Source organism: Nitrospirales bacterium (genome assembly GCA_031315865.1).
Taxonomy (GTDB): domain Bacteria; phylum Nitrospirota; class Nitrospiria; order Nitrospirales; family UBA8639; genus JAGQKC01.
Map to the genome: position 1 here is coordinate 2,759,662 of JALDRJ010000002.1, position 115,343 is coordinate 2,875,004.

The 115,343-nt window shown below is 50.5% G+C and carries 98 protein-coding genes and 2 pseudogenes (1 of these 100 running past the window's edge); 98 read left to right on the top strand and 2 right to left on the bottom strand.

The features are described 5' to 3' along the window. The 43 genes and pseudogenes from MRJ96_12605 to MRJ96_12815 form a co-directional block, all read left to right on the top strand. Positions 1-174 carry the end of a flagellar biosynthetic protein FliO gene (locus MRJ96_12605; GenBank protein ID MDR4502284.1) on the top strand. It extends 246 nt beyond the left edge of the window, so the window shows 174 of its 420 coding nt (coding positions 247-420); its start codon lies beyond the left edge, outside the window; its stop codon occupies positions 172-174. A gap of 7 nt (positions 175-181) precedes the next feature. After that, on the top strand, positions 182-985 hold the full coding sequence (fliP, locus tag MRJ96_12610) for a flagellar type III secretion system pore protein FliP (protein MDR4502285.1): 804 nt from the start codon (positions 182-184) through the stop codon (positions 983-985). 106 nt (positions 986-1,091) lie between these two features. Then, positions 1,092-1,361, top strand: coding sequence for a flagellar biosynthesis protein FliQ (fliQ, locus tag MRJ96_12615; GenBank protein MDR4502286.1), 270 nt, complete (start codon positions 1,092-1,094; stop codon positions 1,359-1,361). Between the two features lie 76 nt (positions 1,362-1,437). Beyond that, positions 1,438-2,175 carry a flagellar biosynthetic protein FliR gene (gene fliR, locus MRJ96_12620; protein ID MDR4502287.1) on the top strand — a complete coding sequence of 246 codons (738 nt, stop codon included), beginning with the start codon at positions 1,438-1,440 and terminating at the stop codon, positions 2,173-2,175. After that, complete coding sequence (gene flhB, locus MRJ96_12625) at positions 2,168-3,247, top strand: flagellar biosynthesis protein FlhB (GenBank protein ID MDR4502288.1); 1,080 nt, start codon at positions 2,168-2,170, stop codon at positions 3,245-3,247. Before fliR ends, flhB begins: the two co-directional genes overlap by 8 nt. Positions 3,248-3,343: 96 nt before the next feature. Then, positions 3,344-5,452 carry a flagellar biosynthesis protein FlhA gene (gene flhA / locus MRJ96_12630; protein ID MDR4502289.1) on the top strand — a complete coding sequence of 703 codons (2,109 nt, stop codon included), beginning with the start codon at positions 3,344-3,346 and terminating at the stop codon, positions 5,450-5,452. Continuing rightward, positions 5,433-6,770, top strand: coding sequence for a flagellar biosynthesis protein FlhF (gene flhF, locus MRJ96_12635; GenBank protein MDR4502290.1), 1,338 nt, complete (start codon positions 5,433-5,435; stop codon positions 6,768-6,770). Before flhA ends, flhF begins: the two co-directional genes overlap by 20 nt. After that, positions 6,767-7,708 carry a MinD/ParA family protein gene (locus MRJ96_12640; GenBank protein MDR4502291.1) on the top strand — a complete coding sequence of 314 codons (942 nt, stop codon included), beginning with the start codon at positions 6,767-6,769 and terminating at the stop codon, positions 7,706-7,708. Before flhF ends, MRJ96_12640 begins: the two co-directional genes overlap by 4 nt. Then, positions 7,705-8,484 (top strand): FliA/WhiG family RNA polymerase sigma factor, encoded by a 780-nt coding sequence (locus tag MRJ96_12645; GenBank protein MDR4502292.1) that lies wholly within the window; start codon positions 7,705-7,707, stop codon positions 8,482-8,484. Before MRJ96_12640 ends, MRJ96_12645 begins: the two co-directional genes overlap by 4 nt. Before the next feature lie 305 nt (positions 8,485-8,789). Beyond that, the gene (locus tag MRJ96_12650; GenBank protein MDR4502293.1) at positions 8,790-10,007 is read left to right on the top strand and encodes a SpoIIE family protein phosphatase; all 1,218 of its coding nucleotides are present in this window, start codon (positions 8,790-8,792) and stop codon (positions 10,005-10,007) included. Between the two features lie 51 nt (positions 10,008-10,058). Next, complete coding sequence (locus MRJ96_12655) at positions 10,059-11,012, top strand: response regulator (protein ID MDR4502294.1); 954 nt, start codon at positions 10,059-10,061, stop codon at positions 11,010-11,012. A gap of 163 nt (positions 11,013-11,175) precedes the next feature. Then, a complete protein-coding gene (locus tag MRJ96_12660) occupies positions 11,176-14,274 on the top strand; it encodes an ATP-binding protein (protein MDR4502295.1) in 3,099 nt (1,032 codons plus the stop codon). Positions 14,275-14,568: 294 nt separating this feature from the next. Then, positions 14,569-14,853, top strand: a complete 285-nt coding sequence (locus MRJ96_12665; GenBank protein ID MDR4502296.1) for an STAS domain-containing protein — start codon at positions 14,569-14,571, stop codon at positions 14,851-14,853. Positions 14,854-14,914: 61 nt separating this feature from the next. Next, positions 14,915-16,066, top strand: a complete 1,152-nt coding sequence (locus tag MRJ96_12670; GenBank protein ID MDR4502297.1) for a methyl-accepting chemotaxis protein — start codon at positions 14,915-14,917, stop codon at positions 16,064-16,066. Between the two features lie 139 nt (positions 16,067-16,205). Then, entirely contained in the window at positions 16,206-16,577 is a 372-nt protein-coding gene (locus MRJ96_12675; GenBank protein ID MDR4502298.1) for a response regulator, read from the top strand. Between the two features lie 29 nt (positions 16,578-16,606). Then, positions 16,607-18,712, top strand: a complete 2,106-nt coding sequence (locus MRJ96_12680; protein MDR4502299.1) for a chemotaxis protein CheA — start codon at positions 16,607-16,609, stop codon at positions 18,710-18,712. 146 nt (positions 18,713-18,858) lie between these two features. Beyond that, a complete protein-coding gene (locus tag MRJ96_12685) occupies positions 18,859-19,377 on the top strand; it encodes a chemotaxis protein CheW (GenBank protein ID MDR4502300.1) in 519 nt (172 codons plus the stop codon). 1,223 nt (positions 19,378-20,600) lie between these two features. Then, positions 20,601-21,467 (top strand): annotated as a pseudogene (locus MRJ96_12690) (methyl-accepting chemotaxis protein). A gap of 341 nt (positions 21,468-21,808) precedes the next feature. Further along, positions 21,809-22,384 (top strand): DUF3365 domain-containing protein, encoded by a 576-nt coding sequence (locus MRJ96_12695; GenBank protein MDR4502301.1) that lies wholly within the window; start codon positions 21,809-21,811, stop codon positions 22,382-22,384. Between the two features lie 215 nt (positions 22,385-22,599). Then, entirely contained in the window at positions 22,600-23,139 is a 540-nt protein-coding gene (locus tag MRJ96_12700; protein MDR4502302.1) for a DUF3365 domain-containing protein, read from the top strand. Positions 23,140-23,346: 207 nt separating this feature from the next. Continuing rightward, a complete protein-coding gene (locus MRJ96_12705; protein ID MDR4502303.1) occupies positions 23,347-23,880 on the top strand; it encodes a DUF420 domain-containing protein in 534 nt (177 codons plus the stop codon). 90 nt (positions 23,881-23,970) lie between these two features. Next, complete coding sequence (locus MRJ96_12710) at positions 23,971-24,810, top strand: protein-glutamate O-methyltransferase (GenBank protein ID MDR4502304.1); 840 nt, start codon at positions 23,971-23,973, stop codon at positions 24,808-24,810. 96 nt (positions 24,811-24,906) lie between these two features. Then, positions 24,907-25,497, top strand: a complete 591-nt coding sequence (locus MRJ96_12715) for a hypothetical protein (GenBank protein ID MDR4502305.1) — start codon at positions 24,907-24,909, stop codon at positions 25,495-25,497. Positions 25,498-25,605: 108 nt separating this feature from the next. Further along, the gene (locus tag MRJ96_12720; protein ID MDR4502306.1) at positions 25,606-26,667 is read left to right on the top strand and encodes a chemotaxis response regulator protein-glutamate methylesterase; all 1,062 of its coding nucleotides are present in this window, start codon (positions 25,606-25,608) and stop codon (positions 26,665-26,667) included. 161 nt (positions 26,668-26,828) lie between these two features. Next, entirely contained in the window at positions 26,829-27,830 is a 1,002-nt protein-coding gene (locus tag MRJ96_12725; protein MDR4502307.1) for a methyl-accepting chemotaxis protein, read from the top strand. Between the two features lie 363 nt (positions 27,831-28,193). After that, on the top strand, positions 28,194-30,971 hold the full coding sequence (locus MRJ96_12730; GenBank protein MDR4502308.1) for an Hpt domain-containing protein: 2,778 nt from the start codon (positions 28,194-28,196) through the stop codon (positions 30,969-30,971). A 3-nt stretch (positions 30,972-30,974) separates the two neighbouring features. Next, complete coding sequence (locus MRJ96_12735) at positions 30,975-31,427, top strand: chemotaxis protein CheW (protein MDR4502309.1); 453 nt, start codon at positions 30,975-30,977, stop codon at positions 31,425-31,427. A 57-nt stretch (positions 31,428-31,484) separates the two neighbouring features. Beyond that, on the top strand, positions 31,485-34,319 hold the full coding sequence (locus MRJ96_12740) for a methyl-accepting chemotaxis protein (protein ID MDR4502310.1): 2,835 nt from the start codon (positions 31,485-31,487) through the stop codon (positions 34,317-34,319). A 148-nt stretch (positions 34,320-34,467) separates the two neighbouring features. Continuing rightward, positions 34,468-34,833 (top strand): response regulator, encoded by a 366-nt coding sequence (locus MRJ96_12745; protein ID MDR4502311.1) that lies wholly within the window; start codon positions 34,468-34,470, stop codon positions 34,831-34,833. A gap of 86 nt (positions 34,834-34,919) precedes the next feature. Then, positions 34,920-36,038 (top strand): chemotaxis response regulator protein-glutamate methylesterase, encoded by a 1,119-nt coding sequence (locus MRJ96_12750; GenBank protein ID MDR4502312.1) that lies wholly within the window; start codon positions 34,920-34,922, stop codon positions 36,036-36,038. 96 nt (positions 36,039-36,134) lie between these two features. Next, positions 36,135-36,896, top strand: a pseudogene (locus MRJ96_12755) (protein-glutamate O-methyltransferase CheR). Between the two features lie 13 nt (positions 36,897-36,909). Beyond that, positions 36,910-37,359 carry a chemotaxis protein CheX gene (locus MRJ96_12760; protein MDR4502313.1) on the top strand — a complete coding sequence of 150 codons (450 nt, stop codon included), beginning with the start codon at positions 36,910-36,912 and terminating at the stop codon, positions 37,357-37,359. Between the two features lie 32 nt (positions 37,360-37,391). Continuing rightward, complete coding sequence (locus tag MRJ96_12765; protein ID MDR4502314.1) at positions 37,392-37,814, top strand: PilZ domain-containing protein; 423 nt, start codon at positions 37,392-37,394, stop codon at positions 37,812-37,814. Between the two features lie 207 nt (positions 37,815-38,021). Further along, complete coding sequence (locus MRJ96_12770; GenBank protein ID MDR4502315.1) at positions 38,022-38,381, top strand: STAS domain-containing protein; 360 nt, start codon at positions 38,022-38,024, stop codon at positions 38,379-38,381. A 135-nt stretch (positions 38,382-38,516) separates the two neighbouring features. Further along, complete coding sequence (locus tag MRJ96_12775; GenBank protein MDR4502316.1) at positions 38,517-39,773, top strand: DUF3391 domain-containing protein; 1,257 nt, start codon at positions 38,517-38,519, stop codon at positions 39,771-39,773. Between the two features lie 123 nt (positions 39,774-39,896). Continuing rightward, positions 39,897-42,950: an ATP-binding protein gene (locus tag MRJ96_12780; GenBank protein ID MDR4502317.1), complete on the top strand. Its 3,054-nt coding sequence runs from the start codon at positions 39,897-39,899 to the stop codon at positions 42,948-42,950. 135 nt (positions 42,951-43,085) lie between these two features. Then, complete coding sequence (locus MRJ96_12785; GenBank protein ID MDR4502318.1) at positions 43,086-44,027, top strand: response regulator; 942 nt, start codon at positions 43,086-43,088, stop codon at positions 44,025-44,027. Between the two features lie 81 nt (positions 44,028-44,108). Further along, entirely contained in the window at positions 44,109-44,333 is a 225-nt protein-coding gene (locus MRJ96_12790) for a helix-turn-helix domain-containing protein (protein ID MDR4502319.1), read from the top strand. Positions 44,334-45,037: 704 nt separating this feature from the next. Further along, positions 45,038-45,421 carry a chemotaxis response regulator CheY gene (locus MRJ96_12795; GenBank protein ID MDR4502320.1) on the top strand — a complete coding sequence of 128 codons (384 nt, stop codon included), beginning with the start codon at positions 45,038-45,040 and terminating at the stop codon, positions 45,419-45,421. Between the two features lie 59 nt (positions 45,422-45,480). Next, complete coding sequence (locus tag MRJ96_12800) at positions 45,481-46,092, top strand: protein phosphatase CheZ (protein MDR4502321.1); 612 nt, start codon at positions 45,481-45,483, stop codon at positions 46,090-46,092. Positions 46,093-46,214: 122 nt separating this feature from the next. Then, on the top strand, positions 46,215-48,128 hold the full coding sequence (locus tag MRJ96_12805) for a chemotaxis protein CheA (GenBank protein ID MDR4502322.1): 1,914 nt from the start codon (positions 46,215-46,217) through the stop codon (positions 48,126-48,128). Positions 48,129-48,237: 109 nt separating this feature from the next. Continuing rightward, positions 48,238-49,179: a chemotaxis protein gene (locus tag MRJ96_12810; GenBank protein ID MDR4502323.1), complete on the top strand. Its 942-nt coding sequence runs from the start codon at positions 48,238-48,240 to the stop codon at positions 49,177-49,179. A gap of 146 nt (positions 49,180-49,325) precedes the next feature. Next, a complete protein-coding gene (locus tag MRJ96_12815) occupies positions 49,326-50,999 on the top strand; it encodes a methyl-accepting chemotaxis protein (GenBank protein MDR4502324.1) in 1,674 nt (557 codons plus the stop codon). Positions 51,000-51,051: 52 nt separating this feature from the next. On the opposite strand, the gene MRJ96_12820 is transcribed toward MRJ96_12815, so the two are convergent. Beyond that, on the bottom strand, positions 51,052-51,324 hold the full coding sequence (locus tag MRJ96_12820; GenBank protein MDR4502325.1) for a hypothetical protein: 273 nt from the start codon (positions 51,322-51,324) through the stop codon (positions 51,052-51,054). A gap of 283 nt (positions 51,325-51,607) precedes the next feature. Between MRJ96_12820 and MRJ96_12825 the strand changes: the two genes are divergently transcribed. The 55 genes from MRJ96_12825 to MRJ96_13095 all read left to right on the top strand — a co-directional run bounded on the left by MRJ96_12825 (position 51,608) and on the right by MRJ96_13095 (position 113,665). Beyond that, positions 51,608-52,093 (top strand): chemotaxis protein CheW, encoded by a 486-nt coding sequence (locus MRJ96_12825; GenBank protein ID MDR4502326.1) that lies wholly within the window; start codon positions 51,608-51,610, stop codon positions 52,091-52,093. A gap of 26 nt (positions 52,094-52,119) precedes the next feature. Continuing rightward, a complete protein-coding gene (locus MRJ96_12830; GenBank protein MDR4502327.1) occupies positions 52,120-52,881 on the top strand; it encodes a flagellar motor protein in 762 nt (253 codons plus the stop codon). 84 nt (positions 52,882-52,965) lie between these two features. Continuing rightward, positions 52,966-53,709 carry an OmpA family protein gene (locus MRJ96_12835; protein MDR4502328.1) on the top strand — a complete coding sequence of 248 codons (744 nt, stop codon included), beginning with the start codon at positions 52,966-52,968 and terminating at the stop codon, positions 53,707-53,709. 316 nt (positions 53,710-54,025) lie between these two features. Next, complete coding sequence (locus tag MRJ96_12840; protein MDR4502329.1) at positions 54,026-54,745, top strand: flagellar hook-basal body protein; 720 nt, start codon at positions 54,026-54,028, stop codon at positions 54,743-54,745. A gap of 98 nt (positions 54,746-54,843) precedes the next feature. Then, positions 54,844-55,635, top strand: a complete 792-nt coding sequence (gene flgG / locus MRJ96_12845; protein ID MDR4502330.1) for a flagellar basal-body rod protein FlgG — start codon at positions 54,844-54,846, stop codon at positions 55,633-55,635. A gap of 3 nt (positions 55,636-55,638) precedes the next feature. Then, positions 55,639-56,391, top strand: a complete 753-nt coding sequence (gene flgA / locus MRJ96_12850; protein ID MDR4502331.1) for a flagellar basal body P-ring formation chaperone FlgA — start codon at positions 55,639-55,641, stop codon at positions 56,389-56,391. 5 nt (positions 56,392-56,396) lie between these two features. Then, complete coding sequence (locus tag MRJ96_12855) at positions 56,397-57,083, top strand: flagellar basal body L-ring protein FlgH (protein MDR4502332.1); 687 nt, start codon at positions 56,397-56,399, stop codon at positions 57,081-57,083. A 41-nt stretch (positions 57,084-57,124) separates the two neighbouring features. Then, positions 57,125-58,273 carry a flagellar basal body P-ring protein FlgI gene (locus tag MRJ96_12860; protein ID MDR4502333.1) on the top strand — a complete coding sequence of 383 codons (1,149 nt, stop codon included), beginning with the start codon at positions 57,125-57,127 and terminating at the stop codon, positions 58,271-58,273. A gap of 38 nt (positions 58,274-58,311) precedes the next feature. Then, positions 58,312-58,671, top strand: a complete 360-nt coding sequence (locus tag MRJ96_12865) for a rod-binding protein (protein ID MDR4502334.1) — start codon at positions 58,312-58,314, stop codon at positions 58,669-58,671. 108 nt (positions 58,672-58,779) lie between these two features. After that, positions 58,780-59,100, top strand: coding sequence for a flagellar biosynthesis anti-sigma factor FlgM (locus MRJ96_12870; GenBank protein MDR4502335.1), 321 nt, complete (start codon positions 58,780-58,782; stop codon positions 59,098-59,100). A gap of 26 nt (positions 59,101-59,126) precedes the next feature. Continuing rightward, a complete protein-coding gene (locus tag MRJ96_12875) occupies positions 59,127-59,618 on the top strand; it encodes a flagellar protein FlgN (protein MDR4502336.1) in 492 nt (163 codons plus the stop codon). Positions 59,619-59,624: 6 nt separating this feature from the next. Further along, positions 59,625-61,283, top strand: coding sequence for a flagellar hook-associated protein FlgK (gene flgK / locus MRJ96_12880; GenBank protein MDR4502337.1), 1,659 nt, complete (start codon positions 59,625-59,627; stop codon positions 61,281-61,283). A gap of 64 nt (positions 61,284-61,347) precedes the next feature. Then, positions 61,348-62,469 (top strand): hypothetical protein, encoded by a 1,122-nt coding sequence (locus tag MRJ96_12885; protein MDR4502338.1) that lies wholly within the window; start codon positions 61,348-61,350, stop codon positions 62,467-62,469. Positions 62,470-62,898: 429 nt separating this feature from the next. Then, entirely contained in the window at positions 62,899-63,858 is a 960-nt protein-coding gene (locus tag MRJ96_12890; protein MDR4502339.1) for a diguanylate cyclase, read from the top strand. Between the two features lie 194 nt (positions 63,859-64,052). After that, on the top strand, positions 64,053-64,541 hold the full coding sequence (gene fliW, locus MRJ96_12895) for a flagellar assembly protein FliW (GenBank protein ID MDR4502340.1): 489 nt from the start codon (positions 64,053-64,055) through the stop codon (positions 64,539-64,541). 87 nt (positions 64,542-64,628) lie between these two features. After that, complete coding sequence (csrA, locus tag MRJ96_12900) at positions 64,629-64,880, top strand: carbon storage regulator CsrA (GenBank protein ID MDR4502341.1); 252 nt, start codon at positions 64,629-64,631, stop codon at positions 64,878-64,880. Positions 64,881-65,228: 348 nt separating this feature from the next. Beyond that, positions 65,229-66,470, top strand: a complete 1,242-nt coding sequence (locus MRJ96_12905) for an FAD-dependent oxidoreductase (GenBank protein MDR4502342.1) — start codon at positions 65,229-65,231, stop codon at positions 66,468-66,470. A 77-nt stretch (positions 66,471-66,547) separates the two neighbouring features. Next, positions 66,548-67,480: an NAD(P)-dependent oxidoreductase gene (locus tag MRJ96_12910; protein MDR4502343.1), complete on the top strand. Its 933-nt coding sequence runs from the start codon at positions 66,548-66,550 to the stop codon at positions 67,478-67,480. A gap of 9 nt (positions 67,481-67,489) precedes the next feature. Continuing rightward, positions 67,490-68,233 carry a nucleotidyltransferase family protein gene (locus tag MRJ96_12915; GenBank protein MDR4502344.1) on the top strand — a complete coding sequence of 248 codons (744 nt, stop codon included), beginning with the start codon at positions 67,490-67,492 and terminating at the stop codon, positions 68,231-68,233. A 10-nt stretch (positions 68,234-68,243) separates the two neighbouring features. Then, on the top strand, positions 68,244-69,452 hold the full coding sequence (locus MRJ96_12920) for a class I SAM-dependent methyltransferase (GenBank protein ID MDR4502345.1): 1,209 nt from the start codon (positions 68,244-68,246) through the stop codon (positions 69,450-69,452). Further along, positions 69,449-70,384, top strand: coding sequence for an NAD-dependent epimerase/dehydratase family protein (locus MRJ96_12925; GenBank protein ID MDR4502346.1), 936 nt, complete (start codon positions 69,449-69,451; stop codon positions 70,382-70,384). Before MRJ96_12920 ends, MRJ96_12925 begins: the two co-directional genes overlap by 4 nt. Positions 70,385-70,391: 7 nt before the next feature. Beyond that, positions 70,392-71,381 carry a kinase gene (locus tag MRJ96_12930; GenBank protein MDR4502347.1) on the top strand — a complete coding sequence of 330 codons (990 nt, stop codon included), beginning with the start codon at positions 70,392-70,394 and terminating at the stop codon, positions 71,379-71,381. Between the two features lie 126 nt (positions 71,382-71,507). Next, on the top strand, positions 71,508-72,155 hold the full coding sequence (locus tag MRJ96_12935) for an SIS domain-containing protein (protein MDR4502348.1): 648 nt from the start codon (positions 71,508-71,510) through the stop codon (positions 72,153-72,155). 193 nt (positions 72,156-72,348) lie between these two features. Next, entirely contained in the window at positions 72,349-73,428 is a 1,080-nt protein-coding gene (locus tag MRJ96_12940) for an SDR family oxidoreductase (protein MDR4502349.1), read from the top strand. Continuing rightward, positions 73,407-74,942, top strand: coding sequence for a PfkB family carbohydrate kinase (locus tag MRJ96_12945; GenBank protein MDR4502350.1), 1,536 nt, complete (start codon positions 73,407-73,409; stop codon positions 74,940-74,942). Before MRJ96_12940 ends, MRJ96_12945 begins: the two co-directional genes overlap by 22 nt. 76 nt (positions 74,943-75,018) lie before the next feature. After that, a complete protein-coding gene (locus MRJ96_12950) occupies positions 75,019-76,026 on the top strand; it encodes an NAD-dependent epimerase/dehydratase family protein (GenBank protein MDR4502351.1) in 1,008 nt (335 codons plus the stop codon). 36 nt (positions 76,027-76,062) lie between these two features. Then, entirely contained in the window at positions 76,063-77,100 is a 1,038-nt protein-coding gene (locus MRJ96_12955; protein MDR4502352.1) for a thiamine pyrophosphate-dependent dehydrogenase E1 component subunit alpha, read from the top strand. Further along, positions 77,097-78,155: an alpha-ketoacid dehydrogenase subunit beta gene (locus MRJ96_12960; GenBank protein MDR4502353.1), complete on the top strand. Its 1,059-nt coding sequence runs from the start codon at positions 77,097-77,099 to the stop codon at positions 78,153-78,155. The genes MRJ96_12955 and MRJ96_12960 overlap by 4 nt, the downstream gene beginning before the upstream one ends. Positions 78,156-78,166: 11 nt before the next feature. After that, on the top strand, positions 78,167-79,198 hold the full coding sequence (locus MRJ96_12965) for a GDP-mannose 4,6-dehydratase (GenBank protein ID MDR4502354.1): 1,032 nt from the start codon (positions 78,167-78,169) through the stop codon (positions 79,196-79,198). A gap of 48 nt (positions 79,199-79,246) precedes the next feature. After that, positions 79,247-81,016: a thiamine pyrophosphate-binding protein gene (locus tag MRJ96_12970; GenBank protein ID MDR4502355.1), complete on the top strand. Its 1,770-nt coding sequence runs from the start codon at positions 79,247-79,249 to the stop codon at positions 81,014-81,016. A gap of 20 nt (positions 81,017-81,036) precedes the next feature. Further along, entirely contained in the window at positions 81,037-81,993 is a 957-nt protein-coding gene (gene panB, locus MRJ96_12975) for a 3-methyl-2-oxobutanoate hydroxymethyltransferase (protein ID MDR4502356.1), read from the top strand. Continuing rightward, positions 81,983-83,239: a class I SAM-dependent methyltransferase gene (locus MRJ96_12980; GenBank protein MDR4502357.1), complete on the top strand. Its 1,257-nt coding sequence runs from the start codon at positions 81,983-81,985 to the stop codon at positions 83,237-83,239. The genes panB and MRJ96_12980 overlap by 11 nt, the downstream gene beginning before the upstream one ends. 18 nt (positions 83,240-83,257) lie before the next feature. Continuing rightward, positions 83,258-84,034, top strand: coding sequence for an SDR family oxidoreductase (locus tag MRJ96_12985; GenBank protein ID MDR4502358.1), 777 nt, complete (start codon positions 83,258-83,260; stop codon positions 84,032-84,034). A gap of 96 nt (positions 84,035-84,130) precedes the next feature. After that, positions 84,131-86,224 (top strand): cobalamin-dependent protein, encoded by a 2,094-nt coding sequence (locus MRJ96_12990; protein ID MDR4502359.1) that lies wholly within the window; start codon positions 84,131-84,133, stop codon positions 86,222-86,224. After that, positions 86,221-87,801 carry a B12-binding domain-containing radical SAM protein gene (locus tag MRJ96_12995; GenBank protein MDR4502360.1) on the top strand — a complete coding sequence of 527 codons (1,581 nt, stop codon included), beginning with the start codon at positions 86,221-86,223 and terminating at the stop codon, positions 87,799-87,801. Before MRJ96_12990 ends, MRJ96_12995 begins: the two co-directional genes overlap by 4 nt. Before the next feature lie 111 nt (positions 87,802-87,912). Next, positions 87,913-88,572, top strand: a complete 660-nt coding sequence (locus MRJ96_13000; GenBank protein MDR4502361.1) for a class I SAM-dependent methyltransferase — start codon at positions 87,913-87,915, stop codon at positions 88,570-88,572. A gap of 14 nt (positions 88,573-88,586) precedes the next feature. Next, positions 88,587-89,684, top strand: coding sequence for a zinc-binding dehydrogenase (locus MRJ96_13005; protein MDR4502362.1), 1,098 nt, complete (start codon positions 88,587-88,589; stop codon positions 89,682-89,684). A 75-nt stretch (positions 89,685-89,759) separates the two neighbouring features. Next, the gene (locus tag MRJ96_13010) at positions 89,760-92,204 is read left to right on the top strand and encodes a glycosyltransferase (protein MDR4502363.1); all 2,445 of its coding nucleotides are present in this window, start codon (positions 89,760-89,762) and stop codon (positions 92,202-92,204) included. Positions 92,205-92,234: 30 nt separating this feature from the next. Next, complete coding sequence (locus MRJ96_13015; GenBank protein MDR4502364.1) at positions 92,235-96,551, top strand: glycosyltransferase; 4,317 nt, start codon at positions 92,235-92,237, stop codon at positions 96,549-96,551. A gap of 419 nt (positions 96,552-96,970) precedes the next feature. Next, the gene (locus MRJ96_13020; protein MDR4502365.1) at positions 96,971-97,981 is read left to right on the top strand and encodes a GDP-mannose 4,6-dehydratase; all 1,011 of its coding nucleotides are present in this window, start codon (positions 96,971-96,973) and stop codon (positions 97,979-97,981) included. Positions 97,982-98,324: 343 nt separating this feature from the next. After that, a complete protein-coding gene (locus MRJ96_13025) occupies positions 98,325-99,308 on the top strand; it encodes a TylF/MycF family methyltransferase (GenBank protein MDR4502366.1) in 984 nt (327 codons plus the stop codon). A 180-nt stretch (positions 99,309-99,488) separates the two neighbouring features. Then, positions 99,489-100,769 (top strand): hypothetical protein, encoded by a 1,281-nt coding sequence (locus tag MRJ96_13030; GenBank protein MDR4502367.1) that lies wholly within the window; start codon positions 99,489-99,491, stop codon positions 100,767-100,769. Beyond that, positions 100,766-101,866, top strand: coding sequence for a glycosyltransferase (locus tag MRJ96_13035; GenBank protein MDR4502368.1), 1,101 nt, complete (start codon positions 100,766-100,768; stop codon positions 101,864-101,866). Before MRJ96_13030 ends, MRJ96_13035 begins: the two co-directional genes overlap by 4 nt. Then, positions 101,863-102,933: a glycosyltransferase gene (locus tag MRJ96_13040; GenBank protein ID MDR4502369.1), complete on the top strand. Its 1,071-nt coding sequence runs from the start codon at positions 101,863-101,865 to the stop codon at positions 102,931-102,933. The genes MRJ96_13035 and MRJ96_13040 overlap by 4 nt, the downstream gene beginning before the upstream one ends. 13 nt (positions 102,934-102,946) lie before the next feature. Then, the gene (locus MRJ96_13045; protein ID MDR4502370.1) at positions 102,947-104,764 is read left to right on the top strand and encodes a glycosyltransferase; all 1,818 of its coding nucleotides are present in this window, start codon (positions 102,947-102,949) and stop codon (positions 104,762-104,764) included. A gap of 28 nt (positions 104,765-104,792) precedes the next feature. Continuing rightward, positions 104,793-106,448, top strand: coding sequence for a glycosyltransferase family 9 protein (locus tag MRJ96_13050; GenBank protein ID MDR4502371.1), 1,656 nt, complete (start codon positions 104,793-104,795; stop codon positions 106,446-106,448). Next, a complete protein-coding gene (locus MRJ96_13055) occupies positions 106,429-106,962 on the top strand; it encodes a hypothetical protein (protein ID MDR4502372.1) in 534 nt (177 codons plus the stop codon). The genes MRJ96_13050 and MRJ96_13055 overlap by 20 nt, the downstream gene beginning before the upstream one ends. Before the next feature lie 252 nt (positions 106,963-107,214). Further along, positions 107,215-108,042, top strand: a complete 828-nt coding sequence (locus MRJ96_13060) for a flagellin FliC (protein MDR4502373.1) — start codon at positions 107,215-107,217, stop codon at positions 108,040-108,042. Positions 108,043-108,117: 75 nt separating this feature from the next. Further along, positions 108,118-108,510 carry a flagellar protein FlaG gene (locus MRJ96_13065; GenBank protein ID MDR4502374.1) on the top strand — a complete coding sequence of 131 codons (393 nt, stop codon included), beginning with the start codon at positions 108,118-108,120 and terminating at the stop codon, positions 108,508-108,510. Between the two features lie 128 nt (positions 108,511-108,638). Further along, positions 108,639-110,027 (top strand): flagellar filament capping protein FliD, encoded by a 1,389-nt coding sequence (gene fliD, locus MRJ96_13070; GenBank protein MDR4502375.1) that lies wholly within the window; start codon positions 108,639-108,641, stop codon positions 110,025-110,027. A 26-nt stretch (positions 110,028-110,053) separates the two neighbouring features. Beyond that, positions 110,054-110,446, top strand: a complete 393-nt coding sequence (gene fliS / locus MRJ96_13075) for a flagellar export chaperone FliS (GenBank protein ID MDR4502376.1) — start codon at positions 110,054-110,056, stop codon at positions 110,444-110,446. Positions 110,447-110,462: 16 nt separating this feature from the next. Beyond that, a complete protein-coding gene (locus MRJ96_13080; protein MDR4502377.1) occupies positions 110,463-110,774 on the top strand; it encodes a hypothetical protein in 312 nt (103 codons plus the stop codon). A 279-nt stretch (positions 110,775-111,053) separates the two neighbouring features. Continuing rightward, the gene (locus MRJ96_13085) at positions 111,054-111,293 is read left to right on the top strand and encodes a hypothetical protein (protein MDR4502378.1); all 240 of its coding nucleotides are present in this window, start codon (positions 111,054-111,056) and stop codon (positions 111,291-111,293) included. 76 nt (positions 111,294-111,369) lie between these two features. Then, on the top strand, positions 111,370-111,981 hold the full coding sequence (locus tag MRJ96_13090) for a PilZ domain-containing protein (GenBank protein MDR4502379.1): 612 nt from the start codon (positions 111,370-111,372) through the stop codon (positions 111,979-111,981). 7 nt (positions 111,982-111,988) lie between these two features. Further along, entirely contained in the window at positions 111,989-113,665 is a 1,677-nt protein-coding gene (locus tag MRJ96_13095) for a CsgG/HfaB family protein (protein ID MDR4502380.1), read from the top strand. Between the two features lie 75 nt (positions 113,666-113,740). On the opposite strand, the gene MRJ96_13100 is transcribed toward MRJ96_13095, so the two are convergent. Next, complete coding sequence (locus MRJ96_13100) at positions 113,741-115,132, bottom strand: HD domain-containing protein (GenBank protein ID MDR4502381.1); 1,392 nt, start codon at positions 115,130-115,132, stop codon at positions 113,741-113,743. Positions 115,133-115,343 lie beyond the last annotated feature (211 nt).

The window sequence follows — 115,343 nt, forward strand, 5'->3', positions numbered from 1 at the left end:
GTCACCGAGGCATCGCGAGTGGAGAAACTTCGTTCGCATGCTACCCGTTCCATCGGGGCGTTTGACCTGTTGTACGCGGGACGATGGGGACGCTCGACGAACGAGACTCCTGGAATACAGGAAAACCATGAGCCCGCCAACGTGAATCTTTCGACGCCATCAAACATTGCATGAGTCATCGATGAACACCATGAACAGCCCGCGCTCTCTTCTTAGACGCCCGATTCGCTGGAACCCGTATCCTATCGTCTTGGTGAGTTGTATCCTTGGGTTCTGGTTGGGGGTTCCAACTACCTACGCACAAGGTACGCAAGATCCATTGTTGACGTTTCAATTGTCTGGAGGGGAAGGAACTGAGCCTTGGACGATCGGTATCAAGATCCTGGTGCTCCTTACCGTCTTGTCGCTGGCTCCGGCTCTGTTGACGCTTTTAACCTCATTCACCAGACTCGTGATCGTGCTCGGCTTGTTGCGGCAAGCCATGGGCACCATGCATGCCCCTCCCAATCAAGTGGTGATTGGAATGGCTTTGTTCATGACCCTGTTCATCATGATGCCGGTTTGGGAGGAAATCCGGGTTGAGGCGATCAATCCCTATCTTGAGCAGCGAGTGGAGCAAGATGTCGCCATGGAGCGGGCGATTACGCCAATACGAGAATTTATGTTACGGCAGGTTCGTGAAAAGGACTTGACTCTCTTCGTTGAGATGGCTGGCTTGAAAGATCTCCGGAGTTCTGAAGATGTGCCGCTCCATGTCCTGATTCCCGCATTTGTCACGAGTGAACTGCGGACGGCTTTTCAGATCGGGTTTCTCATCTACGTCCCATTTTTAGTCATTGACATGATCGTCGCAAGCATTCTGATGTCTATGGGCATGATGCTGCTCCCGCCAATTATGATCTCTCTTCCTTTTAAGCTCGTGTTATTTGTATTGGCCGATGGATGGTTTTTGATCGTGGGTTCTCTCATGAAAAGCTTTCAGTAAAGGCGTGAGATGAAAGACGGCACACGTCAGAAGCGTCAGGGAAGGCCCGTTTTGACACCTGGCGTGTTCGGTTTTCCATCCGAGGTTTCACGGATCATGAGCTGTTATGACACCTGAAGGCGTCTTAGATATCGGGACCTCGGCGATTCAAACGATTTTACTCGTTGCCGGGCCCATGCTGGGCCTCAGCCTGGTCGTCGGGTTGCTGATCAGCGCCTTTCAGGCCATGACGCAAATCAATGAAGCGACACTGACATTCGTTCCGAAGATCGTGACGGTATTTCTTGTGATTCTCCTTGGATTTCCATGGATCTTGCAAACCATTCTTGGTTTTATGTTGTCCGTTTGGATGCAAATCCCTGATATGGCCCGATAGGGGCGCCTCCTACGTGTGACAGTCGGCCATGTTGAACTTTGAGTTTGCCGTACAGGAGTTATGGAGCTTTATCGTTGTGCTAGTTCGCACTGCGGCCATTTTATCAGCTATGCCACTCCTCGGAAGCGGGAATGTTCCCCTGCGCATCAAAGTCACGATGGCCGCAGGAATCGCCATACTTTTGACGCCGGTCGTTTCGCTTCATTTTGAGCCGAATTGGTTGCAACCGTTTACGTTATTGATGGGACTGATTGCCGAAGTGTTCGTCGGCATCACCCTCGGACTGGGGACACGTCTGTTGATGGCGGCGGTAGAGTTAGCCGGTCAAATCATGGGGTTTCAGGTGGGATTTGGGTTCGCGCAAGCCGTGGACCCGGCTACGCAACTGCAAACGCCGGTGTTTGGGCAATTGCTGACGGTGTTTGCCACATTACTGTACTTTCAGGTCAATGGTCATCATTTGATCCTGCTGGCATTGGGGAGCAGCTTCAAGCTGATTCCGCCCTTTGGGGCAAGCCTCCATGCCCCTCTCCTTGCGGACATTACGCAGTTGATACAGGAAATGATGCACACGGGGCTTCAGCTAGCGTTACCCGTCATCGCGGTCACATTCGTGATACATCTCACGATGGGCATTTTGGGGAGGCTCGTTCCGCAAATGAATGTCTTGGTCACGAGTTTTCCCATTACTATTTCTATGGGGCTTTTGGTGTTGGGATTCGGTCTTCCGTTGATGGCGATGATCTTTCAAGAATCCATCATGGGCCTGGAAGCGATCGTGTGGGATATTTTGAGAGAGTTAGGACGTGGCTGAGAATAAAGAAGGCCAAGAGAAATCAGAACAACCCAGTGGAAAACGGCTAGCCGATGCTCGCCGGAAAGGACAAGTCCCGAGCACGAAAGAATTGGCCCCTATTTTTGTGTTATTTGGCGGAGCCGGGATGATCGCGTTATGGGCTCCAATGGCCTGGAAACATCTTCAAAACAACAGTCGTCAATGGTTTGAATTAATCGGCACGTTTCAGCTCACGCCGGAATCCTTGCAGATATACGTGTCGTCCATCGTCGAAGAGATTTTTTTACCGCTTCTGCCCTTTGCGCTGATCGTGGGAGGGCTCGGGGTGTTGGCTTTATTCCTTCAGACTGGACCGTTGTGGGTTGAATCCGCGTTGCAACCGAAGATATCGAAACTCAACCCTAAGAACGGGCTGAAGAAAATCTTTTCTCTCCGAGGCGTGGTGGAGTTGTTGAAGTCCTTGTTCAAAGTGGGGCTGATTTCGGTGATTGTGTATGTCATCGTCAATCCGAAGATGACAGCGTTGATACACTTACAAAGTCAGAGTTTTAGCGATGCCTTCTCGACGATTTGGGAGATAAGCCAACAGATTATCCTCTGGGTTGGCCTCACGATGTTGGTGATGGCTATTGGAGATTTTCTGTATCAACGTTGGCAGATGACTGAAGATTTGAAAATGACGAAACAGGAAGCCAAGGATGAATCCAAGGACGTAGAAGGTGACCCACAAATCCGTTCACGTCGTTTGAGCTTACAACGGGAACGAGCCCGTCAACGGATGATGCAAGCTGTTCCAAACGCGGATGTCGTGATTACAAACCCGACCCACATTGCCGTGGCCCTGCGCTATGACGCCAACGCGATGGAGTCGCCGGAAGTCGTGGCCAAAGGGGCGGGAGTGTTAGCAGAAAATATTAAGAAAATCGCGCGGCATGCCGGTATCCCGATTATCGAAAACCGGAGTCTGGCGCGTGGCCTCTATCGCCTCGTGAAAGTCGGACAGGAGATCCCTGGCGATCTCTACCGAGCCGTGGCTGAAGTGTTGGCGTACGTGTATCGACTTCGGCAAGGCCAGGAGAAGGCAAGCTGAGACGGGTGAAACATCAGGCCGAGGTGAAAAGAGAGAAATGGCGGTCGTAGAACACGAGGGTGTTTTTTAATAGTGCCTTGCTTCTGAAGGAAACGTATGGCTGTGGACGTAAAGTCATTAAAAGCGGAATTGATGCCGTCTCATTATGGAGACATGATGCTCCCGGTCGGCGTCGTGGGTATTCTGTTGATCATGTTATTGCCGCTTCCATCGTTTCTTCTCGACCTGTTTTTGTCCTTTAGTCTGACGGTTTCTATTTTAATCCTGTTAGTGACCATGCATGCCGGAAGACCCGCAGATTTTTCAGTCTTCCCTGCCGTGCTACTCCTGGGAACTCTGTTCCGCCTCGCTTTGAATATCGCTTCCACACGCGTCATTCTGTTGCATGGTCACGAGGGGGCGGACGCGGCTGGAGACGTGATTCAGGCGTTTGGAGACTTTGTCGTCGGTGGAAACTTCGCGGTGGGCTTAGTCGTCTTTTCCATTCTGGTCATCATTAACTTTGTGGTCATTACCAAAGGCGCTGGGAGAATCGCTGAAGTCGCCGCACGGTTTACGTTGGATGCTATGCCGGGGCGACAAATGAGCATCGACGCCGACCTGAATGCCGGCATTATCGATGAGACAGAGGCTCGCAAACGTCGGGAACTGATCGCACAAGAAGCTGACTTCTATGGCTCCATGGACGGTTCAAGCAAATTCGTGCGTGGTGATGCGGTCGCGGCTCTGCTGATCATCTTTATCAACATTTTAGGCGGACTTTCTATCGGCGTTCTGGATCATGGATTGACGTTCGCGCAAGCGGCGCAGACGTTTACGCTCTTGACCGTGGGCGATGCCGTCGTCGCACAGGTGCCAGCCCTGATTATGTCAACGGCTGCCGGTATCATCATCACTCGTGTCAGTACGAAAACGAGTCTTGGCCGGGATCTTACCGAACAGATTTTCTTTAATCCGAACTTGCTTGCCGTCGTCTCCGGCATCTTTATTTTTCTTGGGCTCATCCCGGGATTACCGCATCTGGCCTTTTTGCTCCTAGGCGGTTTGAGCGGCGGAATGGCCTATATGTTGTTGCAGAAAAAAAATGAGGATGCCGAGGCGTTCACGCCAACGGCCACAGAGGCCAAAAAACCAGCCACCCACGAGACGGAAGCCGTCGAAACGGTGACGCCCCCTGATCTATTGGAGTTGCATGTGGGATATGGGCTTGTGCCGTTAGTGGACACGGCTCAGGGAGGAGAACTTCTCGAACGAGTCCGAGCCATTCGCCGGCAAACGGCGCAAGACTTGGGATTTGTGGTGCCTTCTGTCCACATCAGAGACAACCTCCAATTGAAACCGCATGAATACAGTATTTTGCTCAAAGGGGTACAGGTGGCGAAAGGAGAACTCGTGCCCAGGCATCTACTGGCGATCAATCCCGGCTCTGCAAAAAAGGGGATTGAGGGAAAGCCTGGAAAAGATCCTTGTTTTGGCTTGCCGGCATTGTGGATCACTCCACAAGATAAGGAGCGAGCGCAGATGGATGGGTATACGGTCGTCGATGGGGCAGCGGTCATTGCCACGCATCTGACCGAAATTATCCGCGCAAGTGGGCATGAAATTCTCGGTCGTCAAGAGGTCCAGAACTTGCTGGATAATCTAGCTAAGATGTATCCCAAAGTGGTCGATGACTTAATCCCAACGCAGTTATCCCTCGGCGCCGTCGTGCGAATTCTGCGAAATCTCCTGCGGGAACGGGTATCTATCCGAGATTTGAGGACGATCTTGGAATCAGTCGCTGACTACACGATTCAGACGAAAGATCCCGACCTCCTGACAGAATATGCCCGGCAAAATTTATCTAGGACGATCACGAACCAATATGCCACTCCTGAAGGACTCCTGCACGTGATAAGTCTGGAGCCAATGCTAGATCGGCGTTTGGCCGAGGCGGTCAATCCTGCACAGGGCAGTTTGCCGAATATCTCGCCCTCTTTCATGAATCAGTTCGTTGAATCCTTGAAGAAAGCGATAGAAAAAACAGTCGGACAGGGGTATCAGCCCATCGTGTTATGTTCTCAGACGGTTCGAAGCTATGTGTATAAGTTGATTTCTCCCGGGCTCCAAACGTTAGCGGTCCTTTCGCCGAATGAAATTGACGGAAAGGCCAAAATTCAAGCCATAGAAGTTGTGAGGTTGCCGCATGAAGCTGAAACGGTTTGAAGCATTGACTCTGCAGGGTGCTCTTGAGTCTGTCAAAGCCGAGTTAGGGCCGGATGCCGTGATTGTCTCCACTCGGCGGGTGAATAAAGGGGGAGGCCTCTTTGGGTTGCTCAGTCAACCCGTCGTCGAAGTGACGGCCGCGGTGGATCGTCAAACCAAAAAGAAACAGACTGAGACGACGATTCTGGAACGAATTGCTCGCTCTCATGAAGCGGCTGATCCGACCCCGGTCGAGGTTTCGTCACAGGTTGATGCGGTGTCTGAAACGCCAAGAGGTGACAGTTTTCACGATCAACTTCGAATGGCCACGATGTTAGATCCGTTTACCGAACAATTAACCGCGGTACGAGAGGAATTGAAGCGATTGCGAGAAGAGCGCAATGATCCAGAGTCTGTCGTCAGACCGTTACGGCAGGAACTCGAAGGGCTTCGGATTATCGTGGGAGAAGCTCTGGGCGATCGTATGCGGAAACAGGTCGATGCGTTGCCGGGGAATCTGACGTCCGATTATGAGGCCCTTGTGAGTCAAGGCGTGCAGCCGCAGCTGGCTCATGAACTTCTACGGTCGGTCGTCGAGACACTAGGAACAGCCGGCATCAAAGACCGTGTCATCGTGGAAGAAATGCTTCAAGAGCGAATTGAGCAAGCCATCTCGACATCAGGATCATTCTTGCCGACCAATGGACTGCAAAAAATCGTGATGCTGGTCGGTCCGACGGGTGTCGGAAAAACCACCACAGTGGCAAAACTTGCCAGTCTTGCGACCCAAGTGGAACGGCCTCGAAAAACGGTATTGATCACGCTTGACACGTATCGGATCGCCGCGGTCGAACAGCTTCGTGTCTTTGCCAAAATCCTGAAGCTTCCGTTAGAAGTCGCGATGTCTCCGCGTGATCTTTGTTCGTGTATCGCCCGGCATCCAGAGGCTGAATTGATCTTAATCGATACCGCCGGAAGAAGCCCTCGAGATCGGACAGGTCAAGAAGAACTCAAGGTGATCGCCGAACAGCAGTTAAAGATCGAGACGCATCTCGTCTTGGCCGCGCCGACCACTGAATCGGTTCTTCATGACGTCATCCAACAGTATCGAAGCATCCCGATTCACCGGCTGTTGTTCACGAAGCTCGATGAGATCACGCATTATGGAAAATTGTTTAATTTGCTGCACTACACGGGATTACCACTTTCGTATGTCTCGATGGGACAACGGGTTCCCGAAGACTTGGAATTAGCTTCCAGTCGTCGTGTGGTGGAATTGTTGAAGGCCAATTCAGGTAATTCGATGGATCTTACGCAATTATCAGGAGCGTCTATATGACCCCGAGACCTCATCGAGCGATGAACGCGGATTGGAAACGTCCTGCTACGCATGTCATCGACCAGGCGAGTGGCTTGCGCGCTGCGGTGCAAGCGCACAGTCCGAGAACGCAACCGGTGCAGGTTGTCGCCGTGAGCTCAGGGAAGGGCGGGGTCGGCAAAACCAATGTCGTGACCAATCTGGCGGTGGCATGCGCGAAACATGGGCGAAAGGTCCTGGTGATGGATGCCGACTTAGCGCTCGGCAATGTCGATATTCTGTTAGGGTTAGCCCCGTCGGCGACGATCGAAGATGTCTTAACCGGAGATCGAACGTTAGAGGAGGTGATTATCAAGGGGCCCGAAGGAATCAGTATTCTGCCAGCGGCATCAGGCATACAAGAATTATCGAATTTAACCTATGAACAACAATTGCGGTTGCAAGCAGGGTTTTTGCAATTGTCGAATCCTCCGGACCTTTTGATGATTGATTGTGCAGCAGGGATTTCTTCGAATGTTTTGTATTTTAGTCTTGTGGCGCATGATACGTTAATCGTGGTCTCACCCGAGCCGGGATCACTCACCGATGCGTATGCGCTCATCAAGATTCTTTCGACCCGCTATCACCAGCAGCATTTCCGGCTTCTGGTGAACATGGTGCGTAAGCCCAATGAAGGCAGAGAGGTCTTCCGAAAATTGAGTCTTGTCACCGACCGATTCCTGAATGTGTCCTTGGATTTTGTTGGATGGATTCCGTTTGATGATTGCGTTCCACTCGCTGTCTCTCAGCAACGTCCTGTCCTGGTCGCCTTTCCACGGGCCATGGCCAGCCGCGCCCTGAGCCAGGTGGGTGAAAAAATCGGCAAATGGACGTATGACCGTCATCTGCGGGGGGGGTACCAACTGTTTGGTTCCATGGGCTTTGGACCGATACATGAAGAAATGGGGAAAACAGCATGAAACGAGCAATCGCCGAAAAAGAACCTGTGAACACCAAACCCACGATTCCTTCCAAGATGATCTTGAAAGGCGATGAGCGGGAACAACTCATCCAGGATTTCGTGCCAGTCATCAAGTATATGGCCTTACGTTTGGTCATGCGTGTGTCGAGCGGGCTGAATGTCGAAGATTTAATCAGTGCCGGCACCGTAGGATTGCTGGACGCCATCACCAAATTCGATCCTTCCCGTGAAATTAAATTCCGAACCTATGCGGAATTCAGGATTCGAGGAGCGATGTTGGATGAAATCCGTGCGATGGATTGGGTGCCTCGATCTATGCGGGAACGGATCGGAAAGATCCAGCATGCCGCTAACGAGTATACGAAACGGAAAGGCCGGCCGCCAACCGAGGCAGAACTGGCCAATGAATTGGGTATGGAACCAGAGGAAGTCGATGAAACGCTGTTGCAAGCCAAGGGGTCGGTCATCTTAAGCCTTGAAGATTTGGGAAGCAACGATGACGATTCTCATCCTATCCTTGATGCGTTGGCTGATCGTGATCAGCCGAACCCTTTGGAATCTCTTCTCTCAGAAGATACGAGGAAAATCTTGGCCGATGCGATCGACCATCTGCCCGAACGACAACGCCTGGTCCTCACGCTGTACTATTTTGAAGAATTAACCATGAAAGAAATCGGTGCCACCCTTAATGTGACCGAGTCACGAATCTGCCAGCTCCATGCGCAGGCGATGATTCGGCTGAAGTCACACCTGCATAACCGTTTGTCACGATAAGCCCTTAGCCGGACATGCGTCGTTAATCTCTTCGATTCGATCTTCTGCGTTCTCTCCTGACCGTTCTTGCGTTTATTTTGTGTTGTCGCGTCTTTTCTTTTCTTCCTGAGAGCACTCGGACCCTGTCCTTCGCCCGGCATACCTGATGCCGATCACCACCTCTAGTTTCAAGGGTGTATCACCGAAGAAGGCAATGAGACCGAACATTCTCGGCATGTTCCCCCCTGCACCCATTGAACAAAGCCGGTGTGGAAATTCGCTCATGCTGAGAGGTGATAGCTTACCCATCGGACAAGGGACACGAGATGAGCCTTCAAGATACGCCCATCGCGCAAGACGGTTCACAGGTCAATGATGAGTCAGAGGGCGAGACGACGCTTTTACTCGTCGAAGATGAAAAAGTCGTGCGTATGGTGACGAAACGACGTCTGGAAATGCTGGGATATGTAGTTCTCGAGGCCGAAAACGGTGCTCAAGCCTTAGAGGTACTCAAGACGAGAACGGTCGATCTGATCTTGTCGGATTGGATGATGCCCGTGATGGATGGCCTTGCACTCTGTCAGATCGTCAAGGCAGACCCCACATGGCAGACGATTTATTTCATACTCATGACGGCGTTGGAAGAGTCGTGCCAAATTGCCGAAGGCCTCATACGGGGGGCTGATGATTTTTTGCCAAAGTCAGCGAGTGAGGAGGTGATCGATGCGCGAGTCAAAGCCGGGATACGATCGTGCCGGCTCATCAGAAAACTCGAACATTCTCATCGGGTGATCCTCCAGCAGCAGGCTGAGTTGGACGCCGAACTGCAGTCAGCTGGGAACTTCGTCCTGTCGCTGTTGCCTCTGGAGGGATCTCCCGTTCCTAACGTTCAGGTGGCATGGCAATACTTGCCTTCCTCGCGGCTTGGAGGAGACCTGTTTCAGGTTGCTCGATGGGGGACAGAACATCTTGGGTTGATGATTCTTGATATGTCAGGTCATGGGATTGGTCCCGCGCTCAGAGCCGTGTCTCTCGCCATGAGATTTCGAGACGAACATATTGTTCAGTTACACCCCACGTATGACCCCGGAGAGATCGTGGAACGATTGAATCGAGAGAACCCGCTGACTGATCAAGGGGAGTACTTTACGATCTGGGTGGGAAGTCTGCATTTACCTACTTTGCGTCTACGTTATACGACGGCTGGACATCCAGGCGTGATTTTGACCAGGCAAGGCAACAGCATGGATGTGTTGGGCGCGAAGACATGGCCCATAGGTTTTGGACTAGATCAGTCCTATGACAGTCAAGAATGTCAACTGAGTCCCGGAGATAGACTGTATTTGTTCAGCGATGGTCTGTATGAGGTCACGTCACCCGCCGGCGAACTCTGGGATCGAGAAGGTCTTGAGGCAGCCTGTCGGACAGTCCATGGAAAACCAATGAAAAAAGCACTGGAATGGGTCATCCAGCAAAGCCAGGCTTGGCAAAAACAGACCAACTTTTATGATGATGTGGCCCTGGTGGGAGTCGAAGTCATATGAGCCGACAACTCCTGTTTCTTCCTCCTGGCCGTTCGCAACCGGAAGAGAAAAATGATGCGTCTTTTACTCGTTGATGATGATCCGGTAAACCGCCATATCTTGCGTGAATACCTGGAGGACCAGGGGTACGATCTCGACGAGGCCGGAGATGGGCAACAGGCCTGGGATAAACTTGTCCATGAAGACGCTGCCTATTGTGTCGTTCTCCTCGATCGGATGATGCCGAAAGTCGACGGGCTTACCATCCTCAAGCGCATGCAAGAGGACGACAGACTCAAGTTCATTCCGGTCATCATGCAAACTGCAGCCGGCGCTTCCCATGAAATACGGGAAGGAGTCGAAGCCGGAGCGTTTTACTACCTGACCAAACCGTTTGACCAGTCCATCCTGCTTGAGATCGTGGGAGCGGCGATTCGAAAGGGTCTGAATCATCGGGAAATTCAGGATGATGTCGTACGGCAGTCCCGTTCGATTCAAAGTCTCCAGACAGGGGAATTTCGAATTCGGACTGTCGAAGAAGCCCATGATCTCGCGGTACTCATCGCCAAGGCCTGCCCTGAATCAGATAGAGTCGTCATGGGCCTCAATGACATACTGATGAACGCGGTTGAACATGGCAATCTCGGCATTACCTACGAAGAAAAAGGGGTGCTTCAGGAAACCGGCGAATGGGAACAGGAAATTCAACGTCGTCTTGCGTTGCCTGTAAATGCAGCGAAGTTTGTGGAGGTCACGTTCGAGCGGTTTGAGCAGGACATCTTGATTCTGATCAAAGATCAAGGCCAGGGGTTTGATTGGAAGAAATACGAACATTTCACGCCGGAATTGGCGTTGGCGAGTCATGGGCGGGGGATCGCGATGGCCAAAGCCCTGTGTTTCGACCGCTTGGAATATCATGGGGTCGGTAATGAAGTGCTGTGCGTGATTGCCGGCAATCCTGAACGAGGAGCCATTCAAAGAAAGCATGAGCCAGATGAAGTCACGACTCGGACGAATGTAAACTGAGTCATCTCACCTGCTTGTCCATCCGCGAGCATCGTACAGCTTCAGAAGACCTTCTTGAGAAGACTTCAGGAATGTTCGCCACAGGAACATGTGAAGACGCGTAAGACCTCAGGGGATATCCGTTGACGGCCATGTCTCGTCCCGCCATCGATGGTTGAATGCCATGAACGCAGATGACACTCCCTCCTTTTGGACGACCTATCAGTTGACCTTCCCTGTCGGTGTGGTCCTTGTCCTGTTCTTTGGTATTGGATTGCCACTTCTCGGTAGCGCGGTTTCCCTATTGGTCTTAGCTGAATGGCACTGGGATGATCAATCCTTTCACATGCTCATCGAAATTCTCGGAGGGCTGTTAGCCTTACTCTTAGGGGCGCTGTTGCAACGGCAAGCACATCTCCAAGCGCCGCAGCTCTATTATTGGGTGAGTTGTGGTTTGATGGCCATGGGTATCTTGGACATTTTCCATGCCTTGGTGGAAGTGGGGAAAATTTTTGTGTGGTTTCATAGCGCCGCGACTTTTATTGGCGGTGTCTGTTTCATGATGGGAGGGTATCGACTCGCCTCCACGGATCGTCCTCTGACCTTTAAAGGTCCATTGTGGATTGGTCTGTTGTCAACGCTGGGAGGCGTGCTCTCCCTGGCACATCCAGAAATGATTCCCATGATGGTTTCGCAGGGGGAGTTCACAGGGGCGGCGCGAGGGCTCAATATCCTTGGTGGACTCGGATTTTTCCTGACGGCCGTTCGATTTATTCAGCGCTTTCGAGCAAGCGGTGGGTTAGACGAATGGTTTTTCGCCGTCCACTGTACATTGTTCGGGTCGGCAGGGGTCTTGTTCGAACTCTCGTCCTTATGGGACGCCAGCTGGTGGTGGTGGCATTTCTTGCGATTGTTGGCGTATGGCACAGGCTTGCAATGTGTGTTTGCGATGTTGCTGCGACAAAGAGCGTCGAACGAAAAGGCGAACCTGACATCGATAGATAAAGGCCGAGAACCGGACTTTCAAGAAGCGATAAAAAAGAAAGCCACCTATTGGTTTCCGATGATGATCGTGGGCATCGTGGTGAGCAGTCTCATCACAGGAGGACGGATGATCTACCTCATTCATGATCATTTCATGGAAAACGAAGGACGGTCTTTATCGGCCTTGGCGTCTCTCTCGAGTCAACGGCTGACCGACAATATGTTCGAGCGCAAAGGAGATATTCAACTGCTGGCACAAGCACCAGTGTTTCGCACGGCCAATGCCGACGAAATGTCTCGGTACTTGAAAAAAGTGGCTCGAACGTATCAGGCCTATCTCGCGTTAAGCTTCGTGAATGCTCAGGGTGTGGTGGTTGCCTCAAGTTCAACGGGTCTGATTCAGGAAGACTTAGCTGGAGAATCGATCGTTGAGGCCATGCGACAGACTCCCGGTTTTCACTTTGCCGATGTCGAACGAGTTCCCACATTCATGGAGCTTCAGGGCGTGGCCTTGGCCTCACCAGTTTTTCTCGTGAATGGACAGTATCACGGCATGGTGCTTGGTTACGTCGGCATTCCATATTTGCAAGGCATTGTGACCCGTAGTCTTCAAGCGTTTGTCGAGAAGAAGGAAGAAGTGGGTTCAACGTTCGAATGGCAACTCTTGAAAGAAGATGGCACCGTCATCACCGATTCCAAGCCTACCCTGGAACAAGTGGTCAATCTTCGGACTTTGGGGCTGCCTTCAGCGAATCTGATCGGGATGAACGCGATGGGTTATGTGAAAGAACGCCATTTACGCCGGGACGTAGCCGTGATTAGCGGATATGCAGGAACTTCCGAACTCCTTGGCCTTCCTGGGAAGTACTGGGGAGTCTTGATGCGGCGAGATCAGGAGACCACCTTGGCTTCGTTAAAAGCCATAGAAGCGAAACTCGGACTGGCCGGATTGGTCGTCGTACTTCCACTCATCGGACTTATCCTTGCAAGCGTGCATCGAATGGAAAAAGCGCAAACGATCACCACCTATGCCTTGCAAATGGCCGAATCGAGTGCAACACAAACACGACTTATCCTCGATTCGGCTGCGGAAGGTATTTATGGCCTTGATGTTCATGGTCAGATCAGTTTCGTCAATCCTTCCGCCTGTCGAATGTTGGGCTATCACGCGACGGAATTGATCGGAAATTCCATGCATGCCATCGTGCACCATTCGAGGGCTGAGGGCGAACCCTATCCGCGCAGTGAATGCCCCATGCATTGCACAGCGGCGGATGAGCAGACACAGCGTGGTGAAGATGAGATCTTGTGGCGCAAAGATGGGACAAGCTTTCCCATCGCCTACACGAGCACACCGATCGTGGATGTGCATGGGCAGGCAATCGGCGCCGTGGTCACATTCCAAGATATTACAGAGCGGAAACAACATAAATTAGCCTTACAACATCACTTGGAACATTTAGAAGAGGTCGTCGCGAATCGTACGCAAGATCTCGCGAAGGCAAAAGAACGGGCGGAAGGGGCCAATCGGGCCAAGTCTGAATTTCTGGCCAATATGACGCATGAATTGCGAACCCCGATGCATGCGATCTTGAGCTTCGCGTCTTTGGCGATTTCACGGTTCGATCGCTCGCCTCGCGAGAAACTCCTGTCTTATGTGACTCAGATTCAACAGAGCGGCACGAGACTACTCGGTTTGGTGAACGACCTTTTGGACCTGTCAAGGCTCGAGGCTGGAAAAATGCCGCTTCAATTGGAGGACATCGACTTGAAAGAGCTGGTGTTTTCGATGAAAGCGCAAATCAACGCATTGATTCAAGAAAAGGAAATCAAGATCTCATACGAACATGAGACGGATGAAACCTCAATCGTCGGAGACAGGCAACGTTTAAATCAAGTCTTATGGAATCTTGTCTCGAATGCGGCCAAATTTTCCCCAGTCAGAAGTCGTATCCTGATCGGTATTCGTGAAGTGCATGTCAAGGGTACCCCAGGACTCTCAGAGTCAAGGCCGGTTCCAGGCCTCAAGGTGACCGTGCGTGATGCCGGCCCAGGAATACCCGAAGAAGAGCTGATGCGAATTTTCGAAAAATTTGAGCAAAGCAGCCTGACGAATACCGGGGCGGGAGGAACAGGGCTCGGGTTGGCCATTTGCCGTGAAATCGTAGAACTTCATGGTGGAATGATCTGGGCCGAAAACCATCCAGAGCAAGGCGCGATGTTTCATTTTGCGATTCCGCGAAAAGAAAGGAAAATGAACGACCAGGAACAGGTGACGGCACATGCCATAAAGGCGTGATGTTTTCTGATATTGCTGAGAATCTCTTGAGGAAAACTCTTAAGTCTTGAAAGGAGCATCCGATACAGTCTTTGAACTCGAATCTTGGATGTTTCACTGCCAACGCTTGATCATTGTGACATTCGAGAGTGCTGAAAGGAATGGTCGTCTACGTCAACGAAGAGACGAAAGTTGCCTTGATTGACTGGATACACGTCCCTCGTAGACTTGCCTTCGATCGAGCGTTCTCATTTCTTTCATAAATTGTTCTCGAGTTATTGGTGAGCGACGCAACCGTATCGTGGAGATATTCATATGGAAATCAAAAACCGTGCAGGCGTGGCCGTGCTGCAGCCTGAAGGGGATCTGACGATCTTCGAAGCTGCAGATTTTCGTGATGCCTTGTTGACGCTACTGGAGCATGAAGGTCCTGTTGAACTCGATCTAGCCGGTGTTGAGCGGGTGGATTCATCGGGAATACAGATGTTGGTCGCTGCCGCTCGTCAAGACCGATTCTCCGTTACGGGCATGTCTTCTGCCGTGAACGAAAAGGTCGCAAGCATTGGTTGCGCTCATTTTTTACTGAAAAAAGAACCGTAGAGCGAAAGAGAGTGGACGGTGGCTATCCGTTCTCTGTTTCACCCTCTAACAGGAGCGAGACATGAGTCCTAATTGGTGGTGGGTAGGTGGAGCGTTCGTTGTGGGCGGCGTCTTCGGGGCGTTGTGCAAACGACGGGTGTCAGGTGTCGACCAGACCAGCGTTCAGCCTCAATGGGTATCTGAGCATGAATTTCAGAAGGAGCGCAGCATTGCCACGAGTTGGGAAGCATTTGCTCGGGCATTGACCCCATTGCTGCCTGTCTTTGTCGCGCAGATGAAGTCGGTGATCAAAGAGACCGAGGAAGCTTCGAACGGGCTTATTCAACGGTTTCAAAAAATCTCGCAGAGGGCGAGGGAGCAAGCCTCTGAAACCGAGGCGCTTATCAATATGGGGGAAAGTTCGAGTGATTCGGAAGATGATTCCTCTGTTGAAGGGATATTGCACGCCACGAAAAGTACCATGGATATGTTCGTGAATCAGGTGAGTTCGACCTCCGCCGTCACCAACAGCACCATGGGAGTGATGGAAGAAGCCGTGGCCTCGACCACAAGAATTTCGAGCGTCGTTGAGGAAGTAGAGTTTATCGCCGATCAAACCCGCCTGCTCGCGTTGAATGCGGCGATTGAAGCTGCACGAGCGGGAGAGCACGGACGAGGGTTTGCCGTCGTGGCTGATGAAGTGACGAAATTAGCCAACCGATCAGGTCAAGCGGCTGAACAAATCCGAACGTTGGCGACGACCGTGAAAGGCACGACAGAATCCGCCATGAAAGAGCTGCAAGGGCTTGCCGCGATTGATTTGACCGAGACCTTAGGGGCCCAGCAGCGCGTGCTTGAGATGACGGAGGTGATGGCGTCAAAAAATGCGGCGTTGAGAAAGAACATGAGTCAAAATAGTCAACGGGCCCAGGAGTTGGGGAACGATATCGCACAAATTGTGATGGCGATGCAATTTCAAGATATCACTCGGCAGAAACTGGAACATGTCTATGAACCTCTTGAACTCATCTATGATCCCTTGCACGCCGTACAAGCCAGCGGTGATCATCAAGAATTTCCGGCGGATGTACTGAACCAACTGCAAAAACTGGAGATGTCCTACACGATGGAGTCTGAACGGACGATCATGAAAGCAGCCAAGGATGGGAAAGAAGTCGTGGTCGTGGGAACCGGGACCAGCGTAAACGAGGAAGACGCCGTCACGCTGTTTTAAAGAGACGAAAAGCGAGAGACCGGAAACGAAAGGCAGTGAAGGGATGGAGTGCAGCAGGCGTGAGCTGTATCGAGAGATGTCATGTTCTGTTGTGCGAGGCAATCAAGATCATCATCAATATCTGCAATGAGGACAAGCCATGGGTAAAACTGTTTTAGTCGTAGATGATTCCGTGTCGATGAGGCAAATGGTGACCTTTACCCTACAGGGAGCTGGCTTTGAAGTCGTGGAAGCTGGAGATGGAAAGGAAGCGGTCGAAAAGCTCAATGGTGGCGCCAAGCCCAATCTGGTCATCACCGATCTCAATATGCCCAACATGGACGGCATTTCCCTGATCAAAGCCATTCGTGGAATGCCAGCTCATAAATTTACTCCGGTCCTGATGTTAACGACAGAATCGGCGGACGATAAGAAAAAAGAAGGGCAAAGCGCCGGAGCGACTGGCTGGATCGTCAAACCGTTCAATCCGGAACAGATGTTAGCGACGATTGGAAAAGTGTTGCCTGCCTAATCGTTGGAATTCGAGCATAAGGAGTCGCCATGGCGGTAGATCTTTCGCATTTCCAAGAGTCCTTTTTTGAAGAGTCAGCTGAGCATGTTGAGACGATGGAGACCGGGTTGCTCGACCTGGAGCAACGGCCCACAGATCTCGACTTGCTGAATCGAATCTTTCGCGCGGCGCATTCCATCAAGGGCAATGCAGGCATGTTCAGCTTCACGGCTATTAGCGGGCTAACACACAAGATGGAAAACGTCTTGGATAAACTGCGCAATAGTCAGATGGTGGTGACCAAGGACATTATCGATCTCCTTCTCCAAGCGTTGGATGGCCTCAAATCGCTGCTGGATGCGGCGCGGGGGAATGGGGAGATTGATGTGACTCACATCGCGGCGCTGGAAGCGCGGCTGGTGGATTGTTTCAATGGAGGTGACGCGAGTCCGTCAACCGCTCAAGCTGCTGGCGTAGAGCGCGCCTCCTCCGTGACGGCTGCTGCCGGCCTGCGAACTGTGACGATTTCATGGAGGCCTTTGGCGGAACTCTTTCAACGAGGTCTGGACCCATCTCAATTATTCAGGGAACTTGCAACGCTCGGCAAAGTGTTGGAATTGGACGTGCATGTCGACGTGCTTCCTGATCTCGCAACCATGGACGCTGAACGTTGTTACTTATCATGGACGCTCGTCGTCGAGACCGACAAGCCGGTGAAAGACCTTGATGCGGTGTTCGATTTTGTCCGTGATGGGAGCGAGCTACAGATTACCGATCAAAATGAAGCGGATGACGAGTATAAGCCGCTCGGCGAAATCCTGGTGGATGAAGGGGCCGTTTCGCCAGAACAGGTAGACGCGGCTTTGGCGAAACAAAAGCCCCTCGGCCAGATTTTGGTAGAGGAGAAGGCGGCAACACCGCAACAAATCAATCAAGCGCTCAGTAAACAACAACAGATGAAGAAGGCCGAAAGTGCGTCGATTCGTGTTGATACGGAAAAGATCGACAAGCTGATCAATCTGGTCGGGGAACTTGTCATCACTCAATCCATGATCACGGATCTTGGAGAAAAATTTACGATGAGTCAGCTCCCTGTCCTTCAGGAGCGGATCATTCAATTGGAGCGCAACACGCGGGAATTGCAAGAACGAGTGATGTCCGTTCGGATGGTCCCGATCGGTGCCACAGCCTTTAATCGATTTCCGCGTTTGGTTCGAGATCTCGCTAGCAAGAGCGGCAAAAAAATTCAATTACTCATGTCCGGGGAAGAGACGGAATTGGATAAAACCCTGATCGAGGCGATTGGCGATCCCCTGACTCATCTTGTCAGAAATTCGGCAGATCATGGGCTTGAAGGACCGGAGGAACGTGTGGCCGCAGGAAAGTCGGAATTAGGGACGATCCGACTCAATGCCTATCACGATGGCGGCAGCATCTGTATCACGGTTGAGGATGATGGGCGAGGGCTTAATCGGAGCAAAATTCTGAAAAAGGCGGTTGAGAAGGGATTGATCATCGAGAATAACCAGCTTTCTGATGACGAAGTGTGGCAATTGATCTTTAGGCCTGGTTTTTCGACGGCGGAGACCATCACGGATATCAGTGGGCGCGGTGTGGGGATGGATGTCGTGAAGAGAAATATCGAAGCCCTCGGAGGAAGTGTGGCTGTCCAATCGAACGAGGGAAAAGGGTCGAAGTTGACGCTCAAGCTGCCACTGACGCTCGCCATTATCGACGGCATGACCGTTCGTGTGGCGAATGAGAATTACATCATTCCTCTGATCTCGGTGACGGAGTCGATACGTCCGAAACTGGAAGATCTTCAAACGGTGGTGGGCAAAGGAGAAGTAGTGAATCTCCGTGGTGAGTGGGTGCCGATGGTGCGACTCTACGATGTCTTTGGAGTCGAAGCAGAGTTCACGAACCCGGCCGAGGCCCTTCTCGTGATCGTTGAAGCAGAGGGGAAACGTGTGGCGCTGTTCGTGGATGAACTGACCGGTCAACAGCAGGTGGTCATTAAAAGTCTCGAACAGAATTATGAAAAGGTCGAAGGCATTTCGGGGGCGACGATCCTGGGCGATGGGCAAGTGGCCTTGATTCTGGATATCACAGGTCTGGTCAAACTGTCCAGGATGGCCAAGACGGTCGCGGCCTAAGGACGTCAAGACGAGTATGACGCGTCAGGCGTGAGACTGACGATGAGCGACGAATAATGCAAAGAGTCCAGGTCGGGGTGAGGAAAACATATCGTGCGATGTAACCGTTTACACCTCATGCCTGGCCGATTGAGAAGGAGGCAAGAATGTCTACAGCGATAGCAGAGGTCACGGAAGTCACGAGTGGATTGAGTGCGGATGGCCAGCAATACCTGACGTTTGACCTGGCCGAGGAACATTACGGAGTCGATATCTTAAAAGTTCAAGAAATCAAAGGCTACACGGCTGTCACCAAAATTCCGAACACGCCGGAGTATTTGAAAGGCGTGTTGAACCTGCGAGGGACGATCGTTCCAATCGTTGACCTGAGGTTGAAGTTCGGGATGGGAATGACCCAGCCCACGGCGTTTACGGTCATCGTGGTGGTTAACGTGTGCAAACGGGTCATGGGCTTTCTGGTGGATGCCGTATCGGATGTCTTGGAGTTCGCGAATAAAGACATTCAACCTCCGCCGGAATTGGGCAGCACAGTCGACATCACATTCGTTTCGGGGATCGGAAGTTGTAACGACCGTCTGGTCACATTACTGGATATTGACCGAGTGTTAATTGATACGGAAGTCGCGGCCGTGACTGCGGCCAGTCAAGAGCAAGGAGAGCAATGATGAGCCTACATGCACAGTCCGTCAATGTATCACGTCTTTTCAAACAATCACAGAAGACACGAGGGGGTGAGGGAGCGATGAAACAAGTCATGCAGACGTTTTTAAGCTGGGGCATCGCGGCCAAACTGGTCACGCTATTCCTGATATTCGGGGTCCTTCCGATGGCCGCAGTCGGAATGATTGCCTACAACGCCGGCGAGGATATGAAAACCGGAGTCGGGATGCGCTTCCAGACGACCGCAGTAGAGTTAGCCAATAAAATCGATCGAAATTTGTCTGAACGATATGGCGACGTTCAAGCCTTCGGGTTCAACGATGCGGTTCATCGTATTTCGCAATGGTATGATCCCACCCCGTTCAATTCAATCAGTCAAGTCATGAACCGGTATTCCGCTGCGTATGGGATCTATGACCTGCTTATCATGGTCGATACCAGGGGCGATGTGATCGCAGCCAACTACAAAGACCCGAATGGTAAGCCTATCAATAGCCAGTTTGTCTTCGAGAAGAACTACAGTAACACTCCGTGGTTTAAGGCCCTCTCGAACGGGGAATTCACGACCAAGCAGCCCTTCACCGCTCCAGGAAACGATACATGGACGGGGACGTATATCGAAGATGCTCATGTTGACTCTGATGTTGCGAAAGCAACAGGGGGCGATGGGTATGTGATGGGATTTTCCGCGCCCGTGTATAACGACGTCGGTGAAGTCGTGGCCTATTGGACCAATCGGGCCAGCATGCGCGGTGTCGAAGAAATGTTCCAGGATGCCTATAGGAGTTTAAAGTCACTTGGATTTCCCGGGAGCGAAATTACGTTGTTGGATGCACACGGACGTATCCTCGTGGACTTTGATCCATCGACGCATTCCACCGATGAGGTCGTCAGAAATTTTGACGTGTTAATGAAACTCAATCTGGCAGAGAAAGGCGTCGAGGCGGCTCAGCAGGCCGTCGCCGGAAAATCAGGAAGTCTCACGGCCCAGCACATGCGTAAACAAATCAGCCAGGTTTCGGGGTATACGCATCTGGTCGGAGCGAACGGATTTCCCGGGATGAATTGGGGAATCATGGTGCGGGTGCCGGAGGGAGAAGCTCTCGCCGATGCGAACAGCGTCCAGAATTCCGTGTTGCAAACGGGATTGATTTGTTTGGCCATCATCGCTCCGATCGGATGGTACGTCGGTCGAAAAGGTGCGGCCAATTTGATCAAAGTGAGCGATGTGGCCCAGAAGGCCGCCAATGGCGACTTGACGCATCGCGCAGAGATCACGAGTAAGGATGAATTGGGGCAATTGGCCGGGGCATTTAACGCGATGATGGATAACCTGACGAGGGTCGTCGGCGACGTCCGGCAAGCGGCCGAGCATGTGTCGACGGGATCAGCGGAGATTACGCAAGGCAATGAGGATCTGTCCCAACGGACATCTCAACAAGCCAGCGCGTTGGAGGAAACCAGTGCGTCGATGGAAGAAATGACTTCGACCATCAAGCAGAACGCCGACAACGCCAAGCAGGCCAATCAGCTCGCTGTCGCGGCCCGTGAAGTCGCGGAAAAAGGCGGCGCGGTGACGGAAAACGCCGTGAATGCGATGAGTGAAATCAATAAGAGCAGCAAAAAGATCGCCGATATCATCAACGTCATCGATGAAATCGCGTTTCAGACCAATTTGCTGGCCTTGAACGCGGCTGTTGAGGCGGCCAGGGCCGGTGAGCAAGGCCGGGGCTTTGCCGTCGTCGCGTCGGAAGTTCGAAACCTGGCCGGCCGATCCGCGACGGCCGCGAAGGAAATCAAGACCTTGATCAACGAATCCGTGCAAAAAGTGAGCGATGGGAGCGATCTGGTGAATCAATCAGGTCAAACGTTGGAAGAAATCGTCAATTCAGTCAAACGCGTCACAGACATTATTTCAGAGATTAGCGCCGCTTCACAGGAACAAGCCGCGGGTATTGACCAGGTCAACAAGGCCGTGATTCAGATGGATCAATCCACACAGCAAAATGCGGCGCTCGTCGAAGAAACGACATCGGCTTCACAGTCCATGCGGCAGCAGGCGAGTGAGCTGTTGCGGCAAGTGTCCTTTTTTAAGACGGACGAAGAAGACGGTGAAGATTCCGGCTACGGAAAAGTCGCGCAAGCAGGACGAGCCGCGCATGGGCAACCGAAAGCGAAGGCACCTGTGTCCTCCGCTCCAGTTGTGAAAGCGGCCAATAAGCCAGCGTCGGCGCCAGTCGCGAAATCTCCTCAGGCTCCAGAGCCGGCCGGAGTCGGGGCGGGCAATGGTCATGAGCGCCGAAAGGGCAATGATGATTTTTTTGAAGAATTCTAAAAATCGTTAGGCGTGAAGCGTCGGACGTGAAGTGAGAGGTCTTCACTTACCGTACGTCTTCCGCCTAACCTCTCAGGAACACTGTTTAAAAAGGAGTGTGTATGAAATACGTATCAAAGAACAAAATCTGGTCAACGATCATGGCCGTGATGCTGATTGTGGTGGTCGGCAGCATGACGTTGTTGACGAACGGTCAGGCCGCCATGACGAAAGACTTTACCCTCGATCGCGACGCCATGACCAAGTATATCTTGGCCACGGTGCAGGCTGCCCGTACGATCTACGTAAAAAGTGTGCTTCGTAAAATCAAGAAGGCTGGGATGACGGCTTCTGAGGACTGGGTCAAGGAAGACCACGCAGTGATGTTGCCAGCCCAGTTCGTCAAATCCTTGGGGTATGAGATTCAAGGCTATGAGTTGTCTCTCGTCGGGACAGATCCTTTGTACGACACCAATTTACCGAAGACCCCAAAAGAGAAGGAAATGCTGGGCAAACTGGCGAGCGGGAAAGAGAAAATGATCACGTTCCAGGATGGGACGCAATACAAGGGCATGTCCGCGGACTTCGCGATTTCGCAGGGCTGCGCAGACTGCCACAACCAACATAAACGCACCAAAAAACGGGACTGGAAGAAGGGTGATTTCATGGGCGCCATCATCATCCGGATGCGGGGATAAGCACGAAAAAACGTCATACGTGAGACGAGAAACACGAGGAAAACATCGTCTCGTCTCACGTCTCCCATCTTTTGCTTCCGTTGCACGACTGCTTGTATCTCCTCCTGTATAGAAACCCAGACAGATTGACATTCCCCAGTTCAATCGCTACCGTACGCACTTCAGAATGAGGCGTTCTTAGCCATTATTATCATCACTCTAATGGAGGGGGTGTTATGAAGAATAGGTTGAGAGTTTCGACTGCGGTTTGTGCGTTAATCGTGGGGGTGGCGATGGTGCTTCCATCGGCGCAAGCCGAGGACATTAGCAAGGGCCAGGCGGCTGAGTTCATTCTGGCCACAGCCAAGGCTGCCCGTACCGTGTTCGTGCAAGACATCATCGCCAAGGCTAAGGAAGGTGGAGTGAATCCCAATGAAAATTGGGCGAAGGCTGATCATTCCATTATGTTGCCGGCGCAATTCGTGAAAGCCGTGGGTTCGCAAATCACGGATTTTGAATTAGGCCTCGTGGGCACCGATCCGTTGTATGCGGCCAATGCGCCCCAGACGGATGCCGAGAAAAAGGCGCTCGCCGATCTTGCAGCCGGTAAAGTGAAAGTTGTGACGTTCGAGGATGGCGGAAAAACGGTGGGTATGTCTGCGGACTTTGCCATCGTCCAAGGCTGCGCTGATTGTCACAACCAACATCCTAAAACCACGAAAAAAGACTGGAAGAAAGGTGATTTTATGGGAGCAGTCGTGGTCCGCATGAAGTAACCCAAGGCCTCTGAATAGCAAGACTTGAAAAGGCACGAGGGCATCCGCCCTCGTGCCTTTTTTTCTACATCCCCTCGCATCGTCACGCACGTCTTTCTGCTCACGTTTTTTGATCGTTCCTTCCCCGCATTTTTTCCTCTCATGCCGTATGAGTAATCAAGGTTTACGCTTTATTATTTTCGTCTTCCAGCCGATATAAGGTTCATCGTGTGTCGCAGCAGAGTGGGGGGTGGACACTCCGTAGATGCGGCTTCCAATCGTTCGTTCGTCTCAATGGCTATTCATGATCTCATCTGGTACGGAGTGCTGGTCAGCATGACCATCGCCTACGGTATTGCGTTGGTTGGCGTTCGCGCGGCCAAGCAACATGACGTGTTCCATCATTCTCAATGGATGGTCCTATCATGCTCGTTAGTGGGGCTGTGGCTCGTGGGGTACGTCACGAAACAAGTATTGTTTGGCCGTGATCAATTTGGCGGAACCACAGACCAGTACTGGACGTATTACGTTCCCGTGTTGGTCCTTCATACGATGCTGGCGATCACGACGGTTGGCCTGGGAATCATCAACCTCTATTCGGGTCTCACGAAGCTGCGGTATGGCACGGGAGTCGGGGCCATGGTTGCAGGTGTCACCCGGCATCGGGTGTTGGGGAGGGTCTTGATCGGGACATTTTCTGGGACGATTCTGACGGCCTATGTTGTTTATTTAATGTTGTTTCAGTGGTTCTCCGAACCTTGACACGCATACCATGGGCGAAGGCATGAAGTGTAAGGGGTACGAAGCGAGCCATGATTTGAACGATCAACCATTATCGAAGGTGAACCGGGAATGAATGTCACGACCCTTTCTGACACCGAGTACGAACAGTTTCAGGCGTTTATTTACGCACAAGTCGGGATCAAGCTTAATGGCGACAAAAAAACCTTGCTGGTCTCTCGATTAGGAAAGCGACTTCGACAGCTTGAGCTTTCATCCTATCAAGAATACCTGGATTACGTTCGCGGCGAAGCCGGCCACGAAGAACTCACAAATCTTTTGGATCTCGTTTCGACGAATAAGACGGACTTTTTCCGTGAGCCGATTCATTTTGATTTTCTTCGGCAAACGATCATTCCTTCACTCATGGATCGGCGTCAGATTCGAATTTGGTCTTCGGCGTCTTCCTCTGGCGAGGAGCCTTATACGATCGCGATGACGTTGTATGATGCCGTGCAACGTCCGGATCAATGGGATTTTAAGGTCTTGGCCTCGGATATCTCGACGCGTGTCTTGGCCAAGGCGGCGGCGGGCATTTATGACGATGAACGGGTGAGCAGTTTGGATCCGGCACTGGTTCGTCGACATTTCCTCAGAGGGCGGGGGGAGCAATCACATTCCATCAAAGTCAAACCGCATATCGCAAATCTCGTGCGGTTCCGGCGTATCAATTTAATGGATGAGACGTTTCCGATCAAATCTGCCTTGGATGTGGTGTTTTGCCGTAATGTCATGATTTATTTCGATCGAGACACCCAGTCCCGGCTCGTGAAAAAATTCTATCGATATTTGAAGCCAGGAGGGTATCTCTTTATCGGGCATTCCGAGAGTCTTCAATGGGTTGATCATCCATTCGAGTACGTGCAGCCGACGATCTATCAAAAGCCCGAAGAAGGCCTGCAAAAGCCTTGAAGAGTGAACCGTAATCTGTCAAACGATGCATTCAAAAAAGGATCTAGCTCTTTGATTCACTGCGCGTGATGGGATTATGCGTCACTTGGAATCGTGATGGACTTTGCTCATATCAGACGTATGACGGATACACGATTTCCGCATGAGATCGCGGTCATCCTTCCAGGCGAGTACTTTTTGAGTGAAACTCCAATGGTGGTGTATACCGTGCTGGGTTCCTGTATTTCCGTGTGTCTTCGCGATCCCTATGTCGGGGTGGGCGGAATGAATCATTTTATGCTTGCCGCGCCGAGCGCATATGGGGGGAGTGACAGTTGGGCTGAGTCAGGCCGCTACGGGAGTTACGCGATGGAAATGTTGATCAACGGTATCTTGAGTCGCGGAGGACAACGGAATCGACTCGAGGCGAAGGTGTTTGGTGGTGGAAAAATCTATGAAGGCAGTCTGGATGTGGGCGCCAAAAATGCCGCGTGGGCCATGGATTATCTGGAGCAGGAAGGTATGCCGCCGATTAAGGCTGATGTTGGTGATGTCTGTCCGAGAAAGGTGTATTACTTCACCAATTCCGGAAAAGTCTTGATGAAAAAATTAGACCGCCTGGAATCGCATTCTATCGTTCAAGAAGAGAAACGCTACAAATCGACGTTGGAAACGACGACGACCAAAGCAGACGTGACGTTGTTCTGAATCGATGAGGCGCGCACGTAGGCTGAGGCAGGTGATGGGAGCCGGCGTGGCAAACCCCGGAAGATATAAAGCGGAACGTGCAACACGAGAGGGAAAAAGGAGTGAAGAATGACTGGGAAAAAGATTCGCGTACTGATCGTGGATGATTCTGCATTAATTCGTGGGGTCATGACCGAGCTCTTATCCCACGATCCTGAGATTGAAGTGATCGGGACGGCAACTGATCCCTATGCGGCCAGGGATAAGATTAAGAGCCTCAATCCGGATGTCTTGACCCTTGATGTCGAAATGCCAAAGATGGATGGATTGACCTTTTTACAAAAAGTCATGCATGGGCATCCGATGCCTGTGGTGATGGTCAGTTCCCTTACGGAGTCCGGGTGTGAGACCACTCTGCGCGCGTTGGAATTTGGTGCGGTTGATTTTATCACCAAGCCCAAGATTGATGTGCAACACGGCATGGAAGAGCTCGCTGAGACGATCACGAGCAAAATTAAGGGTGCTGCTTCGGCGTCGGTTCGAAAGCGTACTCCGACACACTCGAATCAAGCACGCATTCGGGAGTTGGCCAGCCATAGCTCCATGATCAAGACCACCGATACGATCATCGCCATTGGCGCTTCGACGGGAGGCACTGAAGCCTTGAAGGAACTTCTTGAAGTTCTGCCGCCGAGTGTTCCTCCGATTATCATGACGCAGCATATGCCTGAACGGTTTACCAAAACTTTCGCAGATCGTCTCAATCAAGTCTGCCAAATCGGCGTGAAGGAAGCCGAGGAGGGGGATAGCGTGATTCCCGGACAAGCGCTCCTTGCGCCGGGGAACTATCATATGGAATTACGACGGAGCGGAGCGCGGTATCATGTCACGCTGAATCAGAAGCCGCCAGTGAATCGGCATCGTCCATCAGTGGACGCGATGTTTCAATCGGTCGCTCAATATGCGGGCTCCAATAGTCTTGGGGTTATTCTTACGGGGATGGGCAATGATGGGGCGGCGGGCATGTTAGCCATGAAAAAGGCGGGAGCGTTTAATTTGGCGCAAGATGAAGCTTCTTGTGTGGTCTTCGGGATGCCGAAAGAAGCGATCAAGGCCGGAGGCGTAGACAAAATCCTTCCATTACATGACATCCCCAGCGCGATGCTCGCACATCTCAAGTCTTTGGGGTAGTGAGGCATGGAACGTGATTGCGTCATCATCCATGATCCGTTACGTGTCACTCGTGTTCCTCCTATCAAGTTCTTGCAGGTGGATACCGATTGAAGAGACATAAGCGGACGGTCTTTCTCAAAAGCTAGAGGGCATTTCATGAGTTGTGCAAAGGGCGATAGATGATGGATGTTTTCTACAACGTCGCGACATTTTTGATGGGCGCAGGTTTAACCTATGTGATCTCGCTTAAATACCTATGGCCTATGAAAGAGGCAAAGATTCAAGCGGAGCTCCGTGCGCGAGAACGAAATGAGTCCAAGAAGATGGACGTCAGTACGTTGGTGCCGGTTATTGAGAAAACGAAAGCCCACGTTCGGGAAGTTGTGGATATTGTCGAGGAAGCGGTCCTAGAACTCATCACGCGATTTCAAATGATTACCGATTCGGCCATCGCGGAGTCCAGAACAACAGCCGAACGTTTGAGCCGGGAAACACTGAGTGGGGAAAGTAGTGAGAGTGATCAGTCTTTGCTCGGTGAAACGAACCGGATTATGTCGAATTTCGCCGAAAGTGTGGTGGAATCATCGAGACTTGGAATGGATGTCGCGACCGTGGTCGAAGAAGTCGAAGTAAGCACGAAACGGATTCCTCCGCTGTTGGAAGAAATCGAATTTATCTCAGATCAGACGCGATTGCTCGCGCTCAATGCAGCGATCGAGGCCGCTCGGGCCGGAGAACATGGACGTGGCTTTGCGGTGGTCGCGGAAGAAGTCACCAAGCTTGCGACTCGATCTCAAGTCGCGGCGGCCAATATCCAAGATGTCATCAAGGCCATGAATGAGAGTACGGAAAAAGCCATTAATTCACTGCACGGGTTTTCGTCGATCGATTTAACGGGGGCCCTCGATACAAAAGAACGAATCACTGAAATTACGAAAGTGATCGAGGCGAAAAACCTCGCCATGCAAGAAGGTGTCGTGCAGGCGACCAACGCCGCACAAAAGCATGCCAATGAAGTCACGGATATCGTGATGTCGATGCAGTTTCAGGATATTTCTCGGCAACGGCTTGAACGAGTGATTCAGGATCTTTCAGGCCTTCAGGAGATCATACAATCGTTTCAGGTTCATGCCGACAAGTTGCCCGGCCAGGAAGAAGGACTGGCTTCTCTTTCTGTTTGACCAGAAAGGCTCGTTTATCCTATCGGAAGCAGGCTTGAGCTTCTCCTCCTCGTCCAGATCTTTTTTCTATCGACAGACGTAAATCTTATCATGCCCTTTTCAATGTCTTAGGGAAAGTATCTAAGAACAATCGGCAAATGTTGCTTCAGAAATTCCGAGAAAACATGAAATACTCGACCTGAGTTGAGTCGAGACGTTGTGTTTAATTTTTTCCCAATTCATACCGATAATTCTTTTGAGCCTGTTGACCATTTCTGGCATCGTCTCTTCATAAAACATCTCCTGAATTGAATACCAAACGGAGACATTTTAATCATATTCGTTGGATATGTGCTGCCTAGTACCTGAAAGGGACGTTCTTCTATGAGTGATATGGATGCGGCTGTCTCAGAATTTCTCATCGAAAGTGATGAAAACCTCAATCATGTCGAACGGGATCTGATTAACCTAGAGGGAACACCGGACGAAAGCACGCTTTCCAGCATTTTTCGGGCGATTCATACGATTAAAGGGACGTGTGCCTTCCTCGGCTATTCGAAACTCGAGAGCCTGGCTCATACAGGGGAAACTCTGCTGAGTCTTGTGCGCGACGGGGAATTGTCGTTGACTCCCGAGATGACCAGCGTTCTGTTGGCGATGGTCGATGCGATTCGCCAGATGCTGGAATGTATCGAACAGAGTGGAGGAGATGGCGAAGATGAATTCGTCGAACTTAAGGCACGATTGACGGCCCTGCAGTCCCGTGACCCGCAGCCGATCGCATCGGAGGAACTGTCGACGGTTGTTCCTCAATCTGCCGTTTCTCCTACGGAAGAATCCAGAGGGTCTGACCCGGTTCAGTCCGATCCATCTTTGGATGAGGCGGTCTCAGAATTTCTCATCGAAAGCGATGAAAACCTGAGCCAAGTCGAGCGTGATCTTGTCGATCTGGAAGAACATCCGGATGAACAGACCTTGTCGAGTATCTTCCGTGCCATCCATACCATCAAAGGAACATGTGCATTTTTGGGGTACGTCAGGCTGGAAAGTCTCGCGCATACGGGAGAGACGCTGCTTAGCCTCATTCGAGATGGCGAACTTGTCCTCACGCCTTCCAGGACAAGCGCTTTGCTGACGATGGTGGATGCCATCCGTCAGATGCTCCAGAGTATCGAACAGCACAAGCATGACGGAACGGACGATTTCGCTGAACTCAAAGCACAGCTGACCGCACTGCAAAGCGATGCTGAGGCATCGTCGTCTGCTCCTGTCTCAACCTTATCAGAACCCGAGTCAACTGGGTCGGACGATTCTCCAACGGGGATGCCTTCTGCAGAATGTCTTCCGGCTGATGTTTCCGCCCCTTCCTCATCATTCTTGAGCCCCGGAACTCCTCAAGTGGAATTTGAATCCAAGTCGGACCCGAAAACCTTAGCTCCAGGCGAGGCCAAAGGCCCGTCAGCAGCTGAATCTTCCATCCGTGTGGATGTCGGTTTGCTGGATAAATTAATGAACATGGTCGGCGAACTGGTCTTGACACGCAATCAAATCCTGCAATGTACGGGAACTCAGGATGATGCGGGTTTACTCGCATCGTCCCAGCGGCTGAGTCTGATTACGTCGGAATTGCAGGAAGGCATCATGAAAACACGGATGCAGCAAATCGGCAATGTATGGAGCAAGTTTCCACGAGTTGTCCGTGATTTGGCCATTTCATGCGGAAAAGAAATCCGCCTTGAAATGGAGGGCAAGGATACTGAACTGGATAAAACCCTGATCGAGGCCATCAAAGATCCCTTGACTCACCTGGTCAGAAATTCAGTCGATCATGGAATAGAGCCCCCCGATGTTCGGGAACAACGTGGAAAGGCCCGTGAAGGAATACTCTTGCTCCGAGCCTATCATGAAGGTGGTCAGGTCAATATTGAAATAACTGACGACGGAGGCGGCATCAACGCGCAACGTGTGGCCGAGACAGCCGTAAAACGGGGAGTGGTGACACAGGAACAGGTTTCCAGGATGCCAGAACGGGAACTGCTGAATCTTATTTTTCTCCCAGGGTTTTCGACCGCAGCCAAGGTGACGAACGTCTCCGGTCGCGGCGTGGGAATGGATGTCGTCAGAACGAACATCGAAAAAATCGGCGGCACGATTGATATTTCGACGAAATTGGGTGAAGGCACCACCTTCAAGCTTAAAGTCCCTCTGACGTTGGCGATTATTCCTGCGCTGATCGTAACCACGAGCGGTGAACAATTCGCGATTCCACAGGTGAGCCTTCTAGAGCTTGTACGGTTAGAAGGCGAGATGATCCGGAAATCGATCGAAAATATTCACGGCGCCCCGGTCTGTCGACTTCGTGGCCATCTCCTGCCATTAGTGTACTTGCACGAAGTGATGCAACTCACCCCGAGCGCCTGTCATGGAGAGGATGATTCGGAGGTTGTGAACATCGTCGTCCTGCAGGCCGACGGTAATCGCTTTGGACTCGTGGTGGAAGACATTAATGATACCGAGGAAATCGTGGTCAAACCCTTGAGCAAACAACTCAAAGGGATTCCTGTGTTGGCGGGAGCGACGATTATGGGTGATGGACGCGTGGCCTTGATTTTGGACGTCATGGGATTAGCCCATCGCGTGGGCCTGGCAGTCGAAAGCGGCGAGCATATGCCCGGAGATCAGTTGGATGGTCGGAACATGGAAGGAAGTGGGAGTCGCAAAGCCCTACTGATTATTCAGGTCGGAGACAGAGGACAGGTTGCGATTCCCCTCGATATGGTCGCGCGTTTGGAAGAAATTCCCGTGTCATCGCTTGAAGTCGCTGGGGGACAAGAAGTGATTCAGTACCGGCAGGAAATTCTTCCCGTCATTCGACTTTCCTCGGTCTTGTCGACTCATGGGTGTGCTTCGTCATGTGAACAAGAAACGATTCAAGTGGTGGTGATTTCGCAAGGAGACCGTCAGGTGGGATTGGCGGTGGACCGCATCGTGGATATTGTCCAGGAAGAGGTCAAGGCCAAAACGACGTCTGCTCAGCCCGGTATTCTTTGTTCGGCAGTCGTTCAAGAACGGGTCACGGATTTACTCGATGTGCAAGCGGTCGTGCAACAGTGCCGTCTGGCACCCTTTAAAGAAGCTTATCAAGAAGTGGTGGGAGTCTAACCCATGTCTGATGCAAAACAATATTGTACGTTTTATCTCGATGGCCTTTTTTTTGGCGTTGATGTGTTGAGTGTTCAAGAGGTGATTAAATTCCAGGACATGACGAATGTACCGCTGGCTTCGAAAGTTGTTCAAGGATTGATCAACCTGCGAGGACAAATCGTGACCGCTATCGATCTGCGACGGCGATTGGAGCTGAATGAGCGTTCGCCAGATCAAGAACCCATGAATGTCGTGATTCGGACGGATGACGGGGCGGTGAGTCTCTTGGTGGATGAAATTGGCGATGTCATTGAAGTGACGGATGACACGCTGGAGTCTCCTCCGAATACAGTCAAGGGAGCGGCCCGTGAACTCATTTGCGGAGTCCATAAGCTCGAAGGTTGCTTGCTGCTGATTTTGGATACGGAAAAAGCTATCACCGTACACCATGCATTGGCAGGGGTCGGAGAATAATGACGAGAAACACATACGCAAGGCATTTCAGCAGATGGAGAAAGGATGGAGACTTCAATGACGACCACAGTACAGACGGGTAAACATTCCACTTCGATCTTTGAACAAATCGGAGGCTCAGAAAGTGTGACAGCAGCGGTTTCAGCGTTGTATCAGCGTGTGTTGGCTGATCCGATGCTTCAACCGTTTTTTGTCAATGTGGACGTCTCGACGCTCAAGGCCAAGCAAGTGCTGTTTTTTACTCAAGCGTTAGGTGGACCGGCAGTTTACAAAGGCCCCCCCATGAAGCCGGCTCATGCGCATCTTTCGATCACACAACATCATTTCGATCGTGTCGCCGAACACCTGGTGGAGACGTTGAACAGTCTCAATGTCTCATCGGAATTGATCGACCAGATTGTCGCGCTCGTCGGACCACTCGCATCAGATATCGTGAATACGATCAATCCCATACAAGAGAACCACGAGGAAACTGAATCTTTACCAAATCAGGGGAGGAAGAAGAATATGGGTACAGTAGGATCTCAAGGGGCGACTGCCGTGATGGATGTACAGACGGAACATGTGGGCAATGTTGCGGAACTCAAAAGTCTGTACGAAGCGATGGATAAAGTGCAAGCCATCATCGAATTCAATATCGATGGCACGATCATCACGGCCAATGACAACTTTTTAAAGACCCTGGGCTATTCCCTCTCGGAGATCCAAGGCCAACACCATCGGATGTTCGCGGAGCCAGCGTATGCCGCCAGTCCCGAGTATGCCGCTTTTTGGGCCAAACTGAACCGTGGTGAGTTTGATACCGGAGTCTATAAACGGTTTGGTAAAGGCGGAAAGGAAGTCTGGATTCAAGCTTCGTATAACCCCATGTTTGACGAGTACGGAAAACTCTATAAGGTCGTGAAGTTTGCCACGGATATCACGGAATTCAAGAAACTCAACGAAGAATATGAAGCCAGAAACACCGCGGTCGGTAACGGGAACGCGGTCATTGATTTTTCGATGGATGGAACGATCCTGGACGCCAACAAAAATTTCCTGAACACGATGGGGTATACGCTCGATGAGGTCAAGGGAAAGCACCATCGGATGTTCGCGGAACCAGCCTATGCCGCCGGTCCAGAGTATGCCGCTTTTTGGGCCAAACTGAACCGTGGTGAGTTTGATGCCGGAGTCTATAAACGGTTTGGTAAAGGCGGGAAGGAAGTCTGGCTTCAAGCCTCGTATAACCCAATCGTGGATTCAACCGGTAAACCCATTAAGGTGGTGAAGTTTGCGACGGATGTGACGGAAGCCAAACAGGTGGAAATCCAGGCCGCTCGTGTCTCCAACATGATGGAGAATGCTCCTGTAAATGTGTTGTTTGCCGATAAGGACTTGCGTATCAGGTATGCGAATCCAGCCTCGCTCAAAACGCTCAAGACTCTTGAGCAATACCTGCCGTGCAAGGTGGATGATCTGGTCGGGCAGAGTATCGATATCTTTCATAAGAATCCTTCACATCAACGGAATTTTCTCAGTGACCCCAAGAACCTGCCTCATCAGGCCAATATTCAAGTGGGGCCGGAGATGCTCAGTCTCCTGGTGAGTGCGATTCATGATCATGCCGGCAATTATCTTGGGCCGATGGTTACCTGGGAGGTCATTACCGAAAAGCTCAAGACCGAAACGGAGATGGCCCGGGTGAATTCCATGATGGAAAATGCTCCCATCAATGTGATGTGCGCGGATCTGGACCTGAAAATTCAATATATGAACCCGGCTTCCAGGAAGACATTGAAAACGATCGAACAATATCTGCCGATTCCGGTCGAACAGATGCAGGGACACACGATTGATGTCTTTCATAAGAATCCTACGCATCAACGTCAATTGTTGAAGGATCCCAAAAACTTACCGCATAAGGCCCACATTCAAGTCGGCCCTGAAACATTAGATCTTCTGGTAAGTGCCATCTATGATCAAAACCAAAAGTATCTCGGGCCGATGGTCACCTGGGAGGTCATCACAGAAAGGCTGAAGCAGGAAGCTGCGATTAAGGAAGCCAATGAACGTGAAAAAGCCACGGCGGCCCAGCTGAAAGATGGTGTGAGCCAAGTCGCGGATATTTCGACAACATTGGCGAGCGCATCAGAACAACTCACGGCCGTCAGTCAAACGATGGGGACGGCTGCGGAAGAAACGTCGAGCCAGGCCAACGTCGTGTCTGCGGCTGCTGAAGAAGTCAGTAAGAATGTTCAAGGGGTCGCGACGGGCTCTGAAGAACTCAGCGCGAGTTTTAAAGAAATCGCCAAGAACACGACTGATGCGGCCAAGGTTGCGAGTGAAGCGGTCTCCGTCGTTGAAGAGACTAACATGACGGTCGGAAAGCTCGGTGAGAGTAGTGCCGAAATCGGCAGCATCATCAAAGTCATCACTTCGATCGCGCAACAAACCAACTTGCTCGCGCTCAATGCGACGATTGAAGCCGCTCGTGCAGGTGAAGCCGGTAAAGGGTTTGCTGTCGTCGCGAATGAAGTCAAGGAATTGGCCAAAGAGACGACCAAGGCGACTGAAAATATCGGCAAAATGATCGAGACGATCCAGGGCGATACGAAAGGCGCAGTGGATGCGATGGGACATATCAGTGGGATCATTAAGCAAGTCAATGATTTCATGAATACGATCGCCAGTGCCGTTGAAGAACAGTTAGCGACCACGAACGAGATGAGCCGGAATATCAACGAAGCCTCCAAAGGCACCGGGGAAATTGCTGGCAATATTTTGAATGTGGCGCAGGCGGCAAAGGGCACGTCAGAAGGTGCCGTACAAACGCAGACCGCCTCGGCTGAGCTCTCCAGAATGGCGGCAAATCTGCAAGCCGTCGTTCAACAGTTGACGACATTGCAATAGCGTACGCAAACGTATGATGAAGGACGGTACGCGGAATATTGAATCTCTGTCTCTGCACCGTGGACCGTCTTCCGTCTCGCGTTGTCCGATGAAAAGTTCCGAGAGGAGTTCATGAGCCGAATAGGCGCAATCGCATAGGGAGGGAAGTATGAAGGCATTGGTCATCGATGATTCAAAGGCGATGAGGATTATTCTGAAGCAGATCCTCGAGTCGGTAGGAGGAAAGGTTGAGGAAGCCGGCAATGGCAAGGAAGGGCTCGATAAGTTGAAATCCATGGGCAGTGTTGATGTCGTGCTCGTTGATTGGAATATGCCGGAAATGAATGGACTTGAATTCGTGCGCGCCATTCGTTCAGACGCGTCTCATCGAAAAACGCCCGTGATGATGGTCACGACCGAGACGGAAGCGTCTCAAATGGGGAAGGCGCTTGCCGCGGGCGCGAATGAGTATGTCATGAAGCCTTTCACGAAAGACGTGATTCAAGAAAAGTTGAAATTGTTGGGCATTAAATAAGACGAAAGACAGAGCACGTCGGACGCAAGGCGAATCTCTTCTGGAATTTCCAGGCTGACGTGTTCCGAAAAAAGGGATACCCCACAATGGCCAAAATACGCATACTGATCGTTGACGACTCCGTGGTGATTCGCCGGCTTCTTTCCGACGAATTGAGCAAAGATCCGATGATCGAAATCGTCGGAAAGGCTGCTACCGGCAAGATTGCTCTCTCGATGATCGAGCAGGTGAATCCCGATGTCGTGACGATGGACATCGAAATGCCGGAGATGGATGGATTAACGGCTGTGAGTGAAATTCGGAAGACCCATAAGACTCTTCCCATCATTATGTTCAGTACCTTAAGCCAGCGCGCCGCCAGGGAAACGCTGGAGGCATTGTCACGGGGAGCCAATGATTATGTGACCAAGCCGGCGAATGTGGGCAGCGCGGCTTTGGCCATGCAACGTGTGAGGGATGAGCTACTGCCCAAGATCAAGTCATTGTGTTCATCACGTTTTCCTCTAGCCTCACCAGCGCCAACAGTGTCTCCCGTTCGGATGACGACGGTGAAGCCGCAACCCATGTCGATCCCTGAGAAAAGGGAACCATCGCGTATTGACGTGATCGCCATTGGCGTGTCGACCGGCGGTCCCAATGCACTCGCCGAGGTGCTGCCGTCTATTCCCAAGGACTTTCCCGTGCCGATCGTGATTGTTCAGCATATGCCTCCGGTGTTCACGAAATGTTTAGCTGAACGCCTCACGGCGAAATGTCATCTGCCGATGGAAGAAGGCATAGCTGGTGCGGCCGTTCACTCAGGGAAAATGTGGCTCGCTCCGGGGGATTATCACATGGTGGTCGTTAAAAAGGGGGCTTTTATCGAGCTAGCGCTGAATCAAGATCCACAAGAAAATTCTTGCCGTCCGGCTGTCGATGTGCTGTTCCGTTCCGTGGCCCAGGTGTATGGCGAACATACGTTGGCTGTCATCCTGACTGGGATGGGACAAGATGGGCTTCGAGGGTGTGAGGTCATTCGTGAGGCTGGAGGGCAGGTAATCGTACAAGATGAACAGACTAGCGTTGTATGGGGTATGCCCGGCGCTGTGGCTCAAGCAGGGTTGGCGGATAACATTCTTCCTCTTTCGGAAATCGCTGCTGAGATTCAAACACGTGTCATGATAAGCCGTCTTGCGGCGGCCGTTGGTGCCTCGCATCATCGTTAATCTATCTATTCACATTCGAGAAATGGCAAATCCGTGGAACTACCTCCTCAAGATCTAAAATTTATCTGTGATCTCGTTCGTGAGCGAGCGGCAATCGTGTTGGAACCGGAAAAAGAGTATCTGGTTCGTGCTCGACTTGAGCCGATCGTGAAGCAAGAAGGTTTGGCTTCCCTCAGTGAACTCGTCATGAAACTCCGTGGCGCGCCCTACGGAAAATTACATGAGCGGCTGATCGAAGCCATGACAACCAACGAAACGAGCTTTTTCCGGGATTTGGTTCCCTTTGAGGTTCTGAAAAATACGATTCTTCCCGATCTGTTGGAAAAACGAAAAAACGAGCGACGCTTACATTTCTGGTGTGGGGCTAGTTCGAGCGGGCAAGAGCCTTATACAGTTATGATCGTGTTGCGAGAACATTTTCCACAACTGTCCTCCTGGAAAGTTCAATTCGTGGCGACTGATTTGTCGACTGAAATGGTGAGACGGTGTCAAGAAGGCAAGTACTCCCAATTGGAAGTGAATCGTGGGCTGCCGGCCAATTTGCTCGTGAAGTACTTTGCAAAGAAAGGTCTGATGTGGCAAGTCAACGATGACATTCGAAATATGATCGAATTTCGTCAGATGAATCTCATCGGGAAATGGTTGACGTTTCCTAAACTGGATGTCGTATTTTAGCGCAATGTCCTCATCTATTTTGACGTGGAAATCAAAAAACAAATACTCAGAAACATTCGGGAAGCTCTCAGTCCCGACGGATATTTATTTTTAGGTGGTTCGGAAACAACCCTGAATCTTGATGATGCCTTTGAGCGGGTATCAGTCAGCGGAACATCATGTTATCGGCTTCGTCAGACATAGGAGGAGAATGCGTATGCAATTTCTTGAGCAAGAAATTTTAGAAATCACGGAGGCCACATGGCAGTCCATGCTTGGCTTGGACATTCAAGCGACGCAATGCGCCTCTGCCCCGGACATCGAGGCAGGTTCGTTAACGGGTCATGTAAGCATTTCTGGTTCCTGGAATGGTGTGGTGATCTTACAGGGATCCGAGAAACTGACCCGTTCAGCCGCGGCGGTAATATTCGGCAAAGAGTCCAATGAAGTCACAGAAGAAGATCAGCAGGATGCGATGTATGAACTCTCGAATATCATCGCGGGCAATATCAAGGCGCTTCTCCCCGAGCCCTGTCAATTGTCGCTTCCCACCGTTAACCCTTCGACATGTGAAAGCGAGCCTGTTTCCAGTCATACGCGAGTCAGTGAATTACTGTTTAATTGTCAGGGAGAACCACTGTACGTCACGGTGTGGCAACAAACGTAATTGTGATCTGCGCCAGGAAGGAGAAACACCGTATGTGTGAAAGCGATAACCGTCGAGAGTTTACACGGGTTCAGGTCAAACTGGAAGCCGAATTGCAGGCCGGAGGCAAAGCCTTAATCAAGGGACATCTTGGCGACATCAGCATGAACGGGATGTACTTGGAATGTGCGGGGAGATTGCCGCTGAACTCCCAATGCCGCGTCATGTTGATCCTGGACGGCGGGCTTGACGCGCTCTGCATTCAAGTCCGAGGGGTCGTGATTCGAGTTGACGACTTGGGCATGGCCGTGCATTTTACCGAGATCCTGGGAGAGGAAAGTCTCGGTCACCTCCGAAATCTGGTTCTGTTAAACAGTCAGGAGCCGACTTCGCAAGTGGAACAGGAATTCCAAGCCCACATTGGAATCAAGCGTAAAGAGCCGAGAGATACTATCGATCCGTTGGCCGTAGAGTAAGGGCACCGCATATGGGTATCAGAAATTCTCTGATTCACTCCTTCATTTTTTCCTACCAATAAATAGCTTTTTGCCTTAATTCCTTGGGTTTTCTGACCGATAAGATTGGCAGGGCCATTTTTTATCATGATTTATGACTGAAAATGGACTGTGGCGCAAGGGTATTGGAGCTAGTCAGACATGGGTTTCTGATGAGAGGAGGTTCCTATGCAGATCTCTGAACAGACAGGAGAAGAGGGCATTGTTGTCCTTGACCTGGAAGGAAGGTTTGATTTTTCGTCGAGAAAGGCATTTAAAGATACCGTTGAGCGCATTCAAAAAGAAGGCTGTTCGCATATTATCATCAATATGGATCGCGTCTCGTTCGTGGATAGCTCAGCATTAGGGCTCTTAGTGATCGCTTCACAGAATTTAAAATGCAAACACGCTCAGCTCAGCATCGTCAATCCCCAACCGTATGTGCGCCAAGTATTGGACCTGGCGAATGTGCCGAAAATGGTCCCTGTATATTCGTCGCTGAATGAAGCCAAACAACAGTCGCCCAGTCCGGCAACCGCGACATCATAAGTCCGTTGGTCTGTGACCCGTCGGAAATCCTAGGTGAATGTTTGTGGTCGATGACGCCTGTCAGCGCGATAGTATGAGTCTTGTATTGCCATGAGGGTATCTTCTCCTTTTGTGCGACCTTCTTCTACATCAAGCATGAAGCGAATTCCCACCAGTCAATTGACGAGAGGGATGTTTCTCGTCGGAGTTGACGAGTCATGGTGGAAGTCTCCCTTCTTTCGACACAATCGTCTTTTGGAAACCCAAAAAGAAGTCGATCTCCTTCGAAAATCCGAAATCAAGGAAGTGATCATCGATCCTTCACGCGGACTGGATGTTGGCGAACATGATCAAACAGAAGTGTTTGAGGCAGAGTCTAGGCAGACGGACGTTCTTGTCGACAATGATGCGCAAGGTGGAACGACCTTCAATCAAGGGGATGAGAGCAAACCGGCCGTCCACTCACATGAACCGACTTCGTCCCATGTGGCAGAGGAAGTACGGAATGACGCCATCAAAGCGATGGAGAGTATTTTTGACGGGATCAAAACTGGCGAAGCCATCGACGAACCCAAGCTTCAACGAACAGTCAATGCCTTGTTGCAGCGCGTGATGACCCAAGGCGAAGGCCTGGTTGAGGCGATGCTTATTCAAAATCTTCGTCAGTTTGACAAAGCCCTCTATGGACATGTGGTCGATGTCGCCGTGTTGTCGACCATGGTCGGCATCCAACTCGGGATGAATGAAGAGTCGTTGCGGCTGCTGGCGCTGGCAGGATTGCTTCACGATGTGGGCCATGTGCGGGTGCCTCGAAATATTTTGCGTCGCAAGCATCTGCTCGTCGGGGATGAGCAGGCAGTGTTCGAACGGCATGTCGAGTGGAGTCTTACCATTCTTGGAGAATGCCAAACCATTCCGCCGGAAGTCCATCGAGTGGTGAAGGAACATCATGAGCGACAGGATGGGTCAGGCTATCCTGATCATCTCACGGCCGAACATCTGTGTGATTTGAGTGATGTCGTGGCGTTAATCGATCAATTCGATCTATTAGTCAGTCCTTGGGGCCTTCAACCGTCAACGCCTACGGCACTCGCGATGCGATCGCTCTATCGTGACGCGCATGCCGGGAAGTTGCGTGCTGTGTCTGTCGAAGCGCTCATTCGATGCGTGGGCGTGTATCCGTTAGGCAGTCTCGTGAGTTTGTCGACGGGGGAGCGTGCCATCGTCATAAAAACGAACCCGCTCGAACGGTTAAAGCCGACGGTGAAAATTATCGTCGATGCGCAAGGGAAGCGTTGTCACGTGCCCATCACCGAAGATTTAGCCGCGCATAGTCCTAAGCAAGGTGAACGAGTCATCCAAGACATCCTGAATCCTGCAAGCCTGAAAATCGATCTGGCCAAATACTTATAAGGATGGAAGAGAGAAGGCGTCGAACGTGAGCTGTGGGGAGTACAGAAGCAGAAGGAACGTCTGGAAATTTTGATCTTCCTTTTTCCACACTCGGTACACGATGAATCTTTGAGGTAAACATTGATGAGCTGTCCAGAGTCTCCACAAGAATTTGAACAGGCATATCGTCAACAACTGTTCATGAATCAGGCTCTCCTGAAAGCCCTATCCGTCGGAGTATGTCTGATTGACGAAGCCGGAGCGATCGTCTCCTTAAATCATGCGGGTTCTCGACTGCTGGGATGGAGCGAATCGTCAGTCAAGGGGAAGCCGGCCCATGATCTTTGGGAATGTGTGCTGCCAGAGTCTGACCGGGAGAGGCCTGCTTGTCCTCTTCACATCTGTCAGGAAACCCAGTCGCCGATCTGGTCGCCAAGTGTGAGGTTGCGGACACGTCAAGGAGAATGGTTATGGGTTGAATTGTCGTGTCTCGCAATGACGGAGATGGGCGGGGTCGGGACGATGATCACGTTCCGTGATTTACGGACGGAAATACAATTACGTGAGGAATCACGACAATTGTCTTCTATTCCCGAGGAAAGCCCATTTCCCATGATCGAAGTGGATGCATCGGGAAATCTCTTGTATGCCAATCCTGTGATGACCCGATTGATGCAGGAGTCGGGCATCGGGAATTCGGGATTTTCTGAGGCATTTCCAGCACATTTTCTCAGCTTGATTCATGACTGTTTGACGACGAATACGATCCGACAAAATATCGAAGTCAATGTCGGGCAGAATCAGTATGCGTGGGTATTCAGTCCACATCCTGAAGCGGGGCTCGTGCGTGGGTTCGGAATGGATATTTCAGAACGGAAGCTAGCCGCAGATAAGCTTACGGCTTTTGCCCGCCGGATGGAATGCAACAATCGGGAACTCGATCAAGCCCTGATCAAAGCTGAAGCGGCGACCAAAGCCAAAGCCGCATTTTTGGCGACGATGAGCCATGAAATACGGACCCCACTCAACGGCGTGATTGGTATGACAGAAATGCTCATGGACTCGACGTTGACCTTGGAGCAACGTGAGTGGACGACGCTTGTTCGTTCTTCTGCTGAGGGACTCTTGACGATCGTTAATGACATTCTCGATTTTTCTAAGATCGAAGCTGGAAAACTGCAATTAGAAGTCGTCAGGTTCGATGTACGGCTCGTGCTTGAGGATGTCCTTGATGTGTTCGCGGATCGTGCCCACAAAAAAGGTCTTGACCTCGCCGGATATGTGCACCACATGGTGCCGCGTTACTTACATGGCGATCCTAATCGCCTTCGTCAAATTCTGACGAACTTTATCGGGAATGCTATCAAATTTACCGAACATGGCCACGTATTGGTGAAAGTGACGGACGTCTCGGCGGAACGGAACGTTGGGAAAGATGTGAGGTCTGAGAAGGATCAGGAAGTGCAAGACAAGATACCGCAACCCGATGACCCGTGGTCTTCTCCCGGTTCATCTCATTCGTGTTCTGTCCATCTACGGTTCTCCGTGGAAGACACTGGAATTGGGATACCAGAAGACGCTCAGCAGCGACTGTTTGAGGCGTTTTCGCAGGCGGATGTGTCGACCACACGAAAGTATGGTGGAACCGGACTTGGGCTGGCGATTTCTCGTCAACTTGTAGAATTGATGGAAGGCAGTGTCGGCGTTAACACCACTGACGGAGGCGGGGCGACGTTTTGGTGTCACATCCCTTTTATCTCTGAGCCGGATGATCGGCAAGAGCAGGCGATGGTTGTCCAGTTCTCTGAAGAACGTGTGTTAAGCGTCGGCTGTTTGCCTGCGACAGCCAGTGCGTTACACGGGGTATTCCGGGAATGGTCGGTCAAATGGGAAGCGACGACTGACTGTGCAAAAGCTCATGTTTGGTTGCGTGAGGCGGCAGTCAAAGGTCAGGGCTTTTCCATATTATTTGTGGATGCCTGCATTCCAGAACCTTACCAGCAAACGTTCATCCTAGCAGTGAAGGCCGATCCGCTTCTGCATCACCTTCGTGTGGTGTTGCTCGCGAATATTGGCGTGGGTGTGCTTCGACATCAAGATGAAGGCTGTGAGATTGATGCGTGCTTGAACAAACCGGTTCGTCGATCTTCATTACTCCGCTGTTTATCCGGCATGGCTGAATCCGATCAGGATCAGCCCAGTGGTATGACGGTCGAGTCATCCGCTTACGCCGATAGACCTGATCATCAGCACATTCAAGTCTTACAGAGTCCAGGCCTAGCGCAAGGGCCGAAGGTTCTGGTCGTGGAGGACAATGCTGTCAACCAAAAAGTCCTCACTTGGGCGCTGAAAAAAATGGGATGTCTGGTGACGCTCGCGGGAAATGGCCGGGTGGCTCTGGATGTGTCTTGTGGGGAGGAATTTGATCTGATTTTCATGGATTGGCAGATGCCGGAAATGGACGGGTTGGAAACGACCCGGGCGATGCGGATTCGCGAAGTGGAAGATGAGGAGCGAGAGGCGATTCATGATCAAGGCAATAGACGGCACGTGCCGATCATTGGGATGACGGCCAACGCGATGAAGGGTGATCGGGAGCAATGCTTAGAGGCCGGGATGGATGACTATCTCTCCAAGCCTGTTCGAGCGCAGGATCTTCGAATCATGCTGGAGAAGTGGGCTCCCGACTTCTTTTCCGAGACGCCATCGTCTTCCAGGGAATCGTCAGAGGAGCTGCATGACGCAATCACACAGGAAGGACCGATGGCTCCTTCAGGAATGGAGGAGTCTGACTCTCTCTCTTTCCCTGATACCGCTCCGGTGTATGACCTTGATCATGCCCTACGGGAATTAGAAGGTGATGAGAAGCTTTTACTGAGTCTTGTTGAAATTTTTCTCCAAACAGGTCCGGAATTGATGCATGCCATACACACAGCATTTGAGGAGCAGAACTATCATGAACTAGAAAGACAGGCTCATCAACTGAAGGGAGCATCGGGGACTTTGCAGGCTCATGAGGTTTCTGGCGCCTCAGCACGAGTCGAGAAGGCCGCGCGTGCCAAAAATCTTGAGGCGCTGCGGAACGCGTTCGTTGAACTCGAACATGAGTTTGTGCAGTTATGTCCAGTCCTGGAAGGTCTTGTTGCACGAGGCATTCAAGCATCCTGTGAGTCCAATCGTTCCGTCATGTCGAAATGAACATGCGGCCAGTCCCCGAGTAGAGGAATGATTAATCCGCTGAGCCATTCGATGACAACCATACCTTGGATCAGGTCATGAGAGTAAATGAACAGACCTGGCATTGGTTAGCTGATTAGTAGTTCAGAGCGTGCTATGAAGAATCCAGTTGTTCCGGAACGTATCCTTGTCGTTGATGATGAACAGTCGATCTTGGAGGCGATGGCTGAGGCAATTCGCATGTTGAACTTTACTGTGAGTACCGCGCAGCACGGCGATGAAGCCTGGAAAAAATTCGAAGAAGAAAAACCGGACGTTGTCGTGACCGACGTTCATATGCCTCATCGTGACGGGTTAGCGTTGACGAGTCAGATCAAAGTGTTCGCTCCCTCTTGTCCGGTCATCGTCGTAACGGGGTTCGGGAGTGAGGAAGCTGCCATCTCGGCTCTGAAGGCCGGAGCGTCGGATTATCTTGTTAAGCCTTTTCAATTTTCAGCTCTTCGCCAAGCTGTTGAGCGGGCATGTACGCTCGTTCGAGCCAAAAAGGCCGACGAACAAATTGTCCCTGTCGTCGATCAGGTGGACGGAACCTTTATCCTCGATAATATGCCTGAAATGGTTGGAAGCGTCGTCAATGCTGCGCTGCGCACACTCAGTGGATGTATGTCGGAAAAGCAAATATTAGGTGTGCGAGTAGCTTTGCAAGAATTACTCATCAACGCGATGGAACATGGGAATTTAAATATTTCTTCCGATGAAAAGAGGCGAGCGATACTTGATGATACGTATGAGGAGCTCCTGGAAACCCGCCGTGACAGTCCAGCATACCGAAACCGTCGCGTTCGTCTTTCCTTCTGTCACGATGTATCAATGGGAACGGTGGAATTTCGAGTTCATGATGAGGGAGACGGGTTCGATTGGAAATGTCTGGTGAACAGGAATGAGGATCAATTGTTGTCCGCATCGGGGTCGGGCCGAGGCATTTTTTTAGTCAGAACCCTCATTCACGACATTCGGTATGTGGGCAAGGGAAATGAGGTTGTGCTTCATGTCACTCATGCGATCGATGAGGAAAAAGTTCACGAAAGAGTTTCGTAGTTTCTTCTAATAGTCCTCAAGTTTATTAACGAGAACTCCGATACGGAAAACATTAGCAACCTTAAGGAACGAGGTACCTTCATGAATGATTTGCTCACATTACACGAGGTTTCTACATTTTTAAAAGTCCCGAAGTCGACGATATACAAATTGGCTCGCGAAAGACGTCTTCCCGGTCATAAGGTAGGTAAACACTGGCGCTTTGTCAAAGAAGAAATCGAAGCCTGGGTGCAAAATGCGGGGATCGAAGAGGCCGTGGGCGTCGGGGCTTCTCATAACGCTCACGATCGGTTTAGTTTGAACTGACCGTGATCGGTTTTCTGCGTACGCCGAAGTATCCTGCATTTTATTCTCTCTGTCTTTTGCTCATGTTTTATCACGTCTTCATATTCAACAAGTTCACGTGGGGGCTCTGCCCCCGCTGAATTTCTTGGCCGATGTTGGCCCTCCGCAAGTGTTCACGCTACAACCTTCCTCTCCATGTGACTTCAGAGAATTAAGTTTTCACGAGTCTTCGGGCCTTGATTGGCACCCATGGTGCATGCTCGCCTTGACGATTGATGAGGACTGTATGTTCCGGCTTATTAAAAAAGTCTCATCGAAAATGGATTTTGGTCTTGCCTGACTGAGTGGAGATATCCAACTTTCGATGGAGTATGGCGTGCTTCTCATCATGATCAGGGTCGAGAGTAGGATCATCGTAAACTGATGAATCGGAACACCGCGAATGAAATGTTTGATTCGTGAACATGGCCGGACTGACTGTTTGCGTTTTTCCATTCATCCGATCGAAATATTCGAGGTTCGTTGCTTAAGAAATACTTTACCTTGACCGATGCTCACTATGAGATTCAGAAAAGGTTTTGTCAGTGAATACTGGTTTCTGCACTGAATCTTTTCGCTTCTGCGTGAATTGCATGCAGGTCTAATCTGAAGGGGAGGGAAATCGTGTTTGCAAGAATTCCTCGAACTGTGTGGATAGTTAGAGTAACCGAAGGAGGGTTGACGTTATGTTGGACACGAATATGAAAGTCTTAGTGGTTGATGATATGTCAACCATGCGACGGATCGTGAAAAATGTGTTGAAGCAGATCGGATATTCGGACATTGCCGAAGCCGAAAATGGCCAAGATGCGATGGCCAAACTCAAGACTGGTGGATTTGGGCTTGTGGTATCCGATTGGAATATGCCCGTCATGCCGGGCATCGAACTGCTCAGGAATGTCCGCGCTGACGCCGACCTGAAATCCTTGCCGTTCCTTATGGTCACGGCAGAGGCGCAAAAAGAAAATATCATAGAGGCGGTGCAGGCAGGCGTGAGCAATTATGTCGTGAAGCCTTTCACGGCTGAAGCCCTGCAGGAAAAGCTCGAAAAGATCTTTGCCAAAAAATGAGTGTTCGGGAGGATTGCGTAATCCTTGTCGCGGGTGTGGCTTAATACAAAGGAGATCATATGCTGGTAGACCGGGGATTTGATGAACCAAAAGAAGACCTGACCGAGACTTCTGAGCAATCGATCTATGATGAATTGGGAGAATTGACCAAATATGTCGAAATGATGACTCGAACGATTGCTGAAATGGAAGTGCCCGTTGCTTCTACCTCTGATCAGCTGCCGGATGCTACCGCGCATCTTGGGGAGTTGGCCAAAATTACCGAAGAAGGCACACACAAGGTCATGGCCTTAACCGAGGAAATGACCCATTCTCATGGGCAAATGAAAAAACTGCTGAGAGAGCTGTCGGGGCAGCCTGAGTGGGAACAGAAGGTGCAGGATATCATCAAGTTGATCGATGAAGATGAAGCACGCATTACCAACATTACCGTCTCGCTTGGGTTCCAAGATATTGTGGCTCAACGTGTCGCCAAACTGATGACCGTTCTTGATGAAGTCCAACATAAGCTCTTAAAGCTAGTCGTGGTGTTTGGACTTCAGAATAAGAAAGATAAGACTAAGAAGGAAGGGCGAGGATATGAAATGTTGCAGCAGCTTGAAGCCTCGAAGAGTACCGCGTTGAAACAGGACCTGGTAGACGACATTCTATCCGAGTTTGGGTTCAACTAAAGGAGTCGAGCGGATCTGAAAGACAAAGGGGAATGAGAAGAAAAATACTCCGATGACGAAGCCTCTCGTCCACACCGTATTCCGCTTCCTGTCTGCCGTTTCACGAACATGTGGAGTCTGTCATGAATGATGAGATGAAAGAGATATTGAATGACTTCCTCGCCGAAGGCTCCGAGATGCTGGAAGCCCTGGATCAGCATTTTGTGCAATTGGAAGCTGATCCGAATAACGCTGATTTATTGAATGAGATCTTTCGAGCGATGCATAGCATGAAAGGTTCTGCGGGCTTTCTTGGCTTTGCGAATCTTGTGGAAGTGGCCCATCAGGGTGAAAGCCTTCTGAATAAGTTACGGCAGGGAGAGATGGACGTCTCTCCCTTTGTGATCGATATCATTCTCGAGGCCGTCGACGCCGTGAAACTCTTGCAAGAGGACATCCGTGATACGGGAAAAGATACCCACGTTGACACGAGCCTCATCGTGAACAAACTTTCCCTGGCGATTGATAGCGCCCCTGTGGTGACAGGAACTGCCGCGTCTCCTCGAACGGAACCGGTCACGAGTGAAGAGGCTGATGGAACCCTCGAACGTCTTCTACCTGAGGCGCCTGAGCCCTCCTCAGATGTCGTTTTACCTGTGCCTTCTCTTGAAGTGTCCATGGAAGAGCCGCCCTCTCCAATTGAAGTATCGGAGTCCGACGGTCAAGCTACAGAACCGAATCCATTACTGGAGGCTCAGGCGAATCTCTCATCCATGTTGGGGAAGGTAAAGGATGTGGCCAGCCGTACCATGCAAGCCGCCAAGCCTGCTCAAGCCAGGTCCGCGTCTGGGAAAGAAGAAGATCAGACCGTTCGCGTCGAGACCCGTCGTCTTGATCATGTCATGAATTTGGTCGGAGAACTTGTCCTGGGCCGTAATCGGTTGATGAAGTTGGGCTTTGGTCTCGAAGAGCAGTTTGAGAACGACCCACACGTTCGTGAGCTGGGACTGACGTTGGCGCAATTAAATCTCGTGACGTCCGACCTGCAACTTGCGGTCATGAAGACCCGCATGGTGCCGATCCGGAAAGTCTTCGCCAAATTTCCGCGTCTCGTCCGTGATGTTTCGAATAAGCTGGGGAAGCAAGTTCGTCTTGAATTGCGGGGAGAAGACACGGAAGTCGATAAGTCCGTCGCTGATGAGCTGGGCGATCCCTTGGTCCACCTTGTTCGCAATTCGATGGACCATGGATTAGAAGTGGCATCTGAGCGGCAAGGGAACGGCAAATCACCGGAGGGCTATGTGCGGTTGACGGCGTCTCAGGAAGGCAACAGCATCGTCATCCGAATCGAAGATGATGGACGAGGGCTGCAGGTTCAAAAAATAAAGCAGAAGGCTTTGGAAAAGGGCCTCGTGACCGAGGCTGATCTTGCGACGATGGGTCCTCGCGAAATCATGAATCTGATCTTTCTTCCTGGTTTTAGCACGGCAGATCAAGTCAGTGATTTGTCCGGTCGGGGTGTTGGCATGGATGTGGTGCGAACCAACATCAGTCGGATGAACGGGAGCATCGAATTGGATTCAGAAGTGGGGTTAGGCAGTTGCATCACGATTAAGCTTCCCTTAACGGTCGCGATTATTCAAGCCCTGATGGTCGAGGTCGAATGTTGCACGTTTGCGATTCCCTTGGCCTCTGTGATCGAGGCTGTGAAGGTGACGAAAGAGGAAATCAAGACCATTAATGGACAAGCGGTGTTAAATCTTCGAGAACGCATTCTTCCCCTGCTTCATCTGTCTGAAAAATTTCAGATACCCGTGAATTCCGAGACCGACGAATGTTATGTCGTGGTGATTGCGATCGGAGAACGTCGTTTTGGCGTCGTGGTCGATCGGCTGCGTGCTCAAGAAGAAGTGGTGATTAAATCGCTCGGAGAATTTCTTGCCGAAGTAACTGGAGTGGCCGGCGCGACGATCACGGGAGATGGAAAGGTTGTGCTCATCTTAGATATGGCCGATTTGGTCCAGGACGTGCGTGGCACCTCGATGGTCATGGGATGATGGATCAGGAAACGTTTACCGTAATCCGTGAAAAGTCAGCACGTGAAATGAATACCCCGGATTGTTCCTGCGTACTTTTACGACTTACCGCTCTTGAGGGAGAACGAACATGTCGACTTTGATGGCAGAAATCGATCAACGGACCGGATTGGCCGGGGCCAACAAGATGGAACTCCTCATGTTTCATCTTGGGACGGCTGAGATCTACGGGCTCAATGTCTTCAAGATTCGTGAAGTCATGAAAATCCCTCAGGTCACCAAAATTCCTGACTCCGATGCGCGCATTGTGGGTATCGTGAATCTTCGAGGCGAAAATATTGCTCTTGTGGACTTGAAGCAAGCCATCGGGTTGGGGCCAGTCGACCCTGAAGGCGCCAAGCTCATCATTACGGAATATAACGATAGAAAACAGGGATTTTTGGTCTCAGGAGTGGATCGCATTATCCGGATGTCCTGGGAACGTGTGCATATCCCGCCCCCCATGGTCCAGTCCAGCCGCCAAGGCGCGGTGACGGCGGTGACGAAACTTGATGATGGGCGAATGGTGTTAATTCTTGATGTCGAGAAAGTTCTCGTGGAATTACATCCAAAATCGGATGAGGAAATGTACATCGGTGTCGAGCCAGTACCGAGCCTGGCTGGAAAGCGATTGTTGATTGCTGACGACTCGGTGGTGGCACGGAAACAAATAATCAAGACCTTAGATCGCGTCGGTGTGATCTGGGAAGAAACATGTACCGGCAAAGAGGCTCTGAATCGTTTGCGGTTTTACGCACAAAGCGCTGAGGAAACGGGGAATCCTCTGAGTACGTACGTGGATGGACTGCTTACGGACATCGAAATGCCGGAGATGGATGGATTTTCACTGACAAAACTCGTTCGACAGGATCCTCGATTTACCGGTCTGCCTATTTTGATGCATTCTTCATTGTCGGGACGCTGTAATGTCGATAAAGGGAAATCAGTCGGGGTGACCGATTTCGTGACTAAATTTGATCCCAGGGTTTTACGTCAAAAATTGATTCAACATGTCGGAACGGTCGCAGGATGAAGACCGTTTAGGGGCAGAGCGTATCGAGTAAGACTATCGACGCGCAGTCAGGAGCAGGGCACAGACTCGCTATTGTCATCGTATGATGCAAGTCCATATCGCATTGATCTCTAGGTCGGTTTTTCTTGTAAGAAAGGAACGTGTCCATGAATAGCATGAAGATCGGGACGAAGTTTATCGTCTCACTCGGATGTATCGCCGTGGTGATGATTCTGGTTGGCCTGTTCTTTATTTTTCATCAGGAAGAGCGTCGATTGCATGCGATGCTTGAAGAGCAAGGCGCAATGGTTCAAGCCCAGGTTGAAGTGACCCGCGCGTACATCGCGAAAAATTATGTCGGAAAAATTAAGCAGTCGACGATCGGTTCAGATATTGTGGTTGCGCGAGAGCATGGTATCGATCCGCAGGCCATTCCATTTCCGGCGACCGCCACTCAAGAAATCGGGAAAGCATTGGGGGAGAAGGGGATATTTGAAGCCAGATTAGTCAGCGATCAACCGATGAACCCCGCGAATGCGCCGAAGGATACCTTTGAACGTGATGCCCTGGCCGCTATCATGGCCGGCGCGGATTCTTATTCTGCTGAAGAAATGGTGAATGGAGTCCTGACCTATCGTCGGGCGAGTGCGGATAAAGCATCGGTTCAGGCGTGCGTGACGTGTCATGTTGGCAAGGAAGTTGGCGATTTAATCGGTTTGCTAGCGGTTTCCATGCCGATGACCAGCGCCAAAGAAGGCATGATGACGTCCATGGCCCAAACCGGTGGATTATTGGTTAGCGTCATTCTTGCCTGCGTAGGGTTAGTCTATGTTTTGATGCAGAAGTTTGTGTTGACGCCGTTACAAGGATTAACGCAAATCTCTCGTGATATTGCCCAGGGGCAAGGCGATTTGACCAAGCGAGTGCCTGTCCACAGTCATGATGAGATCGGGGAATTAGCCAGGTATTTCAATCTTTTTATCGAAAAAATGCATAAATCGATGACGAAGGTCGCGGGCGCTATTGATCGTATTGCCTCTTCCGCCACGGAGCTTTCCGCCACGGCTGAACAGCTGTCATATAGCGCTAATGGTCAGAATTCCCGTATGGTCCAATCGGCTTCAGCCGTGGAAGAGATGACCATGACTGCGGGAGAAGTGGCAAGGAATTCGACGGAAGCTGCTCGTATCGCTCAGGAAACGTCCGAGACGGCTCGAACGGGTCATGAAGTTATGGCGCAAACCGTCTCTGGCATGCAGCAAGTCTCCGATGCCGTCGGACAGTCCGCCAACATCATCATGACGCTCGGGAAATCATCCGATCAAATCGGAGAAATCGTGCGAGTGATCGAGGATATTGCCGATCAAACGAATTTGTTGGCGTTGAATGCTGCGATTGAAGCTGCGCGAGCAGGAGAGCAGGGACGGGGATTCGCAGTCGTGGCAGATGAGGTGAGAAAACTGGCGGAACGAACGACCAAAGCCACCAAAGAAATCGGGGATATGATTCGGCAAATTCAACAAGATACGAAGAGTGCTGTGGCTTCAATGGAAGATGGAACTCAGCGAGTGATGGGCGGTGTGGAGTTGGCGAACAAAACCGGAGAAGCTCTTGAAAAAATTCAATCAATGGTCAACCAAACGACCTCGATGATCCAGCAAATTGCCGATGCCGCAGAAGAGCAATCTTCCGCAACGAGGCAAATTGCGAGTGATCTTGAAGCCGTGGCCAAAAGCACAAAAGAGGCTTCGGGTGGTGTCTCGGAATCTGCAAAGGCGAGTCATGATTTGAGTATGCTCGCGACAGAACTCCAGTCATTGATCGGAACATTTCGAGTATAAACTCTGTGAGTATCTGAAAGTACCCTGCTTCGCTTCTGCCTCGTGAATTCTGTCAGGCCGCATCGGGGTCGGCAGGAGGAGGAAGTTCTTTAGAGAAAAATGGAGGATCCTGATCTCGTCGTTGGTTGACTGCGCGTTCCAGGACGACGACGGAATCCTTTAAAAGGTCAGCGGCACAGGAAAGTGTGACATGAAGTTGTTGCATGGCATCATCCCATCGGCCTTCTTTTTGCAGTTCCTGAAAACGACGATGTTGTTCTTGGAGGATAGCTTTCTTTGCGTCGAGCATGAGGCGTTCCGCTTCGGTACTGGGTTGACGGTTCATAGGAATTTCCAATCTTTATAAGAAGTTATAGATGATGAATGCTGGTTTTCAGACTATCAGAGCGCCAGAAATCCTTTCAAGAACTCATTGTTTTCAGTTCTGTGCTCTTGTTGGAAAATTGATGACATTCATCGTGGCTCGTGAGTTTTCGAGATACGTGAGTCGTTGTTTGTTCGTGAGAGGACGGAAGGGAATGGACCTCGCGCAGACTGTCTGAACCAAGGGATAGAGGTAGAGTGTGGAAGTTCTAAGCACTCATGATTGAGAGACGGAGGATTGACCCATGTATGAATCATCAACGGAAATGTCAGCGGTCCTCGAGGCGACTGGCGAAGATGGTGGAGACCTCCTACAGCTGGTGAGTTTTCATGTAGGCGAAGAAGAATTTGCGATTGATATCCTGGGAGTCCAGGAAATCATCCGAATGGTCGAATTAACGCCGGTGCCCAATGCCCCGCATTTTGTCGAGGGAGTCATTAACCTCCGAGGAAAGGTTATCCCCATCATCGACTTGCGCTCTCGGTTTGGTCTTCCATCGGCGGAACGGACCAAAGATACGCGAATTATCGTTGTGGAGATTTCGAATACCGTTCTCGGGTTCATCGTCGACTCAGTGGAGGAAGTGCTGCGTCTTCCAGAAAGTTTGATCGAAAATCCACCAAACACCGGACGGGGCGGAAGTTCGGACTTTCACAGAGGTATCGGTCGAGTCGGAGGGCGATTGCTCATTTTGCTCGATCTCGGCCAGATTCTGGGAATAGGAACCTAGGGACAGTTCGAGTGGAATAAGACCATATGGATATTCTTACCATTGTCGGGCTCGTTGTGGCTGCTGGCGCGATTCTCGGTGGTCAGGTGCTGGAGGGGGGGCATATCAGCTCGATCGTACAGCCGACTGCGGCGCTCATCGTCTTCGGCGGGACCATTGGCGCCGTGATGATTAACTATCCGATGTCGATCTTCATGAAAGCGATGGGAAGTTTGGGAATGGTCTTTGGGAATGTATCCGTCGATCAAAAGGGTATCATCACGAAAATCGTGGAATTAGGGAATATTAGTCGCAAACAGGGGCTCTTGGCACTTGAAGGACAGATTAAAAGTCTGACGGATCCTATGATGGCCAAAGGCGTGCAATTGGTGGTTGATGGCACGGAACCTCCCAAAATCCGGGAAATCTTAGAGGTTGAAGTCGAAATGTTCGAGGAAGAATATACCCTGGCAGGAAAAGTCTGGGAATCGTTCGGCAGCTACGCGCCGACTATTGGAATTTTGGGTGCCGTCATGGGCTTGATTCACGTCATGGAGAATCTTGCCGATCCATCATCTCTTGGCGGCGGCATCGCAGTCGCATTCGTCGCGACGATTTATGGTGTTGGCGGCGCGAATCTCATCTTTCTGCCAGCGGGGGGGAAAATTAAATTAAAAGCGAAAGAATTAATCATCGGCAAACTCATGGTGATTGAAGGTCTTGTCTCGGTCGCTCAGGGTGAGAACCCTCGCATGATTGAAGAGAAATTGAGCGGATATCTGTCTGAAGCAGAAAAGAGTAAAAAATAGACGCCCACCGGATTCTCTCTGCACATCTCGTGTAGAGAAAGATGCTACGCGTTCTTGGGCTTCGTGGAGTAAGAAGGCTCCGTCTTGAAAAAAAAACACGAAGAGCATGAGAATCATGAACGTTGGCTGGTGTCATATGCCGACTTTATCACGCTGTTATTCGCCTTCTTTGTCGTGATGTACGCGGTCTCTTCGGTGAATGAAGGAAAGTACCGGACATTGAGTGAATCGATGGTCAGCGCGTTCAGTAATCACAAGCCATTGGGCAACCTGTCGATCATTGAACTGCCATTCGAAAAACGTAAAGAAGTATTGACCACCGACCCTCCAAAAGTCAGGCAAAATGTTCGGGCGTACGTGAAGATCGCTAATGCGATTCAGATGGCAAAGTTACCTGAGGGCGTGACGGTCACGTCAGGCAAACGCGGGTTGAACATTCGCATTGCCGACGATGCCCTGTTTGCCAGCGGCAGCGCGTCTCTTCGACCCGATGTGAAGGAATTTCTCGATTTGATCGCGGGGCTGGTGAAGAACCTGCCTAATTTCATCAGCGTCGAAGGACATACCGATTCTGTCCCGGTTCGAAAAGGGCCTTTCCCGTCAAATTGGGATCTCTCCGCTTCTCGCGCAAGCATCCTGGTGCGGTATTTTACGGAAATTCGCGGCTTGGACCCCAAGCGTTTTTCAGCGACGAGTTTTGCGGAGTTTCGACCGGTCGATACGAACGAGACTGCCAACGGGCGAAGCGCGAATCGCCGGGTTGAAATCGTGATCCTTCGGCATACGCATGCCCCTCATCAACCGTCTCATCCCTTCCTGGATTCGTAGTCTCTCGCCGCTTTTTGTGTTGTGTGAATACCGTTGTGTGTTTTCCTGATAGGCAAAAGATCCTTGCACGGCAAGTTTTGCTCGATCATCATGAACCCCCAAAAAGTTTGAGTGTGAGCAAGATGGAACATGTCTAGGAAATAACTTCATCTTACATGGAAGGATTTTCCTGATTAGCCGATATTCACGACTCCTGTTTGTGATTGTTCACTCCGTTCATTCTGTAATTCGCCCGTTTCCCCAAGTCTAGTGCTGTTTCTTCCATTGGCATGTCCGTTGCTTTTATCCACATCATGATCATTTTGAGGATTAGACGATGAATCGAGGCATTTACCCACCATTAGCCGGGGCCATTTCGTTCGAGCGACGGCTGGAAGTCCTTTCTCACAACATCGGCAATGTCAATACGACTGGGTATAAGAAAGATAAGCCGGTGTTTGAGACCATCCTTGGAGCGGCTTCGGCGAGACCCTACGCCGGGATGGATTTGTTTCCCCGCGTGGGCAACATCATTCCTGAAGTAGCTCAGGGCGCGCTGGAACAAACAGGGCGCGAGCTGGATGTCGGCCTCAATGGGCCGGGGTTTTTTGTCGTCAAGACTGAAGAAGGTAATCGGCATTTTCGAGGCGGCCGTCTTTTTATGAACGAGAGCGGTCAATTAGTGACCCATAGTGGAGATCCCATCCTGGGCAAAAAAGGGCCGGTCACCGTCCCGCCAGGAGCCATCTCTATCGATGCCAATGGGGCGATTAGCGTCAACAATCTTGTCATCGACCAGCTGAGAATAGAGGACATCCCCGCGACGGAAACGCCCGTGAAAGCAGGGGACTTGTACTGGAATATTCCAGCACAGGTGATCGGGGCACCGAACACGACGGTACAGCAGGGCATGTTGGAAAAATCAAACATTAACCCCGGCATGGATCTTGTGGAACTGATTAAAGTGACGCGTGCTTATGAACAAATGCAAAAGGCGATTCAAACGATGGATCAGTTGGCGAGTCAGGTGATCCAAGTGGCGAGAGTACAGGCGTAGATATAGAGGATGTGAGCCGGAAAACGTGAGGTAGAGGGGGCCAACCGACAAGATAGAGGTCCACGGAATATCAGAAAGGCCAGCAAGGAGCAACACACATGATTCGAGCCATGCATACAGCCGCGACAGGAATGTTCGCGCAACAACTCAACATCGATACGATCGCTCATAACCTCGCCAACGTGAATACGACTGGGTTCAAGAGAGGCCGAGCCGAGTTTTCGGACTTACTGTATCAAATTTCACGTTTGCCCGGGTCGAGCGCTTCGGCGGTCGGGGTGTTTCCCGTCGGAATGCAAGTCGGCCTCGGTGTGCGTCCTGTGACCGTTGCCAAAGAGTTTGTCCAGGGAAATTTAAAGCAGACGTTTAATGATCTGGACCTGGCCATAGAGGGGCGTGGCTTTTTCCAGGTCCTGCGTCCTGACGGCACGACCATGTATACCCGTGGTGGTTCGTTTAAGCAAGACAACACCGGCAATGTCGTGACGGGGGACGGCGATACCCTGGTGCCCACCATCACGATCCCATCCGGTGCCCTGAAGGTCGATGTTGGTCAAGATGGCACTGTGTCCGCGCTGCTTCCCGGTGTCGCGACGGCGACACAACTCGGACAAATTCAACTCGTGCGTTTTGACAATCCGGCAGGCCTGGTTGCGCAGGGGAATAATCTGTTTTCCGAGAGTGCGGCCTCCGGAGCCGCGCAACAAGGTACTCCTGGTTTTTCAACGGGGTTCGGACTGATTCAGCAGGGGTTCTTAGAAACATCGAACGTCAATATCGCGGATGAGATGGTGAATATGATCATCGCGCAACGCAGCTATGAATTGAATGCCAAAGCGATCCAGGCCTCGGACGATATGATGCAAGTGGCCAATAATCTCAGGCGGTAAACCATGAACCTTCTCATCATTGTCAGCCTGTTGGTTAGCGCTTTGTCCGGATCGAACGCGTTTGCCCAGGAAAAGGGTGAATTGACAAAGTCTGCCGCAGGTCCATTAGCGAAAACTCCTGTCGTGTCAATTGGAGAGTTGAAAGCGGCGATCGTCAAGAAAATGCAAAGTCGTATTCCTTCTTCCGACATGAAACTGGCTGTTGAAGTGTTGTTCCCAAAGACTCCTGTGCCAGTCCCCAAGGGGCGTATCACCTTACATGTTCCGGACGATCAATTTGGCAATGCGGTGGGGCGTCGTGCGTTTCGTGTGCGGATCACTCTCGACGATACGCCGGTCAAGACGGTGAGTGTGCTCGCTTCTGTCACTCTGGAAACTGAAGTGGTGACGCCGGTACGTTGGATAAAGGTTCACGAGATTTTACGAGAAGAAGATCTTGTGCGAAAGACCGTGAGCCTTCGGACCTTTACCCCAGATATCCTTCGGCGGCTCGACGATGTTGTCGGCAAGCAAGCCACTCGATCGTTGCCTCCTCATCAGCCCCTTTCCGCCTCGTTCGTCTCTGATCCTCCGCTCGTTCATAAGGGCGATCGAGTGATGATCGAAGTGCGGCGTGGAGGCTTATTCATTCAAACGATAGGGGTCGCCAAGGCATCCGGACAATCTGGAGAGCTGATTCCAGTGACGAATCAGTCATCAGGGCGCGAGATTCTCGCCACCATTTTGTCTCCAGGAATCGTTGAGGTCCGATTTTGAAATCTATGTACTCTTGGGTGCCGATCGGAGGCCTTGTGGGGGCGTTGATTCTCATGTATGGGTGTTCCACTCCTCAGCAAACAGTCAAAAGGGTCGAGGAGAAACCCTTTGAGCAGCCGCCGCTCTCTCTTCCCGAGACAACTGGGTCGCTGTGGCAGGAAGAGAACGGCCGGGCCTATCTGTTTGAGGATCGTCGAGCCAGTCGGGTAGGCGATATCGTGGTGGTTCAGATCGTGGAACAGCATCGGGGTTCGAAGACGGCCAGTACGACCGCCGATCGTGAGTCCACGTATAGGAATTCTATCGGAGGCTCCATATTCGGGTTCAATAATTTTGCCTCGACGTTTACGGAAGGACTCGGAATCGATTCAAGCACGCAGAATGAGTTTGAGGGCTCGGGCTCAACGAGCCGGGAAGATACTTTGACCGGTACGATCGCGACACGTGTTACCGAGGTGCTGCCCAATGGAGATCTGCGGATACAGGGTAAGCGTGAAGTGACCGTAAACAGTGAAAAGCAGACGATGATCCTGAACGGCATCGTGCGTCGTATCGACCTGGACACATCAAACAGCGTTCTTTCTTCAGCCGTCGCTGAGGCGAAGATCGAATATACCGGGCTCGGAGTCGTGGATGATGTGCAGCGGCCGGGTTGGCTTGTGCGGATTCTTGATTGGATAATTCCCTTTTAGCAAGGCGTGAGGAATGATACGTGAGTCGCAAGGAGTCTAGATTGCCATACGCTTCATTGACGCATCGTCTGTCTTCTTGTACCTGGTATGTGGTGCTGATGACGGTGATTGGCCTTGTCTCTTCCGCAGATGCAGCCCGCATCAAGGATATCGCGTCAGTTGAAGGCGTGCGCGAAAATCAATTGATCGGTTATGGCCTGGTCGTGGGACTCGATCGTACAGGGGACTCGGTAGTTGGCGGACAGTTCACGGCCCAAGCGATCATGTCCATGTTGAATTCGATGGGTATTAATCTCAAGGTCAATCCTATTCAGTTGTTGACCAAAAACACGGCCTCGGTGATGGTGACCGCCAAGCTTCCTCCATTTGCCCGTCCGGGCATGAAATTGGATATTCAAGTGTCCTCCCTGGCGAACGCCAAAAGTCTGAAAGGGGGGACCTTGTTGTTGACGCCGTTGAAGGCTCCCAATCAACAGGTGTATGCCGTCGCGCAGGGACCGATCTCCACATCCGGGTTTGAGGCCGGCGGGTCCGGAAGTTCGGTAACGAAAAATCAACAATCTGGCGGGATCATTCCAGGCGGGGCTATCGTGGAAAAAGCGGTTGACCTCAACATCGAAGAGTGGAAGTCGTTTTCGTTAACGATTCGACAGGCGGATTTCACGACCTCGCTTCGTGTGGCCGAAGCGATTAACACGCATTTTGGGCCCGGTGTGGCGTTTCCCGTCAGTTCCGGGCAGGTCAAGGTGGGGATGCCGGAATCGTTTCAAGGGAAAATTGTCCAGTTGATCGCGGCCGTGGAAGGTCTGAATGTCGATGTGGACACCCAAGCGAAGGTCATCGTGAACGAGCGAACAGGGACGATCGTGATGGGTGAACATGTTCGTTTATCCAGCATGGCCATTTCCCATGGCAGTCTGACGATCAAAATCAAGACGAAATTCGATGTGTCTCAGCCTGAAGCGCCAGGTCTCGTCGGCAATGCCGCCGGTCAAACAGTTGTCACATCGGAGTCGGATGCCAGTGTGGAGGAAGAGCCTGGACGTGTCATTCAAATCGATCAATCGGTCACGCTGGGCGATTTGGTCAAAGCCCTGAATTTTATCGGCGTTACTCCACGTGATCTTGTCGCCGTCTTGACCGCGGCTAAAGCCGCTGGAGCCCTTCAGGCTGATATGGAAATGATTTAAGTCATGGGGCGCGGGATCAGTGAAAGGAGTGAACGGACATGCTAGACGGAATACTCGGTCTTGGGAATGTGCCGCCGGTTGACGCGCTTCAGTATTCCAAGATTGAAAAGTTTGAGCGTCTTCAGGGTCGTGAAAACATTCGGCAGGCCGCCCAGGAGTATGAAAGTTATTTTCTTGCCTACCTGATGAAAATGATGAGAAATACCGTGCCAAAAGGCTCGTTAACCTCAAATCCGATGGGGGAAACGTTCTACTCCTTCTATGATGAAGAAATCGCCAAGCGGGCGGCTCAGGCCGGAGGTGTCGGACTTGCCGATTTCGTCTTGTCTTCTTTAGCTCAGGAAGGCGCCAAAGCTGGACACATGGAAAGTGAGACCGACCTGGAAGAATCTCAATAGAGTGGAATTGACGTTAAAAACTCACCTTTGGGCATGGTTGTGAGCCGTCCAGTTAAGTTTTTGCTGATTGCCTCCGATACAGGATAATAAAGAAGGAGGCGTGAAATTATGACAATTTCCGGCCTGGATCCCAATGGTGAGCTCGGGCGACTGTTTTCTGCTCTCCAGCCCCGTGCGGTTTCTCACTCCGAGCAGCGCTCCTCGAATCAAGTTCTGAGTGGAGGGCCCCGAGACGATGTGGCCTTGTCAGATTTGGCGAAAGAAGTTCGCGCGGTCACAGCACGAGCGGAACGTGTGCCTGATGTACGTGTCGATCGTGTCCAGGCGAGTCGTGAAGCCGTAGAGTCTCAGCAAGTATTGGCCACGTCCGGTCAAATCGCCGATGCGCTGTCTCGTGAGACGATACTCAACGCGCTCGCCCTATCATAATCCTGCTTGCATCGAGGTGATATGCGATGAACACTGAGAAGCCATGGGGTGAGCTTCAACGCCTATTTCAGGAAGAATGCGCCGCGTACCGTCGACTGGCTGACGTGCTCGAAGAGGAGTGGACGCTGTTAAAGCGGCTTGACCATGCACGGCTACATGATATCTCCGACCGGAAAGAAGACATACTCAAGCACATTGAAGGTTTGGAACGCTCCCGCACTCACTGCGTGCAGCTACTTCATCCGATTGATTCGTCGAAACAATCGCTGGAATGGGTCGTTCATACACAGGTTCCGGAATCCATCCCCGTGAAGCGAATCTTACGGCAGCTCATCTCAATCGGAAAACGCGTCAAGCAGTTGAGCGATCAAAATTCTCGATTGATCAGTCGCGGCCTGCATATCGTACGAGAAGCCATGCAGGTTGTGCATGAAGGGTTAGGGTATCAACCGATGTACGGAGAGACGGGCGGTTTGCGGTTTCCTGGACGTCCGACATCCTTGGATATCAAAGGGTAATCAGAAATGTCTGGGATTGGACACATTTTCGAGATTGGTCGAACGGGGATTCGAGCGCATCAACAAGCACTCGCCACGATCTCTCACAATATCAGCAATATTGAGACTAAAGGGTACTCTCGGCAGGAAGTCGTCCTTGAAACAGCGTCTCCGGCAAATGGTCAAGAAGCTTCCGGGGTCCGGGTTCATGAGATTCGGCGGAATGTCGATGTGTTTTTGGAAGACCAGATTACCAAGCTCAAGGAAGATGTCGGCCGGTTGGATTCCCGTCATAATTTTTTAGTGCAGGCCGATGGCGTCTTTACCGAAAGTGATAATCAGGGCATTGCCCATGGATTGACGGAATTCTTCAACGCCGTTCGTGATGTGGCCACAAACCCTGAAGGCACCGTTCAGCGAACGGTCCTTCTCGGAAAAGGGAATGCGTTAACAGACGAAGTCAATCGCGCTGCCACAGCCTTAGATCAGATTCGACGGGATGCGGATGGCCAAATTGGTCGACATCTGACGACGGTGAACAGTTTAGCGACAGAAATTGCGACGTTGAATGATTCGATCTTCCGGGCTGAAGCCAGCGGCGGGGCTGCCCTTGATCTCCGAGATCAGCGCCAACTCCGCGTCAATGAACTGGCCGAACTGGTCGATGTCTCAGTCGTCGAGGGGAGAGACGGGTTGACGATCAATGTCGGGGGACATTTGTTAGTGGGTGGGAATCATGCCAATACTCTCGTGCAAACGCCAGATGTGGACAACCCGCCGCTCAATGATGTGGCCATCGTTCGGAGTGACGGAACCAATCTGGTGATTACTCCGCGGATAGCCGATGGACGGATAAAAGGCCTTCTGACGCTGCGCGACACGGATATCGTCGGGTTCCAGGATCGTCTGGATCGTACGGTCGCCGTCCTCGTCAACGAGTTCAATCAGCAGCATGAGGCGGGGTATGACTTAGATGGTGATACGGGGAATGCGTTCTTTACGGCATTGAGCCCCGATGCTCCGGTTGCCAGCGATAGCAATACCGGTGGAGCCGAGGGAACGTCCGTCGCCGTATCCACGGCGAGCTCGCTCACATTCAGCACGTATCAAATTTCTTTCACCAACGCGACGACGTTTGATGTGCTGGATACCACGAATGGCACCACGGTGCTCAGCGGGCAGACGTATACGTCGGGGAACAATATCGTGTTTGATGGTCTCACCACGGTGATCACCAATAATACCGGCGCGCCGGCTGCCGGTGACGTCTTTACGGTCAGCGCCCATAAAGGCGCGGCGGCGGATCTGTCTGTAGCCCTCACGGATACCGATGACATTTCGGCCTCCTCGACTGCCGCGGGGGTACCAGGGAATAATCTGAACGCGCTGGCACTCGTCGATATTCATACGACGCGTCAGAGCACTTTGGGCAGCGTGACCTTGAATGACTACCACACCATCACGGCAGGAAATGTCGGGAGCACGACACGAGAAGTGAATCTATCGCTTATCGCCAAAGAGGCCGAGACGGAACAAGTGGAAGCATTCCGCGAGGGTGTATCCGGCGTATCTCTGGATGAAGAACTGACCCATTTATTGAGTTTCCAACGTGCCTTTCAAGCCTCAGCTCGTCTCATTACCCTCGCCGATGATCTGCTCGAAACGGTGCTGGGGCTCGGACGCTAAACGCGGAGGAGTCTTGAGCTAAGGGTCGGAAAAGGCTGATTGCAAGAAAGCTACAAGAATGAGAGTGACTGATCGACAACAAACAGACGCACTGATTACTGCCGTACAGAATATCCGACGAACGATTTATGACCGGCAGGAGCAGGTGTCATCCGGCAAGCGGGTCAATCGTCCGTCTGATGACCCGATTGCGGCCGAGCGCATTAGTCAATTCAAGAATGTGTTGCAGACCACAGAGCGGCGTCTGTTCTCTGTCCAGGAAGCGGTAGGCAGGTTGAACGTGTCCGACAGCACATTCTCGACGGTGGGTCACGCCGTTCAGCGTGGAAGAGAGCTTGCCATACAGGCGCGGAATGATACCAACTCGGGTGTGGAACGGGCAAATATCGCGAAGGAAATCAATCAACTCTTTCAATCACTCTCCGGACTCGCGAACACTCAGTTGAATGGACGTTCCATATTTGCCGGGCACGAAACCCTCACCGATCCGTATGTTCCCGGGACGGTCACGACATCGGTGGGGTCGAACAACACGGGAACCGGCACAATCTCCGGTTCCGTCACGACGGCATCGGCTCTTGAACCGAATCTGTACCAGATTCAATATAACGGGACAAACTACGATGTCCTCAACCTGACAACGGGAGAATCCGAAGTATCGGGCGGGACGAGCCCCCTCACCTTTGACGGGTTGACTGCGACGATAGGCGGGACGCCCAACACGGGAGACGTCTTTTATGCGAGGACCGGCTATACCTATCAGGGCGATTCGAATGCAATCGAGATCGAGATTGGAGACGGAAAAACCGTCAGTTCTAACGTGCCGGGAAGTGCCGTGTTCTCCGGCCCCACGGTGAATATTTTCACAGTGTTCCAGGACTTTCATCAAGCCTTGGTCACGAATGATGAAGACGGTATTGCGGCAGCGATCGCGGGGTTGGATAGTGCCCTTTCCCAGGTCACGAACGCCCGAGCCGATGTCGGTTCGCGAGTCAATCGATTAGAGACTGTTCAGGAAAGCCTCAGTTTGGTGAATGTTAATATCGATTCGCTTCGTTCCGATTATGAAGACGCCGATCTGGCTAAGGTGGCTTCAGAGCTTTCCACGCTCCAGGTAAATCTTCAAGCTTCCTTGTCAGTCCTGACACGTCAATTTGAAACCAGCCTGCTCAATTTTCTTCGTTAGATTTCTCATTTTGCTCCATTCGATGGCTTTAGGAGAATCTTATTCATTCCGATAAGGTCTGTAATGGTGTGCGTTTGAGGTTAATGGGCCCTCGGGTTAGCGTATCTTTGTGGTGGATAATGAGCGTTCGTCTGATAGAAACCTGATCTGGCAGGTCCCCTCGAAATGCATGTTCGTCCGTTTGGTTTTCTGCAACGATTAGTTGGGGTGTTGGATAATACGGCGTTGTGAGCCAGCAGCTTCGGGGCGGTTCAAAAAAGTCTTGGCTCATCTTCCGTGTTTCAGTTCTGTTGAACACTTCATCATGCGAGGGAAGGGGCCATTGGCGAAAATCATGAGCAATGCGAGCCAAGCAGCAAGGCCGAGAACGCCGCTGGCGGCTTTTTTCAACTGCCCCTTGGTTGGTCCTGGCACACGAGGAATCCGGCAATGCGCATATTAGTCGCGGACGATGATCCGATCACGTTGCATATGGTGGTGTACCGAATGCGTCAATGGGGGCATGAGGTCGTGATGTGCACTGACGGGGAAGAGGCCTGGCGCATCTTGGAATCTGATGCGCTCCCGCAAGTGGCGATTTTAGATTGGATGATGCCCGGACTCGATGGCGTGGAAATATGCCGGAGAATACGTACGCGTTCAGGGAATCCTTACGTTTATGTGATTCTGTTGACGGGGCGGGATGATACGGAGGATATGATTACGGGCCTGGAAGCGGGGGCCGATGACTATTTGTGCAAACCGTTTCATTTGGGCGAACTCGAAGCGCGCCTCCGGTCTGGAAAGCGTATCGTGGACCTGCAAACTGAACTCATCGAGGCCCAAGAGTCACTACGAATTCAAGCCATGCAGGATCCACTAACGAAAGCACTCAACCATGGCGCGATCATGGACTATCTCCATCGAGAACTCTCCCGGGCGCAACGGGACGATTTGCCGGTGAGCGTCATCATGGCGGATTTAGACGAGTTTAAGCGAGTGAACGATACGTTCGGACATTTAGCGGGTGATTATGTGCTGGTGGAAGCCACGAAGCGTTTTCGGGATTGTCTTCGTCCCTACGATGCGATCGGTCGGTACGGGGGAGAAGAGTTTTTGATCGTGCTTCCCGGAAGCGATGCTAATACCGCGATGAAACAAGCTGAACGCATACAGGCTTCTCTCTCGGATCACCCCATCCTGCTCTCGAATTCGGCGATTCCGGTGACCGTCAGCCAAGGCATAACGACTTGGGAAGGCACGTGTTCGGATGATGTGAGAGCACTGGTAAGTGCGGCGGATAATGCGTTGTACCTGGTCAAAAGTAGTGGCCGTGACGGGATTGAATTTTTAGCGTTGGATGAAGAACCGCATGCGAGGCCTTTGATGACTCCGAGGCCAAAAGGGTAATGGCCGCATTTCCTCCTTGCTCCCTTAGGACTCTTGCTTTAGAGTTCCTCTTGGACAGGGTGAATGGGATGCGGAAATCCTGTCGATTTAACTTTTAAAGCGCAATAACCGATAAGAGAATATAGAGAAGCAGCAGTGATGCATGGCCCTGGACGAACTTCGTATAATACTCGTGAGGATAGAAGGATTGCGCTATGAATGTGTCGACGAGCCGTTTTGGAACGGTTGAAGTCTCTGAAGAATCCTTGGTGACGTTCGCTTCTGGTCTTGTGGGTCTCCCGACCCATACCAGATATGCGGTGTTTGAGGTCGAGGGAGGAGGGGGCTATCAATGGTTGCAATCGCTCGATGATGAAACGCTGGCTGTTGTCATGATGCCCGCAGAAATCCTCGAACCGGATTTTGTCCGGACGATTCCACAGGAGAGCGTCGCCGAGTTGGATATTCAAGACGATGATCAGGTGTCGATTTCTGTGATCGTGACGATTCCTCCCGGGCAGCCGGATCGAGCGACTGCGAATTTTCGCGCCCCCATTGTCGTAAATCTTCGCACGCGCATGGCCAAGCAAGTGATTCTGCATGAGTCGATTCCCTTGCATGTTCCGCTCATGCCTGATCATGCGAATGACGGTGTAGCGGTCGAAACTGAACAGGTTTGCCTGGAAGGTGCGATCAAGGCATGAAGTGATTCTGGATCGTTTCTTGAAGAGAGACAATTTGGATAAGGTATGTAGGACGACAATTCCAACGAAGATGGCCACGGAAGGCGTATGTTAATCTTAACAAGAAAAAAAGATGAAGCGATTCGTATCGGAGAAAATATTCGAATCGTTCTCGTGCAAGTCAAGGGCGGACAAGTTCGAATAGGCATCGAGTGCCCCTCAGACATGCGTGTGTTACGAGAAGAACTCTATGAAGCGGTTCGGCAAGAAAACATGAATGCCCTTTCAATCAGCCCGGATCAAGTCAAGACCCTTCCACGGCAAGCAGGGGTTGCCCAGCGCAACCAGCCTGATACTTGAACAGATAGCCTTTCCGTTTTCCTCCCCTTTCTTTTTCTGAGTGTTTCAGTCGCGAGGCGTTCTTGTCGTTGTACCGTCAGGCTCTCCTGTTCCTTTCGCGCTTATTGACTCGAGATTTCCAGCCGCTTAGGCAAAATTTGCCTGTTGAAATTCGACCCAACCTCAACTATCCAAGTCTCTGACCGTATCAAATACGTACTGCGTCTTCTCCGATGCCTGAGTGTGGCGTTGGGGAAGTTGATTTGTGGCAGTTAAGACATATCTGCATTCTCGAAAGTCTAAAAAATGTCCCTCGCTTTACTGGCCTGGCATAGGACTTGAATTACGTTCGCTGTCAAGGTAGCCCAGATGTACGATGTCATCATAATCGGGGGCGGGGTGCTTGGTTGTGCTATTGCCCGAAGTCTCACGGCTCAACGAAAAACCGTCTTGATCTTAGAGAAAGAGCTGGATGTAGGACTCCATGCAAGTGGTCGTGGCAGCGGTATCGTGCATTCGGGCTTTCATCACGAACCTGGCACCCTTGCGGCAAGGCTCTGTGTCGAAGGCAACTATGCCCTGAAAAAGTATGCTGAATCACGCCGAATTCCATTCGCACAGATTGGAACGTATGCCGTGGCTACCGATGAGACGCAGGTTCCGGTGCTCGAGAGATTTAAAGGATGGGGTGATCGAAATGGCGTGCCCAACCTTCAACTTGTTCCCGTGTCCCACATACGCCGTCAAGAACCCTCAATTCATGGACATCGCGTTCTCTATTCCGAGACCGGGGCCGTCGTGGATTCCCGTGCGTTCATCAAATCGCTCTTGAATGATGCCCTCAGGGCTGGAGCTCATATTCTCTATTTACAGGAAGTCACGGAGATTCGGGAAGAAGCTGAGGCCGTACATGTCGCGACGCATGATGACCTGCATTCGGCCCAGCGTGTGGTCAATTGTACAGGGGTCTATGCGGATCGTCTCGCTCACTCGATGGGAGTTGGGCTTGAATACCGCATGATGCCGTTTCGGGGGATGTACTTTACCGTGAGAGGAGCTGGTTCACCGATGACGCAGTCAATAGTCTACCCCGTCAAAGAATTCACGTCGCCTGTTGGTGGCGTGTCTGTGAGTAAGACGCTGCAAGGGTCCGTCATCGTGGGGCCGGGATTCTTCCCGACGGTCAATCGTGAAGCCTATGACCGAAGACAAACCCGATTGAAACGAATGACGACCTGGGGGGGACAGCAGGTCATGTGGAAGGCCGTCATACAAAATAGACGGCTCCTTCGGCTGATTTGTCAGAAGGATACAATGGCTGTGGCTCAACAGAATCTCTGGAATGAAGCCAGTCAAGTCATCGAAGGCTTACGTCTCCAAGACTTGTCGCCTAGCCGGCGCGTCGAAATCCGTCCACAGTTAATCAAAACCGACGGCCAACTGGTGGATGATCTTGTCATCGGGACCACTGATCGAAGCATTCACGTCTTGAATATGGTCTCTCCCGGGTTGACGTGCTCTCTTTCATTCGCGAAGTGGCTGACGGATCGAATGCAGGATTCTCGGTATGGATCGAGGTTCAATCCATCGACATTGGCGAGCGTCTCATGAGAGTGAACAGTGAAGCGGGCTTGGCAAGTCAGAGAGAACGGAATACGAACATATAAGCGACTTGTGAGGGGATGAGTATGAAAGTCCTAGTGACCGGTGGCGCTGGATACATTGGCTCAATATTGGTTCCGGCTTTATTGGAAAAAGGGTATTGCGTAACCGTTCTTGATAACTTTTTTTACCGTCAGAACAGTCTGATGAATTGCTGCGGAGATCAAAAGTTCGAGGTCGTACGGGGTGATTGTCGGGATGAGCGTCTTTTGTATGATTTAGTCACTCAGCATGACTGCTTTATTCCGCTCGCCGCATTGGTTGGTGCGCCACTCTGCGATCAAGATCGCTTAGGGGCCCAGTCGATCAATTTCGAAGCGGTTCAACTGCTGTGTAAGCTGCTTTCTCCTTCTCAGATGATGCTGTTTCCCGTGACGAATAGCGGCTATGGCATCGGTGAACAGGGACAGTACTGCACGGAAGACTCCCCACTACGCCCACTGACCTTATATGGGGAGAGCAAAGTGAAAGCCGAACGGGCCGTGTTGGATCGGGAAGCGAGCATCACGTTTCGCTTGGCGACTGTCTTTGGAGCATCTCCCCGCATGCGGATGGATCTGTTAGTGAACGATTTCGTGTACCGGGCCGTGCATGACCGGGCCGTGACGATTTTCGAGGGACATTTCAAACGTAATTATGTGCATGTCCAAGATGTCGCACGGGCCTTTCTCTTTGGCATTGAGCATTTCGATTCGATGAAAGGCAGATCATACAATTTAGGGTTGGATGAGGCAAACCTTTCGAAAATTGAATTGTGTCAGGCTATTCAAGCGGTATTTCCTCAGTTCGTCTACCTTGAAGCGCCAGTCGGAGAAGACCCGGACAAACGGGACTACATCGTGTCGAACGCGCGGATTCTCGAAACGGGGTTTCGCACCCAGTGGTCGTTGGAGGATGGGATTCGGGAGTTAGGGAAGTGCTTTACCATCTTGCGAAAGAATCAATATGCCAATGTATAGGGAACAATCGTGTATGGCCAACAGACCATGGACGTGGTGATTCTTTGCGGAGGAAAGGGCAGCCGTTTGCGGCCGCTCGTCTCAGATCGTCCGAAGTCCATGGCCTGCTTGCGAGGACGTCCATTTTTGGAGTGGCAGCTATTGGCGCTTCAGGCGAAAGGATTCTTCCATGTCGTTCTTTGTACGGGATACATGAAGGAGAGCATTCGAAGCTATTTTGGCGAGGGAGAACGAGTGGGGCTACAGATCAGCTACTCGGAAGAATATGAAGCAAGGGGAACTGGAGGGGCACTCAAGCAGGCGGTGTCCCATCTCCATGCCGACTCAGCATTGGTGCTCAACGGGGATTCCTGGTGCGATGTGGACGTGCATCGATTGGTACAGTTTCATGAGTCTCATGAGGCGAAGGGCACGCTCACCTTGACGACGGTCGCTCAGCCGCAACGGTATGGGCAGGTTGCTTTGGGTCGTCATGGAGAAATCGAGCGGTTTTGCGAAAAGGAAGAGACCAGGTCGTGCGGACGTATCAACGCCGGCATCTATGTGCTGTCGTATGAACTGCTTGCCGCGATTCCTTCCGAGACCCATGTCTCGTTGGAATACGATGTGTTTCCAAACTGGGTAGGGAAGGGGCTTTATGGATATGAGGGCGCGCATAGATTTTTTGATATTGGAACTCCCACGTCTTACATTCAAGCTGAACGGGAATTTGAAGACGTGTTTCAAGGACTGAGCGTGGAACATCACGTATGAAGGCACCAGTATGAACTGTAGAATTTGCCATTCGAAGGATTTAGATCTCGCCATCGATCTTCAAGATCAGCCATGGTGCAACCATTTTTTACGCGTGGACGAAATCGGGACTGAACCGTTTTATCCCCTGCGAGTCGTGTATTGCCACGCCTGTCATACTCCACAGCTTGACTATACCGTGCCCAAGGAAGTGATGTTCGGAAATCACACGTATTTGTCCGGTGTGACTCGCACGCTCAACGCACATTTTCAGGCTGTCGCGCAATGTGTGGATGACAGTTTTTGTAAACACCTCCAGCACAAGCGAGTGTTGGATATCGGGTCCAATGACGGGACGCAGCTCAAACACTATCAAGAGCTCGGGTATGACGTGCTCGGCATCGAATCGTCGAAGGGGACGGCTGACATCGCAACACAAGCAGGTATAGAAACGATTCATGCCTTTGCCGATGGGGATCTTTTGAGAGGCCTGCCGCATCAATTTCATGTCATCAATGCCGCCGGCGTGTTTTTCCATTTAGAAGAACTGCATTCGATAACGGATGGAATCCGTGCAGCGTTGCACCCTGACGGAGTCTTCGTCGTGCAATTTCTCTACATGAAACAAATCGTCGACAACATGGCGTTCGATCAAATCTATCATGAGCATTTGCTGTACTATAATCTTGAGACCATCGAGACCCTATTGAACATGCATGGGTTATCCATGTTCGATGGGTATCTTTCTCCTATCCATGGCGGCTCGATCATCGGGTTTGTCGGACCAACTGGGAAACGGGAACCTTCTCAACGATTGCAGAAACTTCGGCAGGAGGAAACCGTTCAACACAGCAATCAGTTTTCCACGTATCAGACATTCGCCGAACAGATTCAATGCATGAAATCCTCCAATCAGGAGTTTCTTCACGCGGCGAAAGACCGGGGGCTGACCATTTACGGATTTGGAGCCCCGGTCAAGGGGAACACGCTGTTAAATTATTTTGAAATTGGCCCTGCGCACCTGGACTGTTTAGTGGAAAAGAATGCGTTGCGCCGTGGGCTGTACTCTCCGGGCCAGTATATCCCCATCGTCATGGAAGACGAACTCGCTCATCCGCCCGACATGTATTATGTCCTGGCATGGAATTTCAAGGAAGAAATTCTGGCCAATAACCGAAAACTGATCGAGCAGGGTGTCGAGTTCTATTTCCCGATCGATCCCAGGCCCGTTCTCGCATGAAGATTCTCGTCACCGGCGCGACAGGATTTCTTGGGCAGACGTTGTGTCGCCACTTATCCGATGCCGGTCATATGGTCGTGGGGTTGGGGTCGAAGGATGCCGACCTGACCGACGCAACGAGTCTCTTGCGCTATAACCAGCATCGTTATGATTATGTGTATCATCTGGCGGCTTGGACTCAGGCGGGAGACTTTTGTCTGCGGCATCCGGGCGAACAATGGATTAAAAATCAACAGATCAACACCACCGTGCTCGCGTGGTGGCGTGACTGTCAATTTCAGGCCAAAATGGTCGGAATTGGGACCAGCTGTTCCTACGCGCCTCATCTGGCTACCACCGAAGAGTCCTACCTTCAGGGAATGCCGATCGACAGTTTGCTGGCCTATGCCATGACTAAGCGAATGTTGTATGTCGGGTTACAAGCCATTCAACGTCAATACGGTGGTTCATTCGTCTATGTCGTGCCCTCCACTCTTTACGGACCCGGGTACCATACCGATGAACGGCAATTGCATTTCATCTTTGATTTGATCAGAAAAATTCTTCGCGGAAAGTATCATGGAGAGCCGGTCGTCTTATGGGGCGATGGCGAGCAAACCCGGGAGCTCATCTACTTGGAGGATTTTGTTCATTGCCTCCTCGACGTGGGTGAACGGTGTGAGAACGACATCATCAATATCGGGACCGGTGAAGCAAGGAGCATCAAGTATTTCGCGAACAAAATTTGTGAGTATGTGGGATATCCATTTGAACGCGTTCAGTTTGATCCTGCGAAGTACGTGGGAGCACGGTCAAAATTTTTGAATATCGACAAGTTGAAAAAACACATTCCTCAACTCAGCTTTACGAAGCTCGAAGCGGGTTTGGCCAAGACGATCGATTGGTTTCACGCGCAGAAGGGGTGGGAGAAATCCATAGGGATGGAAGGCTAAGCATCCGATGATTATCACTCAAACGCCGGTGCGAATCAGTTTCTTCGGCGGGGGAACTGACTATCCAGAACATTTTGACAAGTATGGTGGCGCCACATTGGGAGCTTCCATCGATAAGTACACCACCATCTCCGTGACGCCACTCACCAAGTTTTTCGATCATCGAATTCGTATCAGTTATTCTCAGATGGAATTGTGCGGTTCGATCGATGAGATTCGGCACCCATCCGTTCGAGAATGTCTGCGGTATGTCCACATCGATGGCGGGGTCGAAATGAGCGTCGTCAATGATCTGCCCGCTCGAACAGGTCTCGGGTCGTCCTCGTCTTTTACGGTCGGTCTCCTGCATGCCCTTCATGCCTTTAAAGGTGAATTAGTCAGTACGGAGCAGCTCGCCCGCGAAAGTGTGTACGTTGAACGCGAACTGATTAAGGAACGGGTCGGTTTGCAGGATCAATACACCTGTGCGTTGGGAGGAGTCGTCAATCTGGAGTTTCGTGATGGCGGCAAAGTTGTCGTGAATCCACTGATCGTTCAGAAAGAGCGTCTTCATGCCCTCGAAGAACGGCTGCTCTTGTTCTATACCGGCTTGCAGAGGAATGCTCACGATATTCTTGAGCATCAAATTTCCCGGACGGCAAAAGGAGAGGTCGTTTCTCAACTCATCCACATGCAGGCGCTGGTCGAAGATGGTGCGCGGATACTCTGTAACGGTCGCGACCTGCGGGAATTTGGAGAGTTATTGCACGAAAGTTGGACGTATAAACGACAGCTTTCCGAGGCCGTGAGTAATCCCTTGATCGATGAGGCTTATGAACATGCTCGTGGTGCGGGCGCGGTAGGGGGGAAATTGCTGGGCGCAGGCGGCGGAGGATTTTTATTGTTGTATGTCGAACCGTACAATCATGAATCTGTCCGGCAGGCCCTGGCGAGCATGCTGGAGGTGAATTTTCATTTTGAAGACCAAGGTTCCCGTTTGATTTTCTACCGGCCATGAATCAGAAATTCTCTGAGATTGTTTGTGATGTGTACCGGTGGAGGCTTGTTGGTCTGGATATTGCTTGATATTGGCTCAGAGTCGTGAAGGCAGAGAATGACCGCAACACTATCCAAGGACCTCAATGTGACCATCAAACGAAAACATGCGACGAACGATGCACGGTTCTTAGAGCATTATTTCTCTCAATACCGGAAGGCCTTGGAAGAAATGGATGTGTCAAGACAATTGGTCGAGCTGAAAGACATGATGGTGCATGCTGAGAGAATCGACAAGAAAGTGATCATCGTTGGCAACGGCGGAAGCGCTGCCATCGCGAGCCATTGTTCGATCGATTTGAATAAGGTCGCGGGAATTCGTTGCATGACCTTTAACGAGGCCTCCCTGATTACTTGTCTGGCGAACGATTATGGGTACGAGTCCTGGGTCGCCAAAGCCCTTGAATTTCATGCCCAAAAAGAGGATGTCGTTGTTTTGATCAGTTCCAGCGGGAAGTCACCGAATATGATTCGTGGCGCCGAGTACGCACGTCGTCTCGGGGCCAAGCTCGTGACGTTTACGGGCTTTTCAAAGAACAACCCTTTAAAGGTTCTCGGGCATATCAACTTTTGGATGAATAGTAAAGACTACAATATGATCGAATGCTTTCATCAGCTCTGGCTGTTGTCCGTTTGCGATCTGATCGCAGAAACCCGTCAAGAACGAATCCAACCTTCCTTGCGAGCGCTACCCAATACGCACCCGGTTTCCCCCACTGTTCCTACCGCGGCATAACTGCTGAATTTGTTGACAGTATCGTCAGGGGCTTGACGCGACGTTCCGTCGAATTGACGGATGGTTGATATATTCTTGGGCATTTCTTGCCTTTTTCCTTTCTCGAATACCAAAAACGATGAGTAGTTTGAGGGTCTGATATTTGCAGAATCTTCGTGTATATGGATTTCGTGAATGTGATGGAGTTGTCGGTGTGAAGAGTGAACGGGTGTCCTGTAATGAACAAATCATGAGGCGTATTCTTGTTACGGGAGGGGCGGGCTTTATCGGCAGTCATCTTGTCGACCGCTTGATTCACGATGGGCATCATGTATGGGTTCTGGATAATTTTTCAACGGGAAGGCCTGAAAACCTGGCTCATCTCTCTGGTCATCCACGCTTGTCGGTCTCTCAGGGCGACGTGACGGATCGGAAGGTTGTCGATGAGGTGATGACGGACATCCATTGGGTCTTCCATCTGGCTTCGCTGGCTGACATCGTGCCTTCCATGGTGAACCCCTTAACCTACTATCACGCCAATGTGTCCGGGACAGCCACCGTCGTGGAAAGCGCTCGTCAGGCCGGTATTCAACGATTCGTCTATACGGCGTCTTCTTCCTGTTATGGCCTCCCTGATGTGTATCCAACTCCAGAGACTGCCGAGATCCGGCCACAATACCCGTATGCCTTAACAAAAAACCTTGGCGAGCAAATCGTGATGCATTGGGCTCAGACATATGGGCTGCCTGTCGTATCGCTTCGTCTCTTTAATGTGTATGGACCGCGGGCGCGCACATCGGGAACATATGGGGCGGTCTTTGGCGTGTTTTTAGCGCAAAAACTCGCTCGAAAACCGTTTACGGTGATCGGTGACGGTACCCAAACGCGTGACTTTACGTATGTGACGGACGTTGTGGATGCGTTCGTGAAAGCTGCCGAATCGCAGTGTGCCGAGGAAATTTTTAACATTGGCTCGGGTGGGACCTATAGCATCAATCATTTAGTCGATCTGTTGCGAGGTCCCGTCGTGCACATTCCCAAACGCCCGGGAGAGCCGGATTGCACGTTCGCCAGTATTGAAAAAGCGAGGAGCATGTTGAATTGGACTCCAACGATGACGTTTGAAGAAGGCGTTAGCGTCATGCTGCAGCATATACAGGCTTGGGAAAAGGCGCCGGTCTGGGACCCTGAATCGATCGCGGTAGCCTCGGCGGACTGGTTTCGCTATCTCGGTCGAGGCACGACTGAATTAGCCAATTGTGGGGGGCAGGTGTGGGTCGAATCGCGATATTGAGCAAAACTCGTTCGCTTGAAGATTTGTCGGCACTTCTCGATGAAGCACGCCTGCAAGGAAAAACGATCGTCCATTGTCACGGAGTGTTCGATTTGCTGCATGTCGGACATATCCGGCATTTGGAGGAAGCGAAAGCGCTCGGTGATGTCCTGATCGTCACGGTCACTCCCGATTGCTACGTCAATAAAGGCCCTCATCGTCCCGCGTTCCAACAGGACTTGCGAATCGAAAGCATAGCGGCGTTGGATGCCGTCGATTATGTCGCGGTCAATCGTTGGGAAACCGCGGAAAATGCGATCAAAATATTGAAACCGGACATTTATGTGAAGGGCCCTGACTATGGTCAAGGACGCCCGGACTTAACCGGTGGATTGTCGAAAGAAGAAGACGCGGTTGAATCAGTTGGAGGGCGGCTGGAGATCACCAATACGGTCCAATACAGTTCGACCAGTTTGCTGAATCGGTACGTTCCCTTGTTTCCCCCTGACATGAATGGCTGGTTGGGAGAGTTTCGCGACGAGTATACGTCCGGAGAGATATTGGACTATCTGGAGCGACTACGCGAACTTCGCGTGGTGGTCATTGGCGAGGCCATTATCGATGAATATGTCTATTGTAATGCGCTCGGCAAGTCATCGAAAGAACCGATATTGGCGATGCAGTTCGATTCCAAGGAAAAACATCTGGGCGGCAGTTTAGCGATTGCCAATCATCTGGCTGATTTCTGCGGGGAAGTCAGGCTAGTGACCTATTTAGGGACTATTCATCCGCACGAACGATTCATCCGGGAGAATCTCAAGCCCAATGTCCAGCCAGAGTTTGTGATGAAGTCTGGCTCATCCACGATCGTCAAACGTCGATTTATCGAGCAATATCAATTCTCCAAATTGTTCGAAGTCTATGAGATGAACGATGCCTTCCTGACGCCACACGAGCATGCACAATTGAGCGAGATCCTAGCGAAAGAACTGGCCCATGGTGATGTCGCTATGGTGGCGGATTTCGGGCACGGACTTTTATCCCCGGAGGCCATTCGCATGGTCGAAAGCCGGGCGCGATTTTTGGCCGTCAACACGCAAATCAACGCTGCGAATCTGGGTTACCACACGATTTCGAGATACCGGAAAGCTGATTATATTTCCATTCAGGAAAAAGAGATACGAGTGGATCGGCGGGACCCGCGCGGGAAGCTCAATCCTCTCGTCGAATCCTTATCGAGGGAGTTGCAATGTCCATCGGTGATGGTGACGCAGGGAAATAAAGGCACCTTGCTGTACCAGCAAGGCCAAGGGTTTTTCGAAAGTCCCTCGTTGGCGACTAAAGTCGTCGACCGCGTGGGGGCGGGGGATGCGCTCTTCGCTTTGACCGCCCCATGTGTGGCGATGGGAGTTCCAGCGGATGTGGTCGGATTTATCGGAAACTTGGCGGGAGCGCAAGCGGTTATGACCGTCGGAAATAGTCGAGCCCTGGACCGTGTTCAACTTCTGCGAAGTGTGGAGTCGCTGTTGAAGTAAAATACGAGAACGCCGCTTACAGCATTTTCAAACAGACTTTGAAACACAACGGCGTTGCCGAATTGGAGCGATGTATATGATCACTCAACCCAGATTCAAGACCGTTTTGGTGACTGGTGGAGCCGGCTATGTGGGTTCCGCTTTGGTGCCCCGATTACTCGATGAGGGGTATCGCGTCAAAGTATTGGACCTGTATTTGTACGGGGAAAGCGCTTTGCGGGAAGTGAGAGCCCACCCCCATCTGGATGAAATCAAGGGAGATATACGCGATCATCAGCTCCTGGCTCGCATTATTCCAGGTTGCGATGCCCTCATCCATTTAGCCTGCATTTCCAACGACCCCAGCTTCGAGCTGAACCCCGAGCTTGGCCGCTCGATTAATTATGAGGCTTTTCGCGGACTGGTGGATCGAGCTTGTGAAGGCGGAGTCAAGCGGTTTATCTATGCGTCTTCCTCGAGCGTGTACGGAGTCAAAGCAGAAGAACATGTCACAGAAGACCTTCCGGTCGAACCGTTGACGGACTATTCCAAATACAAGGCGATGTGCGAAGAAATCTTACTGAACGAACCATACGATGGATTGGAACGCGTCGTGATCCGGCCCGCTACCGTGTGTGGATATTCCCCCCGACTGAGACTGGATCTCACGGTCAATATTCTCACGAACCATGCGGTGAATAACAGAAAAATTATGGTGTTCGGCGGGCAACAAAAGAGACCGAACATCCATATCAAGGATATGGTCGAGGTGTATGTTCAATCTCTCACGTGGCCGGCGGAAAAGGTCAATGGGCAGGTATTCAACGCCGGGTATCACAATCTTCGTGTGGATGACATAGCACAGATGGTGAAACAGAACGTGGGCGAGGACGTCGAGATCGTTCACATGGAAACAAATGATCATCGGTCTTACCATATTTCCTCTGAAAAGATCGCCCGGACGTTAGGGTTCACTCCACAGCATTCCGTTCAAGATGCGATCGGAGATTTGCTTAGCGCGTTTCGAGAAGGTCACATTCCAAATTCTTTCGACGACAGTCGATATTTCAACATCAAGCGCATGCAAGAAGTTCAGCTTGTGTGATTGATATCACCGCATGGCAATCGAGGTCTACCACTCATGAGCATAGTCCACGTAAAACCCTCGGAATCTGAAAACTTCTCCACTGATCTGTTGCGTCGCCTGTATGTGGAGATGTTACGGATTCGGCTGGTGGAAGAACGCATCGCGGATCTGTATGCGGAAAAAGAAATGCGTTGTCCGGTGCATTTGTGTATCGGGCAGGAGGCCATTCCCGTGGGCATGAGCGCGACATTACATCGGGAAGATGTTGTGTTGAGTGGGCATCGTTCGCACGGACATTACTTGGCCAAGGGTGGGGATTTAGGACGGATGTTCGCGGAAATCTACGGCAAAGCCTCAGGGTGTGCCAAAGGAAAAGGCGGGTCCATGCACTTGGTTGACCGTTCGGTCGGATTTCTGGGCGCGACGCCGATTGTCGCCAGTTCCATCCCGATCGCTGTCGGCGCCGCATTTGCGGCGAAGCGACAACATATGAATGCCGTCACCATCGTGTATTTTGGTGAGGGCGCGACGGAAGAGGGCGTTGTGTACGAAAGCATGAATTTTGCCGTCCTGCATAATCTTTCCATTGTCTTTGTCTGTGAAAATAATCGGTATTCCGTGTATTCACCGCTATCGGTTCGTCAACCGACCACCAGAGACATCATCGAGATTGCCGAGGCGCATGGGTGTGAAGGCAAGCGGGTCGATGGAAACGACGTAGAGGCCGTCTATGAAGCATCCCGGCAAGCCGTGGCGAAGGCCCGAAGTCATGGAGGCCCGACGTTTTTAGAATGTCAAACCTATCGATGGCGTGAGCATTGCGGACCGAACTTCGATAATGATCTTGGTTACCGGCACAAGTCGGAAACTGAGCATGGGCAGGCTGATTGTCCCATCGAGTATGCCAAATCTGAACTCATCCGACTCGGAGAATACCGTGATGCATGGGAGTGTGAGCAAAGAGATCGCATCAGTGCTCAGATTGAAGCAGCCGTTCAATTTGCCAAACGGAGTCCTTTCCCAAGCAGGGAGCAGGTTTTTCATCATGTGTATGATGAATGCGCTATGACATCAGAAGAACAAGCGGCATGAACCGGCAATTGACTTATATCGAAGCCATTCGAGAAGCCTTAACCCTGTGCCTGGATCAGGACCCTTGCGTGTATGTCATGGGCTTGGGCGTCCCTGATCCAAAGGGCATATTCGGGAGCACGCGCGGACTACAGGAGCGATATGGCGAGCATCGGATCATGGATATGCCGACTTCTGAGAACGGGATGACGGGAGTAGCTCTAGGCTCCGCCTTGATGGGCATGAAGCCTGTTCTGACTCATCAACGCATGGATTTCGCGTTGCTAGCCATGGAACAAATGGTGAATCAAGCAGCCAATTGGCGCTACATGTTCGGAGGGCAGCATCGCGTGCCCCTAGTCATTCGACTGATGATTGGAAGGGGCTGGGGACAGGGGCCTCAGCATTCTCAAAGTTTGCAGGCATGGTTTGCCCATGTTCCAGGCTTGAAAGTCGTGATGCCGACGACGGCTTATGATGCCAAAGGATTGCTCATCGCGAGTATCGAGGATCCCAATCCCGTGATTTTTCTTGAACATCGTTGGCTGCATGAAACGGTCGACGATGTGCCGGCAGGCCATTACACGGTGCCGTTGGGGAAAAGCCGTATCCTTCGCCATGGAAATGATGTCACGATCGTCGGGACATCCTACATGGCCTTGGAGAGTGTTCGAGCCGCCGATAGGCTCGCCGAGGATGGGATTAACGCGGATGTCATCGACCTTCGGAGTCTTCGTCCGATGAATGATTCACTCATCCTGGCTTCGGTGCGTCGAACCGGACGTCTTCTCGTAACGGATACGGGCTGGACTTCATTCGGCGTGACGGCAGAAATTATCTCCAGAGTCGTTGAAGGAGCGTTTTCTGCACTCAAATGCCCACCGAAACGAATCGCGCTGCCTGATTGTCCGACGCCAACGTCCCACGCATTAGCCGAACATTATTATCCGCGGGCCACGCACATCATGAATGCCGTTCGTTTGCTCATGGAGAAAGAAGCGATCCCTGATATGCCGTTATCCCATTCCTCTTTACCCTGTGATGTGCCCGATCTCAGTTTCGCCGGGCCATTTTAGAAAGAACGTGTATGGACAAATTGCCGTCACAAGATTGTGTCGAATCCCCCGGGCCTAGAACTATCGCGGTCATCGGCAGCAACTCGTTTTCGGGAAGCGATTTTATCGATCTTCTTTTAGAAGACCCTCGGAATCGAGTGGTCGGTATCAGCCGATCCACAGAAAAGCACAAGGAGCTGCTGCCTTATACCCGCCACAAGAGATCAAACTTTACGTTTCATCGGATGGATATGAACACGGATGGGGATCGCCTGATACGACAATTGGACATGCTGAAACCTGACTATATCGTCAATTTCGCTGCGCAAAGTGAAGTGGCGCCCAGTTGGCGGCATCCAGAGCACTGGTTTCAAACCAACGTGGTCGCTCTGTCCAAACTTACGAATGCTCTTAAAGAGCGTGACTATCTGAAGCGATACGTCCACATCTCATCCCCAGAAGTGTACGGAACGTGTGAAGGTCGTGTGACTGAAACGGCTCCATTGAACCCAAGCACTCCGTATGCCGCGTCAAAGGCCGCCGCCGATCTTTTTCTCTTTACACTCGTGAAGAACTACAGTTTTCCTCTCGTCATGATCCGTGCCACCAATGTCTATGGCGCGTACCAGCAATTATTCAAGATTATTCCGCGGACGATCATTTCATTGAAAACAGGAAATACGATTCAATTACATGGCGGAGGAACGGCGGTCAAATCGTATATCCATATTCGTGACGTGTCGCGGGGAGAGCTGTTGGCCATGGAGAAGGGGGAGCTTGGTGCCATCTATCATTTTTCTCCTGAACATGGAATCGCTGTGAAAGAGGTGGTTCAAAAATTATGTCACGTTTTGGGAAAAGACTTCGAGCGTTCGACCATTTGCGTCGAGGAACGATTGGGCCAGGATGCCGCTTATGTCATCGATTCGAGCCGAAGTCGAACCGAGCTCGGATGGGAGCCTCGAATTACACTCGATGAGGGGTTGCAGCGCACGGTGGATTGGATCGCAAGGAGCTGGCCGATCATTGCCCATTGTCCATGGGAATATCAGCATGCGGCATGAGATCGTGCTATGCGTCGTTGACAGCGATTTTGAATGGTGTGGTGACAAATGAAGCTTTCAGACTATGTGGCCGATTTCCTTGCTCGTGAGGGCGTGAAGCATGTGTTTTTGATTTCGGGAGGAGCGGCCGTTCATCTTGTCGATTCTATCGCGAGGCATCCATTTTTGACGTATGTATGTACTCAACATGAACAAGCAGCAGCTATGGCTGCAGATGGATATGCTCGGAGCAATGGCAATCTGGGAGTAGCTTTGACGACGAGCGGTCCTGGCGCTACCAACCTGATGACTGGGGTCTGTTGTTCCTATTTTGATTCAATCCCAACGTTACTATTGACGGGGCAAGTTGCTCGGCATCGTCTAAAAGGCCGTTCGGCCTTGCGGCAAAAAGGATTTCAAGAAACGGACGTCGTTTCTATGTTTAAACCTGTCACAAAATATGCAGTGCAAGTCACAGATCCCTTGAAGATTCGATGTGAATTACAAAAAGCCGTGTTCATCGCCAGGGAAGGTCGACCCGGCCCGGTCTTAGTCGATATCCCTGATGATCTTCAGCGGGTTGAGGTTCGTGTAGACGATCTTGAAGTCTATCAACCTGAGAAGTCTTTATATCCATTTGCCCATAAACCTGAATGGTGTGAGAAACTTCAAAGCCTTCTGGATGAGGCAAAGCGACCGGTTCTTATTTACGGAGCTGGGATTCGTATTGGAAAAGCTGAGCAACAAGCTAGGGCGTTCGCAAAGAGATTGGACATTCCAGTGCTTCTGACTTGGGGGGGCGCAGATCTGCTTTCATCAGATGATCCGGTCAATGCGGGAAGGGTAGGGGTTTGTGGCCCACGAGGGGGGAATTTTACGGTCCAAAACTCAGATTTAGTGATTGCGGTAGGGACGCGATTGAATCAGATGGTGATTGGTGGACGCCCGGACCTTTTCGCACCCAACGCCTCAAAAGTGATGGTCGATATCGATTCTCAAGAATTAGAAAAATTTCAAGATCATGAAATCAAAATCGATTTAAAAATTCAGGAGACGGCGACAACTTTTTTTGCGGCTTGTTCGAGTTTGAACTGGAATCCTGACAGCCGATCACATGAAACGTGGTGGAACTGTATTAGGAGCTGGAATAAGGACTATCCCATATGTCCTGATGAATATCGGGATCGTGAAAAAGATGTTGATGCCTATGTGTTTTTAACCAAGTTGTCTGAGCGACTCAAAAGCGATGATATCGTAATTACCGATGCCGGAGGGAACTTAAGTTGGACGATGCAGACGATAGGTATTAACGAAGGGCAACGTGTGTTTTCGGCATGGAATCATTCCCCGATGGGTTATTCGCTTCCTGCCAGTATTGGGGCAGCATTGGCGACGGGACGACGGGTCGTCTGTATTATCGGAGATGGTGGCCTCATGATGTGCCTAGAAGAGTTAGCGACAGTCATGAGGCATCAACTGCCAGTCAAGATTTTTGTATTCAATAATCACGGACATGGAATTCAGAAACAGACGCTGGAAGCATGGTTGGATGCCCGCTTCGAAGCAGTAGACGAAAAAACGGGGTTGTGTTTTCCTGACTTTCAACTTGTAGGCAAGGCTTTTCGAATTCCGACTAGTCACGTTCAAACCCATCAAGAGCTGACAAGATCCCTTCTCGAAATATTTGAAGATGATAGTCCGGAGTTATGTGAAGTTGAGATTCGTTCAGATCAGAAGATTACTCCGATGTTGAAATATGGAGCAGGGCTCGAGGACTTAGACCCCAAGATCCCTCACGAGGAATTACACAAGATCATGAATATGCGTGAGCGTGCATGACGAAAGGAGAGTGAGGCGGTATGAGTCAGAAGCTGAATACTACGCAGGGAGCAATCTCCGAAATGCACAAGGTTGGACAGGACAAGCGAGAGCGGGCCAAGACCACGTTGGTCACCCTAGAAAGAAAAAAAGCCAAGAAGGAAAAGGTGGTTGCGGTTACGGCCTATACGTATCCTGAGGCACTGCTCGCAGATCGGGCCGGTGTCGACATTGTCTTGGTCGGCGATTCGTTGGGTATGACGACGCTCGGGTATAAGACCACGATTGCCGTGACGATGGAGGATATGATCAGTCACTGTCGTGGAGTCTGGCGTGCGAACAAAAAAGCCATGCAAATTGGTGATATGCCGTTTATGTCGTACCAACCATCCAATGAGATCGCCATTAAAAACGCCGGACGGTTTTTGCAAGAAGGTGGATGTGACGCAGTCAAGATTGAAGGGGCCATGATTGATCGAGTCAAGGCTATTGCCGATTCAGGCATTGTCGTGATGAGTCATCTTGGATTAACTCCCCAAACCCGTGCACTGCTTGGAGGCTACCGTGTGCAAGGAAAAACAAAATCTGATGTCGATAAGATTTTAGAGCAAGCCGTCGCTTTGCAAGATGCGGGATGTCGTCTGTTGCTGTTGGAGGCTGTTCCGCGTGAGTCAGCGGCTTACATTGCCGCCAACTTAGCGATTCCTGTTTACGGCATCGGTGCAGGAGAAATGGTCGATGGGCAATTGGTCATCATGCATGATTTGATCGGAATGTTCTTTGAATTTAAATCAAAGTTCGTCAAGCGATACTGTGAAGTCGGAAAGCTCATTGAAGAGTCATTGGCTCTATATGCTGATGAGGTGCGAATGGGGACATTTCCATCCCAAGAAAATTGTTATGAGATCAATGACGGCGAATTAGAAAAACTGCTGGCCGATCCAAAATGGAAATATGTGACAGAAGAAAAAGGGGCCACTCTTCCACATGCCTGTTAACGAACGATCCTCAAGCATGGTGGAGGAATGGGACGAGGTCAAGCATATTGCGTCTGACGTGAGGACGACATGTTCTGCTTGTGGGAATCGGCTTTCATCGCCTCTGCTTGACCTTCCAGACCTTCCATTAACTGAAATGTATTCCGCTCAACAAGTCCATGAGAAAATAGGTTTCGTGGATCAGGCATTTCATTTTTGCACGGTGTGTGGGCATGGGCTTTTGGCTCATGTGCTGGATCCGCAAGTCGTATATGGTTCGCAGTACACGTTCAGATCATCGACGAGTCATACTGCGATCAAGGCCTTGGATATGTTCAATACATTCATCTGCAGAGTTGTTAGGGATCGAACCTTCGACATAGTCGTCGAGATCGGTTGTAGTGATCTCAATCTCCTGAAAAAACTCAGAGGGCGGGCGTCTCGGTTGATTGGCATTGATCCGATCTTTGCACATGAGTCTTACCCAGACACAGATTTTACCCTCATTGGAGATCTCGTTGAACACGTCAACGTGCACGACATAACTGAAGGGACAGACTGTCTGGTCGTGAGTAGTCATACCCTGGAACATCTGTCCGACCCGAGAGCGCTGATTGAAAAATTGCTTCACGAGACTTCGGATAACACGATATTTTGTTTTCAGTTTCCTGGACTTGAGTATTTAGTCGCAGACTGGCGGTTCGATCAGATCTTTCATCAGCACCTCAATTATTTCAGCCTGCGTTCATTAACTCATATGTTGGAAAACTTGGGTGGAGAGTTAATCGGGTATGACGTGAACCCTCATCATTGGGGGACGTTGCTCGTAGCCTTTAAAAAACGATCGCACACAAAAAATGAACCTCGCTTTCGAGCCTCTAGTTTTCAGAAGCTTCAGGAAGAAGAGATTCTCAAAAACTATTCAGGATTTCGTTTGACGATGGATTCCGTATCTACGCGCTTGACCAGTTTTCGGGATTCAAAACGAGTGGGATATGGGGCATCTCTTATGCTGCCAATTTTGAGTTATTACCTTCAAAACGATCTCTCCTGTCTGGACTGCATTATGGATGATGATCCTCAAAAGGACGGCCAATTTTATGTGAACCTTCCCGTTCCTATCCAACATTCCTCTCATGTGGCCTCATTGGAAGATACCGTGTGTTTGTTGACGTCGGTCGCTTCTCGGGCGAATGTGAGACCGATGATGAAAAAGTTATTCGACCGTCATGTGCGTGAAGTTATTGTGCCATTGAGCTCGGTATAAGAGAGACAAGACTAAAACATGGATCTAGGTATTCAAGGCAAGTTAGCGGTCGTGACGGGTGCCAGTCGAGGCATTGGCCGTAATGTCGTGAAGGTGCTGGTGTCCGAGGGGACAAGGGTCATTGCGATTGCGAGAAATAAGGACGATTTGGATTCACTCGCCGGGGAAGTGAAGGATGGTCAGCATGAACTTGTCTGTATCGTGGCCGATTTGATGGCAGCAGGGGTGCCGACATGCGTGATGGAGGAGATTCAACATTCGCATGGTGATCCTGACATTCTCGTGAACAATGTCGGAGGCACGCTAGACATTAAAGATCCGTATTGTTCCCTCGATGATTGGTCAAAAGTCTATCGATTTAATTTGGAAATTGCTTTGGAGATGAATGGAAACGTCATTCCGGCTATGACACGAAACGGATGGGGGCGTATCGTCAATATCGCGTCTACGGCTTCGCTCGAAAATAATGGCCCAGTGACCTATTGCACGATCAAAGCTGCACTTGCGGCCTACACTCGATGTATGGCGAGGATTTTAGCTCCCGATGATGTCGTCATGTCTGCGGTGCTTCCCGGAGTGGTCGTGACCGAAGGAGGGCATTGGGAAAGAGCGCAACGCGAGCGCCCGGAACATGTTGAGAAGTATATTGCCGAGCGTTGTCCGTTAGGAAGATTTGCTGTCCCGAGCGAGGTAGGTCCGCTCGTAGCATTTTTATGCTCTCAATTCGCCACGTTCTGCCAAGGCTCTCTCGTGCCTGTCGATGGGGGACAAAGCCGCCACTATTTCGGTCAGTGATGAAGGCGAAATCCCCATTCGTGAGAGGCGAGTGCAGGTGTCGTTGGGTATCGATTCTGCCTGTTTTTGAAGATAGATGGATTGAGGAAAAAGACCATGAAAAAAACGATTAGCTTTGCAGACTTAACCCATACAGGTCAGTTGATCGCGTCGAACACGTTTCCCTATGGCGCTTCTCTCATCGCAGAGTATATTCAGCAGGAAATCCCCGATTATTTTGAATCGTTCGTCTGTAAGTATCCCGAAGATCTCAGCCAATATCTTGATCACGTCATACCTGATTTGGCGTGCTTCTCGAATTACTCGTGGAACTTTTCCTTAGCGTACGAATTTTGTACGCGAATCAAAGAACATTCTCCGGATACGATCACAATTTTCGGAGGACCGAATTTTCCGATCTCCAACGAAGAACAAGCAGAATTTTTACTCGATCATCCGAATATTGATTTTTATATCCAATTTGAAGGCGAACAGGCTATGGTCTCTCTCTTGCAGGAGCTGAAAGCCTGTGATTGGGATTGTAAGAGATTTAAGAGGACGAGAACAAAACTCTCCAATACGCATTATCGAATTGATGACACAGTCATTCATGGAGAACTCGGACCAAGGATTGCCAAGCTTGGAGATATTCCCTCTCCGTATTTGAGTGGGCGGTGTGACAAGTTTTTCGATGGTGTGCTCATTCCGATGTTGCAGACGAATCGAGGATGTCCCTTTCTTTGTACATTTTGTACTGAAGGGCAATCGTTCTACAACAAGGTGAATAAGTATAGCCGGGAACGAATATTCCGCGACCTGGATTACATTGCCGAACGTGTGACCGTTCCTGACCTCTATATTGTTGATTCGAATTTTGGCATGTTCAAAGAAGATTTAGAGGTATGCCGGTATATCTCAGATCTTCAGAAAACATATGGTTGGCCCAAGTACCTGCATGTTTCAACGGGAAAAAATAATAAGGAGTTGGTGCTAGAGGCGGCTTCAATTTTGGATGGAGCGATGAGTTTTTCTGCCACGATACAAACGAGTGATCAGCAAATCCTCAAAAACATCAAACGGTCAAACATTTCACTCGATCAGCTGATTGAAGCTGCCAAAACGGCTCAGGGAGTTGGAGCGAACAGTTATTCGGAAGTGATTATGTGTCTTCCGGGTGATACGAGAGAAAAACATGTTGATTCCATATTGGCGCTCGTGGATTCCGATGTGAATTTTGTACGGATGTACCAACTGATGATGTTGCCGGGGTCGGAAATGTCTCAGAAACAAACTCGGAATGAATATGGCATGAAGACGAGCTATCGTGTGATGCCAAGGAATTTCGGTATCTATCGATTTCTTGAGGACACGTTCAGCTGTGGGGAAGTAGAAGAAATTTGTATCAGTAATGCGACGTTCTCATACCAGGATTATGTGGCCTGTCGAGAATTTCAATTAACCATTGAAATGTTTTATAACGGCGGGATTTTTCGTGAACTCATGCAACTGCTGAATCGAAAAGGCCTGACGACTTCTTCATTTATACAGGCGGTTCATGCCCATGCGGTCTCTCACGAGACCTTGCAGGGACTCTACAGAGGTTATGTGCAAGAAACCGAAGGCTCGCTGTGGAGCGATAAGGAAGAGGTCAAGACCTTATTAACCAACCCAGAGCAGGCTCGGCGATATGTGTCTGAAGAAGCCGGAAATAACGAACTCTTTAAATATCGAGCCTTAGGATATTTCTTTCACATTGATGCTCTTCATGAAGTTGCATTTCATATTGCTGCGCAGCTCCTCAAACAACATGCTCAGGATGATGAATTGACGGGTCAATACTTGGTGGAATTGAAAAGCTATAGCCTCCTCAAGAAACAGGGGATATTAGATCACGGACAATCTATCAATGAGTATTTCCATTTCAATTTTTCTGAACTCGAGGAGCAAGATTTCAAGCTTGATGTCGATCAGGTGTATTGCTCTGAAGGATTATCTTTCGAATTTTTTCAAGACGAGGAGCAACAAACCGCTATCGAAGGGTATCTCAAACAATATGGAAAGTCAGTCACGGGTCTAGGACGCATCTTGCTACGAAGTCACATTAAAACACTGTATCGAAGAATGAAGCCTGCCAGGGTTGCGGTCCAAGCTGAACGAGGACCTGTGTCATTGCCTCAACAATCAGTTGATAACAAGGCTGCAGTTGCATGATTGACAAGGTTCTCATCGTCGTTCCTCCGCTCGTGAATAGTGAAGGGAAGAAAGACTCCAGTCACCACCGTCCAGATTTTGAATCTTACCGATTGGTCTCGCCAATCGAACCGACCCTTGTCGCATCTGATTTACGAGAAAAAGGATTTGAGGTTCGAATTGTGGACTTAGGGGTCTACACCAATGATCGTTTTGATCATTTAGCGACGATAATTGAGAACTTTAAGCCCGATGCTGCTGTCGTGATTCAATCCATTTTGACCTTTGCCACAGCCCAAGATTGGGATGCTAAGCGAGTGTTTGACATAGCAAAGGAACAAATGCCCGATATCGTTACTATTTTAACAGGGGGGCATGCCAGTAATTACCCTGGACAAGCCGTCAAGGAAGGCATCTGTCAGTATTCGATTAAGGGGGAGGTCGATTTTGCTGTTAGTCAGCTGCTACTTGCCATCAATAACGGTAGCAATCTTTCCAGTGTTGCCGGTTTATCGTTTCAATATGAAAGTAAAGTCAGGGTTTCACATGAATATCCATTGGTCGATGTGAGTGAACTTCCCTTGCCAGCTTATGATCTCTTAGATGGGGACCATAAGCTTGGTTATTCCTCGGTTCTAGAATTTGGAAAAATTCGATTTCCTGAACGCAGTAATCAATATCGAGACATTATGACCTCCCGAAGTTGTCGACTGCGTTGTTCGTTTTGTAGCGTTGCTCATTTACGCGGGGAGAAACAGCGATATCGAAGAAAACCAGTGGAAAAGGTCATCCATGAAATAGAAGTCGCTCTTGAAGAGGGAATTAAAGAAATACACTTTTTTGATGATTTGTTTGCTGAAACAGAAACGCAGATACTGGAATTGACGAATGAAATCATGAAAAGAAACCTGAAATTTCCTTGGTTTGTCGCTCAAGGTATGCCACTTTGGCCTCTCACTCACCATGTCTTGAGTGCGATGAAAGAAGCTGGGATGTACCGGCTCATTTGTCCATTAGAGTCAGGGAATGATCGGGTATTGAAAAAGGTCATTGGCAAAAGTTTTTCGACAGTTCAGCATCACCATAACGTCATCATGTGGGCGCACGATCTCGGCTTAGAAGTCATTGGAATGTTTGTGATCGGCATGCCTGGAGAAACTCGTGAAGAGATTTTGGATACCTTGACGTTTGCCGAGGGCCATCCGGAAATCGATTATTCGGTCTTTTCCATCGCAACTCCCATGATGGGGACACGATTAATGAAAGCAGTAAGGAAGTCCGGGCAATTAGAAGATTCAGGGAAGATCAATCGAATTATTAAACGAACCGTTGCACTATATAGTACCGAGGCATTTAGCGAGTACGAGTTGGGAGTGATTCGGGCATTTGATTGGGATCGTATTAATTTTTCTTCAGAATCTCGTCGTGTGAAATATGCCGCGATGGTTGGCGTTAGTCTTCAGCAGCTCGAGGAGCTCAGGACGCATGCGAAAGACACCTTCTTTCACTTTTTCCCAAACTATGACGGTCCTTGGTCTTTTCGAGAGCTGTATTACCAACCAGATCTTTATCGATCGATTGCCCCGAAAATTGCTTAAGGCAAAAATTTATAACGCGTCATGACGTGGCTCTCGGCACGACAGTAAAAGCAAAATCTTTTTAAGACGTGTATATGTAGAACCACGCAACAAAAAACAAGGAGAAGGTTAATGAGTGAAGTGAATCTGTTAGATCGGTATCCGCAGGCAACACGACCAATCGAGGAACGAGGGGCACATATTCAAGAAGATCATCGTCAGATCGCACGTCAATTTGGAAGAGAATACTTCGATGGAGATCGTCTACATGGATACGGTGGCTATTCATATCATCCCAGATTTTGGCGGGAAACGGTTAAGCGGTTTCGAGATTTCTACGGTTTGACGAATGAATCCAGCGTGTTAGATGTCGGCTGTGCCAAAGGATACATGCTCCACGACTTCAAGGAACTTCTTCCTGGATTGACCATCGCTGGTATCGATATCTCACCTTATGCACTCGAACACAGTCTTGAGTCCGTGCGGTCTGATCTTCAGCTTGGCAATGCGAAAGACTTACCATTTGCAGACAACTCTTTTGATTTAGTCATTTCGATCAATACCATTCATAATCTCGATTTAGAAGAATGCCGACAGGCATTGAAGGAAATTCAACGCGTATCGAGAGGTCCGGCTTTTGTTACGATGGATGCATGGAGGAATGAAGAGGAGCGAGAGCGGTTACTCAAGTGGAATCTCACTGCGTTGACCTACATGGATGTGCAAGATTGGGAAAAAGTCTTTGAAGACGTGAAATACACAGGGGATTATTACTGGTTTATTGCCGCGTGATGGACGAAACAATCATGAAAACGGAGTCGAAGAAGAAAATCAATGACGATCATCGTCCTTCCCTCGTTGGGGTATCGACGACGCAAGCCGCCGTGTTAACTCAAATTGGTTCTCCTCTCTCCATTATGACTCTTTCTCTGCCCCCGTTGAATCCGGGACAGGTGCTAGTCCAGGTGACATACAGTGGCCTCTGTCGGACTCAAATGATGGAGATGCAGGGAAAGAAAGGACCTGACAGGTATTTGCCCCATACGTTGGGACATGAAGGGTCTGGGATTGTCATGGATGTCGGATCGGCGGTCAAGAAGGTTAAGCCTGGAGACCATGTCATCTTGTCATGGATCAAAGGTACGGGGGCCGAAGTTTCGTCAACACAATACCAGAGTGACATGGGCATCATTCATTCAGGTGCCGTCAGTACGTTTATGAGGCATACGATTACTTGTGAAAATCGAGTGACGCCTATTCCGTCATCAATGCCCCTGCGAGAAGCTGCGTTGTTGGGCTGTGCGGTCCCGACGGGTGCAGGCATTGTTTTCAATACGGCACAGATTCAACCTGGAAGTCGTGTGGCGGTCTTTGGGCTTGGAGGCATTGGACTGAGTGTGTTGTTGGCCGCCAGTAGTGTAAAGGTCAAGTCTCTTATCGCGGTTGATATCTATGATCACAAATTGGAACAAGCCCGTTTGTTGGGTGCGACGCACACATTCAATGCACGGTCAACGAATGTGAAAAAAGAAATCATGGACATGACCGACAATCAAGGTGTCGATTATGCGATTGAAGCGGTCGGACGTCGGGAAGCCATGGAGGACGCATTTCATGTCGTGCGGCCCAAAGGCGGATTGTGCGTCCTTGCGGGGAATGTCGCATACGGAGAAAAAATGTCCATCGATCCGTTCGATTTAATCAAAGGGAAACGACTGATTGGTACCTGGGGAGGCGAATCGGTTCCTGAACGTGACTTTCAACAGTATGTAGAGAGATTTTTAAACGGCGATTTTCCGTTGATGCGTCTCATCACACACGAGCAACCACTCGAAGAAATCAATCGAGTAATTGAGGCGATGGAAATGGGGCAGGTTGGCCGAGCTTTGATAACAATGAGATAAGGTTTATGGAGGCAATTGAATTATTCACTGCCTGGCTTATGAAGAATTGTAACCTTTTTCAATAATAGCTCCTTTATGTCTCAGCTCTCTCTTTCTGCCGTCATGGCAAATTATAACCATGGTTGCTACCTGCGTGATATGTTGTCGTCCATATTAGGGCAGAGCCGGAGACCGGAAGAATTCATCGTCATTGACGATGGGTCAACCGATCATAGTGTGTCAATTATGGAAGAAATGAGCGCACAGGATCCCATTATGAGATTTGTCCGTCACGATCAAAATCAGGGCGGCGTCGAATCGGTGAGAGAAGCCATTGGGTTGTCTTCAGGAGAATATTTAAGCATTCCCTCAGCGGACGATAAATATTCGACTGAATTTTACGAAAAAGAAATGGACATACTCGCTCAATTTCCTGAGGCGGGGCTCTGTATGTCTGATTATTCTTTTTTGTTCGTCGAATCAGGAAAAGAAGTTACCAAACGGCACGAATGGGGTGACACCTCCCGGTATTTTTCGCCAGACGAACTGGCTCACGTGATGAACGGAAATTACATTGCAGGGATAACCGCTATTTTGAAACGTTCCGCCGTTGAAGAAGTTGGTGGGTTTTTAGAGTCATTAAAATGGCACTGTGATTGGTTCACAAATTTAGCTGTGGGATTTAGGTATGGGGTATGTTATGTGCCTGAAGCATTGGGTGTCATTCGCGTGCAAAATCGTAGCTATTCTGCGTCCGGAAAGCGAGATTGGAGTGAGCAAAAAATAGTTCTTCATCGGATACTTTCGTTGTTGAAAGGTTTAGAATTTCAGGACATCCTTCCGTATTTTATTAAGGGCAAAGTGATGAATCATTTCGGTGATGAAATTATTCGCGCTGTGCTCGAGGCGCCTGAGCATTGGGATCTGAAGACCTTACAACTCATTCACTACCCGTGGTGGCAGTGGAGTCAGCATATTCAAAGAAAAACCGCCACGAAAAGAGGATGGGCGGCGCTTTCTCCATTGGAGCCAAACGTCGCGTTTACGGCTGGATGTTGCGATGAGGCAATTGCCCGAGCATCCCTCAACGAGGCATTGCCACTGGGAATGCAATTCCTGCGGGAAGTCCCCGAGAGAGTCGAAGCATATCTTTCTTTAGCGTTTACTGCATTTGCCTTAAACAATATCAACATTGCCGTCGAGACGTTGAAAAACGGAATATCCAGGTTTCCGGATTATCTCCCACTACATCATGGCTTGGCGGAAACGTATTCACGCTTGGGAGAAACCGAATTGGCCATGAAGAGCTATAAAAACATGCTTGAGCTCGATCCCGAGAACTCCCAAGCTGAGCGAGGACTTCATGATCTGCGAATGCTTGCACCAGCTGTTCAGGAAATTTATTCCTCACCTAAACAAGGTGAGATTTCCACGGGGTGTCAACAAGACTCACTCATGATCAACTGTAGCACGAAGAGCCGTCCAAAATTTTCCATCGTGACACCATCTTTCAACTGTGGTTCTCTTATTCGTCACTGTATTGAGAGTGTGCTGAGACAAAATTTTGAGAGTGTTGAACATATTGTCGTCGATGGTGCATCCAAAGATAGTACGGTTGATATTCTCAAAGAATATCCCCATGTAACGTGGATTTCTGAGCCTGACAATGGAGAAGTTGAGGCGCTGAATAAAGCGTTGAAAATGGCAACTGGAGATATCATCGGATGGCTCAACGCCGATGATTGTTATGTAGATGGTGCCCTAACGCGAGTGGCCGCTGAAATGACTGTCATCCCAGACTGCCATCTCGTGTACGGGAAAACCATGTTTATTAACGATGACCGGCAGCCCACACATTGGGTCATGCCAGCCGTACCGGTCAATATGGTGACCTTGCCGCGTTGGTTCCGGTTGAACCTCTTCCAACCTTCTATGTTTTTTTCTCGAAAACTCTTTGAAGACGTTGGGTATTTTGATCAGCGTCTTTCCTATGGAGTGGATTATCAGTACTGGTTTCGGATTGCCATGAAAAAGTATTCATTCCATTTTCTTGATCACGTGTTTTCTCAATCAATGATTTATCGTTCCGGTGGCAAAACGGAAACGCCCTATGCCGTGAAGGCCAAAGAATGGTTCAACATCTGCACAGATTACCTTCCCTGCCTCACATCTGGAGAGCAAATTCAATTTTTCAAAGACTTTTACGCGTTTCGTATCTCTATGAGCAAAACGTATTATGACGATGCCCCTATCGAAACGCCCGATACTTCAGAAAAATTATCTGGGCTCATTCTGGCCTTTAAAGAATTGATAAACATAAGTCCGGAGACGTTCTTCAGTGTTTTGATTAAGACCCCACAACTTATCACGGCAGATATTATTGGGGCATTCGCTGAAAACTTGTATCGTCATGGGGAATTCACAGAAGCAAAAAAGGCTTTTGAGTGGGCCTTGGCATTAGAGTCGTGCGATCCCTTCGTGCGTAAGAGGTTTGGCATATCTCCGTTGGATTCGGTGGGAGACGAAACTGTGCCCACTTGAGAACCCATGAAGGAATACGACGTGAACTCTATGAACACAGCAATTTCGAAAGCTCTTGTCTTCTGGCCATTTTATGCCTTCGGCGCACGAACCGGAGCCCATCAAGTTCAATTGTCGGATTTAATGGCTTTGATCGGTTTAGGGTATCAGGTCACGTTGTTCGGTTCTGAACTATTCGGTGATCCCGATACAGCCTGGAATATTAAGGACATTGGCAAGCTCGAAGATGCCTGGGGAATCAAAGTGCATCTCAGCACACCTGGCCCGATCGATCGGTTGTTTCATGCACATCAACGAGCGACGAGGCTCGAGCATTGGGATATGTATCACACTCCATGGTTGCTTGATGAATATCGAACGGTCTTTAAGGATCTCAATCCAGATCTTGTGGTGATTTATTATGCGTGGTGGGGAAAGTTTGCCATCGGTGATGAATTCCATTCAGCGACCAGAATTCTTCGGAGTCTTGATGTGCTAAGCCACAACGACCAGATTATTCAAAAAGTCCTACCTTATTTAAAAGAACCCTCTTTCCCTGAGTACGTTGACCCGATTATCACCGAGGAGGATTTCTTTTCAAATCTACAAGATGGACAGACAGTACAGTCAGAAGAGTATCGGATATACGATGCCTATGACTGCACCATCGCTATCACGCCTGCGGATGCGCGCATCATCAAGCAACAGACTTTACAGACAACTGTTTGTGATGTTCCTCCTGCCTTATCCGTTCAAGCACTCTCCAATGCCTATGATGGGAGCCCCATTTTCGTTGGATCAGATAATCCGCTCAATATTCAAGGGTATGTGTTTTTTGCGCTGCAAGTGTTACCCGCGGTCTTACACCACTGTCCGGACTTTTCCTTAAAAGCCATAGGAGGGTTTTCCAAAAAGGTTGCTCATGTGCGTGGGGTGGAATTATTAGGATATGTTCCAAATTTAAAGCCTTACTATGCTTCAGCCCCCTTTTCCATCTGTCCCATGCTTGGCGGAACCGGTATTCAGATTAAAATTCTTGAGTCTATGGCTCATGGAGTTCCGGTCGTTGCCATGAAGCAAATCGCTCAAGCCTCGCCTCTTGAGCATGGAGTCAACGGTTTTATCGCCAACAATGCTGAAGAGTTCAGTCGATATGTTATTCAACTATCGACTGACCGAAGTCTCTGTCGAAAATTAGGAGAAGCTGCACGAGACACCATTGCCGGACAATTTTCATTGAACCGAATAGTGAAAAAATGGAGGGAGGCGATCGAGTCCGCTCAGTGCAATAGGGAAAAAACAACGACATTGCTGCTCCCCGCGATCATGGAATCCCGATCTTGTAAAGAGGAAAAACAGCCTATGACGTCCTCAGACAAAATAGACATAACTCATCCAAAAATTTCAATCGTTACACCGACCAAAAACTGCGCTCATTATTTACGTGAATGTATTGAGAGTGTGCTGGCGCAAAATTATGAAAACTTTGAACACATTATTGTTGACGGGGCCTCCCATGATGGAACGGTCGAAATTTTAAAAAGTTACCCACATGTCAAATGGATATCCGAGCCGGATAACGGAGAAGCCGAAGCGCTCAATAAGGCGCTGGGGATGGCAGAAGGCGATATTATTTCCTGGCTCAACGCGGATGATCATTACGTCGGTACGGATGTCTTGCGACTCGTGGCTCGAGCAATGAGTGAAACGGAAGGACGGCATCTTGTCTATGGAAAGACGTTGTTGACGGATGAACGAAAAACGATTTCGTGGCTGCAAATTCCGAGGGTTCCAATCACTTTGCCTGTTTTAATGCGGTGGTGGGATCTTCACGAGCTCTATCAACCGTCGATCTTCTATTCAAAGGCATTGATCGATGACATAGGGAAGTATAGAGAAGATTTGTATTTTTCGATCGATTATGAATATTGGCTTCGTATCGCCGCAAAGGGATATTCATTTCATTATGTGGACCAGGTGCTTTCGCAATCGCGATTATTCCGGCAAAGCGGGAAATCAGCGCAACCGAGAAAAGAGCAAGAAGAAAGCTGGACGCAAACGGCTGCGGCTTTTCAAGATCATTTGAGTGAAGTCGAACGTATTCATTTCTGGAAGGATTACTATCGCTATCAGTTACCTTATTTGAAGCAGTCTGATGAGCCGATTACTCCGCCAAATGATGAATGGGCGCAGATAGGGCTGGCCTTAGTGCTTCGAGGGTGCGGTGTTGGGTCTGAAGTCGTGAAACTTCTTGAGAATACAATAACGTTGGCACCGGAAAACGCTGATGCTCATTGGTTATTGGGTGACGAGTTCTTGCGTGGTATGAAGGACATTGATCGTGCAACGCCCGTGCTGGATAAAGCTCAATCTCTATCCTTCAATTTGCAAAAAATAGCCACCAAAAGAGACTTTGACATCGGGCGAAAGACGTACGGAATGTCATGTGGAAATGGCAGTGAGGAGGTGACGCATAGCGTCACATCATCTCGTCCTCACACGATCTCTCAAGAAAATCGTTATGTGGATCAAGGAAATCGTCCACTCAGGGTCTTATTCCAGAATCGTCCTAACGCAATGTCTCAGCCCGGTGGCGATACATTACTGATGAATAATTTCAAGAGAGGACTGGAGCGAGCAGGTGTTCATGTCGATGTGGCGTTGGGGCAGGCTCAATCTCATGACTACGACTTGGTTCATGTGTTTAATTTCGCAACGCCAGAATTCACGGAGCAATGTGCGAGGGATGCGGTTCAAGCAGGAGTACCTTTCGTGGCAACTGCCTTGTTTGAAGACTGGCCACGGTTTCTCTCGAAAAGTTCTGCGACTATTGATGTGTTTAGACAATATTTTGCCAGTGGTTTCGACGAGCAACAGTTTTCTACTGCTTTGAAGCAGTTACATGGCCTTTCATCGTCTCCTCCCTCTGGTAATGCCTTTGTCGCACAGCATGCAGGGTGCGTGTTTGCGAGTGGTGAAGCCGAACGACGTCGCTTGCTTGAAGTCTATCCTCAATTAAGGCGAGTGGAGATCGTGAAGATGGGCATGGATCATCTGAGCACTCAAGGCGGCTCATCGTTATTCTGCGATCAATATAACGTGACGGACTATGTGTTGTGTGTTGGACGTCTTGAAACCCGAAAAAACCAGCTCATGCTCTTGAAGGCTCTTCAATATGAGTCTCTTCCGATCGTATTTGTCACCGGTGGAGTCTCCTACCAACCGGAATACGAAGATCTTTGCCGACGATTTCCAAGAACAGCTCCGACCATCTTTGTTGGCCGCTTGTCTGATGAGATGTTAGCGTCCTGTTACCAGGGGGCAAAAGTCTTTTGTTTGCCCAGCTGGTATGAGTTGCCGGGGATCGTGACAGTGGAAGCAGCTCGATTCGGGTGTGCCATTGTGGCAACTTCTTGGGGGACCTTGAAAGATTATCTTCCTTATGGTGTTCATTACTGTGAGCCTGACGATCCGAATAGTATTCGCGATGCCATCCTCGATGCGTTCCGCATTCCGCCTCCGGCCATTCTTCAAACCGATGCCGCGCAATTTTGTTGGGACAAGACTGCCAATCGGTTGAAAAGTTTATATCTCGAAGTTTTAGCGCAAGCGCGAAAGACTTCTTCTCAATCTAGAGGGCGCTCTTCTGAAGGCTCTGATTCTCCTCACTCCGTGAGGTCCGAACTAAGCCTCGAATTACAAAAAGTCCAAGTTGCCATTACAAGAGGAAGGCTTGATGAAGCCCAGGATAGTCTTGAAAAAATCATCCGACATAATCCTACCGAATCAGACGCCTGGCTATCGTCTGGTGTCTTGTCTATGCAGCGGCAAGACTATCGAAGTGCGGTTGATGCCTTTATGAGAGCACTGAAATATGGAGGAAATGATCGAAAGTGCCGTATGGGACTCGTTATGGCATGGATGGGGGCCGAAGAAGCCCCAAAAGCGTCGAACGAGGCCTTAGAGATTCTGAAGGCGTATCCCGATGATGAAGAGGCTATTCATTGGTTAATCCGGGCTTGCACTGCCCTTGAAGATTGGAAAACGCTCGAGACGGCACTTTCTTACTATTTACAACGGAACCCTGCGAATTGTTCAGTTCGATTTGCCTTGGCGAGTGTGTATGTTCGTCTTGGCGAAAAAGAAGCTGCCAAGACGCATATCAACACTTTAAAACTTCTTAGTCCGAACTTTGACGGGATGGACGAATTAGAGCGGTTGATGAACGCGCGCCCTAATTCCTCAACCCATTTTCAGCACAACGTTGGTACGCATCATATGACAGCAGTTGAAACTAAGGGTACCTATGGCAGAAATTTAGGAGAGAGCAATGTCCTGCAGGATTTGGAGATAGGAAGACCAGTGTAGAGTTCCCTAGATGATACGTTTATTACCGGGTGCGTGGAGCTGTCATTCAAGTTAGTCGCGTCCTTGATCAAATGGACCGTTGTTGTGCCTTCCAAGTATTGCCTTCCGAATTTTCTGGGGTTGATTAGAATTCCAAGAGCTGTTCCAACCAGAAGCCTTACCATAAATTCCTCAACATTCGTATTTTAAGAGTAGCTCAATTAATCCCCATATTGATCATTGGTACAGTCATTTTATCTTCACTACCCTAAAGAAACCTACAAGAATTTCCGAGAACAGTAAAAGAGTCCATCGAGTCCGTTGGTAGCACTTTTCTAACAATGGCGTTTTTTAGGTTTGGAATCCAGGCCAAACATAGAAGCATGTGAGACATGTAGCCAAAGGACCCCTTTATTCATAACCACATTGCTTGGTGATCTATGAAAGCACTCATTACGGGAATTACAGGACAAGATGGATCATATTTAGCTGAGCTTTTGCTTGAGAAAGGCTATGAAGTCCATGGCATTGTTCGGCGAGTGGCGCTGGAGGATCCTGACCGACGTTTATGGCGAATACGGCATATAAAAGACGATGTATGCTTGCATGCGGCCTCATTAGAAAGTTTGCCGAGTTTGTATCGGGTTTTCAAAGAAATCGTGCCGGATGAGTGTTATCATTTAGCCGCGCAAAGTTTCGTCACGTACTCGTTCGAAGATGAGTTTTCCACGTTGCAGACGAATATCAACGGGACCCATCATGTCTTATCCGCGCTCAAGGATTGTGCTCCGGATTGTCGATTCTATTTTGCCGCATCGAGCGAAATGTTTGGGAAGGTAGCAAACGTCCCGCAAGACGAGCAGACACTTTTTCACCCACGTTCCGCCTATGGAATTTCGAAAGTGTCCGGGTACCATCTGACAAGGAACTATCGAGAGGCGTATGGTATTCGTGCCTGGTGTGGGATTTTATACAATCATGAATCCCCGCGCAGGGGATTTGAATTTGTGACTCGGAAAATTACGTCTCACGCCGCGGCGATCAAACTCGGGCTGAAAAACGTGTTGCCATTGGGCAACCTTGATGCCTTGAGAGATTGGGGCCATGCTCAAGAGTATGTGTATGCGATGTGGTTGATGCTTCAACAAGATGATCCGGATGATTTTGTTATCGCGACAGGAGTCCAACATTCAGTTCGAGAATTTGCAGAAGAAGCCTTCGGATGTCTGGGGTTGGACTATCGTGACTATTGCCGGACCGAATCCCAGCTCTATCGACCTGCCGAGGTCGAGACGTTGCTCGGTGATGCGGAGAAGGCCAGAGTCAAGCTTGGCTGGTCTCCTCAAATTACCTTTTCCCAACTTGTGGAAGAAATGGTCGAGGGAGATTTAGAATTTCTGGAAAAAGGCCGTGCTCAGATCGTCGAGGGCCAGATGTTGAGTGCGGTCTAAGAAAGAACTTTTGCGTTCTGAACGCGTGCCAATAATTCTGTGCATAATTTTAGCATTCATCATGCCGATGCATTCATAAGTTTTGATAATTTCTATTCCATTGGAATGTGAAGTCCAATGGAATGAAACCCTGCGCTCAGACTATTCCTTCACGTCAGATTGTTCTTTTAGCGATCTACCTTTTCCGTAATAACGCTTCCTGGCAATGTGCTCATATCTTACATGCTTATTACTCTACAGGCGACAACCTGGCTGTGTCAGAAAGTACTCTTATGCTTAGAGAAGGGATATATTAATGGATACATTGCTGCTTACTTCATTAAATAGATATATGCACGAATCTATGGACCTTGTGCTTTACGATCTCTACGGGACTGCCTTGTCAGCGTTTTCTAGGAAACCATCATTGCGAGTGGCGGTTATCGGCGTGGATCAGTCGATATTTGAGAATGCCGAAGCCATTCATGATTATCGATTGGCAATCGAAGGATATTATGCAGGCCGTCCGCATGACATCTTTCATCCGAGCAAATCGATTCAAGAACTTCGAAGCTCTGATTATGATCTTTTAATTGTCGGTGCGAATTCACAAGCTGAAGAAACCTCGCTTCTTCAGGAAATGAGCGATTATTTTTCTGGTGTCAATCGTTTAACATGCCCAGTCCTCTTAGCGAGAAGATTACGATCGGGTGTGAAAAATGCCTTTTTGAAGATTGGCCGCTTGGATACCTGTTTGAATATGAGAAAACTTGGGCTTGTTGCTCAGGCCCTGCTTTCGACTTACGACGGATGCATTTTAGAGTGTGGGGCTTTCAAGTGTAGCACGACGGTGTTTATGGGGCAGCTCTTGAGGGAGTGGGATGATGTCAGGCGCATCTATGCTCTGGATACCTATTCCGGTATGCCTTCCCCGACAACTTCAGATCAAGAGACGATTTATCAGCCTGGGACCTTTACTGAGACTTCGTTAGAGAGCGTGACGGGCTATGTCCAGGGACAAGGATTATCGAAGCAAATCAATCTGGTGAAAGGGCTGATCCAAGAGACGTTGCCAAAGGTTTTAGAACAAGAACCGCATGTCTCATTTGCCTTAGTCGATACCGATCAATACCAAGGAACTTTTGAGAGTCTTAACCTTATCGTCCCGAAACTTCAAGAAAATGGGATCGTTCTTATCGATGATTATAATGTCGAGGGTGTCAAGAAGGCTGTTTCCGAGATACAGGCTCTCTACCCCACTGTTGGCGGCGCAGAGATGTCGATGAATTTTTACATGCTCTGGAATCGGACAAATTCCTATTTCTTATCGAGTTGTCAGCCCTGCTGAATACATTCGTTCTCAGTCAATAATCTTCACAATCTCTTCTTCATCATATCCCTAGCCCTTTGCCGTATTGTGATTCTTGGTAGTCACCCTAGAGCATTTCTCTTGTCTTCCGCCACGCCTTGACCATTGCTGGCAAGAAATTAAAGAAATATCGAAAAAGCGCCGACAACGAGAAAGAATATGCTCAATCGTCTCGTTATTCAGCTGGCGAGATTAGGTGATCTCGTTCAAACTTTGCCGGCTGTCGTCGCTTTACAGGCCGCTTACACTGAGGATCAGTTTGATCTTTTGTGTGCGGCGCCTCTGGTTTCGGTCGGCAAATCTTTCCCAGGCGTGAAACAGGTCTTGCCATGGGACGGAACCGAATGGGAGCAAATGGCGCAAAAAGTCTCATCTGAGACTGATACCGCGCTGTCTCAAGCGGCTGCATATCTAGAACGGTATCAAAACAGTGCGTATGCCTTGGCCTATAACTTGAATAATCATTCTCGGGCCATCTTGACCGCGCATCTGTTGGCGGCCAAGGTGAATGGCCCCGGTTGTTATGGACCTCTTTCATCAGAACTTCCAAACTGGAGCCGGTATTTGAATTTGGTCGGAGCGCATCGAGGAAGGAATCGTGTCCATCTGGCCGACGCGTTTTGCGGTCTGTGCGGGGTCAAACCTCCACGGACCGTTCCCATGTTGTGTCTGTCAGCCGCGAACCATGTGGAAAGGCTCGACGGTTTTATGGCGCAGGATGCGCTGCGCGTGGCCGTCATCATCGGGTCGGGTGATCCTGAGCGACGCCTCCCGCTTCGTACCTGGGAGGAATGGATCACTACGTTTTTTTCTGCTTCCGCGCGGGGCCGTGTGGTCCTGGTTGGCGGGCCGGGAGAGCGGGAATTGGCTCGCGCGCTCTTGGATCTGGTGCCTCCGTTGTACATCGGGCGGATTTGGGATGTGTGCGGTCAAACGACGATTCCGCAGTTGGCGGAGCTCTTTTCTCGATGCGCATGGGTGGTCGGGTCTGATACGGGTCCGCTTCATCTGGCTGTGGCCAGCGGCGCCAGGGTACAAGGTTTCTATTTTTCGCGTGCCCGCGTTCATGAGACAGGGCCGTATGGGAAGGGGCATTGGGTATGGCAGGCGGAACGAACACCACCGCGACATACGTTGTGTGACATGCCGAATATGGGAGAGCCCGGGGTATGGCCGGAGTATTGGCCGGTACGGGAAAGTGTGGAACTGATGCTGACGGAAAGATGTGCAAAGCTCCCGGCGGGATGGAGTCTCTGGCGAAGCCAGAAAGACGATTGGGGTGCTCATTTTTTCGGGTATGCCGCCTCCAGTCAGGAGCCGTCTGCCTATCGTCAACAAATCTGGGACATGCTCCATGAGCAAGAGAACGTGGATTGGGATGGCGTGTCCGCGCTCCTTCATGATGCAACCCGCGTGTCTGTGCCGTCCGGTGAGCTATGAATATTCTTCTCTTAGGGTTTCCCGTCTTGAAACATGCGTTCCTGGAGTGCGGCCATGATGTGCGTACGTGCACTACGGATCAAACCGGCGATCTGTGGATTCCTGAATTTCCTGTCCCGGCTGAGCAGGTTATTCAGGCGCTCCCTTGTGGATGGAAGCCAGACCTTGTCCTGCTCATGGACGAAAGTACGGAGCCGATGTTTTTAGGGTTGGAACGCCTCGATATTCCACTCGCCTGGTATACGATCGATGCTCATCTGCATTTGGACTGGCACAAAGCCTACACAGCCGTATTCGATTATGTGTTCGTGGCCCAAAAAGATTACGTGCCGGAGTATGCGTATGATGCCTCCCGTCAGGTTGTTCAATGGCTGCCGTTGTTCTGTAATCCTGAGAAAGATCGTTATGCGCCCTTGACGAAAATATATGACCTGAGCTTTGTGGGGTACCTGAATCCACGATGGAAACCTGAACGCAGCCGGTTGCTCGAGGCGATTCAAGAACGAATTCCCATTCATTTGACCACTGGAGAATATGTGAGCGTTTTCAATCGTTCGAAGGTTGTGTTGAATGAGAGCGCGGCCAATGACGTCAATTTTCGCGTATTCGAGGCCCTGGCATGCGGAAGCTTTCTGTTGACGGAAAAAGTCGGAAACGGCTTTGAAGAATTATTCCAAGATCGGACGCATTTGGCGATGTACGAACGGGAGAATGTCGATCAGATCGTCGAACTCGCGAACTTCTATGCGAGTCATGATTCGGAACGTGAAGCCATTGCGCGGGAAGGAAGAGCCAGAGTGCTCGCTTCTCACACAACCACGCACCGGGCGCAAACCATCGTTCACACGATACGGCATGCTGACTCCCAGGCGCTGGTCAGACAAAGACAGGCCCGGCTGCCGGACATCTATCGTCAGTTGGATCGTGTCTATGATCACGCTGGAAAGGTCTATGAGTTGGTCGGTTCCCAGTACGCGAATTCTTTCTTAAAGTCGCGCGATTATTTTCGGACCGCAGCGGCGTATCGAAACGCCAGAGTCCATGTCGTTCAGAAACTGAGCGAGGAACGATCATTCGCACGATCGAACGGCCCATGAAGATACTATTGTTAGGATTACCGGCGTTGAAGGATGGTTTTCGCGAGTTGGGGCATGAGGTACTGACGTGTCCCACGGATAATACCGGCGATATTCAAGTGCCGGAATGGCCGATATCCATCGATCGGTTGTGGCATTGCCTGCCCAAGCGATGGGACCCTGATCTGGTTTTGCTGACCGATGAAAGTACGCATCCGCTGTTTTTCGGGCTGGAACGTCTTGAAGTGCCGTTAGGATGGTATGCGATCGATTCACATATCCATCATCGGTGGCATCAGGCCTACGCCGCCGCGTTCGACGCGATCTTTGTCGCTCAACGGGACTTTATACCAAGTTACATGCGCGACGAGTCCAGACAAACGGTCAGGTGGCTGCCTCTGTTTGCTCCGATCATCCCCGCCGTCGATGAAGATAATCCTCGGGTACATGATTTGAGTTTTGTCGGCAGCATGAACCCTGCCCACAATCCTACGCGGTGCCAATTTCTCCGAATGTTGCAGGCAGCGTTTCCTCTGCATGTTTCGACCGGAGATTATTGTTCCGTGTTTACTCGGTCCAAAATGATCCTCAACCAATGCGTCAACAACGACATGAATTTCCGTACGTTTGAAGCGATGGCATGTGGAGGGCTATTGCTGATGGAACGGGTGGGAAATGGCTTGGAAGAGCTATTCCAGGACAAGACCCATTGTGCGATGTACGAAAAAGGCAATATCGACGAAGTTATTCAGATCGCTGAATATTATGCTTCACATAGGGAGGAGCGTGAGGCCATTGCTGAGCGTGGACGTTCAGAAGTGAGGGAGAAACACACGGCGGTTCATCGCGCACAGTCCATTCTTGATTCGTTCGAGGCGATGGATGCGCAATATATTCTTCGCCAGCGTCGTGATCGTCAAGGTGAGATTCTTTTTTTATTGGCTTCCATCTATGAATACTGCGCCTCCTGTTACGACGGAATCTCCCAATGGCCTCAGGATAACCCTTCGCGGTCCAGGCGATACGTAGAGGTTGGGAAAAGGTATCGGGAGCTGAGTCATCAAATCCATCATGAGATAGGGGTCTAAGGAACGTGTTGCGATGAGCCTGTTACAAGAAAATCTTGAAATTGTTCGTCTTCATGATCCTCAGCTAGCTCAACAACTTCTTGTTGAGAGAGGAGGGGCTCTCAAGGTTGAAGACGCCAAAAACGGGATGCTGACCGCGAAAGCTGGAGGACAGTGGATCCATAGCGCGTATGATCCCCTCAAAGAGGCCAATACTTGGGCAGAAGGGGTCGTGGCAAAAATCCAACCGGATGAAATTCCGCTCATCATGGGAGTGGGCCTCCTTTATCACGTTGAGGCCTTACAACAGCAGATTGCACATGCGACCTCAATTCTGGTGCTCGTCCCGGATTTGAGAGAATTATATGATGCGCTTTCCGTGAGAGCGCTTGGTCGATGGGGGGAGCGTATCCAGTGGCTATGGGGCGAAAGTCAAGACGTGGCTGCTTCTGTCTCCCAAACGCATGCCAGGCTCCATCTCATTCGTCATGAGCCATCGTCAGCGTTGCATGAAGAATATATCAGGACGTTTCAACAGCACCTGCGTGAGCGAGTGTCACATGAACGGGGAGGCAGGCTTCATGTTGCCGTTGTGGGGCCGATTTATGGCGGGTCTCTTTCGGTCGCTCACCATGTCGTTGCAGCCTTGGAACATCTCGGACATCGAGTCAGCTGGATCGATCATTCTCTTCATTATCCTGGTTATAAAAGTTTGGAGAACCTTCGCGATCCACAATTACGATTGACGATGCAGAGCCGTTTCGGCGAGACGCTTGGAGTCGTCAGCCTTGCTCATATCGCGGACGATCCGCCCGACCTTGTTCTGGCGATGGCGCAGGCGCCGTTGTCCATGCCGGTTTTGGAACAGCTTCGGAAGAAGAAAGTGCTCACGGCCATGTGGTTCGTCGAAAATTTCAGACATTTTACCTATTGGCAGCAAGTGGCCGCCGGCTATGAGTTCTGGTTTGTCATGCAGCAGAAGCCCTGTATCGATGCGTTATCGCATGCCGGGGCCAGGCATGTGAGTTACTTGCCGCTGGCGGCGAATCCGGAGATTCATCGCCCACTCGTCTGTTCGCCGGACGAGGAGGCGGAATTCGGTGCGGACGTCTCGTTTTTGGGCGCGGGCTATCCCAATCGCCGTTTCCTGCTTCAAGCACTCCTGCATCAGGGTTGGTCATTCAAAATCTGGGGAAATGAATGGGAGAAGGCCGGTCCGCTTGAGGCTGTCTTGCAACGAAACGGAGCGCGTATCGATTCAGACACGAGCGTCAAGATCTTTAATTGTACGAAGGTGAATATCAATCTTCATTCGTACACGGGAGAAGGATTCGATCCAGACGGTGATAGCCTCAATCCCAGGATGTTCGAACTGGCGGCATGCGGTGCCTTTCAAGTCTCCGATGCCAGGTCGCTGTTATGGGAGCATTTTGATGACACGATGCTGGCGGTCATCAAAAGGCCTGAAGAATTGGTAACGACCGTGACGCAATACCTCGCCGATCCACATGCGCGTCAGAGTATGGCCGATGCGTCACGGTCGCACGTACTGCGGCATCATACCTATGTGCATCGTATGGAAACCTTATTGCGTGAAGTCGGTCTTCATCAGCCTGATCGTGTGGGGGCGGTTTTGCGAGGCGAACGCAATGCATCTTCTTTGATCGTGAAAAGTCAGGCATCCCCAGAATTGATTCCGTTACTACGGCCGTTCCGCGCGGAGGAACGTGTCGAGTTGAGCGATGTCGCGGCCAACATTCGCGCGAAGGGGCCGACAGCCGTTTTAAGCCGAGAGGAATTGCTGGTCTTGATGATGGATGAATATCGGCAAGAAACTCGGGATTTTGTCTAGGCCTGAAGGGCTAGGGTTCTGACGGGAAATGAGTAGACAAGTTCTGATCATTAACGTGACAAGGATGGGCGACTTGGTACAGATGACGCCATTGTTGCAGCGCTTGGAATATGAATGGCCCGGCGTCGCGATCGATCTGGTCGTCGATACAGAGTTTGCTGAAATGGCAAGCCTTCTTCCCAGAATTCGGCATGTGCTCTCGTATGACTTTCAACTGCTCATGGACCAAACGCGTGTCCGGGCCCGTGATTTGGTTGCGCTCTATCGCGGTGTTGCCCTGTGGGCCAAACCTCTGGCCGATATTCAATATGATCGTGTCATCAATCTCACGTTTAACCGCCGAAGCGCATATTTGACGGGCTATATTGGCGCTCATGATACTCGAGGGCTCACCACCGCGCCGGACGGAAATATCATCGTCAGAAATCCGTGGATGCGGTATTTTCTCGACATGCATACCTATCGAAAGTTTAATCGTTTTAATCTTGTCGATGTCTATGCGTTGGGCGGAAGCGGTCAGGGTCCTTTTGCGCCTATTGAATTAAAACATCCCGCCGCTGAACAGCAGCAATGGGCAAACGCCCTGCTTGCTTCATGTGGAAAGCCATCAGCCTGGATAGCCGTGCAAATCGGTGCGAGCGATGTGATGAAGGCCTGGCGTCCGGGCTATTTTGGTCAGGCCATGGCCTTGATGAGTCAACGCCTGAATGTCGGCTTTGTCCTGATTGGAAGCAAAAAAGAGTCGGCAGTCGTTCAGTCTGCGTTGCAGGCTTTTAAGCAGGCAGACGGCGCGGCGCCCATGTGCAATGCTATCGGAAAAACAAATCTTTCTCAGTTGATCGCTTTGCTTACTCACTGTCATCTCATGCTGACGAATGATACGGGACCCATGCATCTCGCTGTCGGCGAGAAAGTCCCAATCGTCAACCTGTCGGTCGGGCATGTGGATTTTCGAGAGACGGGTCCCTATGGACGCAATCATTGGATTATTCAACCAGAGATCGAATGCGGACCGTGCGGGTTTGATCAAGTCTGTGCGCATCAAAGTTGCAAAGACCGGCTGCTGCCTCGTCTTGTTGCTGAGGTTTGCCTTCACGCGTTGGGGAAAGGTGGAGTGCCAACATCGACGGGAGGGGCCCGCCTGTATACGTCCGGTATCGATGAGGATCAGCTTGGAACCTATACGCTGCTCCGCGGAGTCGAGGATCCACTTCAGCAGTGGTATGGAACATTTTGGAGAAGGTTTTGGTATGACGACTGTACAGGGCAGATGAGTCGAACCCCGGGACCATCCGGGCAACCACCGGATTTTGATCAGGTCCAAGAAGTCTTCACGAAGCTCGAACCCTTGCTGACATTCCTGTGTGAGGCGGCGGATGAGATGGTGGCCCTGACGTCACAGCCGTCTTTGTCAGTCGACCGGATCACATCTTGTCATGCGCGCGTGAATCAGGTCGCGCATGAGGCTCGCGTCCTGGGTCGAATGTGTCCGGCATTCAGCCCGATTACGTCCGCCGGCTTTCGAGATACGTACAATCTTGGTGATTCAGATCTCCATGGAATGGCTCGTGAACAGGCGAAGGCCTATGCGACGTGGCAGAGTCGTACACGGGAGGTCATTCGTCAGTTAACAACCAATCATACGCCAACAAGGAGGGATGTGTATGCAGGTTCAACTCGATGAAGAGACGTGGGAAATGTCCGATACCGCCAAACTTGAAGAAGTGATCGCTCGTCTGAGTGACAAAGCCCATGAAAGAGGGTGCCTGGTCACGAACCTGAAAGTGGGTCAACGGTCGTTTACCGATCGGGATCTCGTGCCGTCGGTCCTTGCGCAAGAAGCTGGCGCCTGGGGAAGAGTCGAGGCGACGAGTCAGCCCCTTCAAACGATCGTCGAAAGTGGGGCGCGAAGCGCCAAGGAATTCGGCGTTGGTCTGAAGGATGAGGCTGAAACATTAGTGCGGGCTTTCCGTCATGGGGAAAAACGGTTCCGGCAACTCGATGATTGGTTCGGACGTCTCGCGGATTATGTGGAATGGACGGAACTCGCGAAATCAGTCGGGACGACGCAGTCTTCGTCTGATTCGATCGTCAAGTGGTTGCCTGACATTATTGATGCCCGGGAACGGTCGGCTATCGTGGAATTGGCCGACTATTTGGAATTTGAAGTGGTTCCACGATTACCGTCGCGTAGCTAGATCGTGGTCGTGTTCGAGTTACTGAATCGATGATGTCACATAATAGGCCGATGTTCATGATTCTATCCTGTTGGTGTCTGTTCGTTGATACGTGTATTTGGCCCTCAAGTCTTTCGTGTTTGATCCGATACAGTGGAGGACATCCGAAGTCGATCATTCATCGTCAAGAAGGAGGGCTTTGGGCCACACTTACATCCACAATCCTTCAGAGTACGGATATTCTGAAGAGATACACTATCAAGGAGGATCTCTATGGCACTTGTCGTTAACACTAACATCGCGTCTATCAACGCTCAGCGGAACCTTGAAGTCAACACGAATTCATTGAACGGTTCGGTTGCGCGTCTCTCCTCAGGTCTTCGAATTACCCGGGCTGCAGACGATGCCGCGGGATTGGGTATTTCTGAAACACTTCGTGCGCAAATCAGAAGTATTAATCAAGCCGCTCGAAACGCGAACGATGGTATCAGTCTGTTGCAGATCGCTGACGGTGGCGCCGCCAATATCGGGAATTTGTTGGGACGGCTCCGGGAATTGGCAGAACAGTCGGCGAGTGGAATCCTGGGGGCGACCGAGCGGTCGTACCTGGATCAAGAGTTTGTCGCACTTCGCTCGGAAATTGACCGGATTGCCTCAGTGACAGAATTCAACAATGTGAAACTGTTGAGCGGTTCGGACAATAATAGTCTTTCAATCCAGATCGGATTTCGAAGCTCATCGAACGATACGTTATCGATCGCGCTCAATGATTTGACAACGAGTGATTTGAGTCTGAGCTCCGTCAACGTCTCAACCTCTTCCGGAGCGTTGAGTGCGCTGTCAAACATCGATAGCGCGATTAGCGCGGTGGCGAGCGCTCGAGCGACGATTGGTTCGTTGCAGAATCGTATTGATGCCGCTGTTCAGAATCTGCAAGTCGCCAATGAGAACATCACGGCTGCAGAATCACGAATCCGTGATGCCGATATTGCGTTTGAAACGTCACAATTCGTGCGAAATCAAATCTTGGTGCAAGCTGGGACATCGATTTTGGCACAAGCCAATACCTTGCCTCAGCAAGCGCTTGCGCTGCTGCAGTAAACCAGGTAGGGATTCCGGCAAGGCCTTACAAGGCCTTGCCGGTCCGGCTCCGAACGTGAGCGGAGGGAGGGGAATATGATACAAGGCGTTCCAGAATCTACATCGGTGGTGTTGTCGATCGGACAACACGGACGCGATCGTTCTGGAGCCAAGGCGATTTCTGAACAGACTGAAGTTCCGGAAAAAAGGGAAGCCGTTCGTTTGTCGTCATTATCGGAATCGAAGAGTCGCCAGAATGCTTCAGAGGTACAGAATCTTGAACAAACGGTAGCGAAACTCCAGGATACGCTTAATCAGATCGATCCGAAGATTCAGTTTTCCGTCGAAGAGGACTTGAATCAAGTCGTGGTCAAAGTGGTTGAACGTGATTCTGGCGAGCTCATTCGTCAGTTTCCACCGGAAGAGGTCCTGCGCGTTCAACGGTTTTTCGAAGAACAACGAGGGTTTCTTCTCAAAGAAGAGGCCTAACATCACAGTCCATTGGTCGCGAGAACCATGTGTCATGAAATGAAGGCTGGACTCTCGGTTTCTCTTCTAGAGGTCTTCGAACGTTCGAAGGCAGGCAGGATGCTCCAACATAACAGGGAGTGTTTGAGATGAACATCAGTTTTGGCGGATTAGGCAATGGAGTCGACTTTGGGCAGATCGTGGACTTTTTAGTCAAGGCCGAGCGGATTCCCATTGACCGATTAACCGAGAAAAAGCTCGCCTCCCAGAAAAAACTCACCGACTTCGGGTCAGTGGGGACCAAGTTGCTGAGTCTGCAGAGCACTGCGAATAGTCTTCGAACCCGCCTGAGTTTTGATAAGACCAAGGTTGATGTCAGCACGGCGAGCACGCAGAATATCTTGTCCGCGACCTCCTCCTCAACGGCCACAGCAGGGACGCATACGGTAACCGTCAATCAATTAGCCACGGCGCACCAAGTGGCTTCGAAGTCTACGACAACCGTGGCCTCGACCACGACGGATATTGTCAGCGGTTCCTCGGGGACGTTCTCCTTCACGGTTGCAGGAGGCGCTACGCAGACCGTGACCCTTTCGAGCGATGCCACGCTCGACGATTTAACGAATGCCATCAATGACCTGGGAGCCGGTGTGAGCGCTTCCATATTGAACACTGGCAGTGAGTCTTCTCCAGCCTATCGGTTGATCCTGACCGCCAATGATACTGGGGCGGCGAATACGATCGCGATTACAGCAGATGATACGACGCTCGACACTGTTTCGTCGGGGGTGGATACGTTGCAGGCGGCGCAAGATTCAGAAGTGGTCCTAGGCGCGGCAGGGCAGGATCAAGTGACGCTTCAACGTTCCAGTAATACACTGACCGATGTCATTACGGGTGTGACCTTGAATCTTCAGGGAACGGATACCAACAATCCTGTCACGATTGCCGTCACACAGGATGTCGAGGCCGTCAAAGAAGGAATCACCTCGCTCGTTGATGCCTATAACGATGTAGTGTCGTTCATTAATGAACGGACCGTCTATAACGCCGAAACCGAGGAGCGCGGCATCTTCGTTGGAGAGACCGTCGTGCGAACGGTCTTGGATAAAATCCGTCGCGCCCTTTCCGACCAGGTGAGTGGCCTGTCTACTGTCTCGTCCGCAGGTCAGATCGGGTTTCAGACGCAGCCCCATGATGGGACCATCGAGATAGATGAAACTGATCTTGACGCGCGTCTGAGCGACTCGTTCGATGAAGTCCGTGAGCTCTTTATCAATAATCCGGTCAATGGGACGACAGGAATCGCGGAACGGCTGGTTGACGCCATCGATGTGCTGGACGATCTAGAGTTTGGCGCACTGGCTCTCAGGCAAAACTCACTTTCCGATGAAGTGAACGATTTCGACGAGCAAATTAATGTTCTTGAAACCCGTTTGGTGACGTTTGAAGAACAACAGCGAATTAAGTTCGCCAATCTTGACGGATTGCTAGCCAGTTTACAGTCCCAGTTGGACAGTTTGAATTCACTGATATAACCTCAGCCTAAGGAAGGGTACGTGGTATGATGCAAGGTGCGCAATTGTATGCCAAGACGCAAGTCCAGACGGCCTCCTCTGTGCAAGTTGTCGTGTTGCTCTATGACGGCGTCATTCAGTCCCTGAAGTTAGCGCAAGAGGGCATCCAGACGAACAACATGAAAGATAAAGCCCGGTTCCTGGATCGAGCGCTTGCGGTGGTGAATGAATTGTCGGCCGCGCTCGACATGGAGCAAGGTGGAGCCATCGCAGCCGACCTTCGTCGTTTGTATGAGTATGTTCAGCATGAAATCACGCAATCGAACCTTCATCATGACTTTCGACGATTGAATAGTCCGATTCGGTGCATGGGAGTGATTCGAGAAGCCTGGGTGGAATTGGCCAGACAGGGAGTCATGCCTGAGGCTGTTGGCGTTTGAGCGGGTTTGGCCTTCTATGAGCTCTGAGCATCCCATCGAGATTTTAACACGAACCATTTTATCCGCTTCGGAGGCCGGACATTGGGATCAAGTGGCGTGCCTGTATCAACGCCGGTCCTTGGAATTTGTGCTTCGTGAACTGCCGGTTCGCGTGATTCGACGACTGATCGACATGGATACGTTGATCCAAGAGCGCGCCCGTGTCGTGCATGCGGCGACCCGGCAAAATCTGTTACAGGTTCAGGAGCGTCGCCGTAAGCTGCTGCAATGGAAACAGCAATGGGCATCTTCCCCGGTTGAGAGTGGTCGCTTTGTTCGGACCGCATAATTTCGCGCCAAGTAATATGTCCTCCACGTTTCATGAATTCCCGTGTCAAAGACCTGACGGTTTGATGGATTGAACCGTCATTTTTTCCTCTCATTTTGTTCAATTGTCCCTTCCTTGACTCGTTCTTGTTGAAAATTCAAGACATTTCAGCTCTGTTCCCCTGGTATGACAATTGCCCTTCATCATAAGGATGAATGATGACTCGAAAGCGTAGGTCAGCGATGTGCATCTCGTTCTGCGTTTCCTTCAAACCCTCTAGCGTTTTGTAAGGTGAATGAGTTGAAGACTACAGAGTGTGATTTAAAAGAGCGCATGCATGTGTTAGCGAATAAATTGTTGCCGATTACGGTCTTTTCCCAGCTTGCCGTTCGACATTGCCAGGACCCTCAGATTCTTAATCATTTGCGGAAGATTCAAATGGCCGCCGAGGAGGCAAGAGTCATCGTGGCTGAAATTCAAAGCTTGGATCGACGGGAAACAACGCTTTCGATGTCGCAGGAACCGATTTCTAGAATGTGATTGCAAGATCCTCGAGCTAAGGAATCCAGCATCATTTCCGGTATCGCAACAACGACGACCAGTGGTGAGGGGGGCCATGACTGAACCAGGAGGAGATGAACGTCGAAAAGATGTCCGAAGTTCGGTCAACGTCTGTGTGTCCGTTGACGTACCTCTCGCTTTGTCGTATGAGTCTGAGACGAGCGATGAAGGCGCCTGGCCGAAATGGCAATGGGAAGACCTGGCTCTGTCGCCGGATTTTGTTCGCGCGATGGTTGATGAAAAAGACCTTACCGTTAAAGATCCACTGATGCTGCAGATGCTCTGCCGGGTGGATTGGTTGCTGGGCAATGTCCTCAAAACGTTAGCCAAAGATGAACGTCTCAAAGATTCGCTTCCTCAATTCATGAACGTGAATCTAAGCGGGTCAGGCATCCGGTTTGCGACGGAAAAAGAGTTTCCGGTTGAGAGTCGTTTAGCCCTCTGTCTTATCCTTCGACCCTTTATCCCTATCCGGGCCATCGGGAGGGTCGTGCGTACTGCCGAGCGTAAAATGGTCCGGGGGGGAGGATTTGAGACAGCCGTTGAATTTGTCGACATTGCGGAAGATGATCGGGAGGCGATTATTCGTCATGTCATCCGTACGCAGGCCCTGACCCTGCGCCACCGTCAGGACTCATCTCACTCTTGGGTCTCAGGTCAACTTTGATTTGCGAATGCCGTTCTTTCTGCTCAGTGCGATCGTGGCTGGGCTTCTGAGTTGTTCAGTTCCACCCTCTCATCAACCTGACCTGCAACGTACTGCACCGCCGAGTTTTCCCGCCGAGTTTCTGCCTCTTCCTCATACCGTCGGGGTCTTGCCTTTCGATTACCATGGTCACGCCGAGAATTGGTCATGGCTGAGACATGGTCTTCCAGATATGCTGATCACCGATCTGGTGTCGCGTTTTGGCATGAAAATCATCTCACGCGACTCACTGGGTGAAGTCCTACGAGAACAGTGGCTGCAGCATCGTGGCATGTCAGAGGCGGGACAGGCCGTCAAGCTCGGACGGCTGAGCGGCGCTCGCTACCTTTTAAAGGGGAGCATTTACGACATTCAGAAGGGCGTCGCGGTTGATGTTCATATGCTTGATGTCGAGCGCGGCAGTGTGATTCGTACAGGCCGTACTGTTGGATCGTACGATGATTTGCCTGCTCTGGAACGACAGCTTTCAGCCCAGATTCAGAACTGGTTTCCCTTACGTTACGTAGAAAAATTTTCCGATCCTGAAGACGTTCCACCATTGCTTCGAAACGAAACATCGCAAGAACCCACCGATCCGCATCCAGTATCAGACGTCTCGATTGAGCTACGGCCTCAGAAGCCGCCTTCCTATGTGTCGGGCCTGGACCTTCAATTGAGTTTCGAACGGAACCAACGCATGCGAGAAGAGGCATGGTATGTGGCGTCAAAAGCCTGGGAAACCGCTCTTTCCATTGAAATGAGCCCTCCAGAATTTGCCGATGGTTTCTTGGATTCAGGGTCGATCGCACGCAATGAAGAGGTCGTCATTCCAGTGACCTCCTATTTTCATTCTGAGGATCTGAATACTCTTCATCCTGAGTTAGAATTATCGTTTCTGGCGACGGACCAACAGAATCGAGGAAAGGGAAGGCTTGTTTGGAAGGGAGATGCAAGTACGAGTCGACTGTTCGCTGAACAGTTTCGGGCGCCCCGGCGTTTGTTTATCCGCGCGATTGCAGAATCCGGTCAAATCATCGGCGTCTCTTCGTCGTGGGCCTGGCGGGCTGATCAGGCTGTTCATGTTCACGACTCTGGCATCATTGATATCGCGATTTGGCCAACTCCCATCATTCATGGACAAGCTGTCTTTATGGGAGATCTTTTAGCGCGTGACCAGGCTATCAAATACTTTGACGCCATCATGGTCTTGGTTCCTCAAGAGCGAAAAAGCATTTCAGTTGAATTGATTGAATCAGCCGGGGTTAAGGCACGAGAACACTCCATGAGTTCAGACGCGGAAACGTCCGCGGTCAGGTTCCAGCGAGCGCTTACGGATTGGTTTGAGCAACACTGGACTCCGCCGGTCTCCGAGTTCTTGCCTGTTCATGGATATCTTCCCGGGAATAGACGAAGTATTCAATTACGAGTCACCGGACGTCACAACACCGTGATGACCGCACAGATTGGCCAGACTGGTGATGAACCTCACTTGCTCCAAAACGTAAAAAGTCTGATTGGGCGACTGACACAGTCTTGTCTGTTCGATTGTCGAAACGGTTCTCAGGACCTCGAACAACATGACCCTGTGGAAGTGCGGGTGCAGTTAGATCTACACAAAGACCTTCAGCATGTGGGCCTTGGAGAAACAGTTTCTGGCATCCCTTGAGATGTCCTGGCATTCCGAAGGAATGTTGGAGAAGCTTCTTGTCTCAGTCTCCAGGAACAATCTTGGACGAGCTCATCACCCATCCTTCAAGACCTTTTTCGCGGCCTTGCTCAGTTCTGCATCTGCTTCATGAGTGGTGGCATAAATGCGGAGTTGCATCATGCGTGCCGGAAGGTATTTGAAAAAAGTGTTCAGGCTCTCTTTCGCCACATGGCGTGTCGACGGTTCATAGACAAAAATCTGAAACCCTCCCATATTCAGCAGATTAATCGGGCGCGGGTCTTGATGAGCAATGTCGATTCGAAAATCAAGGTCCTTGAAGGCGAGAGGAAGCGCCGAGCGAATGCGTTGTTCGAGCCGAAGGGGCTCGGTGCGTTTGCGCGTTCGTGCGTCCGAGGGAATTGGGACGAGTGTTGAAAAGGCCATTTTCCATTTGACGTTTCTCGTTAGAATTTTGGCCCATTCGCGTCCGAGCCGATTTTTGGTGCGGTGCGGGTCATGCTGCCATTGTCTGACTGATTCAATGAGCGACCAATCGGTGAGCGGGAGATAACTCTGGAGCTGATCCAGCGGATTTTCACGGTATAGGTAGGACATGGTTTTGGAGAATATTTCCTGTAGGTGAATATCGATGGCGCGAGTCGTCCGATGATAGTACACGTTCGAATAGAGATAGAGGCGGGCATTCAAAAACATTTGTAACGCCGGCAGACCGGACTGATGGATCGTGAGTCCCTTGTGGGTGAAAAAGGTATAGTGAATTAATCGTTCGATATCGATCGGTCCGATCGCAACCCCGCACATGTATGAATCTCGAAGGATGTAATCGCAGTTATCAGCGGTATAGACTCCGCCGATCAAGGGTTGGAGGGCTGTGAGCCATCGAGGGTAGTCTTGAGTTGGTTTATGCGGGTCTTTGAGTATGAGGAAGGCAATATGGTCTGGATTCAGCCGCTCTCCTGGGGCAAACATCCCTGATGGACTACGGGAGATTCGTAGAATGGTGGACGCCAGTTGAGTGCGAATGATGGCTTGCCCGATGTGTTCGTGTGTCAGGTGAAATTTGGTGAGATAGTGATGATCAAAAAAATGACAAAACGGTCCATGCCCAACGTCATGCAGCAAGGCCGTGACGCGCAGCAATTCTTCGATGTACGGTTGGGATGGCACATTGGGCACGGTCTTGGCGAGTGTCGGGTATAAGTGGGTGGCCATTCGGCCAGCCAGATACATGGCGCCTAATGAATGTTGGAACCGGGTATGTTCAGCCGCCGGGTAGACCCAGTGCGCGCTTTGGAGTTGATAGATGGACCGTAGTCGTTGGACCCAAGGAGAATCGATGAGATCTTTTTCTGTCTGTTCTTCTCGCGCTTCATCTGAGCGTGGTACGGTAAATGTAATGTACCCATGAATGGGGTCAGCGATCAGGGAAGTTCCGTCATGAGGAAGGCGTGGGTTTCGCGTCACGGTCGTTCACCTGTTGGGGCTGTTGAAACAAGCCGTCAGCGGCGTTCTCGGCATTTTGCCGTGCTCACGTAATGCCAGTGCGCTTCGCGCGTCAAAATCCCTGTGGCCTTGCTGAACGGACTTTTTTGAACTGCCACGAAGCTGCTGGGTCACAACGTTGTTCTGACGAAATATGGCCTTTGATAACTTCATTATTCAACACTCACTTGTT

Coding starts and splice junctions, on each gene's coding strand:
- flgG (MDR4502330.1), top strand. CDS start 54,844: ATGATTCGAGCCATGCATACAGCCGCGACAGGAATGTTCGCGCAACAA.
- MRJ96_12700 (MDR4502302.1), top strand. CDS start 22,600: ATGAAGAATAGGTTGAGAGTTTCGACTGCGGTTTGTGCGTTAATCGTG.
- MRJ96_12930 (MDR4502347.1), top strand. CDS start 70,392: ATGATTATCACTCAAACGCCGGTGCGAATCAGTTTCTTCGGCGGGGGA.
- MRJ96_13010 (MDR4502363.1), top strand. CDS start 89,760: ATGTCTCAGCTCTCTCTTTCTGCCGTCATGGCAAATTATAACCATGGT.
- MRJ96_12750 (MDR4502312.1), top strand. CDS start 34,920: ATGGCCAAAATACGCATACTGATCGTTGACGACTCCGTGGTGATTCGC.
- MRJ96_12680 (MDR4502299.1), top strand. CDS start 16,607: ATGGCGGTAGATCTTTCGCATTTCCAAGAGTCCTTTTTTGAAGAGTCA.
- MRJ96_12970 (MDR4502355.1), top strand. CDS start 79,247: ATGAAGCTTTCAGACTATGTGGCCGATTTCCTTGCTCGTGAGGGCGTG.
- MRJ96_12785 (MDR4502318.1), top strand. CDS start 43,086: ATGAAGAATCCAGTTGTTCCGGAACGTATCCTTGTCGTTGATGATGAA.
- MRJ96_12815 (MDR4502324.1), top strand. CDS start 49,326: ATGAATAGCATGAAGATCGGGACGAAGTTTATCGTCTCACTCGGATGT.
- MRJ96_13080 (MDR4502377.1), top strand. CDS start 110,463: ATGAGCTCTGAGCATCCCATCGAGATTTTAACACGAACCATTTTATCC.
- MRJ96_12720 (MDR4502306.1), top strand. CDS start 25,606: ATGACTGGGAAAAAGATTCGCGTACTGATCGTGGATGATTCTGCATTA.
- fliW (MDR4502340.1), top strand. CDS start 64,053: ATGAATGTGTCGACGAGCCGTTTTGGAACGGTTGAAGTCTCTGAAGAA.
- MRJ96_12890 (MDR4502339.1), top strand. CDS start 62,899: ATGCGCATATTAGTCGCGGACGATGATCCGATCACGTTGCATATGGTG.
- MRJ96_12715 (MDR4502305.1), top strand. CDS start 24,907: ATGGACTTTGCTCATATCAGACGTATGACGGATACACGATTTCCGCAT.
- MRJ96_12660 (MDR4502295.1), top strand. CDS start 11,176: ATGAACGCAGATGACACTCCCTCCTTTTGGACGACCTATCAGTTGACC.
- flgA (MDR4502331.1), top strand. CDS start 55,639: ATGAACCTTCTCATCATTGTCAGCCTGTTGGTTAGCGCTTTGTCCGGA.
- MRJ96_12830 (MDR4502327.1), top strand. CDS start 52,120: ATGGATATTCTTACCATTGTCGGGCTCGTTGTGGCTGCTGGCGCGATT.
- MRJ96_12775 (MDR4502316.1), top strand. CDS start 38,517: ATGAAGCGAATTCCCACCAGTCAATTGACGAGAGGGATGTTTCTCGTC.
- MRJ96_12655 (MDR4502294.1), top strand. CDS start 10,059: ATGATGCGTCTTTTACTCGTTGATGATGATCCGGTAAACCGCCATATC.
- MRJ96_12960 (MDR4502353.1), top strand. CDS start 77,097: ATGAACCGGCAATTGACTTATATCGAAGCCATTCGAGAAGCCTTAACC.
- MRJ96_13090 (MDR4502379.1), top strand. CDS start 111,370: ATGACTGAACCAGGAGGAGATGAACGTCGAAAAGATGTCCGAAGTTCG.
- MRJ96_13065 (MDR4502374.1), top strand. CDS start 108,118: ATGATACAAGGCGTTCCAGAATCTACATCGGTGGTGTTGTCGATCGGA.
- MRJ96_12995 (MDR4502360.1), top strand. CDS start 86,221: ATGATTGACAAGGTTCTCATCGTCGTTCCTCCGCTCGTGAATAGTGAA.
- MRJ96_12875 (MDR4502336.1), top strand. CDS start 59,127: ATGAACACTGAGAAGCCATGGGGTGAGCTTCAACGCCTATTTCAGGAA.
- MRJ96_12925 (MDR4502346.1), top strand. CDS start 69,449: ATGAAGATTCTCGTCACCGGCGCGACAGGATTTCTTGGGCAGACGTTG.
- MRJ96_12665 (MDR4502296.1), top strand. CDS start 14,569: ATGGAAATCAAAAACCGTGCAGGCGTGGCCGTGCTGCAGCCTGAAGGG.
- MRJ96_12965 (MDR4502354.1), top strand. CDS start 78,167: ATGGACAAATTGCCGTCACAAGATTGTGTCGAATCCCCCGGGCCTAGA.
- MRJ96_12855 (MDR4502332.1), top strand. CDS start 56,397: ATGTACTCTTGGGTGCCGATCGGAGGCCTTGTGGGGGCGTTGATTCTC.
- MRJ96_12695 (MDR4502301.1), top strand. CDS start 21,809: ATGAAATACGTATCAAAGAACAAAATCTGGTCAACGATCATGGCCGTG.
- MRJ96_12950 (MDR4502351.1), top strand. CDS start 75,019: ATGATCACTCAACCCAGATTCAAGACCGTTTTGGTGACTGGTGGAGCC.
- csrA (MDR4502341.1), top strand. CDS start 64,629: ATGTTAATCTTAACAAGAAAAAAAGATGAAGCGATTCGTATCGGAGAA.
- MRJ96_12730 (MDR4502308.1), top strand. CDS start 28,194: ATGAGTGATATGGATGCGGCTGTCTCAGAATTTCTCATCGAAAGTGAT.
- panB (MDR4502356.1), top strand. CDS start 81,037: ATGAGTCAGAAGCTGAATACTACGCAGGGAGCAATCTCCGAAATGCAC.
- MRJ96_13030 (MDR4502367.1), top strand. CDS start 99,489: ATGCTCAATCGTCTCGTTATTCAGCTGGCGAGATTAGGTGATCTCGTT.
- MRJ96_12735 (MDR4502309.1), top strand. CDS start 30,975: ATGTCTGATGCAAAACAATATTGTACGTTTTATCTCGATGGCCTTTTT.
- MRJ96_12840 (MDR4502329.1), top strand. CDS start 54,026: ATGAATCGAGGCATTTACCCACCATTAGCCGGGGCCATTTCGTTCGAG.
- MRJ96_12760 (MDR4502313.1), top strand. CDS start 36,910: ATGCAATTTCTTGAGCAAGAAATTTTAGAAATCACGGAGGCCACATGG.
- MRJ96_13015 (MDR4502364.1), top strand. CDS start 92,235: ATGAACACAGCAATTTCGAAAGCTCTTGTCTTCTGGCCATTTTATGCC.
- MRJ96_12795 (MDR4502320.1), top strand. CDS start 45,038: ATGTTGGACACGAATATGAAAGTCTTAGTGGTTGATGATATGTCAACC.
- MRJ96_12650 (MDR4502293.1), top strand. CDS start 8,790: ATGAGCCTTCAAGATACGCCCATCGCGCAAGACGGTTCACAGGTCAAT.
- MRJ96_12820 (MDR4502325.1), bottom strand. CDS start 51,324: ATGAACCGTCAACCCAGTACCGAAGCGGAACGCCTCATGCTCGACGCA.
- MRJ96_12805 (MDR4502322.1), top strand. CDS start 46,215: ATGAATGATGAGATGAAAGAGATATTGAATGACTTCCTCGCCGAAGGC.
- MRJ96_13050 (MDR4502371.1), top strand. CDS start 104,793: ATGAGTAGACAAGTTCTGATCATTAACGTGACAAGGATGGGCGACTTG.
- MRJ96_12675 (MDR4502298.1), top strand. CDS start 16,206: ATGGGTAAAACTGTTTTAGTCGTAGATGATTCCGTGTCGATGAGGCAA.
- MRJ96_12905 (MDR4502342.1), top strand. CDS start 65,229: ATGTACGATGTCATCATAATCGGGGGCGGGGTGCTTGGTTGTGCTATT.
- MRJ96_12870 (MDR4502335.1), top strand. CDS start 58,780: ATGACAATTTCCGGCCTGGATCCCAATGGTGAGCTCGGGCGACTGTTT.
- MRJ96_12740 (MDR4502310.1), top strand. CDS start 31,485: ATGACGACCACAGTACAGACGGGTAAACATTCCACTTCGATCTTTGAA.
- MRJ96_13040 (MDR4502369.1), top strand. CDS start 101,863: ATGAAGATACTATTGTTAGGATTACCGGCGTTGAAGGATGGTTTTCGC.
- MRJ96_12825 (MDR4502326.1), top strand. CDS start 51,608: ATGTATGAATCATCAACGGAAATGTCAGCGGTCCTCGAGGCGACTGGC.
- MRJ96_12865 (MDR4502334.1), top strand. CDS start 58,312: ATGCTAGACGGAATACTCGGTCTTGGGAATGTGCCGCCGGTTGACGCG.
- MRJ96_12990 (MDR4502359.1), top strand. CDS start 84,131: ATGAAAAAAACGATTAGCTTTGCAGACTTAACCCATACAGGTCAGTTG.
- MRJ96_12645 (MDR4502292.1), top strand. CDS start 7,705: ATGAAACGAGCAATCGCCGAAAAAGAACCTGTGAACACCAAACCCACG.
- MRJ96_12670 (MDR4502297.1), top strand. CDS start 14,915: ATGAGTCCTAATTGGTGGTGGGTAGGTGGAGCGTTCGTTGTGGGCGGC.
- MRJ96_13060 (MDR4502373.1), top strand. CDS start 107,215: ATGGCACTTGTCGTTAACACTAACATCGCGTCTATCAACGCTCAGCGG.
- MRJ96_13055 (MDR4502372.1), top strand. CDS start 106,429: ATGCAGGTTCAACTCGATGAAGAGACGTGGGAAATGTCCGATACCGCC.
- MRJ96_13005 (MDR4502362.1), top strand. CDS start 88,587: ATGAAAACGGAGTCGAAGAAGAAAATCAATGACGATCATCGTCCTTCC.
- MRJ96_12780 (MDR4502317.1), top strand. CDS start 39,897: ATGAGCTGTCCAGAGTCTCCACAAGAATTTGAACAGGCATATCGTCAA.
- MRJ96_12920 (MDR4502345.1), top strand. CDS start 68,244: ATGAACTGTAGAATTTGCCATTCGAAGGATTTAGATCTCGCCATCGAT.
- flhF (MDR4502290.1), top strand. CDS start 5,433: ATGAAGCTGAAACGGTTTGAAGCATTGACTCTGCAGGGTGCTCTTGAG.
- MRJ96_12980 (MDR4502357.1), top strand. CDS start 81,983: ATGCCTGTTAACGAACGATCCTCAAGCATGGTGGAGGAATGGGACGAG.
- MRJ96_13025 (MDR4502366.1), top strand. CDS start 98,325: ATGGACCTTGTGCTTTACGATCTCTACGGGACTGCCTTGTCAGCGTTT.
- fliD (MDR4502375.1), top strand. CDS start 108,639: ATGAACATCAGTTTTGGCGGATTAGGCAATGGAGTCGACTTTGGGCAG.
- MRJ96_12765 (MDR4502314.1), top strand. CDS start 37,392: ATGTGTGAAAGCGATAACCGTCGAGAGTTTACACGGGTTCAGGTCAAA.
- flgK (MDR4502337.1), top strand. CDS start 59,625: ATGTCTGGGATTGGACACATTTTCGAGATTGGTCGAACGGGGATTCGA.
- MRJ96_12745 (MDR4502311.1), top strand. CDS start 34,468: ATGAAGGCATTGGTCATCGATGATTCAAAGGCGATGAGGATTATTCTG.
- MRJ96_13000 (MDR4502361.1), top strand. CDS start 87,913: ATGAGTGAAGTGAATCTGTTAGATCGGTATCCGCAGGCAACACGACCA.
- MRJ96_12955 (MDR4502352.1), top strand. CDS start 76,063: ATGAGCATAGTCCACGTAAAACCCTCGGAATCTGAAAACTTCTCCACT.
- MRJ96_12985 (MDR4502358.1), top strand. CDS start 83,258: ATGGATCTAGGTATTCAAGGCAAGTTAGCGGTCGTGACGGGTGCCAGT.
- flhA (MDR4502289.1), top strand. CDS start 3,344: ATGGCTGTGGACGTAAAGTCATTAAAAGCGGAATTGATGCCGTCTCAT.
- MRJ96_12685 (MDR4502300.1), top strand. CDS start 18,859: ATGTCTACAGCGATAGCAGAGGTCACGGAAGTCACGAGTGGATTGAGT.
- MRJ96_12640 (MDR4502291.1), top strand. CDS start 6,767: ATGACCCCGAGACCTCATCGAGCGATGAACGCGGATTGGAAACGTCCT.
- MRJ96_12800 (MDR4502321.1), top strand. CDS start 45,481: ATGCTGGTAGACCGGGGATTTGATGAACCAAAAGAAGACCTGACCGAG.
- MRJ96_13045 (MDR4502370.1), top strand. CDS start 102,947: ATGAGCCTGTTACAAGAAAATCTTGAAATTGTTCGTCTTCATGATCCT.
- MRJ96_12770 (MDR4502315.1), top strand. CDS start 38,022: ATGCAGATCTCTGAACAGACAGGAGAAGAGGGCATTGTTGTCCTTGAC.
- MRJ96_12810 (MDR4502323.1), top strand. CDS start 48,238: ATGTCGACTTTGATGGCAGAAATCGATCAACGGACCGGATTGGCCGGG.
- MRJ96_12790 (MDR4502319.1), top strand. CDS start 44,109: ATGAATGATTTGCTCACATTACACGAGGTTTCTACATTTTTAAAAGTC.
- MRJ96_12910 (MDR4502343.1), top strand. CDS start 66,548: ATGAAAGTCCTAGTGACCGGTGGCGCTGGATACATTGGCTCAATATTG.
- MRJ96_13020 (MDR4502365.1), top strand. CDS start 96,971: ATGAAAGCACTCATTACGGGAATTACAGGACAAGATGGATCATATTTA.
- MRJ96_12725 (MDR4502307.1), top strand. CDS start 26,829: ATGATGGATGTTTTCTACAACGTCGCGACATTTTTGATGGGCGCAGGT.
- fliS (MDR4502376.1), top strand. CDS start 110,054: ATGATGCAAGGTGCGCAATTGTATGCCAAGACGCAAGTCCAGACGGCC.
- fliP (MDR4502285.1), top strand. CDS start 182: ATGAACACCATGAACAGCCCGCGCTCTCTTCTTAGACGCCCGATTCGC.
- MRJ96_12710 (MDR4502304.1), top strand. CDS start 23,971: ATGAATGTCACGACCCTTTCTGACACCGAGTACGAACAGTTTCAGGCG.
- MRJ96_13095 (MDR4502380.1), top strand. CDS start 111,989: ATGCCGTTCTTTCTGCTCAGTGCGATCGTGGCTGGGCTTCTGAGTTGT.
- fliQ (MDR4502286.1), top strand. CDS start 1,092: ATGACACCTGAAGGCGTCTTAGATATCGGGACCTCGGCGATTCAAACG.
- MRJ96_13035 (MDR4502368.1), top strand. CDS start 100,766: ATGAATATTCTTCTCTTAGGGTTTCCCGTCTTGAAACATGCGTTCCTG.